Source organism: Halomonas organivorans, from assembly GCF_014192055.1.
In the GTDB taxonomy this organism is placed as follows: Bacteria; Pseudomonadota; Gammaproteobacteria; order Pseudomonadales; family Halomonadaceae; genus Halomonas; species Halomonas organivorans.
Map to the genome: position 1 here is coordinate 39,935 of NZ_JACHXM010000005.1, position 112,456 is coordinate 152,390.

98 protein-coding genes, 2 tRNA genes and 1 pseudogene (1 of these 101 only partly in view) are annotated in these 112,456 nt (G+C 67.1%); 65 read left to right on the forward strand and 36 right to left on the reverse strand.

Annotation, left to right across the window (positions count from 1 at the left end; translation table 11 throughout):
* Positions 1-324: 324 nt before the first annotated feature.
* Positions 325-1,476 (reverse strand): cyclopropane fatty acyl phospholipid synthase, encoded by a 1,152-nt coding sequence (gene cfa, locus FHR96_RS07120; RefSeq protein ID WP_183386977.1) that lies wholly within the window; start codon positions 1,474-1,476, stop codon positions 325-327.
* Positions 1,477-1,630: 154 nt separating this feature from the next.
* Here cfa and FHR96_RS07125 point away from each other — a divergent pair, with 154 nt between their 5' ends.
* The 5 genes from FHR96_RS07125 to FHR96_RS07145 all read left to right on the forward strand — a co-directional run bounded on the left by FHR96_RS07125 (position 1,631) and on the right by FHR96_RS07145 (position 6,439).
* Positions 1,631-1,945 carry an MTH1187 family thiamine-binding protein gene (locus tag FHR96_RS07125; RefSeq protein WP_183386978.1) on the forward strand — a complete coding sequence of 105 codons (315 nt, stop codon included), beginning with the start codon at positions 1,631-1,633 and terminating at the stop codon, positions 1,943-1,945.
* A 231-nt stretch (positions 1,946-2,176) separates the two neighbouring features.
* Complete coding sequence (gene hppD, locus FHR96_RS07130) at positions 2,177-3,277, forward strand: 4-hydroxyphenylpyruvate dioxygenase (RefSeq protein WP_183386979.1); 1,101 nt, start codon at positions 2,177-2,179, stop codon at positions 3,275-3,277.
* A gap of 177 nt (positions 3,278-3,454) precedes the next feature.
* Positions 3,455-4,915, forward strand: coding sequence for a sodium-dependent transporter (locus FHR96_RS07135; protein ID WP_183386980.1), 1,461 nt, complete (start codon positions 3,455-3,457; stop codon positions 4,913-4,915).
* A 182-nt stretch (positions 4,916-5,097) separates the two neighbouring features.
* Positions 5,098-5,970 carry a uroporphyrinogen-III C-methyltransferase gene (gene cobA, locus FHR96_RS07140; RefSeq protein ID WP_183386981.1) on the forward strand — a complete coding sequence of 291 codons (873 nt, stop codon included), beginning with the start codon at positions 5,098-5,100 and terminating at the stop codon, positions 5,968-5,970.
* A gap of 181 nt (positions 5,971-6,151) precedes the next feature.
* On the forward strand, positions 6,152-6,439 hold the full coding sequence (locus FHR96_RS07145; RefSeq protein ID WP_246392856.1) for a septal ring lytic transglycosylase RlpA family protein: 288 nt from the start codon (positions 6,152-6,154) through the stop codon (positions 6,437-6,439).
* A gap of 93 nt (positions 6,440-6,532) precedes the next feature.
* On the opposite strand, the gene FHR96_RS07150 is transcribed toward FHR96_RS07145, so the two are convergent.
* The 4 genes from FHR96_RS07150 to FHR96_RS07165 are packed head-to-tail and all read right to left on the reverse strand — an operon-like array spanning position 6,533 to position 10,297.
* Positions 6,533-7,663, reverse strand: a complete 1,131-nt coding sequence (locus FHR96_RS07150) for an ABC transporter substrate-binding protein (RefSeq protein ID WP_183386983.1) — start codon at positions 7,661-7,663, stop codon at positions 6,533-6,535.
* Positions 7,660-9,033, reverse strand: coding sequence for a sensor histidine kinase N-terminal domain-containing protein (locus tag FHR96_RS07155; RefSeq protein WP_183386984.1), 1,374 nt, complete (start codon positions 9,031-9,033; stop codon positions 7,660-7,662). The genes FHR96_RS07150 and FHR96_RS07155 overlap by 4 nt, the downstream gene beginning before the upstream one ends.
* Entirely contained in the window at positions 9,030-9,692 is a 663-nt protein-coding gene (locus tag FHR96_RS07160; RefSeq protein ID WP_183386985.1) for a response regulator transcription factor, read from the reverse strand. Before FHR96_RS07160 ends, FHR96_RS07155 begins: the two co-directional genes overlap by 4 nt.
* A 2-nt stretch (positions 9,693-9,694) precedes the next feature.
* A complete protein-coding gene (locus tag FHR96_RS07165; protein WP_183386986.1) occupies positions 9,695-10,297 on the reverse strand; it encodes a helix-turn-helix domain-containing protein in 603 nt (200 codons plus the stop codon).
* A gap of 200 nt (positions 10,298-10,497) precedes the next feature.
* Here FHR96_RS07165 and FHR96_RS07170 point away from each other — a divergent pair, with 200 nt between their 5' ends.
* The 18 genes and pseudogenes from FHR96_RS07170 to FHR96_RS07255 all read left to right on the forward strand — a co-directional run bounded on the left by FHR96_RS07170 (position 10,498) and on the right by FHR96_RS07255 (position 28,369).
* Positions 10,498-11,487, forward strand: a complete 990-nt coding sequence (locus FHR96_RS07170; protein WP_183386987.1) for a Bug family tripartite tricarboxylate transporter substrate binding protein — start codon at positions 10,498-10,500, stop codon at positions 11,485-11,487.
* A complete protein-coding gene (locus FHR96_RS07175; RefSeq protein WP_183386988.1) occupies positions 11,484-11,936 on the forward strand; it encodes a tripartite tricarboxylate transporter TctB family protein in 453 nt (150 codons plus the stop codon). Before FHR96_RS07170 ends, FHR96_RS07175 begins: the two co-directional genes overlap by 4 nt.
* Entirely contained in the window at positions 11,936-13,462 is a 1,527-nt protein-coding gene (locus tag FHR96_RS07180) for a tripartite tricarboxylate transporter permease (RefSeq protein WP_183386989.1), read from the forward strand. The genes FHR96_RS07175 and FHR96_RS07180 overlap by 1 nt, the downstream gene beginning before the upstream one ends.
* Positions 13,463-13,748: 286 nt before the next feature.
* Complete coding sequence (gene urtA / locus FHR96_RS07185) at positions 13,749-15,068, forward strand: urea ABC transporter substrate-binding protein (protein WP_183386990.1); 1,320 nt, start codon at positions 13,749-13,751, stop codon at positions 15,066-15,068.
* A 73-nt stretch (positions 15,069-15,141) separates the two neighbouring features.
* Complete coding sequence (urtB, locus tag FHR96_RS07190; RefSeq protein WP_183386991.1) at positions 15,142-16,746, forward strand: urea ABC transporter permease subunit UrtB; 1,605 nt, start codon at positions 15,142-15,144, stop codon at positions 16,744-16,746.
* 3 nt (positions 16,747-16,749) lie between these two features.
* Positions 16,750-17,892: an urea ABC transporter permease subunit UrtC gene (gene urtC / locus FHR96_RS07195; RefSeq protein WP_183386992.1), complete on the forward strand. Its 1,143-nt coding sequence runs from the start codon at positions 16,750-16,752 to the stop codon at positions 17,890-17,892.
* The gene (gene urtD, locus FHR96_RS07200; RefSeq protein WP_183386993.1) at positions 17,889-18,731 is read left to right on the forward strand and encodes an urea ABC transporter ATP-binding protein UrtD; all 843 of its coding nucleotides are present in this window, start codon (positions 17,889-17,891) and stop codon (positions 18,729-18,731) included. Before urtC ends, urtD begins: the two co-directional genes overlap by 4 nt.
* On the forward strand, positions 18,731-19,429 hold the full coding sequence (urtE, locus tag FHR96_RS07205; protein ID WP_183386994.1) for an urea ABC transporter ATP-binding subunit UrtE: 699 nt from the start codon (positions 18,731-18,733) through the stop codon (positions 19,427-19,429). The genes urtD and urtE overlap by 1 nt, the downstream gene beginning before the upstream one ends.
* Before the next feature lie 282 nt (positions 19,430-19,711).
* Complete coding sequence (locus tag FHR96_RS07210; RefSeq protein ID WP_183386995.1) at positions 19,712-20,617, forward strand: urease accessory protein UreD; 906 nt, start codon at positions 19,712-19,714, stop codon at positions 20,615-20,617.
* Positions 20,618-20,773: 156 nt separating this feature from the next.
* Positions 20,774-21,076: an urease subunit gamma gene (gene ureA / locus FHR96_RS07215; RefSeq protein ID WP_183386996.1), complete on the forward strand. Its 303-nt coding sequence runs from the start codon at positions 20,774-20,776 to the stop codon at positions 21,074-21,076.
* A 94-nt stretch (positions 21,077-21,170) separates the two neighbouring features.
* A pseudogene (locus tag FHR96_RS07220) lies at positions 21,171-21,473 on the forward strand (urease subunit beta); the annotation flags it as partial.
* 149 nt (positions 21,474-21,622) lie between these two features.
* Positions 21,623-23,344 (forward strand): urease subunit alpha, encoded by a 1,722-nt coding sequence (gene ureC / locus FHR96_RS07225; protein WP_183386998.1) that lies wholly within the window; start codon positions 21,623-21,625, stop codon positions 23,342-23,344.
* Positions 23,345-23,605: 261 nt separating this feature from the next.
* Positions 23,606-24,133 (forward strand): urease accessory protein UreE, encoded by a 528-nt coding sequence (gene ureE / locus FHR96_RS07230; protein ID WP_183386999.1) that lies wholly within the window; start codon positions 23,606-23,608, stop codon positions 24,131-24,133.
* Positions 24,123-24,806, forward strand: a complete 684-nt coding sequence (locus tag FHR96_RS07235; protein WP_183387167.1) for an urease accessory protein UreF — start codon at positions 24,123-24,125, stop codon at positions 24,804-24,806. The genes ureE and FHR96_RS07235 overlap by 11 nt, the downstream gene beginning before the upstream one ends.
* A gap of 250 nt (positions 24,807-25,056) precedes the next feature.
* Positions 25,057-25,701 (forward strand): urease accessory protein UreG, encoded by a 645-nt coding sequence (ureG, locus tag FHR96_RS07240; protein ID WP_183387000.1) that lies wholly within the window; start codon positions 25,057-25,059, stop codon positions 25,699-25,701.
* Between the two features lie 151 nt (positions 25,702-25,852).
* Positions 25,853-26,446 carry a HupE/UreJ family protein gene (locus FHR96_RS07245; protein WP_183387001.1) on the forward strand — a complete coding sequence of 198 codons (594 nt, stop codon included), beginning with the start codon at positions 25,853-25,855 and terminating at the stop codon, positions 26,444-26,446.
* Between the two features lie 181 nt (positions 26,447-26,627).
* On the forward strand, positions 26,628-28,052 hold the full coding sequence (locus tag FHR96_RS07250; protein ID WP_183387002.1) for a phospholipase D family protein: 1,425 nt from the start codon (positions 26,628-26,630) through the stop codon (positions 28,050-28,052).
* A gap of 89 nt (positions 28,053-28,141) precedes the next feature.
* Positions 28,142-28,369 (forward strand): LapA family protein, encoded by a 228-nt coding sequence (locus FHR96_RS07255; RefSeq protein WP_183387003.1) that lies wholly within the window; start codon positions 28,142-28,144, stop codon positions 28,367-28,369.
* A gap of 6 nt (positions 28,370-28,375) precedes the next feature.
* Here FHR96_RS07255 and FHR96_RS07260 read toward each other — a convergent pair whose 3' ends face one another.
* Complete coding sequence (locus tag FHR96_RS07260; protein WP_183387004.1) at positions 28,376-29,305, reverse strand: YihY/virulence factor BrkB family protein; 930 nt, start codon at positions 29,303-29,305, stop codon at positions 28,376-28,378.
* 218 nt (positions 29,306-29,523) lie between these two features.
* On the opposite strand from FHR96_RS07260, the gene FHR96_RS07265 reads away from it, so the two are divergent.
* From FHR96_RS07265 to dcd, 3 genes are all read left to right on the forward strand, one after another.
* Positions 29,524-30,702 (forward strand): hypothetical protein, encoded by a 1,179-nt coding sequence (locus FHR96_RS07265; RefSeq protein ID WP_183387005.1) that lies wholly within the window; start codon positions 29,524-29,526, stop codon positions 30,700-30,702.
* Between the two features lie 136 nt (positions 30,703-30,838).
* Complete coding sequence (apbC, locus tag FHR96_RS07270; protein ID WP_183387006.1) at positions 30,839-31,660, forward strand: iron-sulfur cluster carrier protein ApbC; 822 nt, start codon at positions 30,839-30,841, stop codon at positions 31,658-31,660.
* A gap of 91 nt (positions 31,661-31,751) precedes the next feature.
* Positions 31,752-32,318: a dCTP deaminase gene (gene dcd, locus FHR96_RS07275; RefSeq protein ID WP_183387007.1), complete on the forward strand. Its 567-nt coding sequence runs from the start codon at positions 31,752-31,754 to the stop codon at positions 32,316-32,318.
* A gap of 298 nt (positions 32,319-32,616) precedes the next feature.
* Here the strand turns inward: dcd and purN are convergent, their stop codons facing one another.
* Positions 32,617-33,357 (reverse strand): phosphoribosylglycinamide formyltransferase, encoded by a 741-nt coding sequence (purN, locus tag FHR96_RS07280; protein WP_183387008.1) that lies wholly within the window; start codon positions 33,355-33,357, stop codon positions 32,617-32,619.
* A complete protein-coding gene (purM, locus tag FHR96_RS07285) occupies positions 33,354-34,427 on the reverse strand; it encodes a phosphoribosylformylglycinamidine cyclo-ligase (RefSeq protein ID WP_183387009.1) in 1,074 nt (357 codons plus the stop codon). Before purM ends, purN begins: the two co-directional genes overlap by 4 nt.
* 141 nt (positions 34,428-34,568) lie before the next feature.
* On the opposite strand from purM, the gene FHR96_RS07290 reads away from it, so the two are divergent.
* Positions 34,569-35,645 carry an AI-2E family transporter gene (locus FHR96_RS07290; RefSeq protein ID WP_183387010.1) on the forward strand — a complete coding sequence of 359 codons (1,077 nt, stop codon included), beginning with the start codon at positions 34,569-34,571 and terminating at the stop codon, positions 35,643-35,645.
* A complete protein-coding gene (hda, locus tag FHR96_RS07295) occupies positions 35,642-36,343 on the forward strand; it encodes a DnaA regulatory inactivator Hda (RefSeq protein ID WP_183387011.1) in 702 nt (233 codons plus the stop codon). The genes FHR96_RS07290 and hda overlap by 4 nt, the downstream gene beginning before the upstream one ends.
* Positions 36,344-36,375: 32 nt before the next feature.
* On the opposite strand, the gene ehuB is transcribed toward hda, so the two are convergent.
* The 3 genes from ehuB to FHR96_RS07310 all read right to left on the reverse strand — a co-directional run bounded on the left by ehuB (position 36,376) and on the right by FHR96_RS07310 (position 38,383).
* Positions 36,376-37,254 (reverse strand): ectoine/hydroxyectoine ABC transporter substrate-binding protein EhuB, encoded by an 879-nt coding sequence (gene ehuB, locus FHR96_RS07300; RefSeq protein ID WP_183387012.1) that lies wholly within the window; start codon positions 37,252-37,254, stop codon positions 36,376-36,378.
* 92 nt (positions 37,255-37,346) lie between these two features.
* A complete protein-coding gene (locus tag FHR96_RS07305; RefSeq protein ID WP_183387013.1) occupies positions 37,347-37,898 on the reverse strand; it encodes a hypothetical protein in 552 nt (183 codons plus the stop codon).
* A gap of 116 nt (positions 37,899-38,014) precedes the next feature.
* Positions 38,015-38,383, reverse strand: a complete 369-nt coding sequence (locus tag FHR96_RS07310; protein ID WP_183387014.1) for a phasin family protein — start codon at positions 38,381-38,383, stop codon at positions 38,015-38,017.
* Between the two features lie 221 nt (positions 38,384-38,604).
* On the opposite strand from FHR96_RS07310, the gene FHR96_RS07315 reads away from it, so the two are divergent.
* Positions 38,605-39,984 carry a class II fumarate hydratase gene (locus FHR96_RS07315; RefSeq protein ID WP_183387015.1) on the forward strand — a complete coding sequence of 460 codons (1,380 nt, stop codon included), beginning with the start codon at positions 38,605-38,607 and terminating at the stop codon, positions 39,982-39,984.
* Positions 39,985-40,036: 52 nt separating this feature from the next.
* On the opposite strand, the gene FHR96_RS07320 is transcribed toward FHR96_RS07315, so the two are convergent.
* The 4 genes from FHR96_RS07320 to FHR96_RS07335 form a co-directional block, all read right to left on the reverse strand.
* A complete protein-coding gene (locus FHR96_RS07320) occupies positions 40,037-41,101 on the reverse strand; it encodes an endonuclease/exonuclease/phosphatase family protein (RefSeq protein WP_183387016.1) in 1,065 nt (354 codons plus the stop codon).
* Positions 41,102-41,257: 156 nt separating this feature from the next.
* Entirely contained in the window at positions 41,258-42,328 is a 1,071-nt protein-coding gene (locus FHR96_RS07325; protein WP_183387017.1) for a TRAP transporter substrate-binding protein, read from the reverse strand.
* Between the two features lie 52 nt (positions 42,329-42,380).
* Positions 42,381-43,670 carry a TRAP transporter large permease gene (locus FHR96_RS07330; protein ID WP_183387018.1) on the reverse strand — a complete coding sequence of 430 codons (1,290 nt, stop codon included), beginning with the start codon at positions 43,668-43,670 and terminating at the stop codon, positions 42,381-42,383.
* Between the two features lie 3 nt (positions 43,671-43,673).
* Positions 43,674-44,219: a TRAP transporter small permease gene (locus tag FHR96_RS07335; RefSeq protein ID WP_183387019.1), complete on the reverse strand. Its 546-nt coding sequence runs from the start codon at positions 44,217-44,219 to the stop codon at positions 43,674-43,676.
* Between the two features lie 363 nt (positions 44,220-44,582).
* Between FHR96_RS07335 and araD the strand changes: the two genes are divergently transcribed.
* The 8 genes from araD (at position 44,583) to FHR96_RS07375 (ending at position 54,011) form a co-directional block, all read left to right on the forward strand.
* The gene (gene araD, locus FHR96_RS07340) at positions 44,583-46,316 is read left to right on the forward strand and encodes an L-arabinonate dehydratase (protein ID WP_183387020.1); all 1,734 of its coding nucleotides are present in this window, start codon (positions 44,583-44,585) and stop codon (positions 46,314-46,316) included.
* A gap of 9 nt (positions 46,317-46,325) precedes the next feature.
* On the forward strand, positions 46,326-47,123 hold the full coding sequence (locus FHR96_RS07345; protein WP_183387021.1) for an HpcH/HpaI aldolase family protein: 798 nt from the start codon (positions 46,326-46,328) through the stop codon (positions 47,121-47,123).
* A gap of 2 nt (positions 47,124-47,125) precedes the next feature.
* A complete protein-coding gene (locus FHR96_RS07350; RefSeq protein WP_183387022.1) occupies positions 47,126-48,010 on the forward strand; it encodes an aldose 1-epimerase in 885 nt (294 codons plus the stop codon).
* Positions 48,007-48,888: an SMP-30/gluconolactonase/LRE family protein gene (locus tag FHR96_RS07355; RefSeq protein ID WP_183387023.1), complete on the forward strand. Its 882-nt coding sequence runs from the start codon at positions 48,007-48,009 to the stop codon at positions 48,886-48,888. Before FHR96_RS07350 ends, FHR96_RS07355 begins: the two co-directional genes overlap by 4 nt.
* Before the next feature lie 36 nt (positions 48,889-48,924).
* Complete coding sequence (locus tag FHR96_RS07360) at positions 48,925-50,370, forward strand: NAD-dependent succinate-semialdehyde dehydrogenase (RefSeq protein ID WP_183387024.1); 1,446 nt, start codon at positions 48,925-48,927, stop codon at positions 50,368-50,370.
* Positions 50,371-50,381: 11 nt separating this feature from the next.
* The gene (locus tag FHR96_RS07365) at positions 50,382-51,152 is read left to right on the forward strand and encodes an SDR family NAD(P)-dependent oxidoreductase (RefSeq protein WP_183387025.1); all 771 of its coding nucleotides are present in this window, start codon (positions 50,382-50,384) and stop codon (positions 51,150-51,152) included.
* 85 nt (positions 51,153-51,237) lie between these two features.
* The gene (locus FHR96_RS07370; protein ID WP_221195736.1) at positions 51,238-53,265 is read left to right on the forward strand and encodes an alpha-glucosidase; all 2,028 of its coding nucleotides are present in this window, start codon (positions 51,238-51,240) and stop codon (positions 53,263-53,265) included.
* Entirely contained in the window at positions 53,262-54,011 is a 750-nt protein-coding gene (locus tag FHR96_RS07375; RefSeq protein ID WP_183387026.1) for a sulfite exporter TauE/SafE family protein, read from the forward strand. The genes FHR96_RS07370 and FHR96_RS07375 overlap by 4 nt, the downstream gene beginning before the upstream one ends.
* A 95-nt stretch (positions 54,012-54,106) precedes the next feature.
* On the opposite strand, the gene FHR96_RS07380 is transcribed toward FHR96_RS07375, so the two are convergent.
* From FHR96_RS07380 to FHR96_RS07395, 4 genes are all read right to left on the reverse strand, one after another.
* Positions 54,107-55,162: a LacI family DNA-binding transcriptional regulator gene (locus tag FHR96_RS07380; protein ID WP_183387027.1), complete on the reverse strand. Its 1,056-nt coding sequence runs from the start codon at positions 55,160-55,162 to the stop codon at positions 54,107-54,109.
* A 210-nt stretch (positions 55,163-55,372) separates the two neighbouring features.
* A complete protein-coding gene (locus FHR96_RS07385; RefSeq protein ID WP_183387028.1) occupies positions 55,373-56,851 on the reverse strand; it encodes a carbohydrate porin in 1,479 nt (492 codons plus the stop codon).
* Between the two features lie 259 nt (positions 56,852-57,110).
* Entirely contained in the window at positions 57,111-58,610 is a 1,500-nt protein-coding gene (gene glpD, locus FHR96_RS07390; protein WP_183387029.1) for a glycerol-3-phosphate dehydrogenase, read from the reverse strand.
* 156 nt (positions 58,611-58,766) lie between these two features.
* Positions 58,767-59,525, reverse strand: coding sequence for a DeoR/GlpR family transcriptional regulator (locus FHR96_RS07395; protein ID WP_183387030.1), 759 nt, complete (start codon positions 59,523-59,525; stop codon positions 58,767-58,769).
* Between the two features lie 211 nt (positions 59,526-59,736).
* On the opposite strand from FHR96_RS07395, the gene glpK reads away from it, so the two are divergent.
* The 3 genes from glpK to FHR96_RS07410 all read left to right on the forward strand — a co-directional run bounded on the left by glpK (position 59,737) and on the right by FHR96_RS07410 (position 61,509).
* Positions 59,737-61,245 carry a glycerol kinase GlpK gene (gene glpK, locus FHR96_RS07400; protein WP_183387031.1) on the forward strand — a complete coding sequence of 503 codons (1,509 nt, stop codon included), beginning with the start codon at positions 59,737-59,739 and terminating at the stop codon, positions 61,243-61,245.
* A 95-nt stretch (positions 61,246-61,340) separates the two neighbouring features.
* Positions 61,341-61,417, forward strand: a tRNA-Val gene (locus FHR96_RS07405).
* Between the two features lie 15 nt (positions 61,418-61,432).
* A tRNA-Val gene (locus FHR96_RS07410) sits at positions 61,433-61,509 on the forward strand.
* Between the two features lie 99 nt (positions 61,510-61,608).
* On the opposite strand, the gene FHR96_RS07415 is transcribed toward FHR96_RS07410, so the two are convergent.
* The 4 genes from FHR96_RS07415 to FHR96_RS07430 all read right to left on the reverse strand — a co-directional run bounded on the left by FHR96_RS07415 (position 61,609) and on the right by FHR96_RS07430 (position 65,001).
* On the reverse strand, positions 61,609-62,064 hold the full coding sequence (locus tag FHR96_RS07415; RefSeq protein ID WP_183387032.1) for a GAF domain-containing protein: 456 nt from the start codon (positions 62,062-62,064) through the stop codon (positions 61,609-61,611).
* Positions 62,065-62,262: 198 nt separating this feature from the next.
* Positions 62,263-63,057: a MetQ/NlpA family ABC transporter substrate-binding protein gene (locus tag FHR96_RS07420; protein WP_183387033.1), complete on the reverse strand. Its 795-nt coding sequence runs from the start codon at positions 63,055-63,057 to the stop codon at positions 62,263-62,265.
* A gap of 260 nt (positions 63,058-63,317) precedes the next feature.
* Positions 63,318-63,971 carry a methionine ABC transporter permease gene (locus FHR96_RS07425; protein WP_183387034.1) on the reverse strand — a complete coding sequence of 218 codons (654 nt, stop codon included), beginning with the start codon at positions 63,969-63,971 and terminating at the stop codon, positions 63,318-63,320.
* Positions 63,952-65,001 (reverse strand): methionine ABC transporter ATP-binding protein, encoded by a 1,050-nt coding sequence (locus FHR96_RS07430; RefSeq protein ID WP_183387035.1) that lies wholly within the window; start codon positions 64,999-65,001, stop codon positions 63,952-63,954. Before FHR96_RS07430 ends, FHR96_RS07425 begins: the two co-directional genes overlap by 20 nt.
* Positions 65,002-65,451: 450 nt before the next feature.
* Between FHR96_RS07430 and FHR96_RS07435 the strand changes: the two genes are divergently transcribed.
* The 16 genes from FHR96_RS07435 (at position 65,452) to FHR96_RS07510 (ending at position 82,172) form a co-directional block, all read left to right on the forward strand.
* Positions 65,452-66,081 (forward strand): riboflavin synthase subunit alpha, encoded by a 630-nt coding sequence (locus tag FHR96_RS07435; RefSeq protein ID WP_183387036.1) that lies wholly within the window; start codon positions 65,452-65,454, stop codon positions 66,079-66,081.
* Between the two features lie 172 nt (positions 66,082-66,253).
* Entirely contained in the window at positions 66,254-67,558 is a 1,305-nt protein-coding gene (locus FHR96_RS07440) for an NCS2 family permease (RefSeq protein WP_183387037.1), read from the forward strand.
* A gap of 21 nt (positions 67,559-67,579) precedes the next feature.
* Complete coding sequence (locus tag FHR96_RS07445; RefSeq protein WP_183387038.1) at positions 67,580-68,125, forward strand: adenine phosphoribosyltransferase; 546 nt, start codon at positions 67,580-67,582, stop codon at positions 68,123-68,125.
* Between the two features lie 7 nt (positions 68,126-68,132).
* Complete coding sequence (gene gpt, locus FHR96_RS07450) at positions 68,133-68,612, forward strand: xanthine phosphoribosyltransferase (RefSeq protein ID WP_183387039.1); 480 nt, start codon at positions 68,133-68,135, stop codon at positions 68,610-68,612.
* Positions 68,613-68,615: 3 nt separating this feature from the next.
* Positions 68,616-69,302 carry a uracil-DNA glycosylase gene (gene ung, locus FHR96_RS07455; protein WP_183387040.1) on the forward strand — a complete coding sequence of 229 codons (687 nt, stop codon included), beginning with the start codon at positions 68,616-68,618 and terminating at the stop codon, positions 69,300-69,302.
* 134 nt (positions 69,303-69,436) lie between these two features.
* Positions 69,437-70,066, forward strand: coding sequence for a uracil phosphoribosyltransferase (gene upp, locus FHR96_RS07460; RefSeq protein WP_183387041.1), 630 nt, complete (start codon positions 69,437-69,439; stop codon positions 70,064-70,066).
* A gap of 343 nt (positions 70,067-70,409) precedes the next feature.
* Positions 70,410-71,498: an ABC transporter ATP-binding protein gene (locus FHR96_RS07465; protein ID WP_183387042.1), complete on the forward strand. Its 1,089-nt coding sequence runs from the start codon at positions 70,410-70,412 to the stop codon at positions 71,496-71,498.
* Between the two features lies 1 nt (position 71,499).
* Positions 71,500-72,600, forward strand: coding sequence for an ABC transporter ATP-binding protein (locus FHR96_RS07470; RefSeq protein ID WP_183387043.1), 1,101 nt, complete (start codon positions 71,500-71,502; stop codon positions 72,598-72,600).
* Positions 72,593-73,477, forward strand: coding sequence for a carbohydrate ABC transporter permease (locus FHR96_RS07475; RefSeq protein WP_183387044.1), 885 nt, complete (start codon positions 72,593-72,595; stop codon positions 73,475-73,477). Before FHR96_RS07470 ends, FHR96_RS07475 begins: the two co-directional genes overlap by 8 nt.
* A gap of 1 nt (position 73,478) precedes the next feature.
* Positions 73,479-74,372 (forward strand): carbohydrate ABC transporter permease, encoded by an 894-nt coding sequence (locus FHR96_RS07480; RefSeq protein ID WP_183387045.1) that lies wholly within the window; start codon positions 73,479-73,481, stop codon positions 74,370-74,372.
* A 12-nt stretch (positions 74,373-74,384) separates the two neighbouring features.
* Entirely contained in the window at positions 74,385-74,657 is a 273-nt protein-coding gene (locus FHR96_RS07485) for a DUF2160 domain-containing protein (RefSeq protein ID WP_183387046.1), read from the forward strand.
* 57 nt (positions 74,658-74,714) lie between these two features.
* Positions 74,715-76,457, forward strand: coding sequence for an ABC transporter substrate-binding protein (locus FHR96_RS07490; RefSeq protein WP_183387047.1), 1,743 nt, complete (start codon positions 74,715-74,717; stop codon positions 76,455-76,457).
* Positions 76,458-76,619: 162 nt separating this feature from the next.
* Positions 76,620-78,266: a glycerol-3-phosphate dehydrogenase/oxidase gene (locus FHR96_RS07495; protein WP_183387048.1), complete on the forward strand. Its 1,647-nt coding sequence runs from the start codon at positions 76,620-76,622 to the stop codon at positions 78,264-78,266.
* Positions 78,267-78,365: 99 nt separating this feature from the next.
* The gene (locus tag FHR96_RS07500; RefSeq protein WP_183387049.1) at positions 78,366-79,607 is read left to right on the forward strand and encodes a uracil-xanthine permease family protein; all 1,242 of its coding nucleotides are present in this window, start codon (positions 78,366-78,368) and stop codon (positions 79,605-79,607) included.
* A gap of 96 nt (positions 79,608-79,703) precedes the next feature.
* Positions 79,704-80,885, forward strand: coding sequence for an acyl-CoA dehydrogenase (locus tag FHR96_RS07505; RefSeq protein WP_183387050.1), 1,182 nt, complete (start codon positions 79,704-79,706; stop codon positions 80,883-80,885).
* 66 nt (positions 80,886-80,951) lie between these two features.
* Positions 80,952-82,172, forward strand: coding sequence for a CaiB/BaiF CoA transferase family protein (locus tag FHR96_RS07510; protein WP_183387051.1), 1,221 nt, complete (start codon positions 80,952-80,954; stop codon positions 82,170-82,172).
* 43 nt (positions 82,173-82,215) lie between these two features.
* Here the strand turns inward: FHR96_RS07510 and FHR96_RS07515 are convergent, their stop codons facing one another.
* The 5 genes from FHR96_RS07515 to ppsR form a co-directional block, all read right to left on the reverse strand.
* Complete coding sequence (locus FHR96_RS07515; protein ID WP_183387052.1) at positions 82,216-83,304, reverse strand: DUF1513 domain-containing protein; 1,089 nt, start codon at positions 83,302-83,304, stop codon at positions 82,216-82,218.
* Between the two features lies 1 nt (position 83,305).
* Positions 83,306-84,343 carry an imelysin family protein gene (locus FHR96_RS07520; protein ID WP_183387053.1) on the reverse strand — a complete coding sequence of 346 codons (1,038 nt, stop codon included), beginning with the start codon at positions 84,341-84,343 and terminating at the stop codon, positions 83,306-83,308.
* The gene (locus FHR96_RS07525) at positions 84,343-85,752 is read right to left on the reverse strand and encodes a di-heme oxidoreductase family protein (protein ID WP_221195737.1); all 1,410 of its coding nucleotides are present in this window, start codon (positions 85,750-85,752) and stop codon (positions 84,343-84,345) included. The genes FHR96_RS07520 and FHR96_RS07525 overlap by 1 nt, the downstream gene beginning before the upstream one ends.
* 77 nt (positions 85,753-85,829) lie before the next feature.
* Complete coding sequence (locus FHR96_RS07530) at positions 85,830-87,110, reverse strand: imelysin family protein (RefSeq protein WP_183387054.1); 1,281 nt, start codon at positions 87,108-87,110, stop codon at positions 85,830-85,832.
* 151 nt (positions 87,111-87,261) lie between these two features.
* A complete protein-coding gene (ppsR, locus tag FHR96_RS07535; RefSeq protein WP_183387055.1) occupies positions 87,262-88,095 on the reverse strand; it encodes a posphoenolpyruvate synthetase regulatory kinase/phosphorylase PpsR in 834 nt (277 codons plus the stop codon).
* Positions 88,096-88,330: 235 nt separating this feature from the next.
* On the opposite strand from ppsR, the gene ppsA reads away from it, so the two are divergent.
* The 5 genes from ppsA to FHR96_RS07560 all read left to right on the forward strand — a co-directional run bounded on the left by ppsA (position 88,331) and on the right by FHR96_RS07560 (position 95,166).
* Complete coding sequence (ppsA, locus tag FHR96_RS07540) at positions 88,331-90,703, forward strand: phosphoenolpyruvate synthase (RefSeq protein ID WP_183387056.1); 2,373 nt, start codon at positions 88,331-88,333, stop codon at positions 90,701-90,703.
* A gap of 137 nt (positions 90,704-90,840) precedes the next feature.
* Positions 90,841-91,398, forward strand: a complete 558-nt coding sequence (locus tag FHR96_RS07545; RefSeq protein WP_183387057.1) for an anti-virulence regulator CigR family protein — start codon at positions 90,841-90,843, stop codon at positions 91,396-91,398.
* 60 nt (positions 91,399-91,458) lie between these two features.
* Complete coding sequence (locus tag FHR96_RS07550; RefSeq protein ID WP_246392847.1) at positions 91,459-93,846, forward strand: Lon protease family protein; 2,388 nt, start codon at positions 91,459-91,461, stop codon at positions 93,844-93,846.
* Positions 93,833-94,630, forward strand: coding sequence for a universal stress protein (locus tag FHR96_RS07555; protein WP_183387058.1), 798 nt, complete (start codon positions 93,833-93,835; stop codon positions 94,628-94,630). The genes FHR96_RS07550 and FHR96_RS07555 overlap by 14 nt, the downstream gene beginning before the upstream one ends.
* A gap of 110 nt (positions 94,631-94,740) precedes the next feature.
* Complete coding sequence (locus tag FHR96_RS07560) at positions 94,741-95,166, forward strand: hypothetical protein (RefSeq protein WP_183387059.1); 426 nt, start codon at positions 94,741-94,743, stop codon at positions 95,164-95,166.
* A 20-nt stretch (positions 95,167-95,186) separates the two neighbouring features.
* On the opposite strand, the gene FHR96_RS07565 is transcribed toward FHR96_RS07560, so the two are convergent.
* The 4 genes from FHR96_RS07565 to acnB all read right to left on the reverse strand — a co-directional run bounded on the left by FHR96_RS07565 (position 95,187) and on the right by acnB (position 103,010).
* Positions 95,187-97,070, reverse strand: coding sequence for a glycerophosphodiester phosphodiesterase family protein (locus tag FHR96_RS07565; protein ID WP_183387060.1), 1,884 nt, complete (start codon positions 97,068-97,070; stop codon positions 95,187-95,189).
* Positions 97,071-97,098: 28 nt separating this feature from the next.
* Positions 97,099-99,672: an EAL domain-containing protein gene (locus FHR96_RS07570; RefSeq protein WP_221195738.1), complete on the reverse strand. Its 2,574-nt coding sequence runs from the start codon at positions 99,670-99,672 to the stop codon at positions 97,099-97,101.
* Between the two features lie 40 nt (positions 99,673-99,712).
* Positions 99,713-100,198, reverse strand: coding sequence for a ribonuclease E activity regulator RraA (gene rraA, locus FHR96_RS07575; protein ID WP_183387062.1), 486 nt, complete (start codon positions 100,196-100,198; stop codon positions 99,713-99,715).
* A gap of 208 nt (positions 100,199-100,406) precedes the next feature.
* Positions 100,407-103,010 (reverse strand): bifunctional aconitate hydratase 2/2-methylisocitrate dehydratase, encoded by a 2,604-nt coding sequence (acnB, locus tag FHR96_RS07580; RefSeq protein ID WP_183387063.1) that lies wholly within the window; start codon positions 103,008-103,010, stop codon positions 100,407-100,409.
* A 246-nt stretch (positions 103,011-103,256) separates the two neighbouring features.
* Between acnB and FHR96_RS07585 the strand changes: the two genes are divergently transcribed.
* The 3 genes from FHR96_RS07585 to FHR96_RS07595 are packed head-to-tail and all read left to right on the forward strand — an operon-like array spanning position 103,257 to position 108,282.
* Positions 103,257-103,691 carry a DUF1289 domain-containing protein gene (locus FHR96_RS07585; RefSeq protein WP_183387064.1) on the forward strand — a complete coding sequence of 145 codons (435 nt, stop codon included), beginning with the start codon at positions 103,257-103,259 and terminating at the stop codon, positions 103,689-103,691.
* A gap of 22 nt (positions 103,692-103,713) precedes the next feature.
* Positions 103,714-104,349, forward strand: coding sequence for a MiaE family protein (locus tag FHR96_RS07590; protein WP_183387065.1), 636 nt, complete (start codon positions 103,714-103,716; stop codon positions 104,347-104,349).
* Positions 104,350-104,382: 33 nt separating this feature from the next.
* Entirely contained in the window at positions 104,383-108,282 is a 3,900-nt protein-coding gene (locus tag FHR96_RS07595; protein ID WP_183387066.1) for an ATP-binding protein, read from the forward strand.
* A gap of 124 nt (positions 108,283-108,406) precedes the next feature.
* Here the strand turns inward: FHR96_RS07595 and FHR96_RS07600 are convergent, their stop codons facing one another.
* The 4 genes from FHR96_RS07600 to queC are packed head-to-tail and all read right to left on the reverse strand — an operon-like array spanning position 108,407 to position 110,847.
* Complete coding sequence (locus tag FHR96_RS07600; RefSeq protein ID WP_183387067.1) at positions 108,407-108,673, reverse strand: YkgJ family cysteine cluster protein; 267 nt, start codon at positions 108,671-108,673, stop codon at positions 108,407-108,409.
* Entirely contained in the window at positions 108,670-109,515 is an 846-nt protein-coding gene (locus FHR96_RS07605) for a 6-carboxytetrahydropterin synthase (protein WP_183387068.1), read from the reverse strand. The genes FHR96_RS07600 and FHR96_RS07605 overlap by 4 nt, the downstream gene beginning before the upstream one ends.
* On the reverse strand, positions 109,515-110,156 hold the full coding sequence (gene queE / locus FHR96_RS07610; RefSeq protein WP_183387069.1) for a 7-carboxy-7-deazaguanine synthase: 642 nt from the start codon (positions 110,154-110,156) through the stop codon (positions 109,515-109,517). The genes FHR96_RS07605 and queE overlap by 1 nt, the downstream gene beginning before the upstream one ends.
* Positions 110,149-110,847, reverse strand: coding sequence for a 7-cyano-7-deazaguanine synthase QueC (gene queC / locus FHR96_RS07615; protein WP_183387070.1), 699 nt, complete (start codon positions 110,845-110,847; stop codon positions 110,149-110,151). The genes queE and queC overlap by 8 nt, the downstream gene beginning before the upstream one ends.
* Positions 110,848-111,197: 350 nt before the next feature.
* Here queC and trhP point away from each other — a divergent pair, with 350 nt between their 5' ends.
* On the forward strand, positions 111,198-112,456 hold the 5' portion of the coding sequence (gene trhP, locus FHR96_RS07620) for a prephenate-dependent tRNA uridine(34) hydroxylase TrhP (RefSeq protein WP_183387071.1). Its footprint extends 157 nt past the window's final position; only the first 1,259 of its 1,416 coding nucleotides appear in the window; its start codon is at positions 111,198-111,200; its stop codon lies off the right edge, out of view.

A 112,456-nucleotide genomic window follows, 5' to 3' on the forward strand; every position in this document is an offset into this window, starting at 1 on the left:
AATGAGCCGGAACATGCGCCGTCGGCGCTCTTGAGCGTTCAGCGCGGCGCGTCGTAGCGTCCCTCGCGGCCCTTCGAGAATACCACCTGCCAGAGCTGGAGGTGGCGAGCGCGGAAAGCGCCTGCACGCACTGACAGGCCGGAAATGAGCCGGAACATGCGCCGTCGGCGCTCTTGAGCGTTCAGCGCGGCGCGTCGTAGCGTCCCTCGCGGCCCTTCGAGAATACCACCTGCCAGAGCGGGAGGTGGCGAGCGCGGAAAGCGCCTGCACGCACTGACAGGCCGGAAATGAGCCGGAACATGCGCCGTCGGCGCTCTTGAGCGTTCAGCGCGGCGCGTCGTAGCGTCCCTCGCGGCCCTTCGAGAATACCACCTGCCACAGCTGGAGGTTGCGAGCGCGGAAAGCGCCTGCACACACTGACAAATAATACCGGAACATGCGCCGGGTGCGCTCGTTGTAGCGGTCGGCGATCTCGTGCCAGCGGGCATCGAAGTTCGCCAGCCAGGCCATCAGAGTGTGGTCGTAGTCGGCCCCGAAGTTCTGCCAGTCCTCCATCAGCAGCTGGCTCTCGCTGGTCCTGGCGATGTGTACGGCGGAGGGCAGCACGCCATTGGGGAAGATATAGCGATTGATCCATGGGTCGGCACTGATGTGCGAGCTGTTGGAGCCGATGGTGTGCAGCACGAACAGTCCCTCGGGCGGGAGCAGGCGGCTGACCGTCTCGAAATAGGTGTCGTAGTTGCGATGTCCGACATGCTCGAACATGCCGATGGAGACGATACGATCGAACTGTCCCTCCAGATCACGGTAGTCCTCGAGCAGAATCTCGACGGGCAGCCCCTCGCAGCGCTTCCTGGCCAGTTCGGCCTGTTCCCGGGAGATGGTGATGCCGGTCACCTCGACGCCGTGATGGCGAGCAGCGTGTTCCGCGAAGCTTCCCCAGCCGCAACCGATGTCGAGGACCCGCATGCCGGGTTCGAGCTGGAGCTTGCGGCAGGCCAGCTCGAGCTTGGCGCGCTGTGCCTCGAGCAGGGTATCGGCGTCCTTCCAGTAGCCGCATGAATAGCACATGGTCTCGTCGAGCATGCGTTGGAAGAGGTCGTTGCCGAGGTCGTAGTGGGCTTCGCCGACGATGTAGGCGCGAGCGCGGCTTTGCAGGTTGAAGAACCCGGCCTGCAGCCGGTACATCAGCCGCTCCGACGTGGACTGTGCATGTTCGCCCAGGCCATGGGTCAGCAGCCTGTGAGCCATGTCGTCGATCCGGTCGCAGTCCCACCAGCCGTCCATGTACGCCTCGCCGAGGCCCAGGGTGCCCTGGTGAAGTACCCTGGGAAAGAAGTCGGGATGGTAGACGCGAATGTCCTGTGAAGCAGGCCCGTTCAGGCCGACGCCTGAGCCGTCGAGCAGTTTCTCGACGACGCGTCGGGCGCGGGAGTCGGGCAGGGCAATGGGGCCGAGTCGTGGGTCGCTGGTCATGTCTCCTCCTGATCCTTCAGACACGGGTGGCAGCCGGGACAGTCACTGGCGTGATGCTTTGACTCTTAGTCTCCTATTACAAGGCGTTAGCATAGACCAGACCCAATTGTTCCTGACAATCGCTGCTTTTGACGTTTTATATGAGGACAGCTGAATGAAAGTCATCGTGGATCTTTGTGTGGTACCGATGGGCGTCGGTGTTTCCGTATCGCCGCATGTCGCCGCCTGCCAGGAAGTGATCGAAGCGTCGGGGCTGGAATATCGCATGCACGCCTATGGCACCAACGTCGAGGGGCCGTGGGACGAGGTCATGGCCGTGGTCAAGCGCTGCCATGAGCGAGTGCACCAAATGGGAGCGCCGCGAATCACGTCCACGCTCAAGCTGGGTACGCGTACCGATCGAGAACAGGGCATGGACGACAAGGTCGCGAGCGTCGAGGCCCTGCTGGGCAGCCGATCATCACCGTAGGTGTCATGTTTACTTTACGGCTTGTCAGGAATGCTTGCCGCCTCGGCGGCGCGAATCATGGGGTAGCCAGGGGTGTAACGAAAGTGTGACGACCGCTGGGTCGGCAATGGGGTCCAGGCGGACTGGAGCGCCGGTCGCGGGCATTCCGGCAGGGGCGGGGGGCCACTAGTCTGGGGGCATCCAAGGGCCGAGTGCCCCGACGACAACCACAACGCCATCCGGAGGTTCTGCATGAACGCCCCTGCCCAGACGAGCCAGCTCGACACCGCCAATCCCATCGGCACCGACGGGTTCGAATTCGTCGAGTACACCGCCCCGACCGCCGAGGGCATCGATGCCCTGCGCCGGCTGTTCCTGCAGCTGGGCTTCACCGAGACCCGCAAGCATCGCTCCAAGGAAGTATTCCTGTTCCAGCAGGAGCACATCAATTTCGTGCTCAATGCCGAGCCGAACAGCCAGGCCGCAGAATTCGCCCGTGTCCACGGCCCGTCCGCCTGCGCCATGGCCTGGAAGGTCGCCGATGCCAGGCAGGCCTTCGAGCATGCCGTGTCCTGCGGCGCCAAGCCGGTGGACATCCCGGTAGGCGAGGGCGAGGTCGGTATCCCGGCCGTGGAGGGTATCGGTGGTTCACTGCTCTATTTCGTCGATCACAAGCTCGACGGCGATGGTCGCACCATCTATGACATCGACTTCGCGCCGATCGGCGATTGCACGCCGCAGGATCATAGCGTCGGCCTGCAGGTGCTCGACCACCTGACCCACAACGTCGATCGCGGCCAGATGGATGTCTGGGCGGACTTCTACACCCGGGTAGCCAACTTCCGCGAGATCCGCTATTTCGACATCGCCGGCAAGAAGACCGGGCTGCACTCTCGCGCCATGACGGCGCCCTGCGGCAAGATGCACATCCCGATCAACGAGTCCGCCGACGACAACTCGCAGATCGCCGAATTCCTGCGCGAGTACAACGGCGAGGGCATCCAGCACCTGGCCATGGCCACCGATGACATCTATGCCACGGTGCGGGCGCTGAAGGCCAACGGCATCCAGTTCCTGAGCACGCCGGACACCTACTACGAGAAGGTCGACCAGCGGGTGCCCAACCATGAAGAGGATCTCGAGTCCCTGCGCGAACTGAACCTGCTGGTGGACGGCGCGCCCGAGCAGGGTGTGCTGCTGCAGATCTTCACCGAGACCGTGATCGGTCCGATCTTCTTCGAGATCATCCAGCGCAAGGGCAACGACGGCTTTGGCGAAGGCAACTTCAAGGCCCTGTTCGAATCCATCGAGGAAGACCAGATTCGGCGCGGCGTGCTCAAGGCCGACGACTGATCCGTTCGATCGGACCGGTCGATCGAGATGACCGGATCCGATGGGCAGGGTGTCGAAAGCTAGAACAATCCCCCGACTCCCTGCCCATTCACGACAAAATCCGTCACAATATGGCCCTGCCGTGGCCTCACCCCCTGTGGCGGGCGACAACAACAGTTCCGTGATCCCTGGTGTGACATGACAAACGACGCACAACCTCGTACTCAGTGGCTGGGCCGCTGGGGCTTCGTCCTGGCGGCGACCGGCTCCGCGGTCGGCCTGGGCAATGTCTGGAAGTTCCCCTACATGACCGGCGAATATGGCGGCGGTGCCTTCGTGCTGGTCTATCTGGCCTGCATCCTGGCGCTCGGCGTGCCGGTGATGATGACCGAGATCGCCCTCGGTCGACGCGGCCGCGGTAGCCCCATCGATGCCATCCGTCGCGTGGCGGCCGAATCCGGTGGCGCCTCGCTGTGGTCATTGCTGGGCTGGATGGCCATGCTCTGCGGGTTCATGATCCTGTGTTTCTACGTAGTGGTGGCCGGCTGGTCGTTCTCCTATCTGTGGAAGATGCTCAGCGGCGGCCTGGCGGGCTCCAGCGTCGACGACATGGCGGCGATCTTCGGCGCCAACAACGAGAGCCCGCTCAACCTGGGCTTCTGGAGTACCCTGGTCACCCTGGCCACCATGGTGATCGTCGGCAAGGGCGTTCAGGCCGGCATCGAGAAGAGCGTGAGCTGGATGATGCCCGGCATGGTCGTGATGCTGTTGATCATGATCGCCTATGGCGCGTTCTCCGGCGGCTTCGGCGATGCGCTCCACTTCCTGTTCGCCTTCAATGCCGGCAGCCTGTCCAGCGAAGGCATGCTGGCGGCGATGGGGCATGCATTCTTCACCCTGTCGCTGGCCTCCGGCGCGATCCTGACCTATGGCAGCTACCTGCCGCGCAATGCCTCCATCGGTCGCACCACACTGACGGTGGCGGTGGCCGATACCCTGGTCGCCCTGATGGCAGGCCTGGCCATCTTCCCGGTGATCTTTGCCAACGGCATGGAGCCGGGCAGCGGTCCGGGGCTGATCTTCATGAGCCTGCCGCTGGCCTTCCAGGCCATGCCGCTTGGCACGCTGTTCGGTGTGCTGTTCTTCATCATGCTGTCGATGGCCGCGCTGACCTCGTCGATCTCCATGGTCGAGGCTACGGTCTCCTGGCTGACCGACAACAAGGGCATCTCGCGCCGTGCCGCGGCCTGGGGTACCGGCATCGTGCTGTGGATCATCAGCACCCTGGCCATGCTGTCCTTCAACGTCGGCGCCGAGTGGACCCTGGCCGGCAAGCACTTCTTCGGCTGGCTGGATTACCTGACTTCGCGCTGGATGATGCCGCTGGGGGGCCTGGGCATGGTGCTGCTGGCCGGCTTCGTGCTCAAGAGCGAGACGCTGCGCGAGGAGCTCGGTCTTTCTCCGGCCATGCATGCCCTGTGGCTGTTCATGGTGCGCTACGTCAGCCCGCTGGGCATCGTGGTCATCTTCGTCGATGCCCTGGGTATTGCCACTCTCGACTTCGGTGAGCAGTGGCCCTGGCTGCTGCTGGTGCTGGCCGTGATCGCCGTGATCGGTGAGCTCGCCAGTCCCCGCTTGAAGCGTGTGCTGAGCGCCTGAGCCCCGTCGCTGCAGGTTCCGCACGGCCCCCGCCTGTGGCGGGGGCCGTGTCGTTTGTTGGTGCTGAGGCCGACCCGGTGGTGGATCGGTTATATGCTTGCGCCCAGTGAAGAGTGGCATTCGTCCGGCGAATTAATTACTTTATTGCATATAAAGCTCTTTTGACTTCGAGATATTGGAATATGTGTGCCGCCTCTTCTCCCGTTCTACAGGCCCTCCGGCTGCCTCCCGAGTCGTCCTCGTTGGCACCCGGCCGAGTCAGCCTGGTCGGAGCCGGCCCCGGGGATCCCGAACTCTTGACCATCAAGGCCCTGCGGCGTCTGCAGGCGGCCGATGTCATCCTCCACGATCGCCTGGTCAGCGAGGAGATCCTGGCCCTGGCCGCTGCCGACGCTCAGCGGCTGTATGTCGGCAAGGCACGCTCCGACCACAGCGTGCCCCAGGAGGGCATCAACCAGGCGCTGGTGGAATGGGCGCAAGCAGGGAAGCGTGTCGTCCGCTTGAAGGGCGGCGATCCCTTCATCTTCGGGCGCGGCGGCGAGGAGCTGGAAACCCTGGTGGCGGCCGGCGTCGACGTGGAGGTGGTGCCGGGCATCACGGCCGCCTCGGGGTGTGCCGCCTATGCCGGCATTCCGTTGACCCATCGCGACCACGCCCAGTCGGTGCGTTTCATCACCGGGCACCTGCGCAACGGTACCTGCGAGCTGGACTGGCCGGCGCTGGCAAGTCCTGGCCAGACGCTGGTGTTCTACATGGGACTTGGCAGCCTCGAGCTCATCAGTGAGCGACTGCGCGCCCACGGCTTGCCGGGCGATACCCCCCTGGCGCTGATCGAGCAGGGCACCACGTCGCGTCAGCGCGTTCATGTCGGAAGCCTGATGCATTTGCCGTCGGCGGTCGAGTTAGGTAATATTCGACCGCCGACACTTGTCATCGTCGGCACGGTGGTGACGTTGCATGACGCATTGGCCTGGTTCGACAGCGAGCGAGCCGGAAGCCTGGGTTGGCTGCAGGGAAAGCACCCGACACCGTCTGACACGTCTCGAGGCGCCTGATCGCGGAGGAGGCCGGTCGGCGTACAAGTCGATGTGAGGTTGACGCATGGGGTATTCCGGCAAGGCGAGCCTGGCTCGCCCCAGAGGATGGCGTTTGTTGTTGTTGGCAGGTCTGGCGGTGTGGGCGCTGAGCGCCGCCGAGACGAGCCTGGCCCACCCGACCGACGGGCGAGCGGCGGCGATGCAGAAGGGGGTCGCGTCCTACTACAGCGACCGCTTCCAGGGCCGCACTACGGCCAGCGGTGAGCCCTTCGATCAGCGCGAACTGACCGCTGCCCATCGCAGTCTGCCGTTCGGTACCAAGGTGCTGGTCACCCGTCGCGATAACGGTCGACAGGTCGAAGTGATGATCAACGATCGCGGGCCATTCGTGAGCGGCCGCGTGATCGATCTCTCCAAGAGCGCCGCCCGCGCGCTCGGTATGTTGCATCGCGGCACCGCGCCCGTACAGCTGAGTCTCGCTCGCTGAGCGACTCAGGGAAGCCGACCAGGTCCGCACCCCGTGACGCGAGCCTGGTCGGCTGACTTTTTTTCATCCCCCCCTGCCTTTTTCCTGGGCGTGCTATTGCCTGGCGTCCGCTGGGCGTGTGGCGTCATCCTGGCTCGCCGTGGGCGCGAGCGATGCCTGGTGCCGCGTGAACTCTCGCTGCCAGCGCGTCAGCAGGGCTTGGCGTTTCAGGTCGTCGAGGGTGGCCAGCAGGCCGGGCCCCAGGGTGACCGGGCGCAGGGCGTCGCCGTGGCTGGAGCGCAGGGCCCAGGCCGTGCCGGGGCCGGTGAGGGCCGGATGAACGGCCCCCAGGGAGGTCTCCCGGGCAATCACTTGCTGGCCAGCCTTGCCGATCAGGAAGTCCATGAAGCGGCGTGCCTCGTCGGGGTGCGGCGCCTGGCGAGGGATCAGTGCCAGGCGCTGGGTGACCAGCGTGTAGTCGTCGGGGACGACCATTTCCAGGCCCGGATGCCGCTCGACCACCTCGCGGGCATAGCTCCCGAGCAGGTTATAGCCCAGCCAGAAGCGGCCGTCGATCAGGCCCTCGAGCATTTCCCCGGTGGTGGCCGCCAGGGCGGTATCCGTTGCACCGAAGGCGGCGATCAGGTCCCAGTAGCGCGGCGACAGCCGCGATTCCTCGATGGCATAGCCGTAGCCGGCCCCGCTCACGTTCGGGTCGTAGGTCACCACGCGTCCGCGTAGTACTTCCGGGTGGCGCTGCAGCAGTGCCAGCAGGTCGGCGTGGCTGGCGGGGCGACCGAAGCGCTCGATGAGCTCGCGACGCACCACCATGACGATCGGCTCGAAGGTGACGGCGAACAGTTCACGGCGCCAGCGGGCCCAGGCGGGCCATGCCCTGGCCTCCGGCGTGTTCAGCGGCTGGGCATGGCCATCGTTGGCCAGCCGGTACTGCCAGGGCATGGCCGAGGACATCAAGACGTCGACTTCGCCCGGTGCCTCGAGGAAGCGCCGATACAGGGGGAGGGTGTCGAGATTGCGGTAGGTCAGATCGATGGTCGGATAGCGGGCGTGGAAGTCCGCGAGAATCGGCCGCGCATAGGTCGGATCCAGGGCGCCGTGGATCACCAGGCGGCCAGGCGCCTCGCCGTCCATCTCCCGGGCCGGATAGTGGAGTCGTTCGTCGGCCGTGGCCAGGCTGGCGCCGCTGAGCCATAGCAGCAGAAGGCACAGCAGTCGGTGGATCATGATGCCTCTCCCGGAAATTGCAGGCTGACCTTGAGCCCTCGTGCCCCCGTGCCGTCGTCGAGCCGCAGTCGGGCGCCATGAGTGCGCGCGATGCCGTCGACGATGGCAAGCCCGAGCCCCGAGCCCTCGGGGTCGTCGCTGCCACGATGAAAGGGGCGCAGCATCAGCAGTCGCTGGGCCGCAGGGATGCCTGGACCGTCGTCCTCGACCTCGAGAACGGGCGGGGTGACGACGACGCGTACGGTGATGTGCCTGGCGCCATAGCGCCGGGCGTTGTCGATGAGGTTGCCTAGCGCTTCCTCGAGCTGCCAGTCGAGTCCCGGCACCGTCACGGGCGCCTCGGGTGCTTCCACGCCCAGGTCGATCCCGTCGCGGTGGCAGCCGGCCCAGTGTGTTCGCACCGCGTTGCGGGCCAGGGTGCCGAGATCGAGCGGCAGCAAGTCGGGCTGGTATTCGGGATTGTCGAGCCGGGTCAGCGAGAGCAGTTGAACGGCCAGGTGCGACGTGCGGGCACTGGTCGCCTGCATCGCCTCCAGGGCGTCGCGCCAGCGCTGTGGATCGTCCTGCCGCAGGGCCAGTTCGGCGCGGGCCGAGAGGCCGGCGAGCGGGGTGCGCAATTGATGCGAGGCGTCGCCGATGAAGCGCTCCTGGTTGGCTCGCACGCGGCGCATGCGGGCCAGCAGTTCGTTGAGGGTCTGGCGCAGCTCGGCCAGTTCCCGTGGCAGGGACAGCTCCAGCGGCGCCAGGGTGCGCGGGTCGCGGGCGCGAATGGCCCGGCGCAGGCGGGTCAGCGGCGTCAGGGCGCCGCGGATGGCCAGCACCACCACGACCCCCGCGAGTCCCGCCATGCCCAGGATGTAGACCAGGTTGGCCCGCAGCAGCTCGTTGGTGAGCCCTTCCCGCCCCTCCCGGGTATGCGCCACACGCACCTCGAAGCGTTCGCGCTGACGCCAGTCCTCCAGCCGCGAGCGTCGGATGCCCTGGCGCAGCTCGAGGCCGTGCCAGCTCAGGTCGCGGAAGCGCAGGGTCGAGGCCTCGCCGTCGGACTCGCGGGGCGGACCGGGCAGGTCGGCGTTGCCGGTGACGAAACGCCCGCGAGCGTCGTAGAGCGCATAGAAGACACGCTCCTCGGCATCGGTGGCGAGCATTTCCAGGGCGGCGGGTGGCAGGTCGAGCCACAGGCGATCGTCCTGCCACTGGACCTGTTCGGCGATGGCCAGGGTGGCGGCCTCCAGCAGGCGGTCGAAGGCGCGGTCGGCGGTGTGTCTTGCCTCGATCCAGGCCTGCAGCACCATCAGGCCGCCCAGTGCCATCAGCGGCAGCAGCAGCCAGGTCAGCAGGCGCCGATAGAGGCTGTTCGGCCGCGTCACGTGGCCTCCAGCAGATAGCCCAGGCCGCGCACGGTGCGCAGGGCCACATCGCTGCTTGCCAGGCGCTTGCGCAGGCGATGGACGTAGACCTCGATGGCATTGTCGCCCATGGGCTCGCCCTGGAAGGCCTCCTCGGCGAGTCGCGTCTTGTCCACCGGTTCGCCCGCGTGGCGCATCAGGCACGCCAGCAGGCGCTGTTCCCGCGGCGGCAGGGCCAGGGGTTCGTCCTCCAGGCTGAAGCGCTGGGCCGGGGCATCGAACACCAGCGAGCCGACCTTGAGGGGCTGGCCGCGCTCACTGCGCCGCAGCAGGGCGCGCACCCGGGCCTCGAGCTCGTCGAGGGCGAAGGGTTTGGCCAGGTAGTCGTCGGCGCCCAGGTCGAGCCCGCGCACGCGGTCCTCCACCGCGCCGCGGGCGGTCAGGATCAGCACCGGCGTATCGCGGTCGTGACGGCGCAGGGTCTCGAGCACTTCCAGGCCGCTGCAGCCGGGCAGGTTCAGGTCCAGCAGTACCAGGGCGATGCCATGATCGGCCCGGTCCAGGCGGGTTCTGGCTGCCAGGCCGTCGGCCAGGTGCTCGACCTCGTGACGCTCCAGCGCCAGGGTGTCCACCAGCGTTTCCGCCAGCAAGCGGTCGTCCTCCACCAGCAGCAGCGTCATGGTCACGGCTCCTCGGTTTCCGGGGCTTCGTCGAGGGCTGCCCTGGCCGCCTCCAGGGCCCGTCGCGCGTTGTCGGTGGACAGGCGTCCGGCGGGACCGGACAGCGACAGCCACAGCGGCGGCTCCCCGGGGCCGGTGGGCAGTGCCACGCAGGTCATGCTTCCCCCCGGCAGGAGGGGGCGGGGATCGTCGTCGCGCTTGACCGGCCAGCGGCTGCCAGGGCGCAGGTCATGGCGCAGGCTGGCTTCCGGCAGGGCGGTCAGCCGGCATTCCGCCTCGCCCGCGTGGCTCGCCAGCAGCGCGGCGGTTTCGCCGGTCTCGGCGGCCAGCCGGTCCAGCCAGGGCTGCACGCGTGCCGCCAGATGGCGTGAGGGTGCGTGGCGGCGCGCCAGGCGTACCGGGCTGCCGCCCAGACGCCAGCGCCCGTCCTCGCCGCGCTGCACGTAATCGAAGCGGGCCAGCGAGCCCAGCAGTCGCAGCAGGGTGCTCTTGTAGAAACCGGTGGCCTCGGCGAGTTCTGCCAGGGCGAAGGCGTCGCGTGGAGAATCGAAGACCTCGAGCACGGTCAGCGCGCGCTCCACGGCCTCGACACGGTCCTGGGCCATCTATCCTTACCTCAGTGACATGGGCGTCGCCGGTCTGCAACTTTGGTCGCAATCCGGCCCTTGGGCATTGACCCTCGACGAGCGGATGCCTAACTTTCTGCTCCAGGGAATGATGTTCTGCCTTACAGAATTGTAAGCCAGCCGTCAGCTTCCGACAAGTCCATCCCGATCCTTATCGAATTGCAGAGGGGACGATAACAATGTCCATCAGAACGCCGCTCACACTGATCGCCGTCGCCGCCGTTACCGTCAGCGCCGGTTCCGCCATGGCCTTCGAGCCGGAAGGCAAGGTCGAGTGCATCGCGCCCGCCGATCCGGGCGGCGGCTGGGATTTCACCTGCCGCAGCGTGGGCAATGTCCTGGAGGCGCTGGACCTGGTGCCGGCCAGCGTGCAGACCATCAACATGGCGGGTGCCGGCGGTGGCGTGGCCTATGCCCACACCGTCAGCAAGCGTGCCGGCGACGACCAGCTGCTGGTGGCCGCGTCCACCGCCACCACTACGCGCCTGGCCCAGGGCCAGTTCCCGGGGATGACCGCGGACATGGTCAACTGGGTCGGCGCCCTGGGCGCCGACTATGGCGTCATCGCCGTGGCCAGCGACTCCGACTACGACGACCTGCCGGAGTTGATGGAGGCCTTGAAGGAGGATCCGCGCAGCGTCAAGTTCGCCGGCGGCAGCGCCAAGGGCGGCTGGGATCATCTCAAGGTGCTGATCGCCGCCAAGGAGGCCGGTGTCGAGAACCTGCCGCGTATTCCCTACCTGTCGTACAACAACGGCGGCGAGGCCATGACCCAGGTGGTAGGCGGGCACGTCGACGCCTTCACCGGCGATATCACCGAGGCCCAGGGCTTCATGGAATCGGGCGACCTGCGGGTGCTGGCGGTGCTGTCCGAAGAGCGCCTGCCGGGCGAGTTCAGCGACATTCCCACCGCCCGTGAGCAGGGCATCGATGCCATCGGCCCCAACTGGCGCGGCTTCTACATGCCGGCGGACATCTCCGACGACGCCAAGCAGTACTGGATCGACGCCATGGACACCGTCTACGAGAGCCAGGAGTGGAAGGACGTCATGACCAGCAACGGCCTGATGCCGTTCCACATGAGCGCCGGTGAGTTCGAGCAGTTCGTCACCGACCAGATCGCCGACATTCAGCAACTCTCGCAAGACATCGGGCTGATCCAGCAATGACCTTCAACGACCGCATCTTCGGGGTGCTGTTGATCGTCCTGGCCGTCGCGTACGGCTGGGGCGCCACCCAGTTTCCCGAACCGTTCGGCGGGGCCGAGGGTGTCGGCCCCGAAACCTTTCCCTATCTGCTGGCCGCGGTGCTGGCGGTGTCGAGCCTCTACCTGATCGTGCGGCCCGATCCCGATAACGCCTGGCCGTGGAGCCGCACGGGCGTCGAACTGCTGATCGCCGTGGCGGTGCTGATCGTCTACACCATGCTGCTGCAGCCGCTGGGCTTCATCCTCAGCACCTTGCTGGCAGTGGGCACGCTGTGCTGGCGCATGGGCGCCACCCCGATCAAGGCCTACGTCACCGGCGGCGTCGCCGGCGTGGTGGTGTTCCTGGTGTTCAACTTCGCCCTCGATCTGGCCCTGCCGCTGGGGCTGCTGTCCTTCCTGGAGGTGAACTGATGGAAACCCTGGGTTACCTGATCGACGGCTTCGGCGTGGCGCTGGCGCCGCACAACCTGATGTTCGCCCTGCTGGGGGCCTTCCTCGGCACCCTGATCGGGGCGCTGCCGGGGCTCGGCCCGGCCAACGGCGTGGCGATCCTTATCCCGCTGGCCTTCTCGCTGGGGCTGCGCCCGGAAACCGCGCTGATCATGCTCACCGCGGTCTATGCCGGGGCCATGTACGGCGGGCGCATCTCCTCGATCCTGCTCAATATTCCCGGCGACGAGCCGGCCATGATGACCTGCCTGGACGGCTATCCGATGGCCAGGAAGGGCAAGGCCGCCGAGGCATTGGCGATCTCCGCCGTGGCCTCCTTCATCGGTAGCCTGATCGCCACCGTGGGGCTGATCCTGCTGGCACCGGTCCTGGCCGACTTCGCGCTGACCTTCGGTCCGGCCGAGTATTTCGCGCTGTTCCTGCTGGCCTTCGCCACCCTCGGCGGGATCACCGGCAAGAACCCCATGAAGACGGTGGTGGCCGCGGCCATCGGCCTGATGATCGCCACCGTGGGCATCGACAACACTGGGGTGCAGCGCTACACCTTCGGCGTGCTGGAGCTCTACGAGGGGGTCGACTTCATCATCGCCATCGTCGGCCTGTTCGCCATCTCCGAGCTGCTGTTCTTCATCGAGGAGAAGGCCGGCGGCGGCAAGGAGAAGATGACCGTCAACAAGCTGTCGCTCACGTGGGCCGACATCCGGGCCATCCTGCCGTCGAGCATCCGCGGCGGCATCCTCGGCTTTGTCGCGGGGGTGCTCCCCGGGGCTGGGGCGTCGCTGGGCAGCTTCATCGGCTACACCCTCGAGAAGAAGGTGGTGGGCAGCAAGGGCACCTTCGGCGAGGGTGACCCGCGCGGCGTTGCCGCCCCCGAGGCCGGCAACAATGGCGCCTCCTCCGGCGCGCTGGTGCCGATGCTGACGCTCGGCGTGCCGGGCAGCGGCACCACCGCGGTGCTGCTGGCGCTGCTGATCTCGTTGAACATCACCCCCGGACCGCTGATGTTCACCCAGAACGCCGATATCGTCTGGGGCGTGATCGCCGCGCTGCTGATCGGCAACTTCCTGTTGCTGGTGCTGAACATCCCGCTGGTGGGTATCTTCGTCAAGCTGCTCTCGGTGCCGCCGAAGTACCTGCTGCCGATCGTCACCATGGTCGCCTTCGTCGGCATCTACTCGATCAGCAACTCGGCCTTCGACCTGTACTTCATGGTGGCCTTCGGCGTAGCGGGCTACATCTTCCGCAAGTTGGAGATCCCGCTGGTGCCGATCATCCTCGGCCTGCTGCTGGGGCCGGAGATGGAGAAGAACCTGCGCCACGCCCTGGACATCTCCGACGGCAACTGGACCATCCTGTGGGACAGCGGCCTGGCCATCGGCCTGTGGGTGTTCGCCGGCCTGGGACTGATCCTGCCCTACATCGTCGGCCCGCTGCTGCGTCGGCGCATGAAAGTCCAGACCGGCACGGGCGGTCCCGAGGGCGACTGAGCCTCTCGCGGCCAGTCTGCACCACTCGACGGGGGCGTCGGCATGGGCCGACGCCCCCGTTTCGTGCTGGCCCTCATCTGGTGCAAGGTCGCGTCGTCGGTTGCACCAAAGGGGCACGTCGGAGGATATCGATGGCAAGTAATGCGTGTTTAATGCGTTGTTAATAAAGAAATAAAAAGATCTTGTGCGATTCTGGCGCGTCCCTTGCAAAAGGCTAGGGGCAGGGTGTTGCCCGGTGCACACCGTTGCCATCCATAACAACGATCCGGATCGCAAGGAGATCACCATGACCACACGTCGTTTTGCCATGCCCGCCCGCTGGTGGGCTGTGCCGCTGTTGAGCCTCGCCGTTACCGCGCCGGCATTCGCCGATGATGAACCGATCAAGGTCGGGATACTGCACTCGCTCTCCGGCACCATGGCCATCAGCGAGTCGACGCTCAAGGACACCATGCTGATGCTGATCGAGCAGCAGAACGACGCGGGTGGCCTGCTGGGCCGCGAGCTCGAGCCGGTGGTGGTCGACCCGGCCTCCGACTGGCCGCTGTTCGCCGAGAAGGCCCGCGAGCTGCTGGCCCAGGACGAGGTGGACGTGATCTTCGGCAACTGGACCTCGGTGTCGCGCAAGTCGGTGCTGCCGGTGGTCGAGGAACTCAATGGCCTGCTGTTCTATCCGGTGCAGTATGAAGGCGAGGAGTCGTCGGAGAACGTCTTCTATACCGGGGCGGCGCCCAACCAGCAGGCGATTCCGGCGGTCGACTACCTGATGAACCAGGTGGGCGTGGAGCGCTGGGTGCTGGCCGGCACCGACTATGTCTATCCGCGCACTACCAACAAGATCCTCGAGGCCTATCTCAAGGACCATGGCGTGGCCGACGACGACATCATGGTCAACTACACTCCCTTCGGTCATTCCGACTGGCAGAACATCGTCTCCGACATCAAGGACTTCGGCAGCCAGGGCAAGAAGACCGCGGTGGTCTCGACCATCAACGGCGACGCCAACGTGCCGTTCTACCGCGAGCTGGGCAACCAGGGCATCGACGCCGCGGACATCCCGGTGGTGGCCTTTTCGGTGGGCGAGCAGGAGCTCTCCGGCATCGACACTGCGCCGCTGGTCGGCCATCTGGCGGCCTGGAACTACTTCATGAGCGTCGATACCGACGCCAACTACGACTTCATCGACGACTGGATCGACTACACCGGCGACGAGATGGCGGTCACCAACGACCCGATGGAGGCCCACTACATCGGCTTCAACATGTGGGCCGAGGCCGTGCGCAAGGCCGGCACCACCGAGGTCGATGCGGTCAAGGACGCCATCATCGGCGTGTCCGTGCCCAACCTGACCGGCGGCTACGCCACCATGATGCCCAACCATCACATCACCAAGCCGGTGCTGATCGGCGAGATCCAGGACAACGGCCAGTTCTCCATCGTCTGGGAGACCCCGTCCACCGTGGCCGGCGATGCCTGGTCCGACTACCTGCCCGGCTCGCGTGACCTGATCAGCGACTGGCGCGCGCCGATGCGCTGCGGCAACTACAACGTCGTCGAAGGGCGCTGCGGCGGCGGTGCCGACGCCGAGGTGGCCTCGGCCGAATGAGCCGCTCCCCGGGTCGCGGTCGCGGCCCGGGGACTTTTCCTCCAATGTTTCTCCCTACTGACAGGACATGGTCATGAGGACGATTCGCTCCCTCGTGCAGGGGCTGCTGTGCCTGATCGTCGTCTCGCTCGCCGCGCCGGCCGCCCTGGCCGCCCCCGAGGACGACGGCCGGGCGCTGCTCGAGGCTCTCGACACCGATTCCTACGCCGCCAAGGGCGAGGCCGTGGCGGCCATCGCCGAGAGCGGCCATCCACAGAGCCGCGCCTGGCTCGAGGCGCTGCTCGACGGCAAGCTGCAGCGCCAGGAAGACAGCGGCCGCTTCGTGGTGGTGCTCGCCAATCGCGGCCGCCACTGGCCGGTGCGTGATGCGCTGAGCGACGAGGATCTCGGCGAGATGTCGCGCCGCGAGCTGGATCGCATCGGCATCAACAACGCGCTGCGCGGCCAGCTGCAGAACACCCTGGCGCTGCTCGACCTGCGCGCCCCGGACGTCTCGGCGCGCCGCGAGGCGGCCCGGGACCTGCTCGGCGAGGTGAGCTCGGCGATGGTCGAGCCGCTGACGGCCCTGGTGGAGGGCGAGGCCGACGAAGAGGTGCGCCGGTTGCTGAACCAGGCCATCGCCATCCGGCGCCTGGAGCGGGGCGATGTCGAGGCGGTGGAGGCGCTGTCCGGCAGCCTGAATGCTTCGGTGCGCTCGGCGCTCAGCGCCGCCGCCCGCAGTGACGACGCGGCCCTGGCCGAGGCCGCCACCCAGGCACTGGCCGGCATCGAGCAGAAGCAGAAGCTGAATGACGGCATCCAGACGCTGTATTTCGGCCTGTCGCTCGGCTCGGTGCTGGTGCTGGCGGCGATCGGCCTGGCCATCACCTTCGGCGTGATGGGCGTGATCAACATGGCCCACGGCGAGCTGATCATGCTCGGCGCCTACACCACCTGGGGCATGCAGCAACTGCTGCCGGGCCAGCCGGGCCTGGCGCTGCTGCTGTCGATTCCCGCAGGCTTCCTGGTTGCGGCACTGGCCGGCATCGTCATCGAGCGCAGCGTCATCCAGTTCCTCAAGGGCCGGCCGCTGGAGACCCTGCTGGCCACCTTCGGCGTCAGCCTGATCCTCCAGCAGTTGGTGCGCACCCTGATCTCGCCGCTCAACCGCACGGTGGTCTCGCCGGAGTGGATGAGTGGCTCGCTGATGATCAACGAGGGCCTGTCGCTGACCCTCAACCGCCTCTTCGTGCTGGGCTTCGCGCTGCTGGTGTTCGCCGGGCTGATGCTGGTGATGCGCCGCACCCGGCTGGGCCTGGAGGTGCGCGCCGTGACCCAGAACCGCGCCATGGCGCGCTCGATGGGCATCCGCGCGACGCGGGTCGACATCCTGACCTTCGCGCTGGGCTCCGGCGTGGCGGGCCTCGCCGGTGTGGCGCTGTCCCAGCTCACCAACGTGGGGCCCAACCTCGGCCAGAACTACATCATCGATTCGTTCATGGTGGTGGTGTTCGGCGGCGTGGGGAACCTCTGGGGCACCCTGGTGGCCGGGCTCACGCTTGGCGTCATCAACCAGGTGCTCGAGCCTTGGGCCGGCGCCGTGCTGGCCAAGATCCTGGTGCTCGTGTTCATCATCCTTTTCATTCAGAAACGCCCCCGCGGACTCTTTCCGCAGAAGGGCCGGGCGGCGGAGGGCTGATCCATGCTGGCTTCGAGATCCTGGCTGTCGCGGCCGTTCCGCGAGCGCTCGACGCAGATATTCCTCGGCGTGCTGCTGGCCGCACTGGCGGCTGTCACGCTGCTCAACCTGATCGTGCCGGCGGGGCATCCGCTGCACGTCTCGACTTATACCGTTACCTTGCTCGGCAAGTACCTGAGCTTTGCGCTGCTGGCGGTGGCGCTGGACCTGGTGTGGGGCTATCTCGGCATCCTGAGCCTCGGCCACGGCGCCTTCTTCGCCCTGGGCGGCTACGCCATGGGCATGTACCTGATGCGCCAGATCGGCGATCGGGGCGTCTATGGCGATCCGGTGCTGCCGGACTTCATGGTGTTTCTCGACTGGGACAGCCTGCCCTGGTACTGGCACGGCTTCGACATGGCGTGGTTTGCCTTTCTGATGGTGCTGCTGGCGCCGGGGCTGCTGGCGCTGGTGTTCGGTTTCCTGGCGTTCCGCTCGCGGGTCACCGGGGTCTATCTGTCGATCATCACCCAGGCGCTGACCTTCGCGCTGATGCTGGCCTTCTTCCGCAACGAGATGGGCTTTGGCGGCAACAACGGCCTGACCGACTTCAAGGAGCTGCTCGGCTTCGACCTGCGCAGCGACGCCACGCGGCTGGGGCTGTTCCTGGCTTCGGGGCTGGCGCTGGCGCTGGGCTACGTGCTGTGCCGGGCCATCGTCGCCAGCAAGCTGGGGCGCGTCAGCGTGGCCTGCCGCGACGCCGAGGCGCGCACGCGCTTCCTCGGCTATCGCGTCGAGCGCGTGCAGCTGTTCGTGTTCGTGGTCTCGGCGATGCTGGCCGGCGTGGCGGGGGCGCTCTACGTGCCCCAGGTCGGCATCATCAATCCCGGCGAGTTCTCGCCGATCTTCTCCATCGAGGTGGTGCTGTGGGTGGCCCTGGGCGGCCGCGGCACGCTCTACGGCGCGGTGATCGGGGCACTGGTGGTCAACTATGCCAAGACGGTGTTCACCGGGGTGATGCCGGAGGCCTGGCTGTTCGCCCTCGGCGGGCTGTTCGTGGTGGTCACGGTGCTGCTGCCGAAGGGCGTGGCCGGCCTGCTGGCGTCGCTGCGCCGCCGCCGAGACGACGGCGCCTCCGAGACACCCGCGCAAGGAGCGAGCTCATGAACCTGATCAAGGAGATGGCCAGCCGCGATCGCGTCTTCGACTTCATGGCGCCGGCGCGCTCGCCGGTGGACGTGCGCCACGGCCCCATCCTGTATCTGGAGGACGTCAGCGTCAGCTTCGACGGCTTCCGCGCCATCAATGACCTGAACCTGACCATCGACGACGGCGAGCTGCGCTGCATCATCGGCCCCAACGGCGCCGGCAAGACCACCATGATGGACATCATCACCGGCAAGACCCGGCCCGATCACGGCTCGGTGTGGTTCGGCAGCCGCCACGACCTGCTGACCATGAACGAGCCGCAGATCGCGAGCCTCGGCATCGGTCGAAAGTTCCAGAAGCCGACCACCTTCGAGGCCCTGACGGTGTTCGAGAACCTCGAGCTGGCCATGGCCGCCGACAAGCGCATCTGGCCGACGCTCACCGCCCGGCTGTCCGGCGAGGCGCGAGACCGCATCGATGAGGTGCTGGCCACCATTGGCCTGGCCGCGCACCGCGATCGGCCGGCCGGGATCCTCTCCCACGGCCAGAAGCAGTGGCTGGAGATCGGCATGCTGCTGATGCAGCGGCCGCGGCTGCTGCTGGTCGACGAGCCGGTGGCGGGGATGACCGAGCAGGAAATGGAGCGCACCGCCGAGCTGCTCACCGGCCTGGCCGGCCAGCAGTCGGTGGTGGTGGTCGAACACGACATGGGCTTCGTGCGCTCGATCGCGCGCACCGTGACGGTGCTGCACCAGGGCAGCGTACTGGCCGAGGGCAGCATGGATCAGGTGTCGAGCGACCCCAAGGTGGTCGAGGTCTATCTCGGGACCGAGTCGGACAACATGGAGGACGCTTGATGCTGAGCATTCGCGCACTCGATCAGTACTACGGCGAGAGCCATACCCTGTGGGGCGTCGACCTCGAGGTGCCGGCCGGGCAGTGCACCTGCGTGATGGGCCGCAACGGGGTAGGCAAGACCACCCTGATGAAGGCGGTGATGGGCGAGGTCGCGGTGGACTCGGGCAGCCTGCGTTACGCCGACGGCGTGGAGCTGACGCAGCGGCGAGTGGAGGACCGCTCGCGGCTGGGCATCGGCTACGTACCCCAGGGGCGCCAGATCTTCCCGCTGCTGACCGTGGAGGAGAACCTGCGCACCGGCCTGGCGGCCCGCGGCGACGGGGCGAAGCGCATTCCCGAGCGCATCTATGAGCTGTTCCCGGTGCTCGCCGAGATGCGCCATCGGCGTGGCGGCGACCTCTCCGGCGGCCAGCAGCAGCAGCTGGCCATCGGCCGAGCCCTGGTGCTGGAACCGAAGCTCTTGATCCTCGATGAGCCGGGGGAGGGCATCCAGCCCAATATCGTCGCCCAGATCGGCGAGGTGATCCGTCGGTTGATCCGCGAGGATGGCCTGACCGTACTGCTGGTCGAGCAGAAGCTGCCCTTCGCCCGGCGGTACGCCGACCGTTTCGCGATCCTGGATCGCGGCCGGCCGGTGGCCGAGGGGACGATCGACGCGCTCGACGACGAGCTGATCAAGACCCACCTGACCGTCTGAATGGTGCCGCCGGTCCTGCGCCTGCTGCGCTCTTCGGTCGCGGCAGGCGATTTGCGTCATGTTGGTGCGAAGAGCGTTTTTGCGATCGAGAAAGGTGCATTCACACGCGAAAAACGAGCCTTCCTGGTGCAGAACAGTTCTGGGATACGTTCTTGTGTACAAAATAAGTGGCTGTTTATTAGTGACTATTCGGTGATCTCACCAGATTGGTACGTAGCTTGCTAATGCTGAAGAGCAGGAGATTGGAAAACAGAACAGCCACCGGACTCACAGGACCCGTCGATGACCGCCATTCCGCGTGCCCTCCCGTTGCCTGCCGAGTCGGGCCATCGCTTCGACGGCGAGCGTCGTTGGGCGGCATCGCTGTCGCTGGCCTTCGATGCCCGCGCCGATGGCCATACCCGGATGCTCAAGGCTCGCCATCGGGGCCCGCTGCGGGTGCAGCGGCCCTTCTATCCGGAGCCCCCCGACGCGGCGGGCCGGCCCGGCGCCTGCCACGTCTATCTGCTGCATCCGCCCGGTGGGCTGGTCAGCGGCGACGAGCTCGCCATCGAGGCCCGGCTCGAGCCCGGCGCCCAGGCGCTGCTCACCACGCCGGCGGCCAACAAGCTTTATCGCGCCGACAGCCAGGGCGTGCGCTGGCACCAGCACACCCGGCTCTACGTGGCCGAGGACGCGCTGCTGGAGTGGCTGCCCCAGGAGACCATCGCCTTCGATGGCTCGAAGGGCAGCCAGATCACCGACATCGAGCTGGCCGCCGGCGCGCGCTGCCTGGGCTGGGAGGTGCTGGCGCTGGGGCGGCCGGCAAGCGAATTGCCCTATGTCTCCGGTGCCATCGAGCAGCGCTTTCGCCTGACCCGCGAGGGGTGCCCGCTGTGGCTGGAGCGCCAGGTGCTGGATCCGACCCATCGCCGTTTCCGCGGCGCCTGGGGGCAGGGCGGCGCCGGCGTCCAGGCGACGTTGTGGGCGGTGGGGCTCGACGACGAGGCGGACGCGATCGCCGCGCTGCGCGAGGCGTTGCCGGCGAGCCGTGAGTGGGCGGTGACGGTGCGCCAGGGCGTGCTGCTGCTGCGCTACCTGGGCAGTGAGCGCAACGTCGCCTGGTCGCTGTGTCAGCGGGCCTGGGAAGTGCTGCGTCCGCGTCTGGCCGGTCGCCCGGCCTGCGTGCCGCGGATCTGGCGGACCTGACGAGGCTTTGCCTCGGCTGTGGGCCACGAGCTACGGGCTACGAGCGGCTTTCAGCAAGCGCAATGCGACGGAGACTGCCCGAAGCCCGAAGCCCGAAGCCCGAAGCCGCTCTGGAAGAATCACCGAAGCCGAATTCATGAAGAGAGAGTCGCCCGTATGGAACTGACCCCGAGAGACAAGGACAAGCTGCTGCTGTTCACCGCCGGCCTGCTGGCCGAGCGGCGCCGCGCTCGCGGCCTGAAGCTGAACTATCCGGAGGCCGTGGCGCTGATCAGCTGCGAGATCATGGAAGGCGCCCGCGATGGCAGAAGCGTCGCCGAGCTGATGGGTGCGGGCCGCGAGATCCTCGGCCGCGACGACGTCATGGAGGGCGTGGCCGAGATGGTCGACGAGGTGCAGGTGGAGGCGACGTTCCCCGACGGAACCAAGCTTGTCACCATCCATCACCCCATTGTGTGAAGTGTGAGGCGGGAGGCGTAAGGCGTGAGGAGAGAACTTCTCACTCCTCACGCCTCGCTCCTCACTCCTCACCGCGACTGAAAGGAGCGAACCCATGATTCCCGGTGAATATCGGCTTCAGGACGGCGAGATCGCGCTCTGCGAGGGGCGTGAACGGATCACCCTCGAGGTAGCCAACACCGGCGATCGCCCGGTGCAGGTCGGTTCCCACTATCACTTCGCCGAGGCCAACCCGGCGCTGGTCTTCGATCGGGACCTGGCGCGCGGCCGGCGCCTCGACGTGGCCGCGGGCACGGCGATCCGCTTCGAGCCCGGCCAGTCGCGGGAGGTGACGCTGATCCCGTTCGTCGGCCATCGGCGCATCTACGGCTTCCGCGGCGAGGTCATGGGTGAGCTCTCCATCGCTCCCGAAGCCGAGCGTAAAGCCTCCATCGCTCCCGAAGCCGAGCGTAAAGCCTCCATCGCTCCCGAAGCCGAGCGTAATGCCTCTACCGCGCCGCCCTCCAATGCGCTCGAAGCCAATGACCAGGACAAGGGAGCGTCGTCATGAGCGATACCACACCTAACAAGATCAGCCGCCAGGCCTACGCCGACATGTACGGCCCCACGGTGGGCGATCGCGTGCGGCTGGGCGACACCGAGCTGTGGATCGAGGTCGAACGCGACGCCACCCACTACGGCGACGAGGTCAAGTTCGGCGGTGGCAAGGTGATCCGCGACGGCATGGGCCAGAGCCAGCGCGTGGACGACGCGGTCATGGATACCGTGATCACCAACGCCCTGATTCTCGACTGGTGGGGCATCGTCAAGGCCGACGTGGGTCTCCAGGGCGGGCGCATCGCGGCCATTGGCAAGGCCGGCAATCCGGACACCCAGCCCGACGTGGAAATCGTCGTCGGCCCCGGCACCGAGGTGATCGCGGGCGAGGGCAAGATCCTCACCGCCGGCAGCATCGATGCCCACATCCACTTCATCTGCCCGCAGCAGGTGGAGGAGGCGCTGGCCAGCGGCGTGACCACCATGCTCGGCGGCGGCACCGGCCCCGCCACCGGCTCGAACGCCACCACCTGCACTCCCGGCGCCTGGCACCTCGGCAAGATGCTCCAGGCGATCGACACCCTGCCGATGAACATCGGCCTGCTCGGCAAGGGCAACGCCAGCCTGCCCGAGGCGTTGGAGGCTCAGCTCGAGGCCGGCGCCATGGGACTCAAGCTGCACGAGGACTGGGGCACCACGCCGGCCTCCATCGATACCTGCCTGTCGGTGGCCGAGCGCTACGACGTGCAGATCGCCATCCATACCGACACCCTCAACGAGTCGGGCTTCGTGGAGGATACCCTGGGGGCGTTCAAGGAACGCGCCATCCACACCTATCACACTGAAGGTGCCGGGGGCGGCCACGCGCCGGACATCCTGACCGCCTGCGCCAAGCCCTACGTGCTGCCGTCGTCGACCAACCCGACCCGGCCTTATACCGTTAACACCATCGACGAGCATCTCGACATGCTGATGGTGTGCCACCACCTCGACCCGAACATCCCCGAGGACGTGGCCTTCGCCGACTCGCGCATCCGCCGCGAGACCATCGCCGCCGAGGACATCCTCCACGACCTGGGGGTGATCTCGATGATCGCCTCGGACTCCCAGGCCATGGGCCGGGTCGGCGAGGTGATCTGCCGCACCTGGCAGACCGCCCACAAGATGAAGCTGCAGCGTGGCCTGCTGCCCGAGGACGAGGCGCTCGGCGCCGACAACTTCCGCGCCAGGCGCTACATCGCCAAGACCACCATCAATCCGGCCATCACCCACGGCATCGGCCACGAGGTGGGCTCGGTGGAGGTCGGCAAGCTGGCCGACCTGGTGCTCTGGGACCCGGCCTTCTTCGGCGTCAAGCCGGCGCTGATCCTCAAGGGCGGCATGATCGCCGCCGCGCCGATGGGCGATCCCAACGCCTCGATCCCTACCCCGCAGCCGGTGCACTACCGGCCGATGTTCGGCGCCTTCGGTCGCGCCGCGAGCGCCACCCGGGTGACCTTCGTCAGCCAGGCGGCGCTGGATGCCGGCATCAAGGAGCGGCTGGGGCTCGACAGTCGGCTCGTTGCCTGCAAGGACGTGCGCGAGGTGAGGAAGGGCGATATGAAGCTCAACGACGCCTGCCCAGAGCTCAGCGTGGACCCGCAGACCTACGAGGTGCGCTGCGACGGCGAGCTCCTGACCTGCGAGCCGCTGGCCGAACTGCCCCTGGCCCAGCGTTACCACTTGTTTTGAGCCACGGGCTGCGAGCTACGAGCTATGAGCAACGGACTGCGAGCGACGGTACCCGGAGCCCGAAGCCGCTCTCGAAGGTCCACCGAAGCCCGAAGCCCGAAGCCCGAAGCCCGAAGCCGCTCTCGAAGGTCCACCGAAGCCCGGAGCCCGAAGCCCGAAGCCCGAAGCCGCTCTCGTAGGTCCACCGAAGCCCGGAGCCCGGAGCCCGGAACCGCTCTCGTAGGTCCACCGAAGCCCGCGACCCACAACAGGATGGAGACCATGCTGACATTGACCGAACGCCTGGGGCCGATCGAGGCGAGCGCCGCCGTCGATACCCTGACCCTCGACTATCAGACCCGTACCCGCGGGCGTTTCAAGGCGACCTCCGACGCCGGCCGCGAGGTCGGGGTCTTCCTCGACCGCGGGCCGGTGCTGCGCCACGGCGACGGGCTGAGCGGCGAGGACGGCCGGGTGATCCGCGTCCAGGCCGCCGTGGAGCCGGTGGTGACCGCGCGCCTCGAGGCGGGCCTGCCGCTGGCGCGGCTGAGCTATCACCTGGGCAACCGCCACGTGCAGCTGGCGATCGGCGCCGACGCCGATGCGGGGTCTACCGGTCTGGGCTGGGTGCGCTTCCCACCGGATCACGTGCTGGAGGAGCTGGCCGAGCGCCTGGGTGCGCGACTCGAGCACCACGCCGCGCCCTTCGATCCCGAGCCCGGCGCCTATGCGCGGGCCGGGGAGGGCGGCCATCACCACCCTCACAGCCACCAACACGGCGATCATCACGGTCATGATCATGCCCACTGAGTCCAGCGACGATCTGGCGTTGCTGGGGCTGATGCAGCTGGTCAGCCCGGCGCTGCCGATCGGTGCCTTCGCCTGGTCACAGGGCCTGGAAAGCGCCTTCGAGCTCGGCTGGGTGCGCGGCGAGGACGATCTCGGCGAGTGGCTGGAAGGCGTGCTCGACGACGGCCTCGCGCGCTGCGAATTGCCTGTCCTGGCGCGCTGCATGGCGGCCTGGGCCGAGGACGACGTTGAGGCGCTCGCTCACTGGAACGGCTGGCTCGCCGCCACCCGCGAGACCGCCGAGCTCGCCGCCGAGGAGGCGCGCCTCGGCGCCGCCCTGACGCGGCTGGTCACGAGCCTCGAGCTGACGCCGCCCGAGCCGTCCCGCCTCACCGGCATGGGCTATGTCGGCGTCTTCGCCTGGCTGGCGCTCGCCCGGGGCGTGACGCCTCGCCAGGCGCTGCTCGGCTTCGCCTGGGCCTGGCTCGAGAACCAGCTCGCCGTGGCCTGCAAGGCGCTGCCGCTCGGCCACACCGCCGCCCAGCGGTTGATCGAGCGTCTGCGCCCGTCGCTGGTGGCGGCGACGGACGCGGCCCTCGAGTACGACGACAACGAACTCGGCCCGATGCTGCCCGGTCTGGCGCTGGCCAGCGCCCAGCACGAGACCCAGTACTCGCGGTTGTTCAGGAGTTGAAGGATGAGGCTGCCGGGCCAGCGCGCTGCACTCCCACTCCACGCGTCCGAAACCCTGACGCCTCGGCCGGTCTCCCGCGGTCGGTGAGACGGCACATCCCTGTGCCTGCTCACCTCGATCTTCTGTCCCTGAAGATCGACTGCGTCGCCTCGGCCGAGTCGACAGCGGCCGCGCAAGGTGGATTCGGCAGCGACTGGCCTTCGGCATTGCAAACTTGATAGAGCCGCCATGGCGGACAAGGAGAGAAAAAATGACCCATTGCCTGCGTATCGGCGTCGGTGGCCCGGTGGGCTCCGGCAAGACGGCCCTGCTCAAGCAGCTGTGCCGGGCCCTGCGCGATTACTACGATATCGCCGTGGTCACCAACGATATCTACACCCGCGAGGACGCCGACTTCCTGACCCGCCACGAGGCGCTGCCGGCGGATCGCATCCTCGGCGTCGAGACCGGCGGCTGCCCGCACACCGCCATCCGCGAGGACGCGTCGATGAACCTGGCCGCCATCGACGACCTCCAGGCGCGCCACCCCAAGCTCGAGCTGGTGCTGGTCGAGTCCGGCGGCGACAACCTGTCGGCGACCTTCAGCCCCGAGCTCTCGGACCTGACGCTCTACGTGATCGATGTCTCCGCCGGCGACAAGATCCCGCGCAAGGGCGGCCCCGGCATCACCAAGTCGGATCTCTTGATCATCAACAAGATCGACATCGCCGAGCAGGTCCACGCCTCGCTCGCGGTGATGGAGCGCGACGCGAAGATGATGCGCGGCGAGCGTCCCTTCGTGTTCACCAACCTGCACGACGGGGTGGGCCTCGAGGAGATCATCGCCTTCATCCTCGACCGCGGCATGCTGCCGGAGCGCCGGCCACAGCACGCCACCATCGCGGACGAGTCGTAATCGACGCCGAGACCAGTGGGAGCGCGGCTTGCTGCGCCATGGTGCCGCCAGGCACCCCGTGCCAGGCCTGGCTCCCACGCTTCCATGGGGGTCACGCCGACGCGCGATGTCCCCCTGAGTTTCCCATCATTCCTGTGGTTAGGAGCTTGCTATGACACTGTCTTCCCTCGTTCGCTCGCGCACCCTGGGCGCCGCTTCCCTGATGCTGGTGGCCGGCAGCGCCTGGGCTCATCCCGGCCATGAGGTCGCCGGCGGCGGCTTCGCGGCGGGCCTGAGTCACCCGTTGTTCGGCCTCGATCACCTGCTGGCGATGCTGGCCGTCGGCCTGTTCAGCGTGCGTCAGTCGGCATCCATGGGCCGTCTGGCGCCGCTGCTGGCGGTGGGCGGCATGCTGCTTGGCGCCGGCCTGGCCTGGGCCGGCGTGGCGCTACCGGGCGTCGAGTTCGGTATCGCCCTGAGCGTGCTGCTGGCCGGCGTCCTGGTCGCTGCCCTCGTGCGGGTACCCGCGGCGCTGGGCAGCATCGCCGTGATCGCCTTCATGGTCTTCCACGGCCATGCTCACGCCGCCGAGATGCCTCACGGCGCCAGTACCCTGCTGTATCTGGCCGGCTTCAGCCTGGCGACCCTGGCCCTGACCTGTGTCGGCCGTCGCGTCGCCGGCTGGCTGATGGCCCGCGAGCAGCGGGTGCTGCGCGGCCTGGGCGCGGCCATCGCCGCCATGGGCGCGCTGTTCGCCATCGGCTGATCGCCCGCCGCAGCATGTCCTCGCGCCCGGCCTCGTGCCGGGCGCGCTGCGTTAGTGTGCGGTGTTCGGCGCGCTGCGTTAGTGCCGGCCACGCGCTATGCTGCGGCGATAAGCGAGGGCGACGGTGCCCTCGGGGATGCCAGGGAGGCGGGGTGAGATGCGTGGGACGAGGAGACGACGGATGTGGCCATGGATGCTCGGGGTGCTGCTGCTGGCCTGGCTGGCCATGGGCACCTGGCAACGCTACAAACCGCTGCCGGAGGGCGTCGGCCAGGCTCATCCACTTCGTGCTGCCGAGTCCCCGCGCCTGCTGACCGACGAGACCTGGTATGACGCCGAGGGCGAGCGGCACCGTCGACAGGCCATCTTCGACGAGGCGCTGGCGATGATCGGCCAGGCGAGTCGACTGGTGGTGGCCGACATGTTCCTGTTCAACGACTTTGCCGGTGAGGCCAATGGCGTCGACTTCCGCCCGCTGTCGGAGGAGCTTACCGAGGCGCTGGTGCGACAGCGCCGGCGCCATCCCGAGCTGCGCGCGATCCTGATCACCGATCCGTTGAACACGCTGTACGGCGGGCTGGAGCTCGATCACCTGGCGCGGCTGCGCGAGGCCGGCGTGGAGGTGGTGATCACCGACCTTGCGCGACTGCGCGCGTCCAATCCGCTGTGGTCGGGGCTGTGGCAACTGGGGCCGCGCTGGTTAGGCAACCAGGCTGCCGCCGGCTGGCTGCCCAATGCCCTGGGCCCGGGGCAAGTCACCCTGCGCAGCTATCTGGCGCTGGCCAACGTCAAGGCCAACCATCGCAAGACCCTGGTGGTCGACCAGGGCGACGGCTGGGCGGGGCTGGTGACCTCGGCCAATCCGCACGATGCCAGCAGCCTGCACGGCAACGTGGCGCTGCGCGTCGAGGGCGCGGCGGCCCTCGACCTGCTGGCCTCGGAGCGGGCGGTGGCAGGCTGGTCGGGCGTCACGGTGCCCGGCCCTGCACCACCGCGCGCCGAGGATGATATCCCCGGGGCGCGCTTGCAGCTGCTCACCGAAGGGGCGATCCGCGATGCGCTGGTGACCGCCGTGGAGCGGGCCGGGGAGGGCGACCGGCTGGATGTGGCGGTGTTCTACCTGGCCCATCGCGAGCTGATCGAGGCGCTGATCGCGGCGCAACGGCGCGGCGTCGAGGTGCGGGTGCTGCTCGATCCCAACCGCGAGGCCTTCGGCATCGACAAGGGCGGCATCCCCAACCGGCCGGTGGCCGACGAGCTGGTCGCGGCCGGCATCCCGGTACGCTGGTGCACTACCCGCGGCGAGCAGTGCCACACCAAGCTGCTGATGCGCCGTCCCGCCGATGGCGGTGAGGTCGAGCTGATCCTGGGGTCGGCCAACTTCACCCGGCGCAACCTCGACGACCTGAACCTGGAGACCAGCGTGCGGCTGCTGGGGCCGCCCAGCCTGCGGGCATTGGACGACGCCCAGGCCTTCTTCGCCCGCCGCTGGCAGTCCACGCCTGAACGTGCCACCAGCCGGCCCTACGACGAGGCCGATGCCGCCGGTGCGGTCGATTACTGGCGCTATCGGATAATGGAGGCCTCGGGACTGTCCACTTTCTGAGCGCCGTGGGGCGGATTGACAGCCGAGCGGGGGGCGACCAGCCTTGGCGTCATCCGCGGGATGATCGCGATGGCATCGGGAGAGGCGGCATGGAACGGTTATGGCTGGGTGTGAAGGTGGCGTTGCTGGCGTTGGTCATGGTCCTCATCGTGCAGAATCTGAACCTGGTGGAGGTGCATCTGCTGGCGTGGAGCGTCTCGATGCCGCTGGCGCTGCTGATCGCGGCGCTCTACCTGTTGGGCATGGTCAGCGGCCGCAGCCTGATGACGCTGATTCGTCGCCTAACGGGCCATGGACGACCCGAGAGAGAGCGTTGAGCGAGCTTAATCCACGTGAGTGATTGCACGATGTCGTGAATCCAGGTGCCAGGGCAGGCCCAGGCGGGCGTTGCGCTCCAGTTCGGCGATGACCTGGGCGCCGAGCAGCAGGATGATGGCGCCCGCCTCGAGGGTCAGCAGCACCACGATCAGCGTCGCCAGCGAGCCGTAGACGGCGTTGACGAAGGATAGATGGGCGAAATAATAGACCAGCAGCAGGCGAGCGCCTTCCCACAGCAGGGCGGCGACGAAGCCCCCGACCAGGGCGCGCCTGAGCGCGACCCGGACCACCGGCATCACCTTGTAGATCGCACTGAACAGCAGAAAGACGCCGACGAAGCTGGTCAGGTTCAGCGCCGTATTGGACAGCCCTGCCAGCGGCAGCTCCCGGCCGAGCAGCGCCATCCATAGCGTATTGACCGCATCCGCCAGGCTGACCAGCAGCGTCAGCCCCATCAGCCCGGCGCCCAGTACCACCATGAAGGCATAGGGCATCAGCACCGAGACCCACACCGAACGCCCCGCATGAGCGTCCGGGGCGTGGAAGATCAGTGCCAGCGCATCCTCCAGCATGCGGAAGGCAAAGGAGCTGAACACCAGCAGCACCGGCAGGCCGAGCAGCCCGATGGCATCCCGGGAGTCGAGCAGCGAGCGCACGGCATCGAGCAGCACCTCGGCGTGGGCCGGTGCCAGGTGGCGGGCCTGGATGGCCAGCACGGTAAGCAGCTGCTGCTCGTTGACCACCTGGGCGAGCAGTACCACCAGCAGGGCGAACAGCGGCACGATCGACAGCAGGATGTTGTAGCCCACGCCGCCGGCCAGCAGGATGCCGCGATTGCGCAGGAAGGCGCCGAGCACCCGCCAGGTGAAGCAGGTCGCTCTGCCGAGGAGTTGGAGCAGACGGTGTCGGGAGGGTGTTGCCGGAGCGTCGGACATGGGCAAGCCGGTCGAGAATCTTTCGGCATGATACGCTGACCGCCGTGATTCGCGTCAATCGCCTCGTTTCATCGCGTGTCCTTGGCGTGCCTGGTCATCCTGGCGTTGGTCGGGAGTGACGCCAAGTGGCGCCCCAGGGTGTATGCTGAATCGTCCCATCGCGCATGGCCCGGGAATGGGTCATGCCTACACATCGACCCATGTCAGGGAGAAAGCCGATGTCAGATAGTTCCATGCGACAGCTCTTTCAGGACAACCGAGTCAAGGGGCTGACCGCCGTTGCCGTGGTGGCCGTCGTCTGGGCGCTGTTCGCACAGTCCAGCGCCAGTTCCAGCAACGAAGCTCGCCGCTCCCTGGAGTCCCGCCTGGATGCGGCCCAGTCCGAGAATGACGAACTCCAGAGCCAGGTCGCCGAGCAGCAGGCGGCGCAATCCGAGGTCGAGGAACTGCAGGCGCGTACCGATGAGCTCGAGCAACAGCGCCAGGCGGCCGAAGCCGAACTGGAGAGCGTGACCGCCGAGGTGGAGCAGGCCAGGTCGCAGCTCGAGGAAGCCAACGCCGCCCTCGAGCCCTTGCAGTCCAAGGTCTCCGAGGCCGAGCAGCGGCTCGAGGAGCGTCAGGCGTCCCTGGAGGACACCGAGCAGCAGGTGGAAGACGCCACCCAGGCGCTTGACGAGGCGCAGGCGGCTCGCGACGAGGCCGTGCAAGCGAAGCAGCAGGCCGAGCGGCAGCGGGACAACCTGGTGGAGCAGGTGACCGAGCTCGAGCAGCAGCGCGGTGAACTCGAAGCCTCCCTGGCGCCGCTGCGCGAGGAACATCAACAGCTGCAGGCCCAGCGCGACGATGCCAGCAGCAAGCTGGATGCACTGAATACCAAGCTGCAGGAAGGCCGCGAGCAGCTGGCGGGGCTCGACACCAGGGTCGAGGCGCGCAGCCAGCAGTTGGCGCAGTTGAAGAGCGAGCTGGCCGGCTGGCGCGATGCCCTGGCCGACCTGGATGCCGAGATGACATCGCCTGCCGAGCCGGCCGCAATGCAGGACGGCGAGCAAGCGGCGTCGTCCACCGATTCGGGCGAGGATCAGTCGGCCGCATCGCAGGACGGCGAGAAAGCGGCGTCGTCTACCGACGCGAGCGAGGATCAGTCGGCCGCATCGCAGGACGGCGAGCAAGCGGCGTCGTCTACCGACGCGAGCGAGGATCAGTCGGACGCATCGCAGGACGGCGAGCAATCGGCGTCGTCCACTGAGGCGAACGAGGATCAGTCGGCCGCATCGCAGGACGGCGAGAAAGCGGCCTCGTCCACGGAGCCGGCTGGGGAACAACAGCCGCAACCTTCCGCTGGGAAGGATGCGTCATCGTCCGCATCAAGCGACAAGGCGGAAGCCCAGGAAGTCTGAACTCGGACGTACCGTCGACAAAGGGCGCGCTCAGGCGTGCCCTTTGTCGTTCATGGACATCCGTGACGTTGTATCGTGCGGTGAACGGCCAGGTATACTGGCATGACCCGACCCTCAGGAGGTCGGCCCCAAACGCATGAAGGAGCGAGTCGTGATCGAAGGGGTCAAGCATATCGTCGCCGTGGCATCCGGCAAGGGGGGCGTCGGCAAGTCCACCGTTGCCGTCAACCTGGCACTGGCCATGGCGGCCGAAGGCTATCGCGTGGGCATCCTGGATGCTGACATACATGGGCCCAGCCAGGCCCGGATGCTGGGCGTCGAGGAGGGTACGCGGCCGGAGGCCGCCGACGAGAAGCGCATGAAGCCACTGCGGGCGCACGGCCTGCAGGCCATGTCGATGGCCTTCATGGTCGACACCCGCGAGCCCATGGTGTGGCGCGGGCCCATGGTGGCCGGGGCCTTCCAGCAGTTGCTGACCCAGACCGTGTGGGATGACCTGGACGTGCTGTTCGTCGACATGCCGCCGGGTACCGGCGATATCCAGTTGACGCTGGCCCAGAAGGTGCCGGTGGACGGTGCGGTGATCGTCACCACGCCCCAGGACATCGCCCTGCTGGACGCCCGCAAGGGTATCGAGATGTTCCGCAAGGTGAACGTGCCGGTGTTCGGCGTGGTGGAGAACATGAGCCTGCACGTCTGCTCGAACTGCGGGCACAGCGAGCCGATCTTCGGCGAGGGCGGCGGCGAGCGCATCGCCGGCGAGTACGACACTCGCCTGCTGGGGCGGCTGCCGCTGGCGCTGGCCATCCGCGAGCAGGTCGATGGTGGCCGTCCCACGGTGGTTGCCGAGCCGGACGGCGAAGTGGCGGCGAGCTTCCGCGCCATGGCCCGCCAGGTGGCCGAACAGCTCGAGGGAGCGTCGCCGGACGAGGGGCCGGAAATCTCCTTCAGCGACTGACGTCGCCAGCGGCGCGAAAAGTGACGACCGCCTCCGGGGTCGCTATCATGGCGGCCCCCTTACGTTTCCACATCACCCAGCAGGACGACCCATGAGCATCAAATCCGACCACTGGATCCGCCGCATGGCCGAGCGGGATGGCATGATCGAGCCCTTCGAGGCCGACCAGGTGCGCTATGTGAACGATCGGCGGGTGATCTCCTACGGGACGTCCAGCTACGGCTACGACGTGCGCTGTGCCGACGAGTTCAAGGTGTTCACCAACATCCACTCGGCGGTGGTCGATCCCAAGGGGTTCGACGACAAGAGCTTCGTCGACATCAAGGGCGACGTCTGCGTGATTCCGCCCAACTCCTTCGCCCTGGCGCGCACCGTGGAGTATTTCCGCATCCCGCGTAGCGTGCTGACCATCTGCCTCGGCAAGTCGACCTATGCGCGCTGCGGGATCATCGTCAACGTCACGCCGCTGGAGCCGGAGTGGGAAGGGCACGTGACCCTGGAGTTTTCCAACACCACCAACCTGCCGGCCAAGATCTACGCCAACGAAGGCGTGGCCCAGATGCTGTTCCTGGAGTCCGACGAGGTCTGCGCGACCTCCTACAAGGACCGCGGCGGCAAGTATATGGGGCAGAGAGGCGTGACCCTCCCGCGTACCTGACCGGCCTTCGGACGTAAGCTTGAAGAGCGGTGCTCCGCACCTGGAAGAACGCCCGCTTCGCGGACGTAAGCTTGAAGAGCGGTGCTGCGCACCTGGAAGAACGCCCGCTTCGCGGGCTTAAGCTGGAAGCTTGAAGAAAACCTGGCCGGGCTTCGCCCGGAGCTTGAAGTCATAAGCTTGAAGCTTGCAGAAAACCCTTGACCCGATGATGGCGGGGTTCATGCTGCCTTCCAGCTTCCAGCTTCCAGCTTCCAGCTTCCAGCTTCCAGCTTCCAGCTTCCAGCTTCCAGCTTACAGCTTACAGCTCCCGATCCTCGTCCAGCTCCTCGGTGGCGTCGGCGTGGGACATGCGCAGGCCCTGTTCCGGGAGCGGGGTGCCGTCGAAGCGGGCGCCGCCGTCGCGGAACTGCAGGCGGCCTTCCAGGCACCACTTCACGGCGATCGGGTAGATCAGGTGCTCGCGGGCGTGGACCTTCTCCTTGAGGCTGTCCTCGCTCTCGTCCTCGGCCACCTCGACGGCGGCCTGCAGCAGCACCGGGCCGCCGTCGAGCTCCTCGGTGACGAAGTGCACGCTGCAGCCGTGCTCGGCGACGCCGTCGGCCAGCGCCCGGGCGTGGGTGTGCAAGCCCTGGTAGGCCGGCAGCAGCGAGGGGTGGATATTGATCAGCCGGCCCAGGAAGCGTTGCACGAAGCGCGGGGTGAGGATGCGCATGAAGCCGGCCAGCACCACCAGGTCGGGCTCGTGGCGCTCGATGACCTTGATCAGGGCGCCGTCATAGGCCTCGCGGCTATCGTATTCGCGGTGGGGCAGGGCGACGGCGTCGATGCCGGCTTCTTGGGCGCGCTTGAGACCGTAGGCATCGGCCTGGTTGGAGATCACCGCGACGATCTCGCCGCCCAGGCGGTCGTGTTGCTGCTCGTCGATCAGCGCCTGGAGGTTGCTGCCGTTGCCGGAGATCAGTACCACCACCCGCCGAGCCTCGGCGGGCTCGGGGGTGAAGTCCTGCAGGGTATCGCTGGTGTAGCCGGTCTCGCTCATGCCTTGAGGTTCTCCAGCCGCACCGCTTCCTCGTCCTCGCCGCGGGCAACGATCTCGCCGATCCGATAGACCGTCTCGCCGAGGCCCTGCAGATGGGCGCGGGCCTGATCGGCCTTGTCCGCGGGCACCGCGATCACCATGCCGATGCCGCAGTTGAGCACCCGATACATCTCGCTTTCCTCGACGTTGCCCTGCTGCTGCAGCCAGTCGAACACCGCCGGGCGCTCCCAGCTGGCGACGTCGACGCGAGCCGCCGCACCTTCGGGCAGCACGCGCGGCAGGTTCTCGGTGAGGCCGCCGCCGGTGATGTGCGACAGGGCATGCACCGGCACGTCGGTTTCCTTGAGCAGCGACAGCAGCGGCTTGACGTAGATCCGGGTCGGCGCGAGCAGCGCCTCGCCCAGCGGCCTGCCGTCGATGGCGGTCTCCAGTGACGCGCCGGAGACCTCGAGGATCTTGCGGATCAGCGAGTAGCCGTTGGAGTGAGGGCCGGAGGAGGCCATGCCCAGCAGCACGTCGCCCTCGGCGACCCGGCTGCCGTCGAGGATCTCGTCCTTCTCGACCACGCCGACGCAGAAACCGGCCAGGTCGTAGTCGCTGCCGTCGTACATGCCGGGCATCTCGGCCGTTTCGCCGCCCACCAGGGCGCAGCCGGCCTGTTCGCAGCCCTTGCCGATACCGGTCACCACGTCGGCGGCGATGTCCACGTCGAGCTTGCCCGTGGCATAGTAGTCGAGGAACAGCAGCGGCTCGGCGCCGGCCACCACCAGGTCGTTGACGCACATGGCCACCAGGTCGATGCCGATGGTGTCGTGGCGGCCCAGGTCCATGGCCAGGCGCAGCTTGGTGCCCACGCCGTCGGTGCCGGTGACCAGCACCGGCTCGCGGTAGCCGCTGGGCAGCTGGCACAGGGCGCCGAAGCCGCCCAGGCCGCCCATCACCTCGGGGCGGCTGGTGCGCTTGGCGACGCCCTTGATGCGGTCGACCAGGGCGTTGCCGGCATCGATGTCGACGCCGGCGTCCTTGTAGCTGAGAGAGGCGCCGCTCGGGCGGTTGGTGGAATCGGTCATGGCCTGTCCTGTATGAACATTGCGATCGATGAAACCCGTGGAGGTCGCGGCTCCGTCGGGCTGGGCAAGATGGGGCGTGAATTGTAGCATCACCACGCACGGCTCGCACCGCCGTGCCAGGCATCACACAGGGAGAGCGAGATGCGCAGACAGGGGTGGATCCTGGTCGCTACGGTGGCACTGGGACTGTGGTTCTTCATCAGCATCGAACCGGTGCTGATGCCATTTTTCGTCAGCATGGTGCTGGCCTATCTCGGCGACCCGCTGGCCGATCGCCTGGAAGACATGGGACTGTCGCGGCGACTGTCGGTGTCGGTGGTGTTCCTGCTGCTGACGCTGGTGATCGTGTTGACCCTGCTGCTGGTGATTCCGCTGCTGGGACGCCAGATCGGCCAGGTGGTCCAGCTGCTGCCCGCCGCCCTGGACTGGGTGCAGGCCACGGTGCTTCCCGAGGTCCGCAGCCTGACCGGCATCGACCTGGGGACGGACTTCGACCAGCTGCGCCAGGCGCTGCTCGACAACTGGCGTGAGACCGGCACCTTCGCCGCCACACTGCTGGCCAAGGTCTCGCAGTCGGGGCTGGCGCTGGCGGCTTGGGTAGGCAACCTGGCGCTGATACCGGTGGTGACCTTCTACCTGCTGCTGGATTGGGACATCCTGGTGGCCAAGGTGAGAGGGTCGCTGCCGCGGCACTGGGAGCCCGCCGCGGTACGCTTGGCCGGGGAATGCGACGAGGTGCTGGCCGCTTTCCTGCGTGGCCAGTTGATCGTGATGCTGTGCCTGGGCGTCATCTACGCCGTCGGCCTGACCCTGCTGGGGGTCAAGTTCGGGCTGCTGATCGGGCTGCTGTCCGGCCTGGCCAGCATCGTCCCCTACCTGGGAGTGATCGTCGGCATCAGCGTCGCCGGCGTGGTGACCTTCTTCCAGTTCGGCGACTGGCTGATGCTGCTCGCCGTGGGCGGGGTCTTCGGCTTCGGCCAACTGGTGGAGAGCACGGTACTGCAGCCGAAGCTGCTGGGCGACAAGATCGGCCTGCACCCGGTGGCGGTGATCTTCGCCGTGCTGGCCGGCGGCCAGCTGTTCGGCTTCACCGGGATCCTGCTGGCACTGCCGGTGGCGGCCGTGGTGATGGTGGTGTTGCGTTATCTCCACGAGCATTATAAAAACAGCACACTTTACGATTCGGGCCGCAGGCCCCAGGACGAGGAGTCGCCATGAGTCGAGCACCCGCGCAGCTGCCGCTGGGCGTGGGGCTGCGCGACGACGCCACCTTCGCCAACTTCCATCCCGGCCCCGGCGCCGCCCTGGTCGATCGTCTGAAGCACCAGCTCGACGATGACGGCGAGCCGTTCCTGTATCTCTGGGGCAGTGAGGGCGTAGGTCGCAGCCACCTGTTGCAGGCGGCCTGTCACGCCGCTTCGGATCGCGATCGGCGAGCGCTCTACCTGCCGCTCGAAGAACTCGGCCACTTCCCGCCACTGATGCTGGAGGAGGTGGAGCGGCTCGACCTGGTGGCCATCGACGATCTCGAGCGGGTGGTGGGGCGAAAGCGCTGGGAAGAAGCGCTGTTTCATGCCTTCAATCGCTTGCGCGATGCGGGGCGTCGCCTGGTGATCGCCGCCGAGGCGCCGCCGCGGCAGCTGGCCGTGAAGCTTCCGGATCTGGCCTCTCGGCTGACCTGGGGAATGACCTTCCATGTCCAGGGGCTCGGTGACGACGACCGACTTGCCGCCCTGCAATTACGGGCGCGGATGCGGGGCATGCAGCTACCCGACGAGGTGGCGCGCTACATCCTGCACCGCGGGCCTCGCACGCTGGAGGCGCTGTTCGAGTCCCTGGAGACGCTGGACCATGCCTCGCTTTCCGCCCAGCGCAAGCTGACCATTCCGTTCGTCAAGCAGGCGCTGGGCTGGTAGTCAGGGGATGAAGTGGCCCGTGACGACCGCTGTCACTCCTGCTGGCCGCACAGCCATTCGGTATCGAATCGGAAGGCGTTGAGGACGTCGTCCTGGGTGAAGCCGTTGTCCTCGAGGATGTCTTGCCAGGCTTGGGTATTGCGGTAGTCGAGCAGTACCTCATCGAAGGCATCGCGCAGCGTCGTGGCGTCCAGAGGGAAGGTGAAGGCGCCCCAGCTTCTCACGATCTCCCCGTTCACCTTGGGATCCTCGAAGTTCTGTACCACCTCGACCTCGGGGCTCTGCTCTTCCAATCGGCTCACCGTGAGCCCGGTGCCGGCGTAGGCATCGGCCCGGTCGTCGAGCAGGGTGTCGATGGCCGCTGCGTTGTCGTCGATGACCACCACCTGGTCTTCCGGAACGCCCAGTGCCGTCATGATGTCGACCTGGGTGGCGCCCCCCAGCACCGCTACGCGGATGTCGTCGCGGTCGGCGAAGTCCGCGTAGCCGTTGATTTCGAGCGGGTTGGCGGCGCGCACCAGCAGGCCTTCCCCGTAGGAGGTGTTGGGGGCCGAGAACAGCACCCGCTGGCAGCGTTCCGGGCGAATCGCCATCTCGGCGGCGGCCATGTCGAAGCGGCCTTCCTCCAGGCCGGGGATCAGGTCGCCGAAGGACGTCACGACCCATTCGATGTCATCGATGCCGAGCTCTCCCAGCACGTGTCGCGCCACCTCGGGACCGGGGCCTTGCCCCTGGCCGCTGTCGTCGAGATAGCCGTAGGGCACCTCGTTGGCCACCGCGACGCGAATGCTGCCCTGTTCCTGCAGCTCGTCGAGGCTGGCGGCCTGCGCCGAGCCGACGACGGTCAGGGCCAGGGGAAGTGCCCACCAGGCCAGCATGCCCCGGCCGACGTCGTGCGTGCTCCGTTCCATGTCGTCTTCTCCCGATTCGGGCTCCCGATCCGAAGTATCGCGAGCATCGCCTTCAGGGTAGAAGCCAGGCCACAGAGGCGCCATTGGTGCGCTCAGCGGTTCAATTGCACCTCGCGGTGCTGGCCATCGGCCAGCGACACCTGATGGATGATGATGTTTCGACGCCCGCTGGTGGGGTCGGCAACGCTGCCGGAGACGTAGAAGTTGCCGGACGGCAGGCCGCGCAGCAGGAAGTAGCCGTCGGCATCGGTGCGGGTAGTATGGGTATAGGCGCGGGCCCGCGGATCGGCGGGTTCCACCGCGCGGCCGGCCAGGGCCTGCTCGGCGGCCTCGGCGGAATAGGTGGTCACCGGTGCCACCGAGATCGTCTCGCCGGCGCCGGCCACGGTGCCCGATGCGGTGTTCAGCGTCAGGCGACCGCTGAGGGCGGCGTTGCCGGTCTTCTCCAGGGCCGCATATTGCTCGGCGGGAAAAGGCACCTGGCGCGGCACGCGTCCTGAGGGGGAGGGCGCGGTGTCGGGCGCTCGCTCGCCGATGTCGATGACCTCGGCGGGGCCGCCGCGTCGCGTGACGCCCTCCGGCGGCAGCATCTGGCAGCCGGTGAGGATCAGTCCCATCAGGATGGGTAGGTAGGGGTGTTTCATTGCACTCTCCCGTGACGGGTTGGCCCTGTGCGGGGAGAGAGCTTACCGCAAATGGCAAACGAAAGGGGCCACCGCCGTAGCGGTGGCCCCTTCGCAGCAGCGAGTCGCGGTCAGGCTTACTTGGCGGCCTTGGTGGCGGTCTCGGTGGCCTGCTTGACGTTCTCTTCGGTCAGCTTCTGGCTCTGCTGGACGAAGTCCTGCTGCAGGGAGACGACCTTCTCGGCATCGCCCTTGAGGCGCTCGGTCAGGTCCTTGGCGACCTTCTGCTGGCCTTCCATGTAGCTGCGCAGGCCTTCGGCGTCCTTGATGTCGAGCAGGGCGCGGAGCTGGGCCAGGCCGGTCTCGGTGTAGGCGCGGCCGGCCTCGAGCTGGGCGCTGGTCAGCTTCTCGGCGAAGTCCACGGACAGGCCGGCGTAGGCGCGGGCCGGGCCGAAGAACAGCGATTCGAACTGCTCGGTGAACTGCTTGGTGTCGAAGTTTTGCATCGTGTTCGCCTCCTGTGATGGCGTCCGTCTCGAAGGCCTGGGCGGGAATGCCGATGCCTTCTCTCGTCTGTTGCAGTGCACAATAGCAGTCGGTTTTGTGCAGTGCAACATCGCCGCGCACTTTTTCTTGCTCGCTTTTCCTTCCCCCGATAGCGGCGCGCCTTGCAAGAGGCCGGTGGCGGCACCATGGTGAGGAAGACATCTTCCCGGAGGAGCCGAACATGAGCGAGCATCGCATCGAGCGCGACAGCATGGGTGAACTGGAGGTGCCAGCGGAGGCCCTGTACGGCGCCCAGACCCAGCGCGCGGTGAATAACTTCCCGGTGTCCGGCCAGGCCATGCCGGCGCGCTTCATCCATGCCATCGCGCGGATCAAGCTGGCGGCGGCGCGGGTCAATCGCGACCTGGGGCTGCTGGATGAGGCGCGAGCCGAAGCGATCGTGGCCGCCGCCGAGGCGGTGATCGCCGGAGATCACGACGATCAGTTCCCGGTGGATGTCTTCCAGACCGGCTCCGGCACCTCCAGCAACATGAACGTCAACGAAGTGATCGCCCACCTTGCCAGCCGCGACGATCTCACGGTGGGCCCCAACGATCACGTCAACATGGGGCAGTCGAGCAACGACGTCATTCCCACGGCGCTTCACCTTTCGGCGGCCCTGGAAGTGACCCGCGAGCTGCGTCCGGCCCTGGTTCACCTGCACGAGACCATCGAGGTGCGTGCCTGCGAGCTCGACGGCGTGGTCAAGACCGGCCGGACGCACCTCATGGATGCCATGCCGCTGCGCCTGAGCCAGGAGCTCGGTGGCTGGTCGAGCCAGGTGGGGCAGGCCATCGAACGTTTCGACAGCGCCATGGTGCGACTGTGTCGGCTGGCCCAGGGCGGTACCGCCGTGGGCACCGGCATCAACGCCCATCCGGAGTTCGCCGAGCGGATGGCGCGGGACCTGAGTCAGCAGACCGGGCTGGCGCTTTCCCCCAACGACAGCTTCTTCGCCAGTCTCGGTAGCCAGGACGCCGCCGTGGAGCTTTCCGGGCAGCTCAAGGGATTGGCCTGCGTGATCATGAAGATCGCCAACGACCTGCGGTGGATGAACTCCGGACCGCTGGCCGGGCTCGGCGAGATCGAGCTCGAAGCGCTGCAGCCCGGCAGTTCGATCATGCCGGGCAAGGTCAACCCGGTGATTCCCGAGTCCGCCGCGCAGGCCGCGGCGCAGGTGATCGGCCACGACGCGGCGGTGACCGTGGCCGGTCAGAGCGGCAACTTCCAGCTCAACGTCATGCTGCCTCTGGTGGCCTACAACCTGCTGACTTCGATCACCCTGATGCGCAACACGGCGTGGCTGCTGGCCAATCGCGCCATCGCCACCTTCAAGGTGCGCGAGGATCACCTGCGCGAGCCGCTGTCGCGAAATCCGATCCTGGTCACCGCGCTCAACTCGGTGATCGGCTACGATGCCGCCGCGGCCATCGCCAAGCAGGCCTACCAGGCGGGGCGGCCGATCCTCGAGGTGGCCGAGGAGCAGACCGACCTCGACCGAGCGGAGCTGGAGCGACTGCTCGACCCGGCGGCGCTGACCCGGGGCGGCATCCCGGGTTAGGCATGGTCGGAAAAGTGACTGCGCTTGGCTATACGGCTGTCCCGAGAGCGCGTCAGCCGTCCTGCTCGCGCTCCCGGGCCTCCTCCACGGTCTCCCGGGCGTCGCGATGTTCTTCCTTCGTCGCCGTCGGGTTCTCATGCTCGTCGGCGCGCGAGGGGCGATAGCAGAGCGTGGTCAGGATCGGGAAGTGATCCGAACCGAAGCTCGGCAGGCGCTGCATGCGCCCAAGCGTGAAGTGCTCGCTGGCGAAGACATGATCGAGGGGCCAGCGCAGCAGGGCGTGCTGGGCGTGGAAGGTGCTGAACATGCCGCGCCCTCGGCGCGGGTCGAGCATGCCGCTGACCCGACAGAACAGCCGGGTACTTCGCGACCATGCCACGTCGTTGAGGTCGCCTGCCACCACGGTGGGCACGGGATCCTGATGGATCAGCTTGGCGACCAGCATCAGCTCGCCGTCCCGCCACAGCGATTCCTCGCTCTCGCTGGGTGCCGGCGGTCGGGGATGCAGGGCATGAAAGCGGATGCGGTCGCCGCTCTCCAGCTCGATGCCGCAGTGGATGGAGGGGATATCGTCCTGGATCAGCCACTTGACCTCGGGGTCGATGAGCGGCCGTCGCGAATAGAGATGCATGCCGTAGAGGTTGTCCAGGGGGACGCGCACGGCATGCGGCCAGCCGCTGCCGAGCCCCTCGTCGAGGCGCTGCCCCCACCAGTCATCGGATTCCAGGGTCAGGATCAGGTCGGGATCTCGGTCGCGAATGATCGCCAGCAGGGCGTCGCTGTGGCGGTTGGGCGTCAATACGTTGGCCACCAGCAGCGACAGGCAGCGATCCGGGCGGTCGCCCCGGGCGGCCTTCACCTGGACGGGCCACAGCGGCGTCCAGGGCAGCACGTAGCGCAGCTGCACGACGAGCACGGCGCAGCCCGCCGCGGCGATCCACGGGGTCTGGCTCGGATCGGCCAGGGGAGAGGCGAGGGCGCAGGCGGCTCCGCCAAGCCCGATCTGCAGGCGAGGAAACTCGCAGGCGCGCAGCCACCACCAATGACCGGGGACGCGGGCAATGAGGCTGGCCAGCAGCAGCATGGCGGTGATGCCGCCGAGTATCCATCCGAACATGTGCGTGATCTCCCCACCGTGCCCCGCCAAAGTGCGCGACGTCGCGCCCGTGGTTCGAGGGTACCGGCTCAGGGAGCCGGCGGCGAGGCGTGTCTGCCGGCATGATTGCTATCGGCAGGCGATGTCCGGCATCGCCTGCCATGTCTCGGGGCGGCGTTACTGCAGGGCGGATGCACGGTCCGCGGCGACGCGCTCGGCGGCGCGGTCGCGGGCGGCCTCGAGTTCGCTCAGGAACTCCTGGCCCTGCTCGCCGTAGTTCTCCAGGTACCAGTCGCGAATCGGCGCGGCATAGCTGCGAAACTGCTCCATCTCCTCCTCGGTGGGCGTATAGAGTTCCCCGCCCGACTCCCGCCATGCCGCGTACGCCTCGAGCTCCTTGCGCGGTTGCATGCCGAACTGCACCACCCCCATCAGTGCGGCAGCGTCGGCCACGACGCGCTGCTGCTCGGCGCTCAGAGACTCGAACTTCTGGTTGCCCATCAGCCACATCGACGCCATGTAGGCATGCCCATCCAGGGTGATGTACTTGAGCACCTCCTGGAAGTTCATGTTGGTGATGTCGGAGATCGAATTCTTGGTGCCGTCGACCACGCCGGTCTGCAGCCCGGTGTAGACCTCGAGCCAGGGCAGGGGCGTGGGGGAACCGCCCATTTCCCGCACCAGCCGCTGCTGGATCTCGGACTCGATGGTGCGAAAGCGCAGTCCCTCGACGTCCGCCGGCGAGCGGATCTCGTGCTCGGCGTTGGCGAAGTTTCGCCAGCCGCCGGTCTGGGTCATGGTCATCAGGCGGATGCCGCCGCCGGTGGACTCGAGGATCTCGCCGCGCAGGTAGTCGGTGAGTTCGGGGTCGGAGAGCATGCCCATGGCGGTGCGGTCGTCAGGGAAGGTGTAGGGGATGTCCATGCCCTGGATCGGCGGATAGATGCCGGCGACGCCGCCCGCGGTGGCGGTGAACAGGTCGACGATGCCGGCCTGCATGGCCTCGAAGCACTCGTTCGCCGAGCCGCACAGCTGGGGACCGACGAAGATGTTGACGTTGACCTCGCCGCCGGTGCGGCTCTCCACGTAGTTCTCGAAGACCTGGGCGGCGTCATACTCTTCGTCCTGCTCGTTGGCCAGCAGGACCAGGTTGAGGTCCACGGCGTGAGCCGCTGAGGCGGCGCCGAGGGTGGAGGCAAGCAGCACGGCGCGGGCGATGCCTGACGGCTTGAAGCTGGGGGTTTTCATTGTTGTGACCTCTTGGCGTGATGGATGAGTGGTGAGTGGTGCGTCGTTGGCGCTAGGCGACGTAGCCAAAGGCGCGTGGAATGGCGAGCACCAGGTCCGGCACATAAACCAGGGCGAACAGGATGCCGATCTCGACCAGGAACAGCGGCAGCATTTCCCAGGCAATCTTCTCGATTTTCTCGTTGCTGATGCTGCCGACCACGAACAGCACCAGGCCCATGGGCGGCGTGATCAGGCCCATGATCAGCGTCACGCTCATGACGACCGCAAAGTGGATCGGGTCGACGCCGACGCCGACCATGACCGGCGACAGGATCGGGCCGAGAATCAGGATGGCGGGGCCGGCATCCATGATGGTGCCGATGCCGAGCAGGAAGATGACGACCAGGAAGAACAGCAGGGCGGGATCGTCGGTGATGCCGAGGATGAAGCCGCTGACCAGCTGCGGCGTCCCCTTGAGGCTGACCAGTGAAGCAAAGGCGACGGCCGCGCCGACCAGCAGCAGCACCACTGCCGAGCTGAGCGCCGCCTTGCCGAACAGGGCCGGCAGGTCGCCAAGCTTGAGGTCGCGGGTCACGAACAGCCCGAGAATCAGAGCATAGAAGGCGGCGATGGCCGCACCTTCGGTGGGCGTGAAGATGCCGCCCACGATGCCGCCGATCAGGATCACCGGCGTCAGCAGGGGCATGAAGGCGGCGACGAACGCCTGCCACTTCTGGCGCCAGCTCGCCTTGGGCAGCGGCTCCGGAAATTCCTTGAAGCGGGTCATCACCGAGATGGCGATCATCAGGCCGACACCGATCAGGATGCCGGGCACGATGCCGCCGGCGAACATCCCGGCGACCGAGACGTTCATGATGAAGGCATAGAGGATGAAGATGCCGCTCGGCGGGATGATGCTGGCGATCACCGCCGAGGCGGCCGTCACCGCCGCCGAGAAGCGATTGGTGTAGCCCGACGACTTCATGGCCGGAATCATCACCGAGCCCAGCGCCGAGGCGTCCGCCACCGCCGAGCCGGAACCGCCGGCCAGCATCAGCGAGGAGGATACCGACACCTGACCCAGGCCGGCACGGCGGTGGCCGATCAGGGTCTCGGCGAAGCGCACGATGCGCGAGGTGACCCCGCCGGCCGTCATCAGCTCGCCGGCCAGGATGAAGAAGGGCAGCGCCATCAGCGGGAAGCTGTCGATGCCCGCGAACAGGCGCTGGAACAGCAGGTCGAGGAACATGACCTTGCCTTCCAGCACCAGGCTGATGCCCGGCGCGATCAGCATCAGAAAGACGATCGGCATGCCGGCGATCAGCAGCCCCGCGAAGATCCACAGATAGGCGAATGTCATGGTTCAGGCCTCCGCCTGGCGATGGTCGGGGTCCTGATCGCCGGCCGCGGCCTGCGGTGAGATCAGGGCATGAGCCGCGCGCAGCAGGCGCTCCAGGGAACACAGCGCGGTGAGGGCGAAGCTGAGAGGCAGCACGTAGTAGACCTGGGCCATGGGGATGCCAAGGGCCAGGCTCTGGGTGGTGGCGCCGCGCTCGATGCGGTCGAAGCCGAGCTGGATGCACCAGACGAGGGCGGCGAGGATGGCGGCCTCGATCAGTAGCTGCAGCAGCTGCCAGGGGCGGGAACCCCTGAACCATTCGGTGCACAGGTCGAGGCTTACGTTGAGCCCTTTCTTGTGGGCGGCCGGGAAGTACAGGAAGGCCATCCACACCATCATGTAGCGCGAGAGTTCCTCGGTCCAACCGAAGCTATCGCCCAGGGCGTAGCGATAGACGACGTGAACGATCATCACGGCCAGCATGGCGGCCAGCAGCAGCGTTGCCGCGTGACCCGCCCAGCGCGTCGTCAGCCGGTTGAGGCGATCGAGGAAGGATACGAGCGTTGGCATGCAGTGTCTCCGGGAGCCGCCTCGGCCGGGCGTGGCCTCGTCCAACGGCGGTCGCGTGTTTGTTGTCCGGTTGTCGGATCGCTGCGGCATCCGCTTTCGCAGCGCTACGAAATAGTAGGTATGCCCCAGGGGAGTGTCAAGCCGTGATGAGACGGTCGGGGAGGTCATCGTCGTTGAACTAAAGTCTTAATATCAGGGGGTTTTGGGAACGCTTGCCGTGTGCGTTCGGCGTCGGTGCTGGGGTTGGCCGGGGCGATGGATCGAGGCCATGACGAGTTGACACCGGGCCGGCGCTGACACAGTATTTCGTAGCGCTACGATTTTCGTCGCCATGGAGGCCATGGCGAGTCACCGAGAGGCAAGATGATGAACAAGGACCGACGCACCATCGACCAGCTGCGCAGTCAGCGCTGGTACAGTTCCCCGGACATGCGCGGCTTCGCACACCGGCAGCGCACCCAGCAGATGGGGCTGCGTCGCGAGGAGTTCATGGGCAAGCCGGTGGTCGGCATCCTCAACACCTGGAGCGAGCTGAGCCCCTGCCATGCGCACCTGCGGGATCGGGCCGATGCGGTCAAGCGTGCGGTGTGGGCCGCCGGCGGCTTTCCGGTGGAGCTGCCGGCGATGTCGCTCGGTGAGGTGATGGTCAAGCCGACCACCATGCTGTATCGCAATTTCCTGGCGATGGAGGCCGAGGAACTGCTGCGCTCGCACCCCCTCGATGGCGTGGTGCTGCTGGGCGGCTGCGACAAGACCACGCCGGGGCTGCTGATGGGCGCCATCAGCATGGATATTCCGGCGATCTTCTGTCCCGCGGGACCGATGCTCAACGGCAAGTGGAAGGGCAAGACCCTGGGCGCCGGCACCCACACTCGCAAGTACTGGGACGAGCTGCGCAGCGGCAACATCACCCAGGACGAGTGGGTGGACCTCGAGTCGCGCATGACCCGCTCCAACGGCACCTGCAACACCATGGGCACGGCCTCCACCATGACCTCCATCGTCGATGCCATGGGCCTGACCCTACCCGGCGCCTCGAGCATTCCGGCGGCGGATTCCGGCCACACCCGCATGGCCTCCGAGTGCGGCTCGCGCATCGTCGAGATGATCTGGGAGGACCTCAAGCCCTCCGACTTCCTGACCCGCGAGAGCTTCCTCAATGGCGCGCGCTGCTACATGGCCATGGGCGGCTCCACCAATGCCGCCGTGCATCTGATCGCCCTGGCGCGGCGGGCCAACGTGACGCTGACCCTCGACGACCTGGACGCCGTGGCCCGCCAGGTTCCGGTGCTCGCCAATATCTTTCCCTCGGGCGAGTACCTGATGGAGGACTTCTTCTACGCCGGGGGGCTGCCGGCGCTGCTCAAGCGGCTCGAAGGCCAGCTGGCGCTCGAGGCCCGTGGCATCTCCGGCAAGGCGCTGGGCGAATGGATCGCCCCGGCGGAGTGTTACGACGACGACGTCATTCGCCCCTTCGACCGGCCGGTCACGCCGGGCGCGGCCCTGGCCGTGCTGCGCGGCAACCTGGCGCCCAACGGGGCGGTCATCAAGGCCAGCGCGGCGAATCCGGAGCTGGCCCGACATCGCGGCCGTGCCGTGGTCTTCGACAACCATGCGGACCTGGTGGCGCGCATCGACGATCCGGCCCTCGACATCACCGCCGACTCGGTGCTGGTGCTGCGCAATGCCGGGCCCAAGGGGGCGCCGGGGATGCCCGAATGGGGCGCGCTGCCGATTCCCAAGAAGCTCCTGGCCCAGGGCGTCCGCGACATGCTGCGCATCTCGGATGCGCGCATGAGCGGCACGCATTACGGGACCTGCGTGCTGCACGTGGCGCCCGAGTCCTCGGTAGGCGGCCCGCTGGCACTGGTGCGCGATGGCGACGAGATCGAGCTGGACATCGAGGCCCGTCGTCTCGAGCTGTGCGTCGAGCCGAGCGTGCTCGAGGCGCGGCGCGAGGCCTGGCGAGCCCCGAGCCCGCGGATCGATCGCGGCTACACCGCGATCTTCCAGGAGCATGTGACCCAGGCCGATCAGGGATGCGATTTCGACATCCTCCAGAACGGTCAACGACAAGACGAACCCGAAATCTTCTGAGGTGACGACATGACGCTTCCCGTGAACCGCTTCAAGCAGTGGCTGGGCGAGTCCAGGGTACCGGTGGGGACCTGGCTGATGACCGCGAGTCCCAACGTGGCCGAGGCCATCGGCTTCGCCGGCTTCGACTATGTGGTGCTCGACATGGAGCACGTGCCGGTCGACGTGCCCCAGGCCATGGCCATCATGCAGGCCGTGGCCGGCACGCCGGCGGAGCTGGTGGTGCGCCTGCCCTGGAACGATCCGGTGATGGTCAAGCGGATGCTGGACAGCGGGGCCCAGACGCTGATGTTCCCCTACATCCAGAACGCCGAGGAGGCGCGCCAGGCGGTGGCTTCCACCCGCTATCCCGGGCGCGGCTTCCGAGGGGTGGCGGCGGTGCACCGCGCCAGCCGCTACGGTACCGTCAAGCGTTACCTCCAGGAGGCCGATCGCGAGATCGGCGTGATCCTGCAGCTCGAGACGCCGGAGGCGCTAGCGGTCCTGCCGGAGATCGCCGAGGTGGACGACGTCGATGCCGTGTTCGTCGGACCGGGGGACCTTTCCGCCGCCATGGACCATATCGGTGATATTCGTCACCCGGAGGTCCAGGAGGCGATCGCTGGGGCCGTGGCGGCCTGTCGGGCCCGTGACCTGCCGTGCGGCATCGTCGGCGCCGACCCGGCGCTGGTCGGCGAGTACATCGCCAAGGGATTCGCCTTCGTGGCCATCGGCTCCGACATGAGCCTGATGATGTCCCGGGCCCAGGAATACCTCGCCGCCGTGCGCGGCGAGAGCGCCGCCACCGAGAACAGCGGCGTCTATTGAGCATGGTCGAGACCCTCTCGCTGTCGTCGCCTCCCTGGCGTCTCTGCCTGGTGCCGTCCCTGGGCGGGGCCGTGTCGAGTCTCGGCCTGGCGGGGCGTGACGTGCTGCGGCCCCTGGAGGCCGAGCGGGCCGCAGCCGCCGAGGCGGTACGCCACAGCGGCGGCTACATGCTGGCGCCGTATTCCAATCGCATCGCCGACGCCGGTTTTACCTGGCAGGGCGAGAGGGTGCGGCTGGCGCGCAACTTCGGCGATCACCCCCACAGCCTGCACGGGTTCGCCTGGCAGCGCGCCTGGGCGGTGGAAGACCGGGACGTCAACGCCGCGAGCCTGGTGCTGGACCATCCCGGCGATGCCGACTGGCCCTGGCGCTGCCGGCTTCGCCAGAGCTGGCGGCTTGATGGTCGTCGCGTCAGCCTGGCGCTCGAGGTCGAGAACCGCGACGACCGGGACATGCCGGCGGGGCTTGGCTGGCACCCCTATTTCCTGCGCGATGGACTCGACATGGCGTTTCGCTGCGAGGGCGTGTGGCTGAGCGACGCCCGCCAGCTCCCGGAGCGTCATGTGCCCGTTCCCGCCGACTGGGACTACAGCGTCCGCCGCCCGGTGGGGGCGCCGGGCCTGGATCACTGCTTCACCGGCTGGGCGCGGGAGGCGCGACTGGCCTGGCCGTCGCGCGGCATCGCCGTGACCCTGACGGCCTGCGAAGCGTTGTCCCACCTGGTGGTATTCACCCCGGAAGAAAGCGACGTCGTCGGCATCGAGCCGGTCAGCCACGCCAACGATGCCCTCAACATGGCCGATCCGGCTGCGGCAGGAGTGCGTCACCTGGCGCCCGGCGAGCGGCTGGTCGGCCACATTCACCTGACAGGCGAGATCACATCATGACCGCTTCACCGTTCCGCTCCGTGCTGTTGGCCCGGGCCTCGCTGGGCGAATGCCCGGTGTGGGCCGGCGACGAAGGGGTACTCTATTGGGTGGACATCGAGGCGCCGAGCCTCAACCGCTTCGACCCCGCCAGCGGCGACAACACCGCCTATCCGCTGCCGGAACACATCGGCTGCATCGGCCGCCGCCGCGAGGGCGGCTTCATCGCCGGGCTGCGCTCCGGCCTGTGGCTGCTCGACGACCAGGCGCGGCCGCTGGAGTGCCTGGCCCGGCCGGTGTCCGACACCACGATCAGCCGCTTCAATGACGGCCGGGTCGACCCCTGGGGACGCTTCTGGGCGGGCACCATCCACGAGCCGCGGGACCTGCCCCTGGCCGGTCTTTACCGGGTCGACGCCGACCTCAGCTGCCGCCGACTGGCCGGCGAGGTGCTGGTGTCCAACGGCGTGGCCTTCAGCCCGGACCGTCGCTGGGCCTATCACTCCGATACGCCCAACCACGTGATCTACCGCTATCCGCTGGACCCGCAGAGCGGCGAGATCCTCGGCCCGCGCGAGGTGTTCCACCGCTTTCCCTTCGGCAACGGCCGGCCCGACGGTGCCGCCGTCGACAGCGAAGGATATTACTGGTCGGCGCTGTTCGAGGGCGGTCGCGTGGTGCGCCTGTCTCCCGAAGGCGAGCTCGTCGCCGAGTATCCGATCCCCGCCCGCTGCCCGACCATGTGCGCCTTCGGCGGCGAGGATCTCAAGACCCTCTACGTGACCAGCGCCCGTCACGGCCGACCGCCCGAAGAGCTCGCGGCCTATCCGCAGTCCGGGGACGTCTTCGCCATGCGTGTCGACGTCGCCGGCCGCCCCGAACCCCAATTCGCCGGCTGAGGCCGGCCCGCTTTCATCACTCAACAGGAGCCCATCATGCTCAACCTCCAGGACAAGGACCTGCTGCGCCAGGCGTGCCTGATCGACGGCGACTGGATCGGTGCCGACGACGGCGCCGTCGACGACGTCACCAATCCCGCCGACGGCAGCGTGATCGGCCGGGTGCCGCGCCTGGGCGATGCCGAGACCCGGCGTGCCATCGAGGCGGCCGAGCGCGCCATGCCCGAGTGGCGGGGCAAGACTGCCAAGCAGCGCGGCCTCCTGCTGCGTCGCTGGCACGACCTGATGCTCGAGCATCAGGAGGATCTGGCCGCGCTGATGACCGCCGAGCAGGGCAAGCCGCTGGACGAGGCCCGCGGGGAGATCGGCTTTGCGGCGAGCTTCCTGGAGTGGTTCGCCGAGGAGGGGCGTCGCACCTATGGCGAGGTGATTCCAAGCCCCATGGGCGATCGCCGCATGATGGTAGTCAAGCAGCCGGTGGGGGTGTGCGCCGCGATCACGCCCTGGAACTTCCCGGCCGCGATGATCGCGCGCAAGGCGGGTCCGGCTCTGGCCGCCGGCTGCACCATCGTCATCAAGCCGGCGGGCCAGACCCCCTACTCGGCACTCGCCATGGGCGAGCTGGCCCAGCGTGCCGGGATTCCGGCCGGCGTGGTCAACGTGGTCACCGGCGATGCCCGGGCCATCGGCGGTGCCATGACCGCAAGCCCCAGGGTCCGCAAGCTGAGCTTCACCGGCTCCACCGGCATCGGCAAGCTGCTGCTGCGCCAGTGCGCCGACACGGTCAAGAAGGTCTCCATGGAACTGGGCGGCAACGCGCCCTTCATCGTCTTCGACGACGCCGACCTGGAACAGGCCGTGGAGGGGGCGATGCTGGCCAAGTTCCGCAATGCCGGCCAGACCTGCGTGTGCGCCAATCGAATCTTCGTCCAGGCGGGCATTCACGATGCCTTCGTCGAGCGTCTGGCCGCCCGGGTCGCCGAACTCAGGGTCGGCCCCGGACACGAGGCGGGCGTCGAGGTCGGCCCGCTGATCGATGCCGCCGCCGCCGACAAGGTCGAGCAGCAGCTGCGCGATGCGTTGGCCAAGGGCGGCAAGCTGCATGTCGGCGGCGAGCGGCTGTCCGGCAACTTCCTGTCGCCGGCGGTGATCGCCGAGGCCACGCCGGAGATGGCGTGCTTTTCCGAGGAAACCTTCGGTCCCCTGGCGCCGGTGTTCCGCTTCGGCGAGGAGGCGGAGGTCCTGCGCCTGGCCAACGACACCGAGTACGGCCTGGCCGCCTATTGCTACACTCGCGACCTGGGCCGCGCCTGGCGCATGTCCGAGGGCCTGGACTACGGCATGGTGGGCATCAACAACGGCCACGTCTCCACCTGCGAGGCTCCCTTCGGTGGCGTCAAGGAATCCGGCCTGGGTCGCGAGGGCGCTCGCCAGGGTATCGAGGACTACCTCGAGATCAAGTACGTCAACATGGCCATCTGAGAGGCGAGATCATGAGCGACCAGCCCCCGGTTCAATACCATTCCCTGCGCGACAAGACGGTGTTCATTTCCGGAGGCGGCTCCGGTATCGGCGCCGCCCTGGTGCGCGCCTTCGCCGGCCAGGGTGCCAGAGTGGCCTTCGTCGATATCGATACCGCGGCATCACAGGCGCTGGTGGCCGAACTCGCGCCGGCCGAGGTGCGTTTCGACGAGTGCGATATCCGCGACATCGAGCGGCTTCAGGCGGTGATCGCCGAGGTGGAGCGCGATGTCGCGCCCATCGACGTGCTGATCAACAACGCCGGCCTCGACGATCGCCACTCCCTCGAGGAGCTGACTCCCGAGTACTGGGACAACTGCCAGGCCATCAACCTGCGTCACCATGTCTTCGCCACCCAGGCGGTGCTGCCCGCCATGAAGCGGCGAGGCGAGGGCAGCATCATCAACCTCGGCTCGATCTCCTGGATGCGCGGCCGCCCCGGGATGGTGGGCTATACCACTGCCAAGGCGGCCATCAATGGCCTGACCAGGACCCTGGCCCAGGAAATCGGCGTGCACGGCATCCGGGTCAACGCCCTGGTGCCGGGTGCCATCCTGACCGAGCGCCAGGAGCGGCTTTGGCTGACCCCGGAACTCAATCAGCGTTTCCTCGATCAGCAGGCGCTGAAGTTCCGGCTGGACGCCGACGACGTGGCGCGCATGGCGCTGTTCCTGGGCTCTGCGGAGAGCCGGGGCTGCACCGGCCAGAACTTCGTGGTCGATGCCGGCCTGACGCTCAACTGAGCCTTGCGTTCCGGGGGCATGCCTTCGGAACGCATGCCCGCTGTTGCCCATCGCTTCTTTTCCTCTTCACCAACGGGACACCATCATGATGCGCGTCATCCCCGAGTCGCACGCCGTCAGCCTCTATCGCGGCGACGCCCTGCTGTTTCGTCATAGTGCCGAGGCGCCGGCGATCCACGTCGGTCGCGGCCAGGCCCGCTTCGACATGTACCGGGGCAACTTCGAGATCGAGGACTATCTCGAGGCCCGCGAACCCTTGAGGCACCTGGAGGTGCTGGCGGAGGGCGATGGCCATCGCCTGGCCTTTCGGCGCCACGCCGACGACGCCCTGCAGCTCGAGCTGCGGCTCGAGACCCGCGGAGATGGCGCGACCCTGACCACCCTCTATGCCGCTCCGGGCATCAACCGTACCTGGTGGCGGCTGGCCGCCGAGCAGGGCGAGCATGTCTGGGGCTGCGGCGAACAGATGTCCTACCTGGATCTGCGCGGTCGCCATTTCCCGCTGTGGACCTCCGAGCCCGGCGTCGGCCGCGACAAGAGCACCTACGTCACCTGGCGTTCGGACGTCGAGAATCGCGCCGGCGGGGACTATTACCACACCAACTATCCCCAGCCGACCTTCCTGTCGTCGCGCTACTATGCCTGCCACGTGGAAACCAGCAGCTACGCTGACTTCGACTTCCGCCACGAGGACTTTCACGAACTGCAGGTCTGGGCGGTGCCGGAGCGCCTCGAGCTGTTCGCCGCGCCAAGCTACCTGGCACTGGTCGAGACGCTCGGCGCCCGGTTCGGCCATCAGCCACGGCTGCCCGAGTGGGTCTACGACGGGGTCATCCTGGGCCTCAAGCGCGGCAAGGCGCATGCGGAAGAAAAACTCGACCAGGCGCTGTCCGCCGACATGGCCGTCTCGGCGCTGTGGTGCGAGGACTGGGCGGGGATTCGCGAGACCAGCTTCGGCGCGCGGCTATTCTGGGACTGGAAGGCCTCCGAGAGCCGCTATCCGGACCTGGCCGGCTGGTGCCGCGAGCTGGGCGAGCGGGGCATTCGCTTCCTGGGCTACGTGAATCCCTATCTGTGCGTGGACGGCGAGCTCTACCCGGTGGCTCGCGACCGCGGCTACCTGGCCACCGATGGCCAGGGCGGGCCGGCCATCGTCGATTTCGGCGAATTCGACTGCGGCGTGGTGGATTTCACCAGCCCCGACGCCTGCGCCTGGTTCAAGGACGTCATCCTCAAGGCCAACATGCTCGACATCGGCATCAGCGGCTGGATGGCGGATTTCGGCGAGTACCTGCCCGTGGACGTGGCGCTTGCCAACGGCGTCTCGGCGGAGGTCGAGCACAACCGCTGGCCGACGCGCTGGGCCAGGGTCAATGCCGAGGCGGTGGCGGAGCGTGACAAGACCGCCGACGCCACCTTCTTCATGCGCGCCGGCTACACCGGCGTGCAGGCCCATTGCCCGCTGCTGTGGGGCGGCGACCAGTCGGTGGACTTCTCCCGTCACGACGGCATCGGCACGGTGATCACCGCGGCGCTGTCGTCGGGCCTGGTGGGCAATGCCTTCCATCACAGCGACATCGGCGGCTACACCAGCCTGTTCGGCAACGTGCGCAGCGCCGAGCTGTTCAAGCGCTGGGTGGACCTGGCCGCCTTCACGCCGGTGATGCGCACCCACGAGTGCAATCGACCCGGCGACAACCTGCAGTGGTTCGACAGCGCCGAGCTGACCCAACACCTGGCGCACATGAGCCGGGTCTATCGCCATCTTGCCCCCTATCTCAAGGCGCAGGTCGAGGAGGGTGCCGAACGGGGCATTCCGGTACAGCGTCCGCTGTTCCTGCACTTCGAGGGCGACCCCGAGGCCTATGCCACCCAGACCCAGTATCTCTACGGCCCGGACCTGCTGGTGGCGCCGGTGGTCGAGGAGGGCGTCGAGGCACGTGACGTCTACCTGCCGGCCGGCGAGACCTGGGTCCACCTGTGGAGCGGCGCCGTCGAGGCGGGTGGCCGCCGACTGCAGGTGGCCGCGCCGGATGGTCGTCCCCCGGTGTTCTTCCGGCAAGAGAGTGCCTGGCGAGGGCTCTTCGAGTCCGTGCCGGGGCGCGATGGATGAGCCTGCTGGAGCACCTGCCACTGCTGCTGGTGGTGGCGCTGGCGACCTACGCCCAGACCGTCACCGGCTTCGCCTTCGGCCTGATCTTCATGGCCGGGGTCGTGATGTTCGGCATTGCTCCGGTGGCGATGGGCGCCATCCTGATCAGCATCCTCAGCCTGTTCAACTGTGCGGTGGCCCTTTACGGCAAACGTGCCACCCTGGATCGCCGGGTCGTGCTGATCAGTGCTGCGAGCGGGATGGTCACCGTGTTCCTGGGCGTCCTGGCGCTGGACGCCCTGAGCGGCGAATACGTGGGCTGGCTGCAGGTGATTCTCGGCGTGGCCATCATCCTCAGCAGCCTGATCCTGGTGCGCCACCCCAGGCCGCGGCGCGAGCGCTCCTCGAACTGGAGCTTCGCGCTGTTCGGTGGACTGTCGGGATTCATGGGCGGCATGTTCTCGACCTCGGGGCCGCCCATGGTGTTCCAGCTCTACCGCCAGCCGCTGGCGCCCGCGGTCATTCGCGACTGCCTGCTGTTGATCTTTGCCATCAACAGCCTCCAGCGTCTGGCGATCGTGGCGGTTCAGGGCGCGCTCGAGCTCGAGGTGCTGGGACTGGCCGCCGCCGCGATCCCGGTGGTGGTGCTGTTCACCTGGCTGGGGCGCCGGTACCCGCCGCCGCTATCGCCGCGCAGCCTGCGGCGCGTCGCCTTCCTCCTGCTGATGGGATCGGGCGTCAGCCTGTGCCTGTCGGGACTCGGCTGACGGCCGCGCAAAGACGACGGCCGCAGAAGAGAGAACGGTCGTGAAAAGAGAGCGCGGTAATGAATGAGGGGCGCCGGTCGGCGCCCCTGTGACGTTCAGGAGGTGGCCAGCCCGATTCGCCGGGTCGAGCTTTCCCGCACCAGAAGCTCGAAGCCGAGATCGATCGAGGTCTCGACGGTGTTGCCCTGCAGGCGGTCGAGCAGGGCGACGGCGATCCTGTCGCCGATTTCCTCGCGGGGCGGACGGACCGTCGAGATGGCCGGTACGCAGCAGTTGCTGAAGTCCATGTCACCGAAGCCCACCAGCGCAATGTCCTCGGGGATGCGCACGCCCTGGGCCTGCGCCTGGGCGATGGCCCCCAGGGCCAGGACGTCGTTCGAGAACACGATGCCGTCCACGTCCGGCTGCTCGGCGAGCAGCGTACGCAGCGCTTCACGAGCGGCTTCGGCCATGCGGCCGGTGCCGGTGTCGATGATCCGGCAATCGGCGCTGCCGAGCAGGTCCCGACAGGCGGTCCTGACGCCGGTGGCCCGCAGCTGGGCGCGGTTGTCGACGCTCAGCCGAGCGCCGATGAAGGCCAGGCGTCGACAGCCCGATTCGATGAGATGACGCGCCTGGGCTCGTCCGACGTCCTCGTGGGAAAAGCCGATCATGGTGTCCAGGGCATTGGAGCCCAGCTCCCACATCTCCACCACCGGAATCGCGGAGCTGGTCAGGATGCGGCGCGTCTCTCGGGTGTGCTGAAGCCCGGTGAGCACCATGGCGCTGGGCGACCAGGACATGAAGGTGCGCACCAGCGACTCCTCCTGCTGCTCGGAGTACTCGCTGTGACCGAGCAGCAACTGGTAGCCGTGGCGGCTCAGGGACAGCTGCATGCGGCTGACGGTCGAGGCGAACATGGAATTGACCATGGACGGCACGACGACACCGATCACCCGGGTCTTGGCCGCGGCCAGCGCGCCCGCCATCAGGTTGGGCACATAGCCCAGGGTGTCGATGGCCTCCTGGATGCGGCGGCCCAGGGTGTCGGACACTTCGTCGGGACGGCGCAGGTAGAGCGACACCGTGCTGGCCGAGACGCCGGAAAGCTTGGCGACGTCCGTCATGGTCACGCGCTTGGTGCTGCGTCGGGAGCGCTGTTGGCTGCTCATGCTGATTGCTCGATTGATGTGGCCGGGACGTCGGAAAGTGCCTCGGGTCGAGCCAGGTGGCGACCATGGAAAGCACTTGCATGAATCCTATCATACCCCCGCGTGGCCTCGTCCAAGGCGGGCCGGGGAGGAAAAAGGCCCCATGGCATCGTCGCCATGGGGCAGGATCGAAACGCCATCGAGCGCGGGGCGCGTAGGCCCGTCAGTCGATCAGAACCAGGTTTCCGCCTGGACGCCGAAGCTCCACTGGCCGCCGGTATAGCCCTCCTGGCCGAAGGCATCATCGGCGGCGAAATCGTTCAGCTCGTCATCCCAACTGATGTAGGACGCGAAGGCACGCAGCTCGGGGCGCTGCCAGAAGCCGCCCACCTGGGGCTTGAAGGTCGGCGCGATGGTGAACTTGGCGAAGTTGCCCTTCGCGGCGCGGCGTCCCTTGTAGCCTTGGGGGTCGAGATCCATGGCCTGGTAGCTGGCTTCGTACTGCATTTCGAAGTTCTCGGTGAGCTCGTTGGCGATGCGCGCGTTGAGCGAAGCCCAGCGGTAGTCGTCGCCCTCGACGAACCGGTCCTCGCTGACTTCGGCCAGCAGCGCCGGCGCGATCCGCCAGTCCGGCGTCAGGTAGGTGGTGCCCTGGATGGCCAGGCGGGTGGCCTGGGCGTCGTCCAGCAGCTCGCCGTTGGCTCCGATCTGCTTGACCTCGGCGCCGAGTCCCTGGCCGTGCAGCAGGGCCGCCCGGAAGCCGCCGTCGGCCAGCCCGAAGAAGCTGTCGCCCTTGTAGGCAAGCATGGCGTGAAGACCACTGTCGGCGGCGGTGCCGGCACCGTCGGTGAGTCGTTGGTCGTTGTCGGCGGCCGAGATCGCGTTGAGCATCAACTGCCAGTTCCCGACGTAGTTGTTGGCGGTCAGGATCAGGCTGTCGGTATCGTCGCTGAGCCCGGTGTCTTCCGGGTCGAGGCGGAAGTCGTCGAAGCTGCGCCCGTACAGCGAGAAGTTCGCCTTCCAGGCATCGCCGAGCTGGACGTCGTAGACCCCTGCGCCGAGGCCCGCCAGCTTGACCACATCGCTGTCGAGCCAGTGGATGTCGAAGTTGTCGCGATCCAGACGCTTGCCGGCCCACAGGGTGGCGTCCTCGAAGGCGCCTCCCTCGAGGCTCGGCAGATCCGAGAGCTCGACGAAGACCTGTCGCACGTTCAGGTCGGATTCGTTGGCCGTCCAGTCGTTACTGGTCTCGACCGAATCGGCGAAGGACACCTGGAAGCGCTGCTTGGCGCCGCTGGCATAGGTGTGCTGGTGGCTCAGCCGGGCATGCACGTAGGTATCCGGCTCGTTGCCCAGGCGACCCACGGCACCGCCCACGGTGCCGGCGGGCGTCACATAGGGGCCGCCGGGCAGGCTCTTGCCCTCGTCGCCGAGCAGCAGGCCGGAACGGGCGTAGGCGCTGAAGGAGAAGTCGTCATCGCTGCTGGCCTGATCCTCGAGGGCGGAGAGCCTGGCCTCGTAGCCTTCGTCGGGGGCCTGTTCCTCCAGGCGAGCCTCGGCGGCCTCGGCGCGGCGTTCGGCGGCGATCACCCGAGCCTCGAGCGCTGCCAGGCGGGCTTCGATGTCGGCGTCGTCGGCCTGGGCATTGGCACTCATGCCGGTCAGCGCAAGGGCGGCGGCGAGGGGCGCGAGCTGGAAGGTCTTGGTCATGAGGGGATCCCGGTTTGCGTGTGTTGTTGTCGTGATCTGCGAAAATTGAATTTCGTAGCGCTGCGAAATTCGTGCCTAATCGTAGCGCTACGAAAAACGAGTGCCATTCGGCTTTGGTCGTAGTGGGCTAGGTAAATTGGGATAGATCTAGTGGGTCAGGTCGAGTGGATGCCTGGAACGTGAGCGATAAGGGAGCAGATGATGTGCTCTCGCAGCGATACGAAAATGTGCCGCTGGCCAGGGTGGCCAGCGGCACCTCTCAGACGGCCAGGGCCTGTCGCCTGGCGTGCATGTAGGACGTGAGTCGGATGACCTGCTGCTCGGTGAGGCGCAGGGCCAGCTTGGTGCGGCGCCAGAGAATGTCCTGGGGCTCGCGGGCCCATTCATGTTCCACCAGGTAGTCCACCTCGGCGGCGGACAGGCCGGCGCCGAAGTCCTCGCCGAGTTCATGGCGTGACGACTTGCCGGCCAGGAACCGATGGCACAGCGAGCCGTAGGTGCGGGCGAAGCGTCGCGCCTGGTCGGCTGTCAGGAAGGGGTAGTCGGTCTCCAGGCGGCGACGAAACGTCTCCTGGTCGCCGATATCGCCGCCCGGCAGCGGGGCGTTTGCCGTCCAGGCGGGTTTCATGGCAGGCAGGTGCGGCGCAAGGCTCGCCAGCGCGGCCTCGGCGAGCTTGCGATAGGTGGTGATCTTGCCGCCGAACACCGACAGCAGCGGGGCGCCATGGGTGTCGAGATCCAGCGTGTAGTCGCGGGTCATGGCCGAGGGATCGGCAGACTCGTCATCGCATAGCGGACGCACGCCGGAGAAGGTGCGAATGACATCGTCGCGCGTCAGCGGGGTGGTGAAGTGGTCGTTAACGACGTCCAGCAGGTAGGCGATCTCCTCCTCGCTGGCCTCGACTCGAGCGGGGTCTCCCTGGTAGCGGCGATCGGTGGTGCCGATCAGGCTGAAGTCCTCTTCGTAGGGCAGTACGAAGACGATCCGCTTGTCGGTGTTCTGCAGGATGAAGGCACGCTCGTCGCCGTTGCGCCTCGGCACGATGATGTGGCTGCCCTGGATCATGCGCACGCCGTAGCGGGAAGCGCGGGGCGTCATGCCGCGAATGACGCTGTCCACCCAGGGGCCGGAGGCGTTGACCAGCGAGCGGGCGTGGCGGGTCAGGCGCATGCCGCTGGCCACGTCTTCCAGATCGATTTCCCAGTGCCCGTCGACCTCGCGGGCGCCGACGCAGCGCGTGCCCACCAGGACCTCGGCGCCGGACTCGCTGGCCTGAATGGCGTTGAGGACCACCAGACGAGCGTCGTCCACCCAGCAGTCCGAGTATTCGAAGCCCCGCGACAGGTCGGGCGACAGGCCCAGTTCCGGTGCCAGGCGCAGCCCCCGGGAGGCGGGCAGGCGACGACGCTTGCCGAGGTGGTCGTAGAGAAACAGCCCGGCGCGCAGCATCCAGGCAGGGCGGAGATGCGAGCGGTGGGGCAGCACGAAGCGCAGCGGCCAGATGATATGGGGCGCCTTGGCGAGCAGCGTCTCGCGCTCGCGCAGGGCTTCGCGGACCAGGCGGAACTCGTGGTGCTCCAGGTAGCGCAGACCGCCATGAATCAGCTTGCTGCTGGCCGAGGAGGTGGCGCTGGCCAGGTCGGCCTGTTCGCAAAGGCCGACCGAGAGGCCGCGTCCGGCGGCATCGGCGGCAATGCCGGCGCCATTGATGCCGCCGCCGATCACGAAGAGGTCCAGGATATCGGAAGAAGTCGCCATGTCACGCTCCGGTGGGCACTGGGCCGTGTGGGGATGATGTCGATGATGTTGGAAAGCGAAAATAGATTATTTGAAAACGAACATCAAGCGGCAAGGCGTTCCCGCCGGGCAGGAACGACACGAAATGGCGCGCCGGGCGGGAGGAGAGAAAGAGGGTCAGGCGAGGTGCAGGGCGACGTCGTGCTCGCGTAGCAGTTCCTGGATGCGCTCGGAGGGCTGGCGGTCGGTGAACAGGGCGTCGAGCTGCGCGAGATTGCCCTGGCGAACGACCGGGTTGCGCTGGAACTTCGAGTGGTCGGCGGCCAGGAAGACCTGGCGAGAGTTGTGAATGATCGCCTGGGCGACGCGCACTTCCTGATAGTCGAATTCCAGCAGCGAGCCGTCTTCATCGATACCGCTGATGCCGATGACGCCGAAATCGACCTTGAACTGGTTGATGAAGTCGATGGTCGCCTCGCCGATGATGCCGCCGTCGCGGGAGCGGACCTGGCCGCCGGCGACGATCACGTTGAAGTCTTCCTTGCGCTGGAGGATGGCGGCCACGTTGAGGTTGTTGGTGATCACCTCGAGGCCCTGGTGGTCGAGCAGGGCCTCGGCCACCACTTCGTTGCTGGTGCCGATGTTGATGAACAGCGAGGCGTGGTCGGGAATGTGGCGGGCGAGTAGCGTCGCGATGCGCTGCTTGGCCTCCAGGTTGAGGCTCTTGCGCATCGAATAGGCGGTGTTGACCGTGCTCGACTCGAGGCCGGCGCCGCCGTGAACGCGCCTGAGCTGGCCGTCGCCGGAGAGCCGGTTGAGGTCTCGGCGAATCGTCTGGGGCGTCACCGCAAAATGTTCGGTGAGCTGCTCGATGCTGGCGTAGCCCTGGCGGCGAACGAGCTCGACGATGCTGTCTTGGCGCTGCTGTGGGGTCATGCTAACTCCTTGATGACGCTGATTCTACGACATCAGTCTATGCCATGCAGGGTAGATTCTCGGACATTTCATTAGACCAAAGTCTTGGGTTAGGGCCCGGCGTGTCAATTGAGAGAGGTGGCCGACTCGCGTACTCTTTGTGATCGTAAATGAACATTTTGGTTGCACAAGCGAAACTCGTCGCCATAACCACAACTCCAGGATGCTTGCCATGGCTTCTTACCTGCTTGCCATCGATCAGGGTACCACCAGCTCCCGTGCCATCCTCTTCGATCGCGAGGGGCATGGCGTCGCCACTGCCCAGAGAGAATTTCCCCAGCAGTTTCCGGCCGATGGCTGGGTCGAGCATGATCCCGAAGCGATCTGGGACTCGGTAGTCGCTACCTGTCGCCAGGTGATCGCCGAGCACGGGGTGAGCGTGAAGGATATTGCCGGCATCGGTATCACCAACCAGCGAGAAACGACCCTGCTGTGGGACCGCGAGACCGGCGAGCCCCTCCATAATGCCATCGTCTGGCAGGACCGGCGCACGGCCGATCATTGCCATGCCCTGCGCCAGGCCGGGCATACCGAGCTGGTGCAGGCGCGTACCGGGCTGCTGATTGATCCCTATTTCTCGGCCACCAAGCTGGCCTGGTTGCTCGACAACGTCGAGGGCGCCCGGGAGCGTGCGGAGCGGGGCGAACTGGCGTTCGGTACCGTCGACACCTTCCTGATCTGGCGCCTGACCGGTGGCCGGGTGCATGCCACGGATGCCACCAACGCGTCACGCACGGCGCTGTTCGACATTCATTCGCAGCGCTGGGATCCGGAGCTGCTGGCGCTGTTCGATATTCCGGCGAGCCTGCTGCCCGAGGTGCGGGATTCCAGCGATGACTTCGGACTGACCTGTCCGGAGTTCCTGGGGGGCGAGCTGCCGATCGCCGGGGTCGCCGGCGATCAGCAGGCGGCCCTGGTCGGCCAGGCCTGCTTTTCGCCGGGGATGGGCAAGAGCACCTATGGCACCGGCTGCTTCATGATCGTCAACACCGGAGAGCATGCCGAGGTGTCGCGGAACCGGCTGCTGACCACGGTCGGCTATCGGCTCAATGGCGTGCCGACCTACGCCATGGAAGGTAGCATCTTCGTCGCCGGCGCCACCGTCCAGTGGCTGCGCGATGGCCTCAAGCTGTTTGCCGATGCCGCCGAGACCGAGACCCTGGCGCGGCAGACCAAGAGCGGCCACAGCGTGTACCTGGTGCCGGCCTTTACCGGGCTCGGCGCGCCGCATTGGGACCCCAAGGCTCGCGGTGCCATCCTGGGCCTGACGCGCGATACCGGCATCGCCGATATCGTGGCCGCCGGGCTGCAGGCGGTGTGCTACCAGACCCGCGACCTGCAGGTCTGCATGAGCGATGACATGAGCACGCCGCCGGGCACTCTGCGGGTGGATGGCGGCATGGTGGGCAACAACTGGGTGATGCAGTTCCTGGCCGACATGCTGGGAGTGCAGGTGGACCGTCCGGGAATTCTCGAGACCACGGCCCTGGGGGCTGCCTATCTGGCCGGCCTGCGCCTGGGATGGTATCGGGACCTCGACGAGATCGCCGCCCTCTGGCGTTGCGAACGAAGCTTCAGTCCGGCGATGGACGAGGCCGAGCGCGAGCGCCTGTATGGCGGCTGGCTCGAGGCGGTGGATCGGGTGCGCTGTGCGCCGGACGAGTCTGCGCCAACTTCCTGATCTTGCGCGTTTCGTGTTGGCAAAAGGGGGTTGCATTTTCCGTCCGGGTCAGTAGAATACGCAACCGTTGTCACGGCGAACATCGCCGGAAACGTAGGACCATAGCTCAGTTGGTTAGAGCGCCACGTTGACATCGTGGAGGTCGGCGGTTCAAATCCGCCTGGTCCTACCATCTCGACATCGCAGCAGGACCATAGCTCAGTTGGTTAGAGCGCCACGTTGACATCGTGGAGGTCAGCGGTTCAAATCCGCTTGGTCCTACCAGATTCCCGAAACGCCCCGTGCTCCAGGCACGGGGCGTTTTCGTGTGCTTGCATGGCACGCCTGCCCTGCCTGGCGTTGGCCGGGCAGGGCAGGGCGCTGCTAGTTCAGATCCGTGTGTTCGACGAAGACCTGTACCAGTGCCTCCAGGCCTTCCTGGTCGTTGGCGCTGAAGCGGCCTTGCCTGGGGCTGTCGAGGTCGAGCACGCCCCATAGCCGGTCATCGACCATCACCGGAATCACCAGCTCGGCCCGTGAGGCCGCGTCGCAGGCGATATGATCGGCGACGGCGTGAACGTCGTCGATGCGCTGAGTCTCCCGCGTGCGGGCCGCTGCGCCGCAGACGCCCTTGCTGAAGGGGATCGGGTGGCAGGCTGGCTTGCCCTGGAAGGGGCCCAGGTCGAGTCGCTGGGGCTCGCGCTGCAGGTAGAAGCCCACCCAGTTCAGTTCGGGGATCTCCTGCATGATGAAGGCGCTGGTCTGGGCGCTGTTGGTCAGCCAGTCGCGGGTGTCCAGCAGGGCGCCGAGCTGGCGGGCGAGCAGGGCGTAGTCGGTCATGATGTCTCCTTCAACGACAGGGGCCGGCACATCGGCCGGCCCCAAACTTCTCAATCCTGAGGGTAATGCGGAATGCGTTACGAGCGAGGATAGGCTGGCCGCAGCCGGAGCGCAGCTCCCGGAGTGTAGCCCGCTACATGAGGAGAGCGAGCACCGTAGGCGGCCAGGATATCGAGCGCAGTAGCAGTCCGCTTGCCCTCATTCCCAGCCCGGGACGGCCGCGCCCTTGAAAAGCTCCTCTGCCTTGGCGGCGACCTCGTCGGTCTGGTAGGCGTCGACCAGCTGCTGGATCTCCTCGCGGTCCTCGTCCCCGGCGCGTACGGCGATGATGTTGACGTAGGGCGACTCGGGGCCTTCCTTGATCAGGGCGTCGTCCAGGCTCAGGCCGGCCGGCTGGGCGAAGGTGTTGTTGATGAAGGCCATGTCCACGTCGGGCAGCACGCGGGGCAGCTGCGCGGCCTCGATTTCGCGGAACTCGAAGTCATGCGGGTTCTCGACGATGTTCAGCGGGGTGGCCACGAGGTTCTTGGGGTCGTCCAGGGTGATCAGGCCCTCTTCATGCAGCAGGATCAGCGAGCGACCCTCGTTGGTCGGGTCGTTGGGCAGGGCGATGGTGGCGCCATCCGGCAGTGCCTCGATGCTGTCATACTTCTCGGAGTAGGCGCCGATCGGATAGACGAAGGTGCGGCCGGCGATGGCGAAGTCGTAGCCGCGATCCTCGACCATCGACTGCATGTAGGGTTCGTGCTGGTAGGCGTTGGCGTCCAGGCTGCCGTCGGCCAGCGCGGCATTGGGCGTGACGTAGTCGGTGAACTCGATGATCTCGACGTCCAGGCCGTACTCTTGCTCGGCAATGTCCGCAGCGACTTGCATGACGTCGGTCTCGGGGCCTGCCACCGTGCCCACCTTGATGCTGTGCTCGTCGGCGTTGGCCTGGCCGATGGCCAGGGTCAGGGCGGAAGCGGCGAGGCCGCCGATCAGGATGTTGCGCATATAGTGAGCCTCCTTCTGTTTCGTCTCGATATTAATGTAATAAGCAGGTTGTCTTAAATAGCTTTCAGTTATTAATTCGATGTCACCTTGCGGAGGCTCTGATTTGCGTAGCGAGCGATGACAGGCGGGGGCGCCTAGCCTGGTCGCCGCCGGAGCGCAGCTTCCGGAGTGTAGCCCGCTACATGAGACACGACCGGGCCGGCGCACCGGCACCGCCGGTGGCCAGGATGTCGAGCGCAGCACTAAATCAGAGTCCTCCTTTACTTGTGGTCGCTCTTGCGCACCAGGTAATCCCCCAGGCTCTGGAAGCCCTGGACCATGAACACCAGAATCACCACGGTGATCAGCATGATGGTGGGGTTGAAGCGGTTGTAGCCATAGCGAATGCCCAGGTCGCCGAGCCCGCCGCCGCCGACCGCGCCGGCCATGGCGGAATAGCTCACCAGGGTCACGATGGTGACGGTCAGGGCGGTGAAGATGCCGCCCCTTGCCTCGGGCAGCAGCACCTTGACGATGATCTGCCACGGGGTGGCGCCCATGGACTGGGCGGCTTCCACCAGGCCGGGCGAGATCTCGTTCAGGGCGCCTTCGACCAGGCGGGCGATGAAGGGGATCGCGGCGATGGTCAGCGGTACCACGGCGGCGTTGGTGCCGATGGAGGAGCCGACCAGGGCGCGGGTGAAGGGAATGATCGCGACCATCAGGATGATGAAGGGCACCGAGCGGCCGACATTGGTGATGATGCCGAGCGCGCCGTTGACGACCGGCTGGGCCAGGATCTGGCGCGGTCGGGTGACATAGAGCAGCACGCCGAGCGGAATGCCCAGCGCCGCCGAGATCAGTCCGGAGATCGCCACCATGTAGAGGGTGTCGAGGGTGGCCTCGAGGATCAGTTCAAGCATCGCGCTGGACATGGCCGAGCACCTCCACCTGCAGGTCGTGGGTTTCCAGGTAGGCGATGGCGCGGCGGGTGTCGTCCGCGTCGCCCATCAGTTCGGCGATCATCAGCCCCAGGGTGCGATCCTGGATCGACTCCACCTTGGCCTGGAGAATGCTGACGTCCACGCCGCATTCCCGTGCCAGGCGCGAGATCAGCGGGGTGGAGACGGCGTCCCCGGAGAAGGCCAGCCTGACGACCGGGTGGGTGCGCGCGCCGGGCGCTTCCTCCAGGCGCTCGATCAGCGCCCGCGGCGGCTCGAGCTCCAGGAAGTCGTTGAGGAATTCGCGTCCCAGCCGGGTGCGCGGGGCGGTGAAGAAGTCGCCGACGTCGGCCTCTTCGACCAGCTCGCCGCCGGAGATCAGGCTGACCCGGTGGCAGATGGTCTTGACCACTTCCATTTCGTGAGTGATCAGCAGGATGGTCAGTCCGAGCTGCTGGTTGATGTCCTGCAGCAACTCCAGGATCGAGCCGGTGGTGTGCGGGTCGAGCGCCGAGGTGGCCTCGTCGCACAGCAGCACCGTGGGGCGACTGGCCAGGGCGCGGGCGATGGCCACCCGCTGCTTCTGGCCGCCGGAGAGCTGGGCCGGGTAGTGGCTGGCCTTGTCGGCCAGGCCGACCAGCTCCAGCAGCGGGGTGACGCGCTCACGGATCTCGGTCCTGTTCACGCCCATCAGTTCGAGCGGCAGGGCGACGTTGTCGAAGACGGTACGTGAGGTCAGCAGGTTGAAGTGCTGGAAGATCATGCCGATGCGATGGCGCGCCTGGTTGAGGGCGTCTCGCGACAGGCCGGTGAGCTCTTGCCCGTCCACCGTGACGCTGCCCGTCGTCGGGCGCTCCAGCAGGTTCACGCAGCGGATCAGGGTCGACTTGCCGGCGCCGGACAGGCCGATGACGCCGTGGATCTGGCCCTTGGGCACGTGCAGGTCGAAGGCCTTGAGGGCCTCGACGCCGTCTCGCTTACCCTTGGCGAAGTAGGTCTTGGATACGTTGTGCAGTCGAATCATCTGGGCCACCAGGGGTGGCGCCGGGGTGGGGCGGGCGGCGTGCGCGTGGCGGGCGGGAATAAAAAAAGGCCACCCTGACGGGTGGCCATCAACGCTGGACACACCCTTTTAGCTGCACTTGCACATCGCGCGACTGGCAAGCCGTGCGACGTCGGCGCCCGCAATCCGGGTTCAAATCGGCGCCTTCAAAATGTGGCCGCAATCCTAGGTCTCGAACGAACGTATGTCAAACTCTTTGGTGCATGTTGGCAGGCATGAAGCGCACGGTTGGTGATAATCACTGATATTGATTCAAGAGCAGCAAGATCATCTGTTTCATGGGCCTTCGGCTAATCGGATTTGGCTTGTCTCGGCGGGAGCTGGGGCGTGCGGCATGGACGCGACCGGGCACGTTTTTCTACACTGAGCGACTTCCTGCCCGTCGGGGCGGCACGACACGAGAGGAAAGGCATGTTCACAGGCATCGTCCAGGGTACCGCTGAAGTGGTGGCCATCGAGGAGGCGGAAGCCTTCCGCACCCACGTTCTGGTGCTGCCGGAGTCCCTGCGCCACGGGCTCGAGATCGGGGCGTCGGTGGCCCACAACGGTGTCTGCCTGACCGTCACGGCGATCGACGGCGAGCGCGTGAGCTTCGATTTGATGCGCGAGACCCTGAGAGTCACCAACCTGGGGGCGCTCGGCGTGGGCGGTCGGGTCAACGTCGAGCGGGCGGCACGTTTCGGCGACGAGATTGGTGGCCACGCCATGTCCGGTCACGTGATGGCCACGGCGGAACTGGTCGAGATCGATGAGGCGCCCAATAATCGCCGACTGTGGTTCGAGCTGCCTGGAGCGCTGGGCCGCTTCCTGTTCGACAAGGGCTATATCGGCGTCGACGGTGCCAGCCTGACCATCGGCGAGACACGCCAGGCCACCACCGGGCACGGCCCGCGTTTCTGCGTCGACCTGATCCCCGAGACCCTGGCGCGTACCGTGCTGGCAGACCGCGTGCCCGGAGACCGGGTCAACATCGAGATCGACCCCCAGACCCAGGCCATCGTCGAGACGGTCGAGCGTGTCATGGCGGCCCGGGGCGCCTGAGGCGTTCAGACTGCGTTGGCCAGACGACTGGCCACGCTTTCGGGGGTCCCGTATATATCAGTGAGTCGTGCCGCACTCGCCAGGTGGCGTCTCGCTTCCCGGGACGCCATCCGCTACCATGTGCGGCTTTTCTCGCACCCTGGACGCGACATCGCAGCGTAGGACGACTCTCATGCCGAAACGCCTGATCGCCAATCACTTCAAGCTCGCCGAACACGGCACCGACGTGAAGACCGAGGTCATCGCCGGGATTACCACCTTCCTGACCATGGCCTATATCATCTTCGTCAACCCGAGCATCCTCTCCGAGTCCGGCATGGATTACGGCGCGGTGTTCGTGGCGACATGCCTGGCGTCGGCCGTGGGGTGTTTGATCATGGGCCTGTGGGCCAACTATCCCATCGCCCTGGCGCCCGGAATGGGGCTCAACGCCTTCTTCACCTACGGCGTGGTGATGGGCATGGGCTACAGCTGGGAGGCGGCGCTGGGTGCGGTCTTCCTGTCCGGCCTCACCTTCTTCCTGCTCAGCATATTCCGCATCCGCGAGTGGATCATCAACTCGATCCCCATGTCGCTGCGCCTGGGGATTGCCGCCGGCATCGGCCTGTTTCTGGCGATGATCGCGCTGAAGAACGCCGGCATCGTGGTCGCCAACCCGGCTACCTATGTGGCATTGGGCGACCTGACCCAGCCTTCGGCCCTCTATGCACTGCTTGGCTTCTTCGTGATCACCGCGCTGTCGCACCTGCGCGTGACCGGTGCGGTGATGATCGGCATCCTCGGCATCACCGTGCTGGCCATCCTGCTCGGCCACAACGAGTTCGGCGGCGTCGTCTCCATGCCGCCGTCCATCGCTCCGACGCTGATGCAGCTCGACCTGGCCGGCGCCTTCGACATCGCCATGTTCAGCGTGGTGTTCGCCTTCCTGTTCGTCGATCTTTTCGACACGTCCGGCACCCTGATCGGCGTCGCCCACCGAGGCGGCCTGCTCGACGAGGAAGGCAAGCTGCCGCGCATCGGCCGTGCCATGATGGCCGACAGCGGGGCGTCCATGGCCGGCGCTGCGCTCGGCACCTCCACGACCACCAGCTACATCGAGTCCACCGCCGGCATCGTGTCCGGTGGACGCACCGGCCTGACCGCCGTGGTGGTCGGCGTGCTGTTCCTGGTCAGCCTGTTCTTTTCTCCGCTGGCAGGCTCCATCCCGGCCTACGCCACCGCCGGCGCGCTGCTGTACGTGGCGGTGCTGATGGCCGGCAGCCTGGCCCACGCCGACTGGAACGACGCCACCGAGGCGGCGCCGGTACTGATCGCTGCGCTTGCCATGCCGTTGACCTTTTCCATTGCCGAGGGCATCGCGCTGGGCTTCATCAGCTACGCGGCCATCAAGGCCCTGTCCGGGCGTTTCCGCGACCTGAACCCGGCCGTGGTGATCCTGGCGCTGGTCTTTTGCGCCAAGTTCCTGTTCCTCGACTGACACTGACCGACGAGAATTGCGATGAGCATCTACGGCGACTACATCAAGTCCGTCATCCGCACCGTCCCCGACTGGCCGCAGCCGGGGGTCAACTTCCGCGATATCACGCCGCTGCTGCAGAACAGCGCGGCCTTCCGCAAGCTGATCGACAGCTTCGTGCACCGCTATCAGGAGATGGATCTCGATGCCATCGCCGCCATCGATGCGCGCGGCTTCATCGTCGGTGCTCCGCTGGCCTACGAGCTGGGTTGCAGCTTCGTGCCGGTGCGCAAGAAGGGCAAGCTGCCGTTCAAGACCATCAGCGAGACCTATACGCTGGAATACGGCGAAGCCGAGGTCGAGCTGCACAGCGACGCCTTTCACGAAGGTGACCGCATCCTGGTGGTCGACGACCTGATCGCCACCGGCGGCACCATGCTGGCCGCCGCCAAGCTGATCACCCGCAGCGGCGGCCAGGTGGTCGAGACCGCCACCATCGTCGATCTGCCGGACCTGGGCGGCGCGGATCGCATTCGCGAGGCGGGCTACAGCGTCTTCGCGGTCTGTTCCTTCACCGAGGATGAGTGAGGTCGCCATGAGCCATCAGCGCTATCACCAGCATTTCACCGTCTCCTGGGACCAGCTCCATCGCGACGTGCGCGAACTCTGCCACCGGCTGGTCGAGCGCGACTTCAAGGGCATCGTCGCGATCACTCGCGGGGGGCTGATTCCCGCCGCGCTGATTGCCCGCGAGCTCAACGTGCGGCTGATCGATACCGTCTGCATCAGTAGCTACGACGGCAAGGATCAGGGCGAGCTCGAGGTCATGAAAGGGGTCGACCACGACGGCGATGGCTGGCTGCTGGTGGACGATCTGGTCGATACCGGCAAGACCGCGCGCAAGGTGCGCGAGATGCTGCCCAAGGCGCATTTCGTGACCGTCTACGCCAAGCCGGAAGGGCGCCCGCTGGTCGATCAGTACCTCACCGAGGTGGCGCAGGACTGCTGGATCCAGTTCCCCTGGGACATGGGCGTGGCCTATGTCGAACCCCTGGCCGACCAGATCAAGCGCTGAATCATGAACTGTCCGTTACCCGATAGCTGGCAGCGCTGGCTCGGCGACGAGTTCGCGGCGCCCTACATGCAGGCGCTGCGCGACTTCCTGTCCGCCGAGAAGGCGGCCCGCAAGGTCATCTATCCGCATTCCTCGAACTGGTTCCGCGCCTTCGAGCTGACCCCGTTGGATCAGGTCAGGGTGGTGATCCTGGGGCAGGATCCCTACCACGGTCCGGGACAGGCCCACGGGCTGTGCTTCTCGGTGCGAGCCGGGGTGCGCACGCCGCCGTCGCTGGTCAACATCTACAAGGAACTGGCCGCCGATGTGGGCTTCGTGCCCGTCGATCACGGTCACCTGGAGCATTGGGCGCGCCAGGGCGTATTGCTGCTCAACACCTCGTTGACCGTCGAGCAGGGCAATGCCGGTTCCCACCGCGGCAAGGGCTGGGAGACCTTCACCGACCGGGCCATCGCCACGGTCAACGAGCACGCCGAGCCGACCGTCTTCCTGCTGTGGGGCAGCCATGCCCGACAGAAGAAGGCGCTGATCGACACTCGCCGGCACCTGGTGCTGGAGTCGCCGCACCCATCGCCGCTCTCGGCCCATCGTGGCTTCTTCGGCAACCATCATTTCTCGCGTGCCAACGCGTTCCTTGCCGAGCACGGCCGCGCGCCGATCGACTGGCAGCTGCCGGCGACGCCGGAATGAGCCCCCGCCGTGCCCAGGTCGGGCACGGCCGCCTTAACCTTGCCGCGGCTTGCGGGTAGAATGGCGCGCAATTTGCGCACGCTGCGCGTGCGTCTATGCTTGCCGACGAACCACCCCGCCGAAGAGGTCCGCCCATGAGTGTCCATGCCATCCAGCATCCCCTGGTCCAGCACAAGCTGGGGCTGATGCGTGAAGCCGGAATCAGCACCAAGAGTTTTCGTGAATTGGCCGGTGAGGTGGCCAAGCTGCTGACCTACGAGGCGACTCAGGACCTGGAGCTGGAGACCCAGGAGATCGACGGCTGGAGCGGCGAACCGATTCCGGTGCAGCAGCTCAAGGGCAAGAAGGTCACCATCGTGCCCATCCTGCGAGCCGGTCTCGGCATGCTGGACGGCGTCACCGACCTGATTCCCAGTGCCCGCATCAGCGTGGTCGGCCTCTATCGCGACGAGGAGACCCTGGAGCCGGTGCCCTATTTCTCCAAGTTCGCGGGCGACCTGGACGAGCGCATGGCGATCGTCATCGATCCCATGCTGGCCACCGGGGGCACCATGGTGGCGACCCTCGACATGCTGCGCGAGCGTGGCTGCCAGCACATGAAGGTGATCGTGCTGGTGGCCTCGCCGGAGGGCATCAAGCGGGTGCAGGAATCCTATCCCGAGATCGAGATCTACACCGCCGCGGTGGATGACCACCTGGACGAGCATGGCTATATCGTTCCCGGGTTGGGAGATGCCGGTGACAAGATCTTCGGCACCCGCTGAACCCTTGCGATCTGCGGCCGGCTCCACGCCGGCCGCTCTCCCTCCGGCGAGCCGCCCCTTGGCTTGCCCTCATTCCCATCGCTGGTGCTGGTTTGTTCGGAAATGAACACTGGCGAACATTTCGACGATATTCATCCCCGTAGCGCTACGAAACCGCCGCTTTGACCAAAGTTCAATGCGCAGATAAAAATACCTTTAAACAATGACTTGGGTTGGCGCCTTCGCGAATCCTTGGGCTCGGCTCAAGATTTTCGGTTATTTACATTTGTGGTCGTATTCGAATCTCGGCTAGGGTGCTTTCCATGAGCATGGAATACCGTCAATAACAACAGCCGAGAACCGTATGTCCCTGATCCTTGAACACATTGATCGCGTGGTCGGCGGTGAGACGCATATCGATGATGTCAGCCTCGAACTTCGTCCGGGCTCGTTCAACGTCCTGCTGGGACGAACCCTGTCCGGCAAGACCTCACTGATGCGCCTCATGGCGGGGCTCGATACCCCGACCCGCGGGCGAGTGCTGATGGATGGCCAGGACGTCACCAGGCGTTCGGTGCGCCAGCGCAACGTCTCGATGGTCTACCAGCAATTCATCAACTACCCGAGTCTCAGCGTCTACGACAACATCGCTTCTCCCCTGAGGCAGGCCAAGGTCGAGCGCCGCGAGATCGATCGACGCGTGCGCGAAGTGGCCGAGATGCTGCATATCGAGCCATTCCTGGATCGCCTGCCGCTGGAGCTCTCGGGAGGGCAGCAGCAGCGCACCGCCATGGGGCGGGCACTGGTCAAGGACGCCGATATCGTCCTCTTCGACGAGCCGCTGGTGAACCTCGACTACAAGCTTCGCGAGGAATTCCGCGAGGAGCTGCGGTCGGTTTTCAGCGAGCGCAACTGCATCGCCGTCTATGCCACGACCGAGCCTGCCGAAGCGCTGGCGCTGGGTGGCAATACCGCGGTCCTCCATGAAGGCCGGCTACTCCAGTACGGCCGAACCGAGGATGTCTACCACCGTCCTCGGGACATCTCGACCGCAGAGATGTTTTCCGAACCGCCGATCAACATCCTGCATGGGATCGTCTCCGGCGCCGAGGTCACCTTCGACAAGAGGCTGCACTTTCCGCTCAATGACGATCTGCGTTCGCTGCCGCCCGGCGAATACCGCTTCGGCGTTCGGGCCTCGCATATCTCTCTGGTTCCCCAGGCCGAGGACGATATCGCCGTGCAGATGATCGTCGATCTGGCCGAGATCAGCGGTTCCGAGACCTTCCTGCATGTCCGTAGCGAGCTATTCCACCTGACGGTGCATCTGGAGGGAGTCCACGAGTATCCGGTCGACGCCCCCGTCACCCTCTACTTCCCGACCCACAAGGTGTATGCCTTCGATCGGCAAGGTGCCGTGGTGCATATCCCGACGCATCTGGGAGGCATCTGACATGGCCGAGATTACCCTGAAATCCCTGGCCCACACCTATTCGCCCGACCCCCGGTCGCCCGAGGACTATGCCATCCGCGAGATGGATCACGTCTGGCATCAGGGCGGTGCCTATGCGCTGCTCGGTCCCTCGGGATGCGGCAAGTCGACGCTGCTCAACATCATCTCCGGCCTGCTGGAGCCCTCGAGCGGTGACGTGCTGTTCGACGGCGAGCGGGTCAATGCCCTGCCGCCGGAAGCCCGGAACATTGCCCAGGTTTTCCAGTTCCCCGTCATCTACGACACCATGACCGTCTACGACAACCTGGCCTTCCCGCTGCGCAACGTGAAAACGCCGGAAAGCCGGGTGCACGAAAGGGTCATGGAAGTGGCCGACGTTCTCGAGTTGACCTCGCAGCTCAAGCGCAAGGCCAGGAACCTGACCGCCGACGAGAAGCAGAAGGTCTCGATGGGGCGTGGCCTGGTGAGGGATGACGTATCGGCCATCCTCTTCGACGAGCCGCTCACGGTGATCGATCCGCAGCTCAAGTGGAAGCTGCGCCGCAAGTTGAAGGAGATCCATCAGCGCTTCGAGATCACCATGGTCTACGTCACCCACGACCAGCTCGAGGCTTCCACCTTCGCCGACAAGATTGCGGTGATGTACGAGGGACAGGTGGTGCAGTTCGGGACGCCCCGTGAGCTGTTCGAAACGCCCAACCATACCTTCGTCGGCTACTTCATCGGCAGTCCCGGGATGAACTTCTTCGACGTCTCGCTGCGTGAGGGGCGGGTGATGACGGACGGCGCCGAGCTCAGCGTAGGCTCCGGGGTCAGCCGAGCCATCGCCGGCGCCCGCTCGCACAACGTCAAGCTGGGCATTCGCCCCGAATTCGTCGAGGTACACGATACGCCGGTCGAGGGAGGCATGGAGGCGACGGTGGAGCATGCCCAGGACCTGGGCACCTACTCGATCCTCTATCTGCGGCTGGGCGATACCGCCCTCAAGGCCCGTATCGGGGAAGATCAGGCCGTTCCTGCCGACCGCGCCTATCTGCGCTTTCCCAACCAACGCCTCGGCCTGTACGTCGACGAATATCGCGTGGAGATCGATCATGCATAAAGTCCAGAACAACCGCGCCTGGTGGTTGATCCTGCCCATGCTCTTGCTGGTGGCTTTCTCGGCCATCATTCCGCTGATGACCGTGGTCAACTATTCGGTCCAGGACGTCTTCGACGCCAACACCCGGTACTTCACCGGTACCGAGTGGTTCCGGGAAATGCTCAACGATCCCGATCTTCATGCGGCGGTGCTGCGCCAGTTCGCCTTCTCGCTGACGGTGCTGGCCATCGAGGTGCCGCTGGGTATCGGCATCGCCCTGCTCATGCCCAAGAAGGGTTGGCAGGCGTCCGCGGTACTGATCCTGGTCACCATGCCGCTGCTGATTCCCTGGAACGTGGTGGGCAGCATCTGGCAGATCTTCACCCGGGGAGACATCGGCCTGATGGGCTGGAGCCTGCGGGAGCTGGGCTACGAATACAACATCACGGCGAGCCCCGTGGATGCCTGGCTGACCATCGTCCTGATGGACGTCTGGCACTGGACGCCGCTGATCGCCCTGTTGTGCTACAGCGGGCTGCGCTCGATTCCCGATGCGTATTACCAGGCGGCACGGATCGACAGGGCATCCCGATGGGCCGTGTTCCGCTTCATCCAGCTGCCGAAGCTGACCAACGTGCTGGTGATCGGGATCCTGCTGCGCTTCATGCACTCCTTCATGATCTATGCCGAGCCCTTCGTTCTCACCGGAGGGGGCCCCGGCAGTTCGACGACCTTCCTGAGCCAGTCGCTGACCACCATGGCGATCGGCCAGCAGGATCTCGGCCCCTCGGCGGCGTTCTCGCTGATCTACTTCCTGATCATCCTGCTCGTCAGCTGGGTGTTCTACACCGCCATCATGAACATGCAAAAAGACAACAAGAAGCAAGGGGAGGCCTGAGATGACCGATTCGATTCCCGCCACTCCCGAGGCCGTGCGCAAGAGTGCGGCTGCCGCCGATGCCCGTCGGCGGCGCAAGGCAAGGCCGGCGAGCCGGCAGTGGCGTCGTCGCGGCCTGATGGCGGCCTACATCGTCTTCGTGCTGCTGCCGATCTACTGGCTGCTCAACATGTCGTTCCAGTCCAATACCGAAATCCTCGGGGGCCTGACGCTGTGGCCGGAGACCTTCACCCTTGAGCACTACGCCAAGATCTTCACCGAGCCGAACTGGTACATGGGCTATGTGAACTCCATCACCTATGTGCTGATGAACATGGCGATCACCATCGTGGTGGCACTGCCGGCGGCCTACGCCTTCAGCCGTTACCATTTCATCGGTGACAAGCACCTGTTCTTCTGGCTGCTGACCAACCTGATGGCACCGCCGGCGGTGTTCCTGCTGCCGTACTTCCAGCTGTATTACACGGTCGGGCTCTTCGATACGCATATTGCCGTGGCGCTGGCGCACTGCCTGTTCAACATTCCGCTGGCGGTGTGGATTCTGGAAGGCTTCATGAGCGGCGTGCCCAAGGAGATCGATGAAACCGCCTTCATCGATGGCTACAGCTTCCCGAAGTTCTTCGTCAAGATCTTCATTCCCATGATCAGCTCGGGGATCGGCGTCACCCTGTTCTTCCTGTTCATGTTCTCCTGGGTAGAGTTGCTGCTGGCCAGTACCTTGACCGCCACCAATGCCCAGCCCATCGCCTCGGTCATGACGCAGACCAAGGGCGCGTCGGGCATCGACTGGGGCACCCTGGCCGCTGCCGGTGCGCTTACCATCCTGCCCGGTATCGTCGTCGTCTACTTCGTTCGTCACCACATCGCCAAGGGTTTCGCCCTGGGCCGGACCTGAGGAGGGTATGACATGGAATGGATGGTCTGGACCACTCCCACGACGATCTTCTTTTCGGTCATTGCGGCGATGCTCGCCGGGATGACGGCCTGGGAAGTCGCCTCGCCATCGATCGAGCGCAAGGGCTTCCTGCCGATTGCCACTACGCGTGGAGACCGGCTGTTCATCGGCCTGCTGTCTGCCGCCTACATCCACCTGATGGTAGTGGGGTTCACGCCACTGAGTCTCTGGCTGGCGCTGGGCATTTCCGTTCTCTGGGCGCTCATCCTGATGCGCTGGGGCTGATAGAAGTAGATGGAACCGAACGTTCAAGGACGAACGAACATCAACGAAGAGGTCTATATGAAATCGACAAGAATGCGACTCTCTCTACTGGCTGCCGGTGTCATGTTGACAAGCGGTGCCCTGCACGCCGACGACCATGACGCCCGTGCCATCGCCGAGCGGCTGATCGACGAGCACTTCCAGGAGTCCACGCTGACCCGCGATGAGCAGATCGCCGAACTGATGTGGTTCGCCAAGGCGGCCGAGCCCTTCCGGGGCATGGAAATCAATACCGTCGCCGAGGGCTTGACCACCCACATCTATGAACGCGATGTGCTGGCCAAGGCCTTCAGCGAGCTGACCGGCATCAAGCTCACTCACAACATCATCGGCGAGGGTGATGTGGTGAACAACATGCAGACGCAGATGCAGTCAGGGCGCAACATCTACGATGGCTACATCAACGATACCGATTCCATCGGTACCCACATCCGCTATGGGTCCACCGTGAACATCTCGCGGGCCATGGACAACGAGTGGGCCGACTTCACGCTGCCGACGCTGGACCTGGACGACTTCATCGGATTGCCGTACGGCACCGGCCCCGACGGCAACCTCTATCAGTTGCCCGACCAGCAGTTCGCCAATCTCTATTGGTTCCGCTACGACTGGTTCCAGCGCCAGGACCTCCGGGATCAGTTCAAGGAGCTCTACGGCTATGACCTCGGCGTGCCGACCAACTGGACGGCCTATGAGGACATCGCCGAGTTCTTCACCGAGCATGTCGGCGAGCTGGACGGCCACAAGGTGTACGGCCACATGGACTATGGCCGTCGCGACCCGTCGCTGGGCTGGCGCTTCCATGACTCCTGGCTCTCGATGGCCGGCATGGGGAGTCCCGGGGTGCCGTTCGGCAACCCGGTGGATGACTGGGGGATTCGCGTCAACGAGCAGAGCCAGCCGGTGGGCGCCAGCGTGAGCCGGGGTGGCGCGACCAACTCGCCGGCCTCGGTGTTCGCGGTCACCAAGATGGTCGACTGGCTCAGCCAGTATGCGCCGCCGGAGGCCAGCGGCATGACCTTCGGGGAGGCTGGCCCGGTGCCGGCCCAGGGCAACGTCGCCCAGCAGATCTTCTGGTACACCGCCTTCACCGCCGACATGACCGATCCGGGGCTGCCGGTGACCGAGGAGGACGGTACGCCCAAGTGGCGCATGGCGCCGTCGCCCACCGGGCCTTACTGGGAAGAGGGCATGAAGGTCGGCTATCAGGACGTGGGGGCCTGGACGTTCTTCGATTCCACGCCCGAGGATCGTCGTACCGCTGCCTGGCTGTTCGCCCAGTTCACGGTCTCCAAGACCGTCTCGCTCGAGAAGCTGATGGCCGGCCTCACGCCGATCCGCAAGTCGGACATCTTCTCCGAGCAGATGACCGAGATGGCGCCGAAACTCGGTGGGCTGGTGGAGTTCTATCGGAGCCCGAACGAGTCCCAGTGGACGCCGTCCTCCACCAACGTGCCGGACTATCCGCGCATGGCGCCGCTGTGGTGGGAAAACCTCTCGCCGGCGGTCAGCGGCGACATCTCCCCGAAGGAGGCGCTCGACAACCTGGCCGGCGACCTGGACAGCATCATGTCCCGCCTGGCTCGGGCGAAGGTGTTCGAGAGCTACGCGCCCAATCTCAACGAGGAGCGGGACCCCGCATACTGGCTCGACCAGCCCGGCTCGCCCAAGGCCAAGCTGGATGACGAGATGCCCCAGGGCCATACCGTGCCCTACGACGAGATGATGGAGGAGTGGATGGCCGCCGGCACGCGTGGATGAACGGGAGCCCGTCGAGCTCGGCCGACGTCGAGCTTGACGGGGCCTGCCTGTTCCCGCTCCAGAGCGGGACGAGAACACGAGTGTTAACGGTTGCCTGAACGGGACCCAGGCCCCGCTCGGCATGCTCCGGGCGGGGCTTCTTGCTTCCAAGAAGGGCCAGACATGCAATTACGGCAGAACAATCTTCGCAAGCTACCCGAGCAGGTCTTCGATGTCCTGGTCATCGGCGGCGGAATCAATGGCGCGTCGGCGGCCGCTGCGCTCAGCGGCAAGGGCGCCAGGGTCGCACTGATCGACCGCGGCGACTTCGCCGGCTGCACCAGCATGCAATCGTCCAACCTGGTGTGGGGTGGCATCAAGTATATGGAAAGCGGCGATTTCGCGCTGGTGCGAAAGCTGTGCAAGAGTCGCAACCATCTCATCAAGAGCTATCCATCGACGGTCCAGGAGATTCGTTTCCTGACCACCATCAACCGAGGATTCCGCCATCACCCCCTGTACCCCTGGGCCGGCACCTGGCTCTACTGGCTGATGGGCAACGGATTCACCCGCCGACCGAACTTCCTCCGGGCGCGCGACATCAAGGCCCGGGAGCCGATCATCGCGACAGAACACGCCAGCGGTGGCTTCGAATACTCCGACGCCTATCTTCACGACAACGATGCACGCTTCGTCTTCAATTTCGTGCGCAGCGCGCTGGATTTCGGCACCGTGGCCGCCAACTATGTCGAGTCACTGGGCGCCAGGCGAGAGGGCGATCACTGGGTCACCGAGGTCGAGGATCGCATCGACGGCAGCCGTTTCGCGATTCGCTCGAAAGTGCTGATCAATGCCGCCGGCCCCTGGGTCGACCGGCACAATGAACTCTCGGGCCAGCGGACCGGGCACCGGCATGTCTTCTCCAAGGGCATTCACCTGATCGTGCCGCGGCTGACCGAGCATCGCCGGGTGCTGGCCTTCTTCGCCGACGACGGGCGGCTGTTCTTCGTGATCCCCATGGGCGCCCGCACCTGTATCGGCACCACCGACACGCGGGTCGAGTCTCCAGAGGTCGGCATCACCCAGCAAGACGTGACCTTCGTACTCGACAACATCAACAAGCGCCTGTCGCTGGACAAGCCGCTCACCGAGGCCGATATCATCGCGACCCGCTGCGGTGTCCGGCCGTTGGCGGTAAAGCCCGGCAACGGGGGCGAGCGCGACTTTCTCAACCTGTCCCGCAAGCATGCCATCGACGTCGACTCGCAGACGCGTCACCTGAGCATCTTCGGCGGCAAGCTGACGGACTGCCTGAACGTCGGCGAGGAAGTGGTGGAGGAGGTGCGTCGGCTCGGGATCGAATGCCCCTATCCGGAAGTGCGCTGGTACGGCGAGCCCGGGGCGTCGCTGCGCGAGACGTTCATGCACCAGGCCCGCCTGATGGCGCTCGACACCATGACCGCGGCGGGCGCCTCCGAGCCCTTGAGCACGCGGCTGTGGCGTCGCTATGGCACCCAGGCACTGGAGCTGCTCGAGGACATTCGCCAGGATCCCCGCCAGGGCGAGGTCCTCATCGAAGGCACCGAGTACCTGCGTGGCGAGCTCAAGCTGACCCGTCGCCGCGAAATGGTCACTCGACTCGAGGACTTCCTGCGCCGTCGCTCCAAGATCTCGCTGGTGGTGCCGGAAGAGGTCATCCGCACCTCGCCGGGACTTCGCGAAGCCTGCGATATCCTGTTCGGCGACCAGGCTCAGGCGCGCCTGGACGAGTATTTTGCCGCGACGACGCGCGATGGTGCCGATGCCGCGATGGGGGAGAAAATGTCCTGAGCGGTGGCTCGCGCCCTGGCGTCCCGGGGCGTCGAGCGGCGGAGGCTGCTAGAATGCCGCGCTGTTTTCCCCAACCCCTGGCCTTCCTGGAGCCTTGACATGAGCGACAACACGGCGGCTGCCACCGCCCCGGCCGAATCACCGCTTCGCACCCTGATCGTCGGCGCCCAGATGCTGTTCGTGGCCTTCGGGTCGCTGGTGCTGGTGCCGCTGCTGACCGGCCTCGACCCCAACGTGGCGCTGTTCACTGCCGGCCTCGGCACCCTGGTGTTTCATGCCGTGACCCGCAACAGCGTGCCGGTCTTCCTGGCCTCGTCGTTCGCTTTCATCGCGCCCATCCAGGGCTCGGTAGCGAGCTTCGGGATATCCGCGACCCTCGGCGGGCTGTTGGCCGCCGGCCTGGTCTACGTGCTGATCTCGCAGGTGGTGCGCCTCAAGGGTACCGTCTGGCTGCACTACCTGTTGCCGCCGGTGGTGGTGGGCCCGGTGATCATGGTCATCGGCCTGGCCCTGGCGCCGGTGGCGGTGGACATGGCCACCGGAGGCACCAGCGACGCCATCGGCTACGGCCGGGCCATGGTGCTGTCCATGGCCAGCCTGCTGGTGACCCTGGTGCTGGCGGTATTCGGCCGCGGCCTGATCCGGCTGATCCCGATCCTCGGCGGCATCGCTACCGGCTATGCGCTGGCCGCGCTGATGGGCGTGGTGGATTATTCCCCGGTGCGCGAGGCGGCCTGGCTGGCGCTGCCCGAGTTCGTGACGCCGAGTTTTCACTGGGCCGCGGTGCTGTTCATGATCCCGGTGGCCATCGCGCCGGCGGTGGAACATATCGGCGACATGATCGCCATCGGCTCGGTGACCCGCCGCAACTACCTCGAGAAGCCCGGGCTGCACCGCACCCTGCTGGGCGATGGCCTGGCCACCAGCGTGGCGGCGCTGTTCGGCGGGCCGCCCAACACGACCTATTCCGAGGTCACCGGGGCGGTGACCCTGACCCGTGCCTTCAATCCCCGGATCATGGTGGTCACCGCGGTGATCGCCGTGCTGCTGTCGTTCCTCGGCAAGCTCGGTGCCGTACTGCAGACCATCCCCGGGCCGGTGATGGGCGGCATCATGACGCTGCTGTTCGGCTCCATCGCGGTGGTCGGCATGAACACCCTGGTGCGGGCCGGCAAGCCGCTGACCGCGCCGCGCAACCTGGTGGTGGTGTCGTTGATCCTGGTGTTCGGCATCGGTGGCATGCAGCTCGGCGGCGGGCAGTTCACCCTGCAGGGCGTCGGCCTGGCGGCGCTGGTGGGCATCCTGCTCAACGCCATCCTGCCCAGGGCCGACGAGGACTGATTCGCGTGCGGGACCCGTTGCGGTCCGGGGGTTGGCAACGAGGGCGTATGGGTCTACATTCTGTTGGAATGTAGAAATTCATACGGAGCGTCCAGCATGAGCCAGATCACCCCCATGACCTGGGATGACCCCTTTCGCCTCATCGACCAGCTCGACGGCGACGAGCGCCTGGTGCAGCAGACGGCCCACGACTACTGCCAGGAGCAGCTGCTCCCCCGGGTGCTGGAGGCCAATCGGCACGAGCGATTCGATCGCGAGATCATGACCGAGATGGGAGATCTCGGTCTGCTGGGCGCGACCATCGACGGCTACGGCTGTGCCGGCATGAACTATGTCAGCTACGGGCTGATCGCCCGCGAGGTCGAGCGGGTCGATTCCGGGTATCGCAGCGCCATGAGCGTGCAGTCCAGCCTGGTGATGTATCCCATCCATGCCTTCGGCAGCGAGGCGCAGAAAGCGCGCTATCTGCCGAAGCTGGCCAGCGGCGAGTGGGTCGGTGCCTTTGGGCTCACCGAACCCGATCACGGCTCCGACCCCGGTGCCATGTCGACCCGCGCCGTGCGCACCGAGGGCGGCTGGCGACTCAACGGCACCAAGACCTGGATCACCAACGCGCCGATCGCCGATGTCTTCGTGGTCTGGGCCCGGGACGAGGAGGGCGTGATCCGCGGCTTCGTGCTGGAGAAAGGCATGGCGGGGCTGACCGCGCCCAAGATCGACGGCAAGTTCAGTCTGCGGGCCTCGGTGACCGGCCAGATCGTGCTGCAAGACGTGGAGGTCGGCGACGAGGCGCGGCTTCCCGACGTTACCGGCCTCAAGGGGCCCTTCTCGTGCCTCAATCGCGCCCGCTTCGGCATCGCCTGGGGCAGCATGGGCGCCGCCGAGGCCTGCTGGCATGCCGCCCGGCAGTACACCCTCGACCGCCGGCAGTTCGGCCGCCCGCTGGCCGCCAACCAGCTGATCCAGAAGAAGCTCGCCGACATGCAGACCGAGATCGCGCTCGGCCTGCAGGCCGCGCTGCGAGTGGGGCGGATGATCGATGCCGGCCAGCTGGTGCCCGAGACCATCTCGCTGATCAAGCGCAACAACTGCGGCAAGGCGCTGGATATCGCGCGCATGGCCCGCGACATGCACGGCGGCAACGGCATCAGCGACGAGTACCATGTGATTCGCCATGTCATGAACCTCGAGGCGGTCAACACCTACGAGGGTACCCATGACATTCATGCGCTGATCCTGGGGCGGGCGCAGACCGGCCTCCAGGCGTTCACCGGCTGAGGTTTACAAACTACTGCGCTCGTGACGTTTGCAAGAGCCTTTCCAAGTACGTTGCAAGGAACCGATATGAGCGGACCGCTGGACGGCGTGGTGGTGCTGGATCTGTCCCGGGTGCTGGCCGGGCCCTGGGCGGGGCAACTGCTGGCTGACCTGGGCGCCCGGGTGATCAAGATCGAGCACCCCGAGCGCGGCGACGACACCCGCGCCTGGGGGCCGCCCTGGCTCGACGACCAGGACGATGCCGGGCGGATGGCCGCCTATTACCTTTGCGCCAACCGTGGCAAGCAGTCGCTGGCCGTGGATATCGCCACCGCGCAGGGGCAGGCCCTGGTTCGCGAGCTGGCGGCCGGGGCCGACGTGCTGCTGGAGAACTTCAAGGTCGGCGGCCTGGCCCGCTACGGGCTGGACCCCGCCAGCCTCAAGGCCGTGAATCCGCGGCTGATCAGCTGCTCGATCACCGGGTTCGGCCAGGACGGCCCCTATGCCCATCGAGCCGGCTACGATTTCATGATCCAGGCCATGGGCGGTCTGATGAGCCTGACCGGCGAGCCGGACGGCATGCCGATGAAGACCGGGGTGGCGATCACCGACGTGATGACCGGACTCTACGCCACCATCGGCGTGCTGGCGGCGCTGCACGAACGACAGCAGGGCGGGGCAGGGCGGGAGCACGCCGGGCGCCACATCGATGTGGCGCTGCTCGACGTCCAGGTCGCGACCCTGGCCAACCAGGCGCTCAACGCCCTGGTGTCGGGGGAGAGCCCCCAACGCCACGGCAACGCCCATCCCAATATCGTGCCCTACCAGGCCTTCGCCTGCGCCGACGGCCATCTGGTGCTGACGGTGGGCAACGATGCCCAGTTCGCACGCCTGGCCGAGCTGCTGGGCCATCCGGCGTGGGCCGAGGACCCGGCCTTCGCCACCAATGCCGCCCGGGTCGCGCACCGTGAGACGCTGGTACCGAGGATCGCCGAGGTCCTGTTGACCCGAGGGCGCGATGCCTGGCTCGCCGAGCTCGAGGCGCGCGGCATTCCCGCCGGGCCGATCAATACCCTGAATGACGTCTTCAACGATCCCCAGGTGCGCCATCGCGGCCTGTATCGGGAGCTTCGGGCCGGGGAACGGCGGATCCCGCAGGTGGCCAATCCGCTGCGCTTCGACGGTGAGAGTGCGGTCAGCGAGCGGCCCCCGCCCGAACTGGGGCAGGACAGCGATGCCCTGCTCGCCGAGATGGGGCTCTCCCGGGAAGATATCGCCCGGCTCAGAAGGGCCGGGGTGGTCAGGTAGTTCGGCGCTATGTCACGCTATTGACTCACGACTCACCTCACGCTCAAGCGAGATGGTTGTCCCAGCTGAGGGCAAGGTGCTCGAGGCGCTCGGGTGCACTGCCATCACCGGCGACCCGATAGAAGTCGCCACGCCCGGAGGAGACCCAGAAGCCGCCCTGGCCATCGCCCAGCGCCCCGGCGGCGTCCTGGATACCGTGACTCGCCACCAGGCGGCCGTCGCGGCTGTCGAGCATGACCACCTTGTGGCCCCTTGGCGCGGTGACCAGTACCCGAGGCATGTCGCGGGCCACGGCGATGCTGGCGGTGTAGTGTCGCAGCTCGTCGGTGAGCGCGTTGGGCAGGGTGAGTTCCTGGAAGCCGCCGTCCGGGGTACGGCGGGCCAGCAGCGGGTGCCGTTCCCAGGCCGGCCCCTGGAACTGGTAGCCGGCGATCACCGTGCCGTCGGGGCCTACGTCCAGGTGGCGGCAGCTCAGCTGGTGATGGCTCGGCACGTGGCGCTCGTGAATCTCGCCGCTTTGGCGATCCACCAGCAGCAGCGCCGGGGCCATGTCGTCCAGGTTGAGCTTGACCCGACCATAGTCGGGGTCGGTGCGGATCCCGCCCAGGCCTATCGCCAGCGTCTCGCCGTCGGGCATCAGGCGGAGTTCGTGGGGGCCGATGCCGCCAAGGTCGAGCTCGTCGTGCAGGGCATAGTCGCGCTCGGCATCGAAGACCCGGATCAGGCCGGCGCCGTCGTCGATGCGATTGACGGTGGCGTAGAGGTGGCGGCCGTCCGGCGAGAACACGCCGTGGCCATAGAAGTGGTGGCCGGTGCCGGCCTCGACCCGGGTCAGTTCCCGCTGGGCGCCGGGCGAGATCACGTGCATCGAGCGCCCCGGGCGGCGGGCGAACAGTACCGCCTGGGCGTGACCGGGGCGTCGACAGCCGCCGTGGCAGCGCTCCGAGACGGCGATCCGGAAGCGTTCGCCGGTGGCCGGTACATAGCCCAGCACCTGGTGTCCCTCGGCGTCGTCCACGGCGCTGAACAGCCACTCGTCGGCGGGGCCGACGGAGGCCATGCCAAGGCCCGGCAGACCCAGTGTGGTGAGGCCGGCGAGGCCGGCCTTCAGCAGGTCGCGTCGTGCGAGCATGTCAGTCTCCGTCACTGGCGTTGAAGCCGCTTACCAGGCCCAGGGTGCCGGCGATCTGCCGGCCCAGCCAGCTCAGCTGGCCGATCTTGACGTACAGCCCCTGGAGGTCCGAGAACGCCTCGGGATCGTCCAGCGAGGGGGCCAGCCCCGGCGCCATGTCGGCGGCTCGGCGACGCGTCTCGTCGAGGGCCGCGGCGAAGTCGTCGGCGAGTTCAGTCTGGCCGGCCTCGGCCAGCAGCGGGCGTAGCCCGGGCAGGAAGCTGTCCTGCAGGCCGGCCAGGCTGGACTCGATCAGGCGCACAGAGCGCGCGCTGCGCCAGGCCTCGGCACGATAGCCGTTGGCCGGTGAGCCGGCCAGACCCAGCGGCTCGGCGAGGCGCTTGTCCTCGAGGGACTCGAGGGTTTGCAGCCCGGCCTGGACGGTAGCGGCGGTATAGCTCTCGGTCTGTCGATAGTGATCGCCGAAGGCCTGCCAATCCCGGGCCAGAGCGGCACCGGTGTCGGCGAGATGGCCGCTCACCGCCTGCAGCAGCCCGCAGGCCTGTGGAGCGGCCAGCGCCCCGGGGGTTGCCATGTGCTCGTCGAACAGCAGGTATTCCAGTGCCGGAAAGCCCTGCACGGCGACGCTGTCGTCGGCGATGGTCTCGATGCTGGGCGGCGCCTCGGCGTTCAGCCACAGCTGCACCTTGCGGCCCACCAGGTTCTTGCTGTCGGGCCAGAACTGCAGCTGCCAGGCGCGGCTCTGCTGTTCGATGGGGCCGAAGTCGACGAAGCGCACCGCCTGCCAGGCCTGGTAGGCGTCGAGCCAGTCTTCCTCGAGGCGGGCACGGCGTTCGGCGTCCGGGGCGTCGCAGTAGGCATGAGCGCTGGCTTCCAGCTGCTCGCCGGCCTCGGCGAGCAGCGCATAGCGATCGCCGATCGACTGGTGCCAGCGGGCGCGGGCATCGGCCGAATCGTCGGCGAAAAGCGGAGTGCCGGCCAGGGTCAGCGCCGCCAGGCCGAGCCGGCCGAGGCGCTGTAACAGGGAGCGGTGAGACATCACAGGGACTCCAGGAAACGGATCAGGGGTTCGCGACGCGCCGCCGGTAGCGCCCGGTAGCCGGCGGCGGCGGATTCGGCTTCGCCGCCGTGCCACAGGATCGCTTCCTCCAGGCTGCGGGCGCGCCCGTCGTGCAGGTAGCCGGCCCGCGGGTTGACGGTTTGCGCCAGGCCGATGCCCCACAGCGGCGGGGTGCGCCATTCGCGGCCGTCGGCCTCGAACTCCGGTCGACCGTCGGCCAGCGCCTCGCCCATGTCGTGCAGCAGCAGGTCGCTGTAGGGCCACAGGGTCTGGCCGGCCAGGGCGGGGCGTACGGCGTCCGCGGCGGTCTGCTGGCGCGGGGTATGGCAGCCGGCGCAGCCCAGGGCGTTGAAGGTTTCGGCGCCGGCGCGCACCGCCGGGTCGTCGAGGTGGCGTCGCTTGGGCACCGCCAGGCTGCCGGCATAGAAGGTCACGAAATCGGCGATCTTGTCGCTGACCTCGGGGGTGCCGCCGTCGGGCGCGTTCTCGCAGCCCTGTTCGGGCATGCAGTCGGTGTGGGGCACCAGGGTCGAGGTGAGCCCCATGTCGCCGGCGAAGGCGTGCAGGTTCTGCTGCTCGATGCTCGGCTGGCCGGCCTTCCAGCCGAAGCGGCCGAGCACCGTCTCGGCGCGCCGCTCGTCCCAGACCCGATTGACGCGCCCCGAGAGGCCGTCGCCGTCGCTATCCTCGGGATCGGCGGCGGCCTCGATGTGCGCGGCGGGAATGGCCTCGAGCAGACCCAGCCCGATCATCGGCGCCGCGACGCGCGGCGAAGTGAGCAGGTCGTCGGGCAGCGGGCCGTAGGCGGGCTCGAGGATCCGGTACTCGGGCACGCGCAGCGCCACCTCGGTACCGTCGTCGAGGGTCACCGTGCGTTGGTCATAGGTCAGCTGCATCCGGGCCTCGGCCTGCATGCCGGTAATCGCGGCGTTCTGCAGCTGGGTGCCGTATCCGGGCACCGGCCTCACGCCGACCCGGCGCAGGGTGTCGGGATCGGCCCCCTCATCGGGCAGCGACAGGCGCAGGAACAGCGAGACCGCGCGCTCGTCGCCGCGCGGTGGATGGCCGCGGCCGTCCTTGATGTGGCAGCCCTGACAGCTGTTGGTGTTGATCAGCGGCCCCAGGCCGTCGCGGGCCTCGGTGCTCGCCGGGGCCTCGACCCAGGGGTTGCGGAAGAAGCTGTTGCCGACGCTGAAGTCGAGCCGCTTGGTCATCGACAGGTTGTCGAGCGGCAGCGAATAGGCGTTGTGGTCGAACTGGGCCACCGAACCGTCTCCACCGCTGTCGGGGGTGGTCTGGATCGGCGGGGCATCGGCCGCCGCGTGGCCGGCCACGGTGAGCAGCAGGAGGGCGGTCAGCGGGGCGAAACGAGGGGACATTAGGAACATGGAGGTGCCTGATCTGAAACGACAGGGGCCGCCGCCGGCGAGGCCGGCGGCGGCCGCAGGAGCAGTGGCGCCGGAGACTAGAAGTCGTGGCCGGCGTCGTCCGGCTGCAGCTGCGTCACCCCCAGGGTGCCGGCGGCCTTCTCGATGGAGCCGGTCTGGGTCACCAGCGCCAGGATGGCGTCGTTGATCAGCGCGGCGCCGTCCTCGTTGCCCGGGGCGATCATCATGTCGAAGGTCATCGGTGATGCTTTGTCCTCGGCGGCGCGCTTGAGTTCACCGAGCTCGGCCATGGTAGCCTCGAGCTGGCTGCTCAGCGTGGCATCGAGCTCGGGATCCTCGGCGGCCAGCAGCGCGGAGAGCGAGGGGCCGCTGAGCGTGCTGCCGTCCAGGCGCCGGTATTCCCCGCTATAGACGTTCTGCACGCCCTGGGCGTCGTAATAGTGGGAGTTGTGGGTGTTGTCGCTGAAGCAGTCGTGCTCGTCCTCCACGGAGTTGGCCGCCAGCGCCACCTTCATGCGCTCGCCGGCCAGTTCGCCCAGCGACAGCGATCCCATGCCGAACAGCATGCGTCGCAGCCCCTCGGAGGCGGGTTCGGCAAGCAGCGCCTGGCGGTAGTTGTCGTCCTCGTTCGGTGCCCACTGGGCGACCATCCACTCAAGGTCCGAGACCAGCAGGTCGGAGACGGCGTCGAGGTAGGCGCCGCGGCGATCGCAATGGCCGTGGGTGCAGTCATCGCCGCTCAGGTAGTCGCTGGCGGGACGCTCGCCGTTGCCGGCCTCGAAGCCGTGACGATCCTGGCCCCACAGCAGGAACTCGATGGCGTGATAGCCGGTGGCCACGTTGGCCTCGGAGCCGCCGATCTCGTTGAGATCGGCGAGCAGTTCGGGGGTGAGCTCGCTGACGTCGAGGGTCTCGCCGCCGATCTGGATCGAGGTGTTGGCGACCAGGTTGGCGGTGGCCCCGGCGTTGCCGAGCTCGTGCTGGTAGTCATCGGCGGCGACGTAGTCGATCAACCCCTCGTCCAGGGGCCAGGCGTTGAGCTGGCCCTCCCAGTCGTCGACCACCGGGTTTCCGAAGCGAAACGCCTCGCTCTGCTGGTAGGGGACGCGCGCCTGAATCCAGGCCTGGCGGGCGGCGGCCAGGGTTTCGTCGCCGGGCGCCGCGAGCAGGTCGTCGATGCGCGCATCGAGTGTCCGTGCGGCGGTCAGCGCATCCTGAAAGGTGGCATGGGCCAGATCGGCGTAGTGGGTCACCACCTGCTCGGGCGTGACGTCGTCGCTGGCGAAGGCGCTCAGCGGGAGCAGGGCAGTGAGGGCGATGGCGCGGCGCAGGGGGCGCAGCACGAACGGAGTCGGCATCTCGGCATCCTTTATTGATTGGCATTGGCGAGCGTTCAACGAAATGATAAACGATCTCTATCGTTGATGTGAATGAGACGATCTCTCATTTCTTTGGCGCCTGCCGAATGCCGAATGCCGAATGCCGAATGCCGAGCCGCCCGGCCGCGCTTCAGCGCGGCGAGAAGCGACGGTGGATGCCGGTTTCGGCGATCATCCGGGTAGAAATTTCCTCCACGGAGAAGCGCGTGGTGTCGATGAACGGGATGTGCAGGCGTCGGTAGAGGGCCTCGGCCTGCTCGACTTCCTGGACGCACTGGTCCATGGAGCTGTAGCGGCTGTTGGGGCGGCGTTCATGGCGAATCGCCGCCAGCCGGCGTGGATCGATGGTCAGCCCGAACAGCTTGTGGCGGTGCCGTGCCAGGTCGCGCGGCAGCTTGAGACTGCCGTTGTCGTCCAGGTCGTCCTCGGTGAAGGGGTAGTTGGCGGCGCGGATGCCGAACTGCAGGGCCAGGTAGAGCGAGGTCGGTGTCTTGCCGCAGCGCGATACGCCGACCAGGATGATGTCGGCCTGATCGTACTGGTGAGTGCGGGCCCCATCGTCGTTATCCAGCGCGAAATGCACCGAATGGATGCGGTCCATGTAGACGTCGTCGCTGCCGATGGAGTGAGTGCGCCCCACGCTGTAGGACGAGTGGGTGGCCAGCTCCTGCTCCAGCGGTTCGAGGAAGGTAGAGAAGATGTCCACCTGAAAGCCCGGTGCATTGCGGATCACGTTACGCACGTCCTGGTCGACGATGGTGTCGATGATGATCGGCGTCTCGCCGTCCTTCACCGCCGCGGCCTGGATGATCTCGACCAGGCGACGGGCCTTGTCGACGCTGTCGATATAGGGCTTGGTGAGCATGCGGATCTCGACGTTCTCGAACTGGGCCAGCAGGCTGCGGCCCAGGCTCTCGGCGGTGATGCCGGTGCCGTCGGAGATGAAGAAGGCGGTACGCGTCATGGGGTCGCTCGGGCTGGGTTGGAGTGGCCTCATTGTCGAGCCTCGCGATGGGCGAGACAAGGCGCCGACTACAGGAATCGGCGTGCAGGACGCTTTGTTGTAAAAAACCTCCAATGACTTCGATGTTAGACCAATGGCGAATATGGTGAGGCGCTGGTAGAGTCGCCACCATCCCGTCATGACCGTGTGCGTCATGCATTGTTTGGTGCCGATATCCAATACCTAAGGGGGTCTCGTGGACGATTACATTTTGTGGTTCGATCATCTTGGCATGAACGATGTCGAGCGGGTGGGGGGCAAGAACGCCTCACTTGGCGAGATGATCTCCAACCTGGCCGGGGCCGGCGTCACCGTGCCCGGCGGCTTCGCCACCACGGCCCACGCCTACCGCGAGTTCCTGTCCCACGAAGGCCTCAACGAGCGCATCAACCAGGCGCTGTCGACCCTGGACGTCGATGATGTCGCCGAGCTCGCTCGCGTCGGGGCGCAGATTCGCCAGTGGGTGATCGACACCCCGCTGCCCCCGAGCTTCGAGGCCGCGCTGCGCGAGAGCTACGAGCAGCTGCAGGCCAAGCACCCCAATCTCAAGGTGGCGGTACGCAGCTCGGCCACCGCAGAGGACCTGCCGGACGCCTCCTTCGCCGGCCAGCAGGAGACCTTCCTCAACATCGAAGGCTTCGACAACATCAAGCGCGCCGTGCACGAGGTGTTCGCCTCGCTGTTCAACGACCGCGCGATCTCCTACCGCGTGCATCGCGGCTACGCCCACGAGAACGTGGCGCTGTCCGCCGGTATCCAGAAGATGGTGCGCTCCGAGACCGGAGCCTCGGGCGTGATGTTCACCCTGGACACCGAGTCCGGCTACCGCGATGCGGTGTTCGTCACCGCCTCCTGGGGGCTGGGCGAGACCGTCGTGCAGGGTGCGGTGAACCCCGACGAGTTCTACGTGCACAAGTCGACCCTGGCGGCCGGCCGCCCGGCGGTACTGCGCCGCAACCTGGGCTCCAAGCTGATCAAGATGGTCTACACCGCCGATGCCAGCGCCGGCAAGTCGGTCGAGACCGTCGACGTGCCGCTGGCCGATCGTGCCCGCTTCAGCGTCAACGACGACCAGGTCATGGCGCTGGCCCGCCAGGCGATGATCATCGAGCAGCACTACCAGCGCCCCATGGACATCGAGTGGGCGCTCGACGGCGACGACGGCGAGCTCTACATCGTCCAGGCGCGCCCCGAGACCGTGGTCTCCCAGCAGGAAGGCGGCAAGCTCGAGCGCTTCCAGCTCAAGGAGAAGGGCCGCACCCTGGTGACCGGTCGGGCCATCGGCCAGCGTATCGGCCGCGGCACGGTCAAGGTCGTGGCGAGCCCCGACGACATGGACAAGATCCACGCCGGTGACGTGCTGGTCACCGACATGACCGACCCCGACTGGGAGCCGGTGATGAAGCGTGCCTCGGCGATCGTCACCAATCGCGGCGGGCGCACCTGCCACGCGGCGATCATCGCCCGCGAGCTGGGTATCCCGGCGGTGGTGGGCTGCGGCGACGCCACCGAGTTGCTGGCCGACGGCCGCGACGTCACCGTGTCCTGTGCCGAAGGCGACACTGGCCACGTCTACGATGGCCTGCTGGAGTTCGATCGCAACGTCACCAGCGTCGACGCGATGCCGGAGCTGCCGTTCAAGATCATGATGAACGTCGGCAACCCGGACCGAGCCTTCAGCTTCGCCGGCCTGCCCAACGCCGGTGTCGGCCTGGCGCGCCTCGAGTTCATCATCAATCGCATGATTGGCGTGCATCCCAAGGCGCTGCTCGATTACGCCACCCTGCCGACCGATCTGCAGCAGACCATCGACGTGCGCACCGCGGGCTACGACGACCCGGTCAGCTTCTACGTCGACAAGCTGGTCGAGGGGGTCTCCACCCTGGCGGCGTCCTTCTACCCGCAGCGAGTCATCGTGCGCCTGTCGGACTTCAAGTCCAACGAGTACGAGAACCTGATCGGCGGCAAGCTCTACGAGCCGGGCGAAGAGAACCCGATGCTGGGCTTCCGCGGTGCCTCGCGCTACCTGTCCCAGGACTTCCAGGCCTGCTTCGAGCTGGAATGCCGTGCGATCAAGCGGGTGCGCGAGGAGATGGGCCTCGACAACGTCGAGATCATGGTGCCCTTCGTGCGTACCACCGAGGAGGCGAGCGGCGTCATCGACCTGCTGGCCGCCAACGGCCTCAAGCGCGGCGAGAATGGCCTCAAGGTCATCATGATGTGCGAGCTGCCGGCCAACGCCCTGCTGGCCGACGAGTTCCTCGAGTACTTCGACGGCTTCTCCATCGGCTCCAACGACCTGACCCAGCTGACCCTGGGCCTCGACCGCGACTCCGGCATCGTCGCCGGGCTGTTCGAGGAGCGCAATCCGGCGGTCAAGAAGCTGCTGTCCATGGCCATCCAGGCCTGCAAGGCCCAGGGCAAGTACGTGGGCATCTGCGGCCAGGGCCCGTCCGACCACCCGGACCTGGCCAAGTGGCTGATGGAGCAGGGCATCGACTCGGTGTCCCTGAACCCGGACGCGGTGCTCGAGACCTGGTTCATGCTGGCCGGCGAGACGCTGGGCTGATCGCCCGGCGCCATGCGGCAACCCCTCGACACCCGGGCCACGGCCCGGGTGTCGTCGTTTCTGCACGCCGTTTGCACGTTCGTTGCCGGAAGAGTGGCTAGACTGCGGGCATCACTCAGGCAAGGGAGGATGCCCGCATGGGTTCATTTCACTATCGTCGCCTGGCGTCGGCCGGAGCCCTGATCCTCGGCCTCGTCGCGCTGCCGGCGCTGGCCAATCCCGGCAACGGCGGTCCGCCGGAGCATGCCAAGGGTGGCCAGGGCGGTCACGGACAGTCCGAGCGGCTGCGCCAGGATGCCAACGGCCATGACGCTCGGGAGCGCACCGAGCGCCGCGATGAACGCCATGAAGCCCGTCACCAAGAGCGTCGCTACGATGACCAGGGTCGGGACGGGGCCGGTTCTCGCCACCACGATGACCTGGACCTCGAGGAAGCGCTGATTCGCGATATCTTCCATCGCCACCGCGACGACTACGCCCACGAGGAGCACGATGCGATCCCGCCCGGCATCCGTCAGAACCTGGCTCGCGGCAAGCCCATGCCTCCCGGCATCGGCAAGCGCCTGGACGACGGCATCCGGCGCGACCTGCCGCACTATGACGGCTACGAATGGCGCCGGGTCGGGGCCGACGCCGTGCTGGTGGAGATCACCAACGACATCATCCATTCCGTGATCCACGACGTCCTTTACTGACCCACGTCAGGGGCCCAGGGCAGGGATCCGCCATACTGAAGGCGTCGGCACGGGAGACGGATGATGGTGGAGCCCCTGGCGGTGGAGGCGGTGTTTCGGCGCTGCCCGAGCGAGCACTTCGATTTCGCTTCGACCAGCGAACTCGAGCCGCTGGACATGCTCGACGGCCAGCTGCGGGCCCGCGAGGCGCTGCTGCTGGGAACGACGATCCGCCACGGGGGCTTCAATCTCTACGTGTTGGGCTCGCCGGGGCACGCGCTGCGCGGATTGGTCACCCGCTTCCTGACCGAACGGGCCGCGGCGGCGTCTCCGCCTCCCGATCTCTGCTATCGCCACGATTTCGATGATCCTGCCGTCCCCTTGCTGTTGCGCCTGCCGCCCGGGACAGGCCGGCAGCTGCGCGGCGACATCGAGCGGCTGATCGAGGAACTCGCGAGCGCCATTCCGGCGGTATTCGACAGCGACGAGTACCAGAACCGGCTCCACGAACTGCAGCAGGCCATGGGAGAGCGCCAGCGCGATGCCGTGGAGGCGGTGCGTCGCGAGGCCCGTGAGCAAGACATCCTGCTGCTCTCCACGCCCGGCGGTTTCACCTTCGCGCCGGCCGATCGCGACGGTGAGATGCTGTCGCCCGATGCCTACCAGGCACTGGAGCAGGCGGAACGCGAGCGCATCGAACGTAGCGTCGACATCCTGCAGCGCAAGCTTGCCCAGACGATCCGCCGCATGCCTCGCCTGGCCAATACGCTGCGCGAGCAGGTCGATGCCCTCAACGAGGAGTTGCTGGAGACGGCCATCGATTCGCCGCTGGACGAGCTGGATGCCCGCTATGCCGACCACGCCGGTGTGATGGCGCATCTGGCCGCCATCCGACAGGCGCTGCTCGACAATGTCGATTCCTTCCGCGCCGATGAGCCCGACATCTCTCCCGAGGCACTGTTCAGCCGCTTTCGCCTCAACCTGCTGGTCGACAATGCCAACGCCGAGGGGGCGCCGGTCGTCTATCTCGACCTGCCCAGCCACCAGCATCTGGTGGGGCGCATCGAGCACCAGGTGCACAACGGGACCCTGCTGACCGATTTCACCCTGATTCGCCCCGGTGCCCTGCATCGTGCCAACGGCGGCTATCTGGTCGTCGACGTGCGCGGTCTGCTGACCCAGCCCGGCGCCTGGGACACGCTCAAGCGGGCCCTGTCCACCGGCTGCATTCGCACCGAGTCGCTCGAACAGGCCTATGGGCTGATCAGCACCCTGAGCCTGGAGCCCGAGCCGGTGCCGCTGGACGTCAAGGTGGTGCTGCTCGGCGACCGCCTGCTCTACTACCTGCTCTGCGAGCAGGATCCCGACTTCCTCGAGCTGTTCAAGGTGCAGGCCGACCTGGACGATGACTTCGCCCGTGATCACGACAGGCTCAAGCTCTATGCGCGCATGGTGGCGGGCTTCGTGGCCGAGGCCGGCCTGCGACCGCTGAACCCCGACGGCGTGGCGGCGGTCATCGAGCGGGCCAGCCGGCTGGTCGACGATCAGCAGCGGCTCACCGCTCGCCATCGTGACTTGCACGACCTGCTGGTGGAGGCCGACCACTGGGCCGAGCTGGCCGGTCAGGCGATGATCGGCCGCGATGCCGTGGAGCGCACCGCAGTCGAGCAGCGGCGCCGGGCCGATCGGGTTCGTGAGCGTAGCCACGAGCTGATTACCCGCGGCACCCTGATGATCGATATCCGCGGGCGACGCATTGGCCAGGTCAACGGCCTCACCGTGATGCGGCTGACCGATCATGGTTTCGGTCAGCCGATCCGCATCACCGCCACCGCGCGTCCCGGCAATGGCCATGTGGTGGACATCGAACGCGAGGCCAAGCTCGGTGGGCCGATTCACGCCAAGGCGGTGATGATCCTGTCGCGCTACCTGGCCAATCGCTACGCCGGGGATGCGCCGCTGTCGCTGTCCGCCAGCCTGGCCTTCGAGCAGTCCTACGGCGGCGTCGAGGGCGACAGCGCCTCGGTGGCCGAGGCCTGCGCGCTGGTCTCGGCCATCGCCCGGGTGCCGCTCGACCAGCGGTTCGCGGTGACCGGCTCGATCAACCAGCACGGCGAGGTCCAGGCGGTGGGCGGCGTCAACGAGAAGATCGAGGGCTTCTTCGCGGTGTGCCGGGCGCGCGGCGACCTCGACGGCCAGGCGGTGATCCTGCCCGCAGCCAACGTCGAACACCTCATGCTCGCCGCCGAGGTTCGCGAGGCGATGGCGGCCGGACTGTTCCGGTTGTATGCCATTCGTCACGTGGACGAGGCCCTGTCGCTGCTGACCGCGGCGGAGCAAGGGCTCGACCTCGAGGCGTGCGTGACCGAGCGGCTGACTGCCTTCCGGGAGGTGCTGCGCCGTCGTCCGTCCCGTGCGGCGGCGGCCTCCGAGCCCGGGCGGGAGGATGACGACGATGACGCCCCATAGGGATCGCTCGCCAACGCGGCCCGCCGGCATCGCCGGGCGCGAAGGGGAGCTCCCCCTGGCCGCGGCCCGGGTGCTGGCGCTGCTCGACGCATCGCGTTTCGGTCTGGCGGCGTTGGGCGCCGCAGTACATGTCGCCGAACGACAGGGGCGCGAGCTGCTGGTGCTCTACGTCGAGGACCAGGACCTGCTGCTCAGCGCGGCGTTTCCCTTCGCCCGCGAGATCGGCGGCTACTCCGGACGCGTGCGACGACTCAGCGTGGCGGGGCTCGAGGCCGGGCTGGCGCGACAGGGGGAGCAGCTGCGACGCGCCCTGGAGCTGGCCGTGGCCGGGCGGGGCGTGCGGCACTCGCTGTGCGTGCGTCGCGGTCGAGTGGTCGAGGAGACGCTGTCGCTGACGGTGCCCGGTGACCTGCTGCTGCTGGGCAAGGCCGGCCTGACCGGCCGCACCGGCGCATGGCAGGGGAGCACCGGTCGGGGACTGATCCTCGCCGCCCCCTGCCCGGTGGTGATCTGGGACGAGGCGCAGGGGGCGGTATCGACGGGGCCGCTCCGGGTGTTGACGCCTGGTATCGATGGCGAACCGCCTCCGGTGCCCGATCCGCTGTCGGCCCTGTTCGGCGCCGTGGAGCCTATCCCCCGGGCCGATGCGGCGTCCCTGGCACGCCGACTGGCGGTATTCCGCGGCGGTGCCCTGCTGCTGCGACGCGACGACCTGCGTGTGCTGATGGACGAAGTGCCCGACTGGCTATCGCGGGTGACGATTCCGGTGATCGTGGTGCCCTGAGCCCTGTGGTAGCGATCTTCAGGTCCGCTCCGATGCATCGGCGAAGGCGCCGACAGGCGCCTTCGCTTTTGGCATCATGGGCGGCTGATCTTTTCTCGAGGAGCCGCCCGATGGCGTATTTCCTGGTAATGGGCGGTCTGGCCCTGGCGGTTTGCTTCACCCTCGGCTGGGGGCTATGGCGGATCGGTCGCTGGGCATTTGGCCGTCTGGCACGCCGTCGACCGTCTGGCGGCCGCCGTCCGGCCCGCACGCGCCAGCGTCGCGATGCTGCCAAGGGTCGTGCGTCATCGACGCCGTCGTCTCCCTGGAGGCTGACCCAGGCGCTGTCTCGACTGCGTGGTGCCTGGCCGCTGGCGCTGGTGGCCTGGCTGCTGTACGGCGGCACCCGGCTGGCCGCTCATGGCATGGCCGCTCGTCCGCGGCAGGCTCCCGGGGCCTTCCTGCATCTGGTCGATATCCTCGGCTGGGGGGCCATTGGGCTGTTGGCCATGGCGATACTCGGCCTGTTGGCCACCTGGCGTTGCCGTTCCTGCTGAGCTTCCGTCCGCTGAGCGAATCAGTCGCGTAGCCAGCTGTGGAGCTTGACCAGCATCAGCGCCCCGTCACCCAGGCGTTGGCGTTCGGCCAGCAGTGCGTTGAGCCGCTCCGGCCGATCGGTGATGATGCCGTCGATGCCCAGGTCGATCAGCTGCGACATGCGCGCCGGATCGTTGACGGTCCAGGCATAGAGCCGATAGCCCTCGTCGCGGGCGCGACGTCGCTCGGCGGCGTCGATGCGCGAATGATGCAGGGCCAGAACCTCGAAGTCGCCTCGCGGCAGGGAGCCGCGCATCGCCAGTTCGGCGAGCAGTACGCGGCGGGCCTCGGGAGCCTGGCGCGCGATCTCGTCGAGCAGTGAGTAGACCTGGGTGGCCAGTATGACCTGCGACCATAGCGCGGGGTCGCCGCATGCCGCGCGGGCGATGCCGTCCGGGGCCTTCCCCCGGCAGCGACGACGTTCCCGGGCCTCCGCGTCCAGCGCTGCCAGCACGCGCCGTAGCAGCATGGCGTGCCTGCCGGCATCGGGCTTGAGCTCGATCATCAGCCCCGCCCGTCCCCTGATGCGTGCCAGGGCTTCATCCAGGCCGGGCAGCCGGGTACCCACGAAGGGGTCGCCGAACCAGCTGCCCACGTCCACGGTGTCGAGAGTATCGCGGTCCAGCGCGGCAATGCGGCGAGGATCGCCGACCAGTCGCGACAGCGTACTGTCGTGGTAGAGCACCACGCTGGCGTCTGCCGTCAGCCGGGCGTCGATCTCGATCAGGTCGGCCCCGTCGGCAATGGCCCGATCGATGGCCGGCAGGGTGTTCTCCGGGGCCAGCTGCGAACTGCCGCGATGGGCGATGACGGTGACCCTTTCCTGCAGGGAGTCGCGGTCGATGACCCACCACGCCTGGCCGATGGCGAAGGCCAGTACGGCGACCTCCACCGCCCAGGCCAGGCGCCCCGGGTGGGCGTTCGGCGGTGGCGTCGGGGGCCTCGGTTCGCGGTGGGCCAGGCGCAGATACAGGCAGGTGCCGAGCAGGGCATTGGCGGCGATGCCGACGAAGGTGATCGCCAGCGTCAGCAGCATGTAGGCCACCACGTAGCCGAGCATGGCGGGCAGCAGCACCGCCCGATGCAGCGGCAGGTGGCCCAGCAGCGGCGTGAAGAGGGCGTCGAACAGGGTCGTGGCCAGCAGCGGCATGGCCACGATCAGTGCCAGCAGCACGACGATGGTGGCGGCGATGCCGGGGCGGCGGCCGCGGGTCAGCTGCACGCTGCGCGCCAGGGCGCGCCGCGGGCCGAGATCCTCCAGGATCAGCGATGGCAGCGCCAGGTGCCAGCGCGTGTAGAGGAACGCGGCGGCCAGGGCCCAGCCGAGCACCAGCGGCAAGATGGTGGCGAGGTAATGCCACAGGGCCGGCGGCCGGACCTGGCGGACATAGTAAGGATCGAGGTCGCCCAGCAGCCGGTCATGGAGGCCCGTCAGTGCCGCTACCACGGGCAGCAACAGCAGCAGTTGGGCACCCACCTGGAGGATCACCAGCCCGGCCAGTGCCGGCAGGCGGCGCAGGCTGCCCCACAGTGCCTCGGCGGCCAGGTGCAGATGGTTGTCGCGAGGGCGCACCGTCACCAGGGTCATGCCGGCCTGCTGCAGGTAGATGATCAGGAAGCCGACGCCCAGCGTGGACATCAGCCAGGCCAGGCCGGTCGGTGTCAGCAGAATATCGAGCAGGGCCGCCAGGGAGATCAGCGGGCGATCCAGGCGCGCGAGCAGGTGGGCGAGCCCCCAGCCGGTCGCCGGCAGCAGCAGGCCGGTGGCCAGCAGGGTGAAGAAGGCGTGATAGGCGATCAGCGGGCGCAGGTGATCTTTCAGGCTGCGCAGCACATCGCCGCTCAGCGCGCCCGGGGTCGGCATGAAGGCCACGAGACGAGAATCATGTCCCTTAGCGTGGCAGCTCCGCGTCCCCGACGGCAAGGCGCTCTCCCCACGCATCGACGGGCGCCGGGCGTCCGAACAGGTAGCCCTGGAAGTAGCGGCAGCCCAGTTCGCCCAGCCGTCGATGCTGGTCGCGCGTCTCGACCCCTTCGGCAATGACCTCGAGACCCAGGCTCTCGCCCAGTGCCAGGATGGTACGCACGATGGCCTCGTCGTTGGCATCGTCGAGGAGATCGCGAACGAAGCCTCGATCGATCTTGAGCCGATCCAGCGGCAGGCGCTTGAGGTAGGCCAGTGAGGCGTAGCCGGTGCCGAAGTCATCCAGCGCGAAGCGCACCCCGTGGCGACGCAGGGCGGTCATGTGGGCCAGGGTGATGCCTGTGTCCTGAATCAGCAGCGACTCGGTGATCTCGAGCTCCAGGCGGTGCGGATCGATGGCGTGACGTTTCAGCAACCGCAGCAGCTTGTCGGTGAAGTCGAGCTGGCGGAACTGGCGCGGGCTGATATTGACGGCCAGGCCCAGGGAGCGGTTCTCGCGAGCCCAGGCGGCCAGCTGCTGGCAGGCCAGGGCCAGGACCCGGTCGCCGACGTCGATGATCAGGTCGCTGGCTTCGGCGATGGGGATGAAGTCGCCCGGCGGTATCCAGCCTTCGGTGGGATGCGCCCAGCGGATCAGGGCTTCCATGTGGCCGATATGGCCCTGGTGATCGACCTGTGGCTGCAGGTGCAGCGTCAGTTGGTCGTTCTCCAGCGCTTGGCGTAGCGCCTCCTCGCGCCTGACACGGTACTCGACTCGCGTCTGCATCCCCGGATCGAAGAAGCGCAGGCGATTGCGTCCCGCCCCCTTGGCTTCGTAAAGCGCCAGTTCGGCGCACTTCATCAGGCGCGACAGGTCCCCCTTGCCCTCGGAGAGCAGCACGGCGCCGACGCTGGCGGTCAGCCGGTGGGGGCCGTCGTGAAGGTCGAAGGGCTGCGAGAGAGCCTCGAGCAGCGTCTGGGCGGCGGCCTGTAGGCGGTCCATGGCGATGTCACGCTCGCCGGACAGTCCCCCCAGCACCAGGGCAAACTCGTCGCCCCCGGGGCGATAGAGGCTGGCGTGGGCGTCCAGATGGTCGATGAGCCGGGACGCCACCTGGCCGAGGAGCCGATCGCCGCTGTTGAGGCCGCGCGTCTTGTTGAAGGTGCTGAAATGATCCAGGTCCAGCAGCAGCAGGCCGCTCTCGCTGGCCTGGTGGGGCTGCTCGTCCATGGCCCGGCGCAGGCGCTTGAACAGCTGCTCCCGGTTGGGCAGGCCGGTCAGCAGGTCGTAGTGGGCCAGGCGCTGGATTCGGCGGTACTCGGTGAGGTCGGTGGAGATGCCGCAAAGCGCCTGGATACGTCCCTCGGGCGTGGCCAGCGGCAGCTTGATGGAATAGAAGGTTCTGACTTCACCGTCGCCGCCGGGAGAGCGTACCTGATGCTCGTTGGCCACCCGTTGGCCTTGCACGAATACCCGGTCGTCATGCTGTCGCAACTGCTGGGCGGTCCTGGCCTCGAGGAGATCCTCGTCGGTGCGGCCGACCACGTCCGCTGGCGCCACGCCGAGGAAGTCGGCGACCTTGCGATTGACGTATTCGTAGCGTCGGGACGCATCCTTGATGTAGATCCCGGCATCCACGCTATCGAGGATCGTCTCGAGTCGCTGCTGATTGGCCTGCAGGTCCCGGGTTCGACGCCGAACCTGGCGTCGCAGCAGCAGGCTGAGGATGGCCAGCAGTGTGGCGCCGCCCCCCAGGCCGGCCAGCGTCAGCCAGAGGTAGTCCGGGATCAGCGGCGGGGAGCCGGCGGCGGCCATCCAGCGGCGGCGGATGGCGAACCAGGGGGAGTCGGATTGCTGCTTCCAGTCGTTCAGATGCGCGTCCAGGCGTGCCAGGAGCTCGCCATGCCGGCCCTCGGGGGTGGCGAAGAACAGGCGGGCCGGCTGAAAGAGGATCGGGGTCGGGTGCAGTCCCAGCGCCTCGGCACGATAGTCGCCGTAGTGGTGGTTGGCGACCACGGCGTCGGCACGTCCCTCGACGACGCGCTGGAATCCGGCGGCATAGCCGTTGACCGGCTGCCAGTCGACCGTGATGTCGAAGCTCCTGGCCAGGCCGGCGAGGTAGCGTTGCTGGACCGAGCCTTCGAGTACGGCGATACGGTGGCCGGCGAGATCCCGCATGCTCTGAAGATCGGCGCCGGCGGCCTGGTAAAGCTGCGACCAGCTGCTGAGAACCGGCTCGTCATGGAAGTCCAGCAGGGCTTCGCGGGGCTCGGTGCGGGCGACGTCCGGCAGCAGGTCCAGGTCGCCCGCGGCGAGTCGCGTCAGGCAATCCTGCCACTCGCAGGGCACGACCTCGAGCGTCCAGCCCTCCTCGTCGGCGATGGTCGTCAGCAGATCGCCGAAGATACCCGAGGGGCGTCCCGCCTCGTCGAGCATCAGCTTGGGTGGATTGTCGTAGACGCCGACGCGCAGGGTGTCGGCCTGGATGCTCGAGCTCAGGGCCAGGGTTGCCAGCGCCAGGCTCGCCAGGCGATAGCGGGCCGGAACATGCCGTTTCGTCACAGGGGTTATTGTTGTTGTCATGGGGTGGCAGGGGATGGCATCAGTCCAGGGACAGTCGCTCGTCGGCCACCAGGATGCCGTTGTTGTCGGCGTACAGCCACTGTCCCGGCGAGAGGGTCACGCCGGCGAAGCTGACCGGGATGTCCCGCTGGCCTTCGCCGTGTTTCTCGCTCTTGCGCGGGTGGGCGGCCAGGGCCTGGATGCCGAGTTCGGTCTCGGCCAGTTCATCGACGTCGCGCACGCAGCCGTACATCAGGATGCCGGCCCAGCCGTTGCCGGCGGCCTGCTCGGCCAGGCGATCGCCGAGCATGGCGCAGCGGGTGGAGCCGCCGCCGTCGACCACCAGCACGGCGCCGTCTCCCGGCTCGTTGACGGCCTGGCGAACCAGGGAATTGTCCTCGAAGCACTTGACGGTGCGCACCGGGCCGAAGAAGGCCTCCAGGCCGCCGAAGTTGACGAACAGCGGCTCGAGCACGGCTACCTCGGGGTAGGCATCGCAGAGATCGGGAGTGACGATGGAAGTCATGTCGGGGTCCTTGCGGGAGAACGAAGAGGGAATCTCTTCGATCATGCCAGGCCGAGGCGTGGTGAATAAAGTCGGCCATGGTCGCAGGGGCTGCGAACCGGCCCGCGAACGAAAAAAAGCGCCCCGCCAGGGCGGGGCGCTTCGGTCGTCGACGGCCCGCCGGGCGGCGGGCCTACGATGTTGCGAGCATCGGTGACGATGGCGGTGGTCAGGCTTCCTGAGCCACCGGGATCACGTTCGAGGCGGCTTTCTGGAACTCCTCGATCTCGTGGAAGTTCATGTAACGATAGATCTCGCCGGCCATGGCGTCGAACTCGCCCATGTAGCGACGGTACTCGTCGACGCTCGGCAGGCGGCCTTCCACCGCGGCCACGGCGGCAAGCTCCGCGGACGCCAGGAAGACGTCGGCGCCGTCGCCCAGGCGGTTGGGGAAGTTACGCGTGGAGGTGGAGACCACGGTGCTCTTGGCGGCGACGCGCGCCTGGTTGCCCATGCACAGCGAGCAGCCGGGCATTTCCATGCGCGCGCCGGCACGGCCGTAGATGCCGTAGTAGCCTTCCTCGGTCAGCTGGTGCTGGTCCATCTTGGTCGGCGGTGCCAGCCACAGCTTGGTCTTCAGGCTGCCCGCGGGCTGCTTCTCGAGCAGCTTGCCGGCGGCGCGGAAGTGGCCGATGTTGGTCATGCACGAGCCGATGAACACCTCGTCGATGGACTGGCCGGCCACTTCGGAGAGCAGGCGGGCGTCGTCCGGGTCGTTCGGGGCGCACAGCACCGGCTCGGCCAGCTGGTCGAGGTCGATCTCGATGACTTCGGCGTACTCGGCGTCCTTGTCGGCGCGCATCAGGCTCGGGTTCTCGAGCCACTCTTCCATGCCCTGGATGCGGCGCTCGATGGTGCGCCGGTCGCCGTAGCCGTTGGCGATCATCCACTTGAGCAGGGTGATGTTGGACGTCAGGTACTCGGCCACCGAGTCCTCGCCCAGAGTGATGGTGCAGCCGGCCGCGGAGCGCTCGGCGGAGGCGTCGGAGAGCTCGAAGGCCTGTTCGACGGTGAGGTCCTCGAGGCCCTCGATCTCGAGTACGCGGCCGGAGAAGGCGTTCTTCTTGCCGGACTTCTCGACGGTCAGCAGGCCCTGCTGGATGGCGTAGTAGGGAATGGCGTGAACCAGGTCGCGCAGGGTGACGCCGGGCTGACGCTGGCCCTTGAAGCGCACCAGCACGGATTCCGGCATGTCCAGCGGCATCACGCCGGTGGCGGCGGCGAAGGCCACCAGGCCGGAGCCCGCCGGGAAGGAGATGCCCATCGGGAAGCGGGTGTGGGAGTCGCCGCCGGTGCCCACGGTGTCGGGCAGCAGCATGCGGTTCAGCCAGCTGTGGATGATGCCGTCGCCCGGGCGCAGCGAGACGCCGCCGCGGTTCATGATGAAGTCGGGCAGGGTGTGGTGGGTCTCCACGTCGACCGGCTTCGGATAGGCGCTGGTGTGGCAGAACGACTGCATCACCAGGTCGGCCTGGAAGCCCAGGCAGGCCAGGTCCTTGAGCTCGTCGCGGGTCATCGGCCCAGTGGTGTCCTGGGAGCCCACGGTGGTCATCTTCGGCTCGCAGTACATGCCCGGGCGCACGCCGTCCATGCCGCAGGCCTTGCCGACCATCTTCTGGGCCAGGGTGAAGCCCTTGCCGGTGTCGGCCGGCTGCTCGGACAGGCGGAAGACGTCGGACGGGGCCAGGCCCAGGGATTCGCGGGCCTTGGCGGTCAGGCCACGGCCGATGATCAGCGGGATGCGGCCGCCGGCGCGGGCCTCGTCGAGCAGCAGCTGGGTCTTGAGTTCGAAGGTGGTCAGCACCTCGTCGGTGCCGTGCTTGCAGACCTTGCCTTCGTACGGGTAGACGTCGATGACGTCGCCCATCTCGAGCTTCTCGACGTCCATCTCGACGGGCAGGGCGCCGGAATCTTCCATGGTGTTGAAGAAGATCGGGGCGATCTTGCCGCCGAAGCAGAAGCCGCCGGCGCGCTTGTTCGGCACGTTGGGGATGTCGTCGCCGAAGAACCACAGCACGGAGTTGGTGGCGGACTTGCGCGAGGAGCCGGTGCCGACCACGTCGCCGACGTAGACGACCTGGTGGCCCTTGGCCTTCACTTCCTCGATCTGCTTGAGCGGACCGGTGACGCCCGGCTCTTCCGGCTCGATGCCGTCGCGCGGGTTCTTGAGCATGGCGTTGGCATGCAGCGGGATGTCCGGGCGCGACCAGGCATCCGGGGCCGGGGAGAGGTCATCGGTGTTGGTCTCGCCGGGCACCTTGAACACGGTCAGGGTGATCTTGTCGGCCAGTGCCGGCTTGGACAGGAACCACTCGGCCTCGGCCCAGGACTGGATGACGTCCTTGGCCACGGCGTTGCCTGCCTTGGCGCGCTCTTCCACGTCGTGGAAGGCGTCGAACATCAGCAGGGTGTGCTTGAGCTGCTCGCCCACTTCCTTGGCCAGCGCGTCGTCGTCCAGCAGCTCGACCAGCGAGGCGATGTTGTAGCCGCCCTGCATGGTGCCCAGCAGCTTGACGGCATGGACCTTGTCGATCAGCGGCGACTCGGCCTCGCCCTTGGCGATGGCGGTCAGGAAGCCGGCCTTGACGTAGGCGGCTTCGTCGACGCCCGGCGGCACGCGGTTGGTCAGCAGGTCGAGGATGGCCTCTTCCTCGCCGGCGGGCGGCGTCTTCAGCAGTTCGACCAGGGCAGCCGTCTGCTCGGCATTCAGCGGCTTCGGCGGAACGCCCGCCTGGGCACGCTCCTCGACATGTTGGCGATAGGCTTCAAGCACGTGGTGGCCCTCATTGGTTGGTGGTGGCCGAGCGCACTGCGCCACGATAGCGATATCGCAGCGCGGGCGTCGGCACGACGTGAACTAGCACGGTCAACGGTGGCGCTATTCTAGGAGAAACTGTCGACAATGTTAAGAAGCCCGGCCATGGCGGGCCTCGAACTTTGGTCGTCGGTATCGCTGGGGTGTCAGCGCGCGGGCGGCGCGTTACCATGGAAACTTGATGTCAACGGAGAGGAGCGACCGATGACGGGGCGCATCGCATCCCCCTGTGTAGGCCTGTGTTCGACGACGGTGGGCGATCGCGTCTGCCGCGGATGTCAGCGCGTCGACGATGAGATTCGCGACTGGCCCGCGCTGGACGGTGAGACGCGTGAAGGCCGCATGGCCGAACTGGATGCCCTGCGCGAAGAGGCGGCCGGCCGCTTTCTGAGGGTGGTGGATGCCGCGGCCCTCGAGGCGCAGCTGGTACGCCACGGCATTCGCTTTCGCGCCGAGCAGCCGCCGCTGTCGCGAGCGGTGGAGCTGCTGCGCGTCGGCCGCGACCGTATACGCGACCTGTCACGCTACGGTCTGATGCCCCATGAACCGCTGGATGCCGCGACCCTGCACGCAGGGATCGCCGATGCGCTCATGGCGGCGGCGGAGCATCGTCGCCTCGATCTCGTCACCCTTTCCTGAACCCGAACCACCGGACTCCCCGATGACCGTGACCGCCGCCGACTGCACCCCAAACGACCTGCTGCCTGCCGGGCTGCTCGAGTTCCTGTATTGCGTCACTCCCGATGCCTGGATCGACGAGGCGCTCGCCAACCCCGAACTGCTGCTGATCGATCACGCCCAGTGCGAGAAGAAGGCCGCCTCCACGGCCATGAGCCTGCTTTACCGCTATGTGGATCAACCGCTGCTGCTGTCCAAGATGAGTCAGCTGGCCCGCGAGGAGCTGCTGCACTTCGAGCAGGTGGTCAAGCTGATGGAAGCGCGCGGCATCGCCTACCGGCACATCTCGGCCTCTCGCTATGCCGAGGGACTGCGACGCCATGTGCGCACTGAAGAACCGGGGCGGCTGGTCGATATCCTGATCGTGGGCGCCCTGATCGAAGCGAGAAGCTGCGAACGCTTCGCGCGTTTGATCCCGCACCTTGACGACGAGCTTGCCAAGTTCTACCGCGGTCTGGTTAAGTCGGAAGGGCGTCACTATGAGGACTACCTGATGCTGGCGAGAGACGCCGCCTCGGGCGCTATCGACGATCGGGTCGCCTTCCTCGCCGCGCGGGAAGCCGAACTGATCAGCATGCCGGACACGGCATTTCGTTTTCACAGCGGCGTCCCGGCCTGAAGCCGGGGCGACGCCCAGCTGGACCGATCAATCATGCGGGATGCTTCCGACGCCGTTACCCATGACGACCAGGACCGCCTGGCCCTCTTCGGTCACTTCTCGCTGACCTTGGGCGACGACGCCCTGACTCATTTCAGCTATGACAAGGTCAAGGCGCTGCTGGTGTACCTGCTGCTCCACGATCAGCCGGTCAACCGGGCGACCCTGGCCGAACTGCTGTGGCCCGACCAGGGACTCTCCTCGGGGCGCACCAATCTGCGTCATGCCCTGCATTGCCTGCGCCAGTCGCTGGGCGAGCAGGCCGAGGAGGTGCTGTCGGTGTCGCGTCAGACCATCGCCTTCCACCTGCCCGAGCGCTGGCGCTTCGACCTCCACGAACTGCAGTCCATGCTCGACGCGCCGGCCGAAGTGGCGACCCTGGAGGAGATCCTCGAGTGCTACCAGGGAGACCTGGTCGAGGAGCTGCAGCTGGCCGCCTGTGCCGAGTTCCAGCGCTGGCTGGTTCAGGTTCGCAACGAGTGGCGGCAGCGAGTGATCCGCTACGCGGAGGCGGTGCTCGAGCAGCACGATCCGCTTCCCGATGCGCTGCTGCAGGCGCTGGTCAGCCGTTTCTCGGGCTATGGGCCTTTTCACGAGCGGCTGGTGCGTCAGCTGGCCGAGCAGGGTCAGCTGGCGGCCGCTCACGAGCAGTACAACGCCTACCTGCAGCTGTTGGCATTGACGGGGCAGCAGCCCGATCCGGCCTTCCTGCAGCTGGCGCGCTATTGGTCCGACGGCAAGCCGGATACGGCCTCCGGACCCAGCGGGGCCTTTTCGCGCACGCTGGCCGCGGACAGCGCGCCGCTGCGCGAGGACGAGATCGAGCAGCGCCAGCTCTCGGTGATGGCGATCCGCCTGAGCCTCGAGGCCGACCTTTCTACTCGCGGCGAGTCGCGGGCCTGCCTGTCGCTGCAGATCGAGCTGATGCGCTGGCTCGAGCAGCAATGCCATCATCTCGGCGGCTTCTGGCTGCCGGGTGCCACCGGGGGCCTGGGGCTGGCCTGCTTCGGCACCCATGGCCCGGCCCACCAGCTGGCCGAGCTGGTGGCTCTCTACGAGCACTGTCGCCGGGTACTGCCCGAGGAGAGCGTGCGCCACTGGAGCGGGGAGGGCGAGCCGCCGCGCATCGCCCTGGCCGCCGGCCTCAACAGCGGTCGCGTGGTCTACCTGCCGGAGCGTCATCTGGTCGATCCGCTGGGGCAGGTCACACAAGGCGCGCTGGATCTGATGAGCGCCGCCCAGGGCAGCGAACTGGTGATCTCGCAGGATGCCAGCCAGCACATGCCGCCGGCCCTCGATCTTCAGCCGCGGCTGTCGTCGCGGTTGGTGGCCAGCGACGGCCGGGTGCGCCTGCGGGCGCTGGTGCTCGGGGCGAACGAGGGTGGCCGGGAAGCCCTGCCGCCCAGCCTGGTGGGCCGCGAGTCGGCGTTGCGGACCCTGCGCGATGCCCTGGCGCGGGCCGGCATCGGGCTGCGTCAGAGCGTGCTGGTACGCGGACCTTCCGGGCTCGGCAAGTCGGCGCTGCTGGTCGGTTTCCGCCAGCTGGAGCAGAGCCGCGAGGCCGCGATCTGCTGGCAGCCGACCACTCGACTGTCCGTTCAGGAACCCTATGGGGTGGCGCGTCAGCTGCTGCGTTGGCACCTGGGCGATGCCCTCGACGCCGAGTCGCTGGACGGTCTCGTCGCCGAGAACCTCGGCGATGAGCCGCGGCGGCTGCTGGAGGAAGCGCTGGGCGTTCGTGAACCGCGCGAGATCGCGGTGCTCGCCCAGAGCGGCGAGGCCGTCGAGCTGGTGGTGGGCCTGCTGCACCGGCTGATCGACCGGCTGACCGCCGAGCGGACCCTGGTGCTGATGATCGATGACCTGCAGTGGCTCGACGAGCCATCGTTCAAGGTGCTGGCCGGATTGCAGGCGCGGCTGCCGATCAACTGTCCCTTCCTGCTGGTGGCCAGCCATCACGGTCGTGAAGCGCTGCCTGCCAAGCTCGACTGGGACCAGCAGATCACCCTCGGGCGCCTCGATCCCATGCAGTCCTCGCGGCTGCTGACCCAACTTGCCCGGCGCTATCGATTGCACCTGAGCCCACGCCTGCGCAGCCAGATCATCGAGCGCTGCGACGGTGTGCCCCTCTATCTGCAGGAGATCTGCCGCCGGGTCGACATGGATCGCCGCGAGGGTCGCAGCGTCCAGCTCGACGAGCTGCCGCGCGGCCTGCTCGGCCTGCTGGCCAGCCGCATCGACCAGCTCGACGGCGACCGCGAAGTGGCCCACGTGGCCGCGGTGCTGGGGCGCCGCTTCCGGCTGGATTTCCTTGCCGAGTGCAGCGGCTGGGAGATGCCGCGGCTGACCTCGGCGCTGGAGCAGATGACGCGCCTGGAAATCATCGAGCCGGTGGAAGATGCCGAGGAAGGGCGCGAGTACCAGTTCACCCACCAGCTCCTGCAGGAAGCCGCCTACCTGTCCTGTCCCCGCGACGTGCGCGTGGCCCTGCATCGACAGGTGGTGGGGCTGATCGAGGAGCGCTTCCCGGTGTGGATCAGCCGCCATCCCGGCGATTTCGCCACCCACCTGCGGCGCAGCGGCCATTATGCCCGCGGCGCCCGCTACTTCGAGCTGGCCGCCCGCGAGGCGCTCAAGGTCAGCGCCAATCGCACGGCGCTCAAGATGGCCGACTTCGGGCTGGCCAGCCTGCGTCAGGTGGAGGGCCAGGCTGAGCGCGAGATCAGCCTGCACACGGTGCGTGGCCAAGCGGCCTTCGCCCTGGAGGGACACGGCTCGCCGACCGCCCATGAGAGCTTCGTGCGAGCCCGTGAGCTGATGAGCTGCGCCGACGAGGCGCCCGAGGAAAGCGAGGACCTGGAGCAGGCGTTCCTGGTCAAGTGGGGGCTCTGGGTGGGCTGCAGCCAGCGCAATGCCCACGCCGATGCCTTCCTGCTGGCGGCGCGGCTGGCCGATCTCGCCGAGCAGCTGGAAGATCCTCGCTATCGGCGACTCGCCGACTTCGCCAGGGCCAGCTGCGAGTACTGGGCAGGGCGCATCCAGCAGGCCTATGAGCACCTCGAGGAGATCGATCCGCTCAATTCGCCGATGATGATCGAATGGCTGCCGTTCTCCGACCATCCCCAGGTGGCCGCGGCCTGCTTCCAGGGGTGGGCGCTGTGCCTGCGGGGCGACTACCGCCGCGCCGAGCAGCAGGTGGAGTCGGCGATCCGCCTGGCCGAGCGCATCAACCATCCCGGCAGCCTGGCCATGGCGCTGATGTATGCCGCCGCCCTCTATCGCCAGGTCGGTCACGTGCACCTGGCCGCCCAGCGCGCCGAGCGTGCCTACGAGATCACCGGTACGCCGGACCTGCAGCTGTGGCAGGTGTCGGCGCGGGTCGTGCTCGGCTGGCAGCGGGCGCTGTCTGCCGACCGGGAAGGGCTGAAGCGTATCGACGCGGCGCTGGAGGAGCTGGTCGAGGTGACCGGTCGCGATCCTTACCAGCGGCCCTCGCTGTGGTGCGTGGACGCCTGCGTCTCGCTCGGCGAGCTGGCACGCGCCGAAGACTATCTCGACCAGTGCCTGCTGATCGCCCGGGAGCGGGCCACGCTGTTCGTACCGGAACTGGCGGTGCATCTGGCGAGAGTGCGCCATTGCCTCGGGCATCCTGCCGAGGAAGTGCGTGCGTTGACCGACCAGGCCCTGCAGCAGGCCCGTGACGATGGCAACCTGCATCAGCAGCTGTGCGCTCTGGAGGCCTGGCTGACCCTGGTCGATCCGGACGATGCCTCCGCCCGTGCGGCGTTCCGTGCGCTGCTCGGCGAGGTCAGCCACAGTGACGCCCCGGTGCTGGTGCGCTGGCGGACCCTGCTCGACAAGCGCCTGCCGCGTACCGCCGACCTGGAAGACTGAACGCCTTCCAGGTCCCTGCCGGCTCCCGCAGACCCCGCCTGATGGCAGGGAGCGCTGTGGGAGTCGTCTTCAGATGCGGGCCGATGCGGCGGCGATCCGCCGTGCGGCAGCGGCGGGAATGCCGTCAGGTCGCGACTTCCAGCGCGGCGATGCGTTCCAGCGCCTGGTCGCGGTGCTCGCCGCAGAGGTCGGCATCGTAGTCGAATCGGGCGCAGACCGCCGGCCGTTCGGGATGGCCGAACAGCCGGCACAGGTTGTGCTCGTCCAGCTGCACGCAGCGCACGCCGGCCGGCTTGCCCTCGGGCATGCCGGGGATCGGCGAGCTGATCGATGGCGCGATGCAGCAGGCGCCGCAGCCTGGGCGGCAGCCGCCATCGGTCGATTCCGTCATGGTCGTGCCTCTGCCAGGGCCCCCTTGTCGATACCCTCGAAGGCCTGGACGCGCGTGGTCCGGCCGGTCTCCCGAGCGATTTCTCCGGCCAGCCAGCCGGCGATGTGCTCCACCGTGGTGGGGGTCGGCATCACCACGCATCGGCTGCGGGGCAGCGTCAGCGCGAAGCGGCCCTGCTCGGCGGTGTAACGGCTGGTCAGCCGGCCCATGAAGGAGGCGTCCAGGCCATCCACGACGTCGGCTTCGTCCACCAGATAGCGGTCCGCCAGTCGTTCGGCCCATTCGGCCTCGAGCGCCGGGCGGCGCTCGCCGTTCTGCCAGACGTGCAGCCGCGAGCGGTGCCCGTGGGCGATGCGCTGGCAGTTGCCGTCGTGGCGCTTGAGGCCGTGGCTGTAAGTGTAATGGGCGCCATCGATCGCCTCGTCGGCGAGCCTCAGGCGGATCGCCTCGACCCGGGCCGGCGGCTGACGCGAGAGCTCCGCCGACAGGTGTTCGGCCAGTCTTTGCGGGGTGATGGCATCCCAGGGCAGCAGGGTAAAGGCCTGGCGTGGGCCGCGTACCTCGAACGGGTAGGGCGCCTCGGCGCGTAAGCACAGGCCCTCGGGGCAGTCCTGCACGCTGACCCCCGGCGCCTCGCTGGGCACCAGCAGGGTGTGATCGGGGCCCTGGTCGATCCGCGACTTGATCCACGGCTTGACCTCGCCGAAGTCGAACAGCATGCCGTCTTCGCCCAGCTCGCCGTCCAGTTCGGCGTCGACGCGCCAGCTGGCGCCGACCAGTCCCCGCTCGGGGCACCACAGCGAGGCGTCCAGGTGGGTGAGGCGGTTCACGAACAGCGTCATCAGTCGATCCCCGTGATCTTGTGGGTCTGCAGCGAGAGTCGCCACTGGGGATGACTCAGGCAGTAGGCCACGGTGTCGGCCGTGACATCGCCGCCGCCGACCGCGGTAGTATCCATCGGCTGCAGGAAGAAGTGGTGGAAGTCCAGGGTGGTGAAGCGCTCGGGCGGCGCATCGCTCTGCGGATAGACCAGCTTGAGCTCGTCGCCGGAGGTCTGGGCCAGCGCCGTCTCGCCCTTGGGGCTGACGCACAGCCAGTCGATGCCCGGCGGGGCAGGCAGGGTGCCATTGGTCTCCACGGCGACGTCGAAGCCGCGCTCGTGCATGGCGTCGATCAGCGACTCGTCGAGCTGCAGCAGCGGCTCGCCGCCGGTGAAGATCACCTGGGGCGTGGCGGTGCCCGGGGCGTCAGGCCACAGGGCGACCAGGTGGTCGGCCAGGGCCTCGGCCCCGTCGAAACGCCCGCCGTGCTGGCCATCGGTGCCGCGAATGTCGGTGTCGCAGAAGCGACAGGCCGCGGCCGCGCGGTCGGCCTCGCGCCCCGACCACAGGTTGCAGCCGCTGAAGCGGCAGAACACGCTGGCACGACCGGCCTGGCCGCCTTCACCCTGCAGCGAGTAGAAGGCTTCCTTGACGCTATACATGGCCGGCCTCTTCGTCAGCCGGCCGGTAGGCAATAGGATCCTCGATGCCGTTGGCGGCGAAGGCCTCCAGCCGCTCGCGACAGCTGCCGCAGCGTCCGCAGGCCAGGGCTTCGCCGCGGTAGCAGGTCCAGGTCCTGGCGTAGTCGAGCCCCATGGCCAGGCCCTCGGCGAGGATCTCGTTCTTTCCGGCGCGCAGGTAGGGCGCGTGCAGGGTGACCGGCTCGAAGTTGGCGATGCCGGCCACGGCGTTCATGGCTTCGACGAACTCGGGGCGGCAGTCCGGGTAGAGCACGTGGTCGCCGCCGTGGGCGCCGTAGTCGACCCGGTCGGCGCCGATGTTGACTGCCTTGGCGATGGCCAGCGACAGCAGGATCATGTTGCGGTTGGGAACCACGGTGTCCTTGAGGTTGTCCTCGGCGTAATCGGCGTCGGGCAGCTCGCGGCTGGCGTCGGTGAGTGCCGAGGCGTCGATCAGGCCATGGATGGCGGTGATATCGACCACCTGGTGGGGCACGCCGAGGTTGCGGCAGACCTCGCGGGCGACCTCGAGCTCGCGGGAATGGCGCTGGCCGTAGTCGAAGGACAAGGCGTGGACCTCGCGGCCCTCGCGCAGGGCGCGATGCAGCACGGTGTAGGAGTCCATGCCACCGGAGTAGATCACCACGGTGGCCGGTGCGGAAGATTGGGACATAGGTAACCTGTGGGTCGGAGAATTTGTCCGCCCGCCGCGCCTCGGGCGCGTCGGGACCATGGCCGGGGTCCGGTCCGGCAGGGCGCATAGTGTACTTGACCGATGGGACAGGCGGCAATCTCGCTACGGGCTACGGGCTACGGGCTACGGGCTACGGGCTACGGGCTACGGGCTACGGGCTACGGGCTACGGGCTGCGGGCTACGGGCTGCGGGTCTTACCTCTTCCCTCTTACTTCCTAGCCCTCGCTCTTTCCCCTCGCCATTCGGCCTATGCCGCCGAGGCTGCTATAATCCTCGCCCTTCGAAATCCTGCGCTCTGCGCGCCATCGTCCTGACAACGGTGATCTCCATGCAAGCCCCCGAACTGCTGTCGCCCGCCGGCACCTTCAAGAACATGCGCTACGCCTTCGCCTACGGCGCCGATGCGGTCTACGCCGGCCAGCCGCGCTACTCGCTGCGCGTGCGCAACAACGACTTCAAGATCGACAACCTGCACAAGGGCATCGCCTATGCCCACGAGCGGGGCAAGCAGTTCTACGTGGCTTCCAACATCGCGCCGCACAACAGCAAGCTGAAGACCTACCTGCGCGACATGGAGCCGGTGATCGAGGCCGGTCCCGATGCGCTGATCATGTCCGATCCCGGGCTGATCATGATGATCCGCGAGCGCTGGCCCGACCAGGTGATCCACCTGTCGGTTCAGTCGAACGTGGTCAACTACGCGGCGGCCAGGTTCTGGCAGCAGCAGGGCATCAGCCGGATCATCCTTTCCCGCGAGCTGTCGCTGGACGAGATCGCCCAGATCCGCGCCGAGTGCCCCGACCTCGAGATCGAGACCTTCGTGCACGGCGCGCTGTGCATCGCCTATTCCGGCCGCTGCCTGCTGTCCGGCTACTTCAACCATCGCGATCCCAACCAGGGCACCTGCACCAACGCCTGCCGCTGGAAGTACAACACCGTGGCCGCCGCCGAGGATGCCAGCGGCGACCTGGTGCCGGCGAACTCCGCCCGCGCCCATGACGCCAGCGGCATCTGGACCCCGGACCAGGGCGGCGGGATGATCGCCTCCGCCGGCGGCAGCGCCGAGCTGGGCGGCCAGACCGCCGGTGGCATGGAAGGCCAGGACGAGCTCTCGGCGCTGATCGAGGACCGTTCGCGGCCCGGCGAACTGATGCCGGTGTATGAGGATGAGCACGGCACCTACATCATGAACTCCAAGGACCTGCGTGCCGTGCAGCACGTGCCGCGGCTCGCCGAGATGGGCGTGACCTCGCTGAAGATCGAGGGTCGTACCAAGTCGCCCTACTATGTGGCGCGCACCGCCCAGGTCTATCGCCGGGCCATCGACGACGCCGTGGCGGGCCGCCCCTTCGACATGCGCCTGATGGACGAGCTCGAGAACCTGGCCAATCGCGGCTACACCGAGGGCTTCTATCGTCGCCACGTGCACGACGAATACCAGAACTACGAGCACGGCCATTCGGTCGGCGTGCATCAGCAGTTCGTCGGGGAGGTGCTGGGCTACGACCCGGATCGCGGCGTGCTGGAGATCGACGTCAAGAATCGTTTCGAGGTCGGTGACGGCATGGAGCTGATGCTGCCCGGGGG

Bases quoted from the DNA above. Each gene is read 5' to 3' on its own strand.
- cfa (WP_183386977.1), bottom strand. From the start codon at position 1,476: ATGACCAGCGACCCACGACTCGGCCCCATTGCCCTGCCCGACTCCCGC.
- FHR96_RS07125 (WP_183386978.1), top strand. From the start codon at position 1,631: ATGAAAGTCATCGTGGATCTTTGTGTGGTACCGATGGGCGTCGGTGTT.
- hppD (WP_183386979.1), top strand. From the start codon at position 2,177: ATGAACGCCCCTGCCCAGACGAGCCAGCTCGACACCGCCAATCCCATC.
- FHR96_RS07135 (WP_183386980.1), top strand. From the start codon at position 3,455: ATGACAAACGACGCACAACCTCGTACTCAGTGGCTGGGCCGCTGGGGC.
- cobA (WP_183386981.1), top strand. From the start codon at position 5,098: ATGTGTGCCGCCTCTTCTCCCGTTCTACAGGCCCTCCGGCTGCCTCCC.
- FHR96_RS07145 (WP_246392856.1), top strand. From the start codon at position 6,152: ATGCAGAAGGGGGTCGCGTCCTACTACAGCGACCGCTTCCAGGGCCGC.
- FHR96_RS07150 (WP_183386983.1), bottom strand. From the start codon at position 7,663: ATGATCCACCGACTGCTGTGCCTTCTGCTGCTATGGCTCAGCGGCGCC.
- FHR96_RS07160 (WP_183386985.1), bottom strand. From the start codon at position 9,692: ATGACGCTGCTGCTGGTGGAGGACGACCGCTTGCTGGCGGAAACGCTG.
- FHR96_RS07165 (WP_183386986.1), bottom strand. From the start codon at position 10,297: ATGGCCCAGGACCGTGTCGAGGCCGTGGAGCGCGCGCTGACCGTGCTC.
- FHR96_RS07170 (WP_183386987.1), top strand. From the start codon at position 10,498: ATGTCCATCAGAACGCCGCTCACACTGATCGCCGTCGCCGCCGTTACC.
- FHR96_RS07175 (WP_183386988.1), top strand. From the start codon at position 11,484: ATGACCTTCAACGACCGCATCTTCGGGGTGCTGTTGATCGTCCTGGCC.
- FHR96_RS07180 (WP_183386989.1), top strand. From the start codon at position 11,936: ATGGAAACCCTGGGTTACCTGATCGACGGCTTCGGCGTGGCGCTGGCG.
- urtA (WP_183386990.1), top strand. From the start codon at position 13,749: ATGACCACACGTCGTTTTGCCATGCCCGCCCGCTGGTGGGCTGTGCCG.
- urtB (WP_183386991.1), top strand. From the start codon at position 15,142: ATGAGGACGATTCGCTCCCTCGTGCAGGGGCTGCTGTGCCTGATCGTC.
- urtC (WP_183386992.1), top strand. From the start codon at position 16,750: ATGCTGGCTTCGAGATCCTGGCTGTCGCGGCCGTTCCGCGAGCGCTCG.
- urtD (WP_183386993.1), top strand. From the start codon at position 17,889: ATGAACCTGATCAAGGAGATGGCCAGCCGCGATCGCGTCTTCGACTTC.
- urtE (WP_183386994.1), top strand. From the start codon at position 18,731: ATGCTGAGCATTCGCGCACTCGATCAGTACTACGGCGAGAGCCATACC.
- FHR96_RS07210 (WP_183386995.1), top strand. From the start codon at position 19,712: ATGACCGCCATTCCGCGTGCCCTCCCGTTGCCTGCCGAGTCGGGCCAT.
- ureA (WP_183386996.1), top strand. From the start codon at position 20,774: ATGGAACTGACCCCGAGAGACAAGGACAAGCTGCTGCTGTTCACCGCC.
- ureC (WP_183386998.1), top strand. From the start codon at position 21,623: ATGAGCGATACCACACCTAACAAGATCAGCCGCCAGGCCTACGCCGAC.
- ureE (WP_183386999.1), top strand. From the start codon at position 23,606: ATGCTGACATTGACCGAACGCCTGGGGCCGATCGAGGCGAGCGCCGCC.
- FHR96_RS07235 (WP_183387167.1), top strand. From the start codon at position 24,123: ATGCCCACTGAGTCCAGCGACGATCTGGCGTTGCTGGGGCTGATGCAG.
- ureG (WP_183387000.1), top strand. From the start codon at position 25,057: ATGACCCATTGCCTGCGTATCGGCGTCGGTGGCCCGGTGGGCTCCGGC.
- FHR96_RS07245 (WP_183387001.1), top strand. From the start codon at position 25,853: ATGACACTGTCTTCCCTCGTTCGCTCGCGCACCCTGGGCGCCGCTTCC.
- FHR96_RS07250 (WP_183387002.1), top strand. From the start codon at position 26,628: ATGTGGCCATGGATGCTCGGGGTGCTGCTGCTGGCCTGGCTGGCCATG.
- FHR96_RS07255 (WP_183387003.1), top strand. From the start codon at position 28,142: ATGGAACGGTTATGGCTGGGTGTGAAGGTGGCGTTGCTGGCGTTGGTC.
- FHR96_RS07260 (WP_183387004.1), bottom strand. From the start codon at position 29,305: ATGTCCGACGCTCCGGCAACACCCTCCCGACACCGTCTGCTCCAACTC.
- FHR96_RS07265 (WP_183387005.1), top strand. From the start codon at position 29,524: ATGTCAGATAGTTCCATGCGACAGCTCTTTCAGGACAACCGAGTCAAG.
- apbC (WP_183387006.1), top strand. From the start codon at position 30,839: ATGAAGGAGCGAGTCGTGATCGAAGGGGTCAAGCATATCGTCGCCGTG.
- dcd (WP_183387007.1), top strand. From the start codon at position 31,752: ATGAGCATCAAATCCGACCACTGGATCCGCCGCATGGCCGAGCGGGAT.
- purN (WP_183387008.1), bottom strand. From the start codon at position 33,357: ATGAGCGAGACCGGCTACACCAGCGATACCCTGCAGGACTTCACCCCC.
- purM (WP_183387009.1), bottom strand. From the start codon at position 34,427: ATGACCGATTCCACCAACCGCCCGAGCGGCGCCTCTCTCAGCTACAAG.
- FHR96_RS07290 (WP_183387010.1), top strand. From the start codon at position 34,569: ATGCGCAGACAGGGGTGGATCCTGGTCGCTACGGTGGCACTGGGACTG.
- hda (WP_183387011.1), top strand. From the start codon at position 35,642: ATGAGTCGAGCACCCGCGCAGCTGCCGCTGGGCGTGGGGCTGCGCGAC.
- ehuB (WP_183387012.1), bottom strand. From the start codon at position 37,254: ATGGAACGGAGCACGCACGACGTCGGCCGGGGCATGCTGGCCTGGTGG.
- FHR96_RS07305 (WP_183387013.1), bottom strand. From the start codon at position 37,898: ATGAAACACCCCTACCTACCCATCCTGATGGGACTGATCCTCACCGGC.
- FHR96_RS07310 (WP_183387014.1), bottom strand. From the start codon at position 38,383: ATGCAAAACTTCGACACCAAGCAGTTCACCGAGCAGTTCGAATCGCTG.
- FHR96_RS07315 (WP_183387015.1), top strand. From the start codon at position 38,605: ATGAGCGAGCATCGCATCGAGCGCGACAGCATGGGTGAACTGGAGGTG.
- FHR96_RS07320 (WP_183387016.1), bottom strand. From the start codon at position 41,101: ATGTTCGGATGGATACTCGGCGGCATCACCGCCATGCTGCTGCTGGCC.
- FHR96_RS07325 (WP_183387017.1), bottom strand. From the start codon at position 42,328: ATGAAAACCCCCAGCTTCAAGCCGTCAGGCATCGCCCGCGCCGTGCTG.
- FHR96_RS07330 (WP_183387018.1), bottom strand. From the start codon at position 43,670: ATGACATTCGCCTATCTGTGGATCTTCGCGGGGCTGCTGATCGCCGGC.
- FHR96_RS07335 (WP_183387019.1), bottom strand. From the start codon at position 44,219: ATGCCAACGCTCGTATCCTTCCTCGATCGCCTCAACCGGCTGACGACG.
- araD (WP_183387020.1), top strand. From the start codon at position 44,583: ATGATGAACAAGGACCGACGCACCATCGACCAGCTGCGCAGTCAGCGC.
- FHR96_RS07345 (WP_183387021.1), top strand. From the start codon at position 46,326: ATGACGCTTCCCGTGAACCGCTTCAAGCAGTGGCTGGGCGAGTCCAGG.
- FHR96_RS07350 (WP_183387022.1), top strand. From the start codon at position 47,126: ATGGTCGAGACCCTCTCGCTGTCGTCGCCTCCCTGGCGTCTCTGCCTG.
- FHR96_RS07355 (WP_183387023.1), top strand. From the start codon at position 48,007: ATGACCGCTTCACCGTTCCGCTCCGTGCTGTTGGCCCGGGCCTCGCTG.
- FHR96_RS07360 (WP_183387024.1), top strand. From the start codon at position 48,925: ATGCTCAACCTCCAGGACAAGGACCTGCTGCGCCAGGCGTGCCTGATC.
- FHR96_RS07365 (WP_183387025.1), top strand. From the start codon at position 50,382: ATGAGCGACCAGCCCCCGGTTCAATACCATTCCCTGCGCGACAAGACG.
- FHR96_RS07370 (WP_221195736.1), top strand. From the start codon at position 51,238: ATGATGCGCGTCATCCCCGAGTCGCACGCCGTCAGCCTCTATCGCGGC.
- FHR96_RS07375 (WP_183387026.1), top strand. From the start codon at position 53,262: ATGAGCCTGCTGGAGCACCTGCCACTGCTGCTGGTGGTGGCGCTGGCG.
- FHR96_RS07380 (WP_183387027.1), bottom strand. From the start codon at position 55,162: ATGAGCAGCCAACAGCGCTCCCGACGCAGCACCAAGCGCGTGACCATG.
- FHR96_RS07385 (WP_183387028.1), bottom strand. From the start codon at position 56,851: ATGACCAAGACCTTCCAGCTCGCGCCCCTCGCCGCCGCCCTTGCGCTG.
- glpD (WP_183387029.1), bottom strand. From the start codon at position 58,610: ATGGCGACTTCTTCCGATATCCTGGACCTCTTCGTGATCGGCGGCGGC.
- FHR96_RS07395 (WP_183387030.1), bottom strand. From the start codon at position 59,525: ATGACCCCACAGCAGCGCCAAGACAGCATCGTCGAGCTCGTTCGCCGC.
- glpK (WP_183387031.1), top strand. From the start codon at position 59,737: ATGGCTTCTTACCTGCTTGCCATCGATCAGGGTACCACCAGCTCCCGT.
- FHR96_RS07415 (WP_183387032.1), bottom strand. From the start codon at position 62,064: ATGACCGACTACGCCCTGCTCGCCCGCCAGCTCGGCGCCCTGCTGGAC.
- FHR96_RS07420 (WP_183387033.1), bottom strand. From the start codon at position 63,057: ATGCGCAACATCCTGATCGGCGGCCTCGCCGCTTCCGCCCTGACCCTG.
- FHR96_RS07425 (WP_183387034.1), bottom strand. From the start codon at position 63,971: ATGTCCAGCGCGATGCTTGAACTGATCCTCGAGGCCACCCTCGACACC.
- FHR96_RS07430 (WP_183387035.1), bottom strand. From the start codon at position 65,001: ATGATTCGACTGCACAACGTATCCAAGACCTACTTCGCCAAGGGTAAG.
- FHR96_RS07435 (WP_183387036.1), top strand. From the start codon at position 65,452: ATGTTCACAGGCATCGTCCAGGGTACCGCTGAAGTGGTGGCCATCGAG.
- FHR96_RS07440 (WP_183387037.1), top strand. From the start codon at position 66,254: ATGCCGAAACGCCTGATCGCCAATCACTTCAAGCTCGCCGAACACGGC.
- FHR96_RS07445 (WP_183387038.1), top strand. From the start codon at position 67,580: ATGAGCATCTACGGCGACTACATCAAGTCCGTCATCCGCACCGTCCCC.
- gpt (WP_183387039.1), top strand. From the start codon at position 68,133: ATGAGCCATCAGCGCTATCACCAGCATTTCACCGTCTCCTGGGACCAG.
- ung (WP_183387040.1), top strand. From the start codon at position 68,616: ATGAACTGTCCGTTACCCGATAGCTGGCAGCGCTGGCTCGGCGACGAG.
- upp (WP_183387041.1), top strand. From the start codon at position 69,437: ATGAGTGTCCATGCCATCCAGCATCCCCTGGTCCAGCACAAGCTGGGG.
- FHR96_RS07465 (WP_183387042.1), top strand. From the start codon at position 70,410: ATGTCCCTGATCCTTGAACACATTGATCGCGTGGTCGGCGGTGAGACG.
- FHR96_RS07470 (WP_183387043.1), top strand. From the start codon at position 71,500: ATGGCCGAGATTACCCTGAAATCCCTGGCCCACACCTATTCGCCCGAC.
- FHR96_RS07475 (WP_183387044.1), top strand. From the start codon at position 72,593: ATGCATAAAGTCCAGAACAACCGCGCCTGGTGGTTGATCCTGCCCATG.
- FHR96_RS07480 (WP_183387045.1), top strand. From the start codon at position 73,479: ATGACCGATTCGATTCCCGCCACTCCCGAGGCCGTGCGCAAGAGTGCG.
- FHR96_RS07485 (WP_183387046.1), top strand. From the start codon at position 74,385: ATGGAATGGATGGTCTGGACCACTCCCACGACGATCTTCTTTTCGGTC.
- FHR96_RS07490 (WP_183387047.1), top strand. From the start codon at position 74,715: ATGAAATCGACAAGAATGCGACTCTCTCTACTGGCTGCCGGTGTCATG.
- FHR96_RS07495 (WP_183387048.1), top strand. From the start codon at position 76,620: ATGCAATTACGGCAGAACAATCTTCGCAAGCTACCCGAGCAGGTCTTC.
- FHR96_RS07500 (WP_183387049.1), top strand. From the start codon at position 78,366: ATGAGCGACAACACGGCGGCTGCCACCGCCCCGGCCGAATCACCGCTT.
- FHR96_RS07505 (WP_183387050.1), top strand. From the start codon at position 79,704: ATGAGCCAGATCACCCCCATGACCTGGGATGACCCCTTTCGCCTCATC.
- FHR96_RS07510 (WP_183387051.1), top strand. From the start codon at position 80,952: ATGAGCGGACCGCTGGACGGCGTGGTGGTGCTGGATCTGTCCCGGGTG.
- FHR96_RS07515 (WP_183387052.1), bottom strand. From the start codon at position 83,304: ATGCTCGCACGACGCGACCTGCTGAAGGCCGGCCTCGCCGGCCTCACC.
- FHR96_RS07520 (WP_183387053.1), bottom strand. From the start codon at position 84,343: ATGTCTCACCGCTCCCTGTTACAGCGCCTCGGCCGGCTCGGCCTGGCG.
- FHR96_RS07525 (WP_221195737.1), bottom strand. From the start codon at position 85,752: ATGTTCCTAATGTCCCCTCGTTTCGCCCCGCTGACCGCCCTCCTGCTG.
- FHR96_RS07530 (WP_183387054.1), bottom strand. From the start codon at position 87,110: ATGCCGACTCCGTTCGTGCTGCGCCCCCTGCGCCGCGCCATCGCCCTC.
- ppsR (WP_183387055.1), bottom strand. From the start codon at position 88,095: ATGACGCGTACCGCCTTCTTCATCTCCGACGGCACCGGCATCACCGCC.
- FHR96_RS07545 (WP_183387057.1), top strand. From the start codon at position 90,841: ATGGGTTCATTTCACTATCGTCGCCTGGCGTCGGCCGGAGCCCTGATC.
- FHR96_RS07550 (WP_246392847.1), top strand. From the start codon at position 91,459: ATGATGGTGGAGCCCCTGGCGGTGGAGGCGGTGTTTCGGCGCTGCCCG.
- FHR96_RS07555 (WP_183387058.1), top strand. From the start codon at position 93,833: ATGACGCCCCATAGGGATCGCTCGCCAACGCGGCCCGCCGGCATCGCC.
- FHR96_RS07560 (WP_183387059.1), top strand. From the start codon at position 94,741: ATGGCGTATTTCCTGGTAATGGGCGGTCTGGCCCTGGCGGTTTGCTTC.
- FHR96_RS07565 (WP_183387060.1), bottom strand. From the start codon at position 97,070: ATGCCGACCCCGGGCGCGCTGAGCGGCGATGTGCTGCGCAGCCTGAAA.
- rraA (WP_183387062.1), bottom strand. From the start codon at position 100,198: ATGACTTCCATCGTCACTCCCGATCTCTGCGATGCCTACCCCGAGGTA.
- FHR96_RS07585 (WP_183387064.1), top strand. From the start codon at position 103,257: ATGACGGGGCGCATCGCATCCCCCTGTGTAGGCCTGTGTTCGACGACG.
- FHR96_RS07590 (WP_183387065.1), top strand. From the start codon at position 103,714: ATGACCGTGACCGCCGCCGACTGCACCCCAAACGACCTGCTGCCTGCC.
- FHR96_RS07595 (WP_183387066.1), top strand. From the start codon at position 104,383: ATGCGGGATGCTTCCGACGCCGTTACCCATGACGACCAGGACCGCCTG.
- FHR96_RS07600 (WP_183387067.1), bottom strand. From the start codon at position 108,673: ATGACGGAATCGACCGATGGCGGCTGCCGCCCAGGCTGCGGCGCCTGC.
- FHR96_RS07605 (WP_183387068.1), bottom strand. From the start codon at position 109,515: ATGACGCTGTTCGTGAACCGCCTCACCCACCTGGACGCCTCGCTGTGG.
- queE (WP_183387069.1), bottom strand. From the start codon at position 110,156: ATGTATAGCGTCAAGGAAGCCTTCTACTCGCTGCAGGGTGAAGGCGGC.
- queC (WP_183387070.1), bottom strand. From the start codon at position 110,847: ATGTCCCAATCTTCCGCACCGGCCACCGTGGTGATCTACTCCGGTGGC.